Source organism: Paraburkholderia sp. SIMBA_030, assembly GCF_046535245.1.
Taxonomy (GTDB): domain Bacteria; phylum Pseudomonadota; class Gammaproteobacteria; order Burkholderiales; family Burkholderiaceae; genus Paraburkholderia.
Genome location: NZ_JAWRXB010000001.1, coordinates 575,963 through 691,305, shown reverse-complemented (window position 1 = coordinate 691,305; position 115,343 = coordinate 575,963). Strand labels below are relative to the sequence as shown.

Sequence of the window (115,343 nt, the reverse complement as noted above, 5' to 3'; positions counted from 1 at the left end):
CGTGTTTCGATGCGGTCACGGTGAACGCCGCGCGCATTCTCGGCCTTGAAGGCTACGGCGTCGCGCCGGGCTGCGCGGCGAATCTCGTGCTGCTCGACGCACGCGATCCGGTCGAAGCGATCCGCTTGCGCGCCGCGCGGCTCGCCGTGGTGAGCCGCGGCAAGGTGGTGAGCCGCGCGCCTGCTGCACGCGCGGCGCTGTCGCTCGAAGGGCGTCCCTCGCACGTGGACTTCAAACTGCACCGCGGTTAGCCGCAGCGCTGACTAGCGGATCCATCCCGCCAACGCTTCAACTCATCAATGCGCCGCCGCCGGCGTCATGCCGTTGTGCCGCAACAGCGCGTCGATATTCGGCTCGCGGCCGCGGAACGCCTTGAACGATTCCATTGCCGGGCGGCTGCCGCCCACTTCCAGAATCTCCTTGCGATAACGCATGCCGGTTGCCGCATCGAGCACGCTGCCGCTGGCCGCTTGCGCCGCTTCTTCGAAGGCGGCATACGCATCGGCGGACAAGACTTCGGCCCACTTGTAGCTGTAGTAGCCGGCCGCATAACCGCCCGCGAAAATATGGCTGAACGTATTCGGCCAACGCGAAAACTCGGCTTGCGGCACCACATGGAAGCGCTCGTTGATCTCGCGGGCCAGATCGGTGGCGTTCTTCGTACCGGACGTATCGAAATCGAGGTGCAGTTGCATGTCGAACATCGAGAACACGATCTGCCGCAGCGTGCCGAGACCGCTCTGGAAGTTCTTCGCCGCCAGCATCTTGTCGAACAGATCGCGCGGCAGCGGCCTGGCGGTTTCGACGTGCGAGGTCATGTCGCTCAACACGTCCCACTCCCAGCAGAAGTTTTCCATGAATTGCGACGGCAACTCGACCGCGTCCCACTCGACGCCGTTGATGCCCGACACGCCCAGTTCGTCGACGCGCGTGAGCATGTGATGCAGACCGTGGCCGAACTCGTGGAACAGCGTGATCACTTCGTCATGCGTGAAGCAGGCGGGCTTGCCGCCGACCGGCGCCGAGAAGTTGCAGGTCAGATAGGCGACCGGCGTTTGCACGCCACCATTCGTGTGCTTGTGACGGCCGCGCGCATCGTCCATCCAGGCACCGCCGCGTTTGCCTTCGCGTGCATACAGGTCGAGATAGAACTGCGCGACGAGGCCGCCGTCCTGATTCTCGACGCGGAAAAAGCGCACGTCCGGATGCCACACGGCCGCTTCGTCGCGACGCATGCGCACGCCGAACAGCGTCTCGGTCACCTTGAAGAGGCCCTTGAACACCGCGTCTTCCGGGAAGTACTGTTTGACTTCGTTCTCGGAGAACGAATAGCGATTCTGACGCAGACGTTCGGCGGCGAACGTCATGTCCCACGGTTGCAGCTCGGTCATGCCCAGCTCGTTCGCGGCGAATTCGCGCAGTTCCTTCCAATCCTGTTCTGCATGCGGACGCGCGCGCGTGGCGAGGTCTTCGAGGAAGGTCATCACTTGCGCGGGCGACTCGGCCATCTTCGGCGCGAGCGACACTTCGGCGAAGTTGTTGAAGCCGAGCATGTGCGCCTCTTCGGCGCGCAGCTTCAGCTGTTCGGCGAGGACCGCCGTGTTGTCCCATTCCGGTTTGCCGCTGCCGTATTGCGGGCCGAGTTCGGATGCACGCGTCACATAGGCGCGGTACATCGCTTCGCGCATCGGACGATTTTCCGAGTACTGCATGACCGGGAAATACGAGGGGAAGTGCAGCGTGAATTTATAGCCGGTCTTGCCGTCGCGTTCGGCGGCTTCTTTCGCGGCTTCGATCACGTCTTCGGGCAGGCCGGCCAGTTCGGCGTCATTGCCGGCTTCGACGAGATACGCGTAGGCGTTGGTCGCATCGAGCACGTGATCCGAAAACGCCTTCGACAAGGCTGCCTGGCGCTCCTGCAATTCGGCGAAATGCGGTTTCTGGTCTTCCGGCAACTCCGCGCCGGACAAACGGAAGTCGCGAAGCGCATTGCTGAGGATTTTCTTGCGCTCGCCGGTTAGCGATGCGAAATCGCCGCTCGCGTTGATCGATTTGTACTTCTCGTACAGCGCGAGATTCTGTCCGACGCTCGACCAGAATTCGGTCACGCGCGGCAAATTTTCGCCGTACACGGCACGCAGCTCCGGTGTATCGGCGACTGCATTCAAATGGCCGACCACGCTCCAGGCACGCGAGAGCGGCTCAGTGGCGCGCTCGACCGGCTCGACCACGTCGGCCCATGAAGCGGGCGTAATCGGCTGGGCGGCGCGTTCGACCGCGGCGCTCGCATCGGCAAGCAGCACGTCGAGGGCGGGTGTGACGTGTTCGGGGCGGATCTCGCCAAAGCGCGGCAGGCCGGAGAAATCGAGGAGCGGATTGTCGTGTGTCGAGCGGGTAGTGGACATAAGGCTTCCTGTCTGACGCGTGTGAACGGGTAATCTCGGTGAATCGACGCAGTGAATCGGCTGGCACGCTGACAACCCAGGCGCGCCCGGTATAGCCATTATTGGGGCGGGGCGCGCCGATTCCAATCCGTCGACAGACAAATTATCAGATGTCGCGGCGCTGTGCGCGGGCGCGAGGTGCCGCGCGGGTGCTCGCGCGCTGCTTTGGTGCCGCTTGTTTGTCGTTTATGCGTGCGGAATTGGCCGCTTCACTTTGTGCGAAAGCGAACGGTGAAAATTGCTGCTGCGCCGCATTGTGGAGAGCCGCCGTCCGTCAGCGGCGTTCTCTGCAAGAGGTATCGATGAATCCGCTTTCGCATGCTCTATCGCGCAACGGCAACAATTTCGACCTCGTGCGGCTTCTCGCCGCCGTCGCCGTGGTGTACGGCCATTCGTACCTGCTGCAGGCTCCTGACGGCATGACCGATTGGGTCCGGAACGCGCTCGGTTTCGACGGTTTCGGGGCGCTCGGCGTCTATGCGTTCTTTCTGCTGAGCGGCATGCTGGTGACCGTCAGCTTCGACCGGCAACGCTCGGTGCCGCGCTTCGTCGCGTTGCGCATCGCGCGCCTGTGGCCGGCGGTGGCGGGCGGCTCGCTGGTGACGGTGCTGCTGATTGGACCGCTCTTCACGACACTGCCGTTGCGCGATTATTTCGCCTCCGGCGTGACATGGGCTAACCTGGACAACTTCTCGACCATCGTGCTGAAAACCGGCTGGGTGCTGCCCGGCGTGTTCGAGCACAACCGGTTCAGATTCGATGTCTGCGCGCCGCTGTGGACGCTGCCGCTCGAGGTGCGCTGCTATCTGATCGTGCTCGTGACCGGCATGCTGGGCTTGCTGTCGGGCCCGCGCGGCGTCGTGCTGGCCGTGGCGCTCGGTTGCGCGGCGTTCGTCTTGCGCGTGCATGCGCCGCATTGGCAGGTCGGGTTGCGTGATTTCAGTGAAACGCCCGGTGGCTATTCGTTCTGGCCGGAGCCGTTTTTCATGGTCGGAATGCTGCTGTACGGCTGGCGTGAGCGGATCGACATCAACGGGCTGATGGCCTTCGCGCTGCTGATGGTCTTTCTCGTGTTCCGCGATACGGCCGGCGCACAGCCGCTGTTTTATCTGGCCTTTGTGTACGGCGTGCTGTGGATGGGCACGACGCCACTTCTGCGCCGCTTCGTGCCGCGCCACGATTACTCGTATGGGATCTATCTGTATGGCTTCATGATGCAGCAATGCGTCGCGAGTATCGCGCCGCACTTGAGTCATGTGACGGCCGTGCTGATTGCCGCGCCGTTTATCCTGCTGTGCGCGGCGCTGTCCTGGCACTTCGTTGAACGGCCGGTTCTGAAGTGGTGCCGGCGGCGTCTCGCGCGTTCAGATGTGCCGAGCGGCGCGGGCCTTTCTCCACGTGATCACGTCGCGCATTGAGCATGTCAAGCTTTCGCGGCTGCACGTTCGGCGGCTTCGATCGTGTTGACGAGCAGCATTGTGATGGTCATCGGACCGACACCGCCCGGCACCGGCGTGATGTAGCCGGCCACGTCCTTGACGCCGGCAAAATCGACGTCGCCGCACAGCTTGCCGGCCTCGTCGCGATTCATGCCGACGTCGATCACGGCCGCGCCCGGTTTCACCATGTCCGCCGTGAGAATGTTGCGCAAGCCGGTAGCGGCGACCACCACGTCGGCGTGACGGGTATGAGCGCCCAGGTCGCGCGTCTTGCTATGGCAGATCGTGACGGTCGCACCGGCTGCGAGCAGCAGCAGCGCCATCGGCTTGCCGACAATGTTCGAGCGGCCGATCACCACCGCGTTTGCGCCTTGCAGCGGAATTTCGTAGGCGGCCAGCATCTTCACCACGCCGTACGGCGTGCACGGACGGAACAGCGGCTGGCCGGTCATCAGCGCGCCGGCATTGGCGACGTGAAAACCGTCGACATCCTTTTCCGGGGCGATCGCCTCGATCACCTTGTGGCTGTCGATATGCGGCGGCAACGGTAGTTGCACCAGAATGCCGTGGATGCGCGGATCGCGGTTCAGTTCGTCGATGCGCGCGAGCAGGTCGGCTTCCGGCAAATCGGCCGGATAACGATCGAACGACGAGCCGAGGCCGTTGTCGTTACACGCCTTGACCTTGTTGCGCACATACACTTCGCTGGCCGGATTATCGCCGACCAGCACCACGGCGAGGCCAGGCTGATGCCCGCGGGCGGTGAGGGCGGCCGCGCGCGTGGCGACTTCGGCGCGCAGGGTCTTGGAAAGGGCTAGGCCGTCGATCAGTTTGGCAGTCATGGTCGGTCGAGATGGGCGGTTTGGAAAGCGGGACGGCGCGGGCGCGCTGGCGCGCAGCACGCTCGCCGGCGCTTTTCCGCGAACCTGTCGGTTCTGGAAAAGCGCGCGGCGCGAATCGGAAAGACGCGCGCCGCTGCGAAGTCCAACATTATAGCGGCGCCGCCCTCGCGTGCCGCGCGCCCTCGCCGCCGCCTGAAGCTTATTGCCGGCCGGCAAACCACCGCCGGCCCTGCGCTTATTGCACTATTGCGTTTGCTGTGGCTTGTTCGACAACGCGAGGCGCAGCAGATCGGCGACCGTGTTGACGTTGAGCTTTTCCATGATGTTCGCGCGGTGTGCTTCGACCGTTTTGATGCTGATGCCGAGATCGTCGGCAATCTGCTTGTTCAGGCGGCCGGCGATGATGCGCTCGAGCACCTGATGCTCACGCGCGGTCAGCTTGCCCAGTCGCTCGGCGGCAGCGCGCTGTTGCTGCACGCTGCTGCTTTCGCTGCGCGCCTTATCGAGCATGCGCTCGACCAGCTTGCGCAACTCGGCTTCGTCGAACGGCTTTTCGATGAAGTCCATCGCGCCTTTTTTCATCGTCGACACGGCCATCGGCACGTCGCCGTGACCCGTCACGAAGATGATCGGCAGCGACGCGTTGTCGACGATCAGGCGTTCCTGCAATTCGAGCCCGCTCATGCCGGACATCCGTACATCGAGAATCAGACACGCGATCTGGCCCGGATGCTGATGCGGCTGCCATGCGTCGATGAACTGCTCGGCGCTGGAGAAGCATTGCACGCGGTAGCCGTTCGCCTCCAGCAGCCAGCGCAGCGAATCTCGCACGGCCTCGTCGTCGTCGACGACAAAGACTGTTTCCTGTGTGGTGACTGGGGTGTTCATAGCTCTCCCGTAACGGTTTGTGGTGTCGGCGCCTCTGACCCGCCGTTGCTCGGGCCGTCAGGCTCTCCAATAGGCAGACTGCAATGGAACGTGGCGCCTATGATGTGGCCGTCGGACTCGACGTTGTTGACCACCCACAGGCGACCCCGGTGCGATTCGATAATCGAACGGCAGATGTTCAGCCCCATGCCCATACCATCGGACTTGGTGCTGTAAAACGGTTCGAACAGCCGCTCGGCCGTCGCTTCGTCGACGCCCGGCCCCTGGTCGACGACGCTGATGCAAACAAACCCGCCTTCCAGCCGCACGACCACGCGAATCACGGGATCGACCGCGTTCGGGCGCGCGTCGTGCATGGCCTCGGCGCCGTTCTTCAGCAGGTTGACCAGCACCTGCTCGATCAGCACCGGATCGACATAGATGACCGGCAGGCGCGAGCGCAGATCGGTGACGATGCGAATGCGCCGCTTGCGTGCCTCGAGTTCGGCGAGACCCACCGCGTCCGCGACGATATCGGCCACGCGCGTCGCCTGCCGTTTCGGCTCGCTGCGTTTGACGAATTCGCGAATGCGCTTGATGATCATGCCGGCCCGCACTGCCTGCTGAGCGGTTTTTTCAAGTACGGGCAGCAGGTTGTCCGGGGTCGTTCGACCGGATTTAACCAGCGCTACGGTTCCTGAGCAATAGTTATTGATCGCGGCGAGCGGCTGGTTCAGTTCGTGCGCGAGCGAAGAGGCCATTTCGCCCATCGTCATCAGACGGCTGGTGAACTGTAGTTTCTCGTCCTGCTGACGCGAGAGTTCCTGAGCCTGCTTGCGCGTGGTGATGTCGGTAGCGATCTGCATCTGCGCGAGGTGGCCGTCCACCCACTGAATGTACTGGCGGCGCACTTCGAACCATTTCTGAATGCTTTGCACGTAGACTTCCTGCGCGTCGGCGGTGCTTTCGGTCAACGCGGCGGCGGGCAGGCCTGCGTATGCATCCACCATATCGATCGAATCGGACGACGCCTGTGCGCTGTCGAACCCGCCGCCCGCCAACTCCAGGTGACCGTCCGGACGGATGCCGAACAGGTGCCGGTAATAGCGGTTGGCGAACAGCAGTTCGGCCTCGTCGGCGGCCAGCACCGAGACGGCGGCGTCGAGACTTTCGAGCACGGTGGTGAAGCGCTCGTGCGCGGCCGCGAGTTCCTCGCGCGCGCGTTTCGGCTCGGTGATGTCGGTCATCGACGACATCCAGCCGGTCTGGCGGCCCGAGCTGTCGATCAGCGGGGACACGTACAGCCGCGCGTGGAATAACGAACCGTCTTTGCGGCGCACCCGCAGTTCGAAACCCGAGGAGGGCGCCTTGCCGCGCAGCGTCATGTCGAGCTGGCGTTGCATTTCGGGGTAAGCGTCGCGTGGCCAGTAGGCGAACGGCGCGTGCTTGCCCACCAGATCGCTTTCATCCCAGCCGGTCATACGGCAAAACGCCGGATTGACGTGGGTAATGCGCCCATGCATATCGAGCACGCGCATGCCGATCAAAACCGAGTTTTCCATGGCGCGCCGGAAGAACGCTTCGGCGTATAGCGCCTGCTGCGCTTCGAAGCGTTGCCGGGTGTGTTTCCACAGGCTCCACAGACTCCACAACACGAAGCACGACAAGCCGGCCACCAGCCACACCAGCGTGTTGTTGGTGAAGTTGGTCATCTGCGGGAACGCGTAGACGCGCACCGAGACGCCCTGGCCCGGCGGGTCCAGCGGCAGGTCGTAGAACATGTCGCGCGGCAGGCGCGGGCGGGTCGACGTGGTGGTCAACTCGCGGTTGTTCACGTCGACGATCGAGATTTTGTATTTGGCCGACAACTCGGGCGGAATGTCGTGCTTCAGGATCCCTTCTATCGAGAACACGGCGGCAATCGTGCCGAGGAAGTCGCGCTCGCGGTACACCGGCGTCTGCAGCGTGATATAGCCGTTGTGGAGGTCGTCGTAAATGAGCGGGGAGTACACCTGGCGGCGCGTGTTGCGCGCCTCGGCGAACGCGGCCTTGACGGCCTCGTCCATTTGCGAGTCGTTCGGTTTGGCGAGCCGCTGGCCGAACACCGGCAGCGCGGTATTGGGCCAGCGCGGCAGCTGCTGGCTCGTGTACCAGTTCATGTAGAGGATCTCGGGATGCCCCTGCATGATGTCCGTGGTGGACACCTGAAACGAATGCGGATCGGCGTGGCCGGCGGCGAGATCGCGGGCGAGCGCCTGGATCTGTTCCTGCGCGCCCGTCATGGACAGGCGGATCTGCTGCTGCGCCCATGCGACGTTACGGTAGAGCGTGTCTTCCTGCTGCTGCTGTTCGCGCCGGTTCAGGCTCCACAGAATCAGGCTCATGACGACCAGAAAGACCAGGATCGACAGAAGCGGCGTGAGCAAATAGGAGTTCGACCACCATGGTCCATGGTGCCAGCGGGAGGACGGCGTCGAATCCGTCGGCGAACCGGCGGTGCGCGCCGAGCGTGCGAAAAGCCGTTCGGTCAACATGCGTGGCATTGTAGCGCAGCGTGTCACTAGCAAATGGCGCAAAAAAGCGCTGAAAGTGGCGTTAATCGGCGCAAACTAGCCGACGTATCCGTGGATCGGCAGTCAGATCAGGGTGCGCCGCAACAATTTTCCGCATTATGAGAAGTGATCTCGTAATTTGAAAATCTTGTTGCGCGGACGTCGGGACCCTCATTACAATCGGCCGAAAGCTGCCGCGGCCGTGCGTCGTCCGCGTCGTCTGTCCAAAGAGCGTTCCTCTACATTCAGGAGACGAGCATGTCCGCTGTACCCGACGAAGTCATGAAATATGTCGCCGCCGAGAAAGACGACGATCCCCAGGAAACCGGCGAATGGCTGGAAGCGCTGGATGGCGTGATTTCTGCTGTGGGCCCTGACCGCGCTCACTACCTCATCGAGAAACAGATCGAATTCGCCCGCGTGCACGGCGAACACCTGCCGTTCTCCGCCAACACCCCGTACATCAACACGATTCCCGTGTCGCGTCAGGCGCCGATCCCCGGCGACCAGGACCTCGAACACCGCATCCGCTCGTACACGCGCTGGAACGCCATCGCCATGGTGCTGCGCGCGGGCAAGGACACCAACGTCGGCGGCCACATCGCCTCGTTCGCGTCGGCCGCCACGCTGTATGACGTCGGCTACAACCACTTCTGGCACGCAGCCTCGGACAAGCATGGCGGCGACCTCGTGTTCGTACAAGGCCACTCGTCGCCGGGCGTCTACTCGCGCGCGTTCCTGCTCGGCCGTCTGACCGAAAACCAGCTCGACAACTTCCGTCAGGAAGTGGGCGGCGAGGGCATCTCGTCGTATCCGCACCCGTGGCTGATGCCGGACTTCTGGCAGTTCCCGACCGTCTCGATGGGCCTCGGCCCGATCATGGCGATCTATCAGGCCCGCTTCATGAAGTACATGCAGGCGCGCGGCATCACGAAGACCGAAGGCCGCAAGGTCTGGGCCTTCCTTGGCGACGGCGAAACGGATGAACCGGAATCGCTCGGCGCAATCGGCATGGCCGGCCGCGAACGTCTCGACAACCTGGTGTTCGTGATCAACTGTAACCTGCAGCGCCTCGACGGTCCGGTGCGCGGTAACGGCAAGATCATCCAGGAACTCGAAAGCGAATTCCGCGGCGCCGGCTGGAACGTCATCAAGGTGATCTGGGGCAGCCGCTGGGATGCGCTGTTCCAGCGCGACAAGTCGGGCGCGCTGATGCGCCGGATGATGGAAGTTGTGGACGGCGAGTACCAGACGTACAAGTCGGAATCGGGAGCATTCGTCCGCGAGCACTTCTTCAATACGCCGGAACTGAAGGCGCTGGTCGCCGACTGGTCCGACGAAGACGTGTGGAACCTGAATCGCGGCGGCCACGATCCGCATAAGATCTATGCAGCGTTCACCGAAGCCACGAATGCCAAGGGCCAGCCGACCGTCATCCTCGCCAAGACGATCAAGGGCTACGGCATGGGCGAAGCCGGCCAGGCGATGAACATCACCCACCAGCAAAAGAAGATGCAGGTGGAGCAACTGAAGAAGTTCCGCGACCAGTTCCGTCTGCCGATTGCCGACGAAGACCTCGTCAACGTGCCGTACCTCAAGTTCGAAGAAGGTTCGAAGGAACTCGAGTACATGCGCGCTCGCCGTCAGGACCTCGGTGGTTATCTGCCGGCGCGCCGTCAGAAGGCCGAGTCGTTGCCGGTGCCGGATCTGGCTGCATTCGAACCGCTGCTCAAGGGCACGGGCGAAGGCCGCGAGATCTCCACGACGATGGCGTTCGTGCGGATCCTGAACATCCTGCTGAAAGACAAGGTGCTCGGTAAGCGCGTCGTGCCGATTGTGCCGGACGAATCGCGCACCTTCGGTATGGAAGGCCTGTTCCGTCAGATCGGTATCTGGAATCAGGACGGCCAGAAGTACGTGCCGGAAGATTCCGACCAGTTGATGTTCTACCGCGAATCGGAAACCGGTCAGATCCTGCAGGAAGGCATCAACGAAGCCGGCGGCATGTCGGACTGGATCGCAGCCGCGACGTCGTACTCGACGCACGGCGAGATCATGATCCCGTTCTATATTTTCTACTCGATGTTCGGCTTCCAGCGCATCGGCGATCTGGCCTGGGCGGCGGGCGACATGCGTTCGCGCGGCTTCCTGCTGGGCGGCACCGCAGGCCGCACGACGCTGAACGGTGAAGGTCTGCAACACGAAGACGGCCACTCGCTGCTGTGGGCGGCTTCGGTGCCGAACTGCATCAGCTATGACCCGACCTTCGGTTACGAACTCGCGGTCATCATGCAAGACGGTCTGCGCCGCATGGTGCAGGACCAGGAAGACGTGTACTACTACGTCACGGTGATGAACGAAAACTACGAGCACCCGGCGATTCCGCAGGGCGATGCTGTGGCGGCCGACATCATCAAGGGCATGTACTCGTTCAGGAAGACCGAGGCCGACGGGAAGGCGCCGCGCGTGCAACTGATGGGCGCGGGCACGATCTTCAACGAAGTGATCGCCGCCGCCGACCTGCTGAAGAACGACTGGGGCGTGGCCGCCGATCTCTGGAGCGTGCCGAGCTTCACCGAACTCGCGCGCGAAGGCCACGAAGTGCAGCGCTGGAACCTGCTGCACCCGACCGAAGAGAAGAAGCTCTCGCACGTCGAGAAGCTCCTGAAGGACGCACAAGGTCCGGTGATCGCCTCGACCGACTACGTGCGTGCGCTGACCGAGCAGATCCGCGCGTTCGTGCCGCAGAAGTTTGTCGTGCTGGGCACGGACGGCTACGGCCGTTCGGACACGCGTGAAAAGCTGCGCCACTTCTTCGAAGTCGACCGCTACTGGGTCACGGTTGCCGCGTTGAATGCACTGGCAGATGAAGGCACGATCGAACGCAAGGTCGTTGCCGAGGCGCTCAAGAAGTACAACCTTGATCCCGCCAAACCCAACCCGATGACCGTCTAAGGCATCTTTCCCCGTGTGCCACGGCGTGCGCGCCTGCCCCTGATCGACAGGGGCAGGCTGCGTGCGCGGCCCAGGAGACACTAACAATGAGTCAAGCGATCGAAGTCAAGGTGCCGGACATCGGCGATTACAAGGACATCCCTGTGATCGAGGTGCTGGTGAAGGCGGGTGATACCGTCGAGAAAGAGCAGTCGCTCGTGACGCTGGAGTCCGACAAGGCGACCATGGACGTGCCGAGTTCGGCGGCCGGCGTCGTCAAGGAAGTGAAGGTCAAGGTTGGCGATAACGTGTCGGAAGGCTCGTTGATCGTCGTGCTGGATGGGGCAGCAGGCGGTGCCGCTGCTTCGCCGGCGCCTGCCGCCGCGCCAGCGCCCGCGCCGGCCGCGGCCCCGGCCCCGGCAGCAGCGCCTGCACCGGCTGCAAGCGGTGGCGGTCTGCAAGAAGTCAAGGTGCCGGATATCGGCGACTACAAAGACATTCCCGTGATCGAAGTCGCGGTGAAGGTCGGCGATCGCGTCGAGAAAGAGCAGTCGCTGGTGACGCTCGAATCCGACAAGGCGACCATGGACGTGCCGAGCTCGGCCGCCGGCGTCGTCAAGGAACTGAAGGTCAAGGTGGGCGATACCGTGTCGGAAGGCTCGGTGATCGTCGTGGTGGAAGCCGAGGGCGGTGCTGCTGCACCGGCTCCTGCCGCCGCGCCGAAGCAGGAGGCGCTGGAGAAGCCGTCGGATGCGCCGGCTGTACCGTCGCCCGCTCCGGCGTCGCCGTCGGCGCTTGCACAAGCGCCGCTGATTCCGGCCGGCGAGGGCGGGACACGGCATGCAAGCCATGCGTCGCCGTCCGTGCGCAAGTTCGCGCGCGAACTCGGCGTCGACGTGACGCAAGTGCAGGGCACGGGTCCGAAGGGCCGTATTACGCAAGCAGACGTGACCGCCTTCATCAAGGGCGTGATGACCGGCCAACGCGCGGCACCGGCGGGCGCTGCGCCGGCTGCGGCTGGTGGCGGCGAGTTGAACCTGCTGCCGTGGCCGAAGGTCGACTTCACCAAATTCGGTCCGGTCGTTCCGAAGCCGTTGTCGCGCATCAAGAAGATTTCGGGCGCGAACCTGCATCGCAACTGGGTCATGATTCCGCACGTCACGAACAACGACGAAGCGGACATCACCGACCTCGAAGCGCTGCGCGTGCAGTTGAACAAGGAAAACGAAAAGGCCGGCGTGAAGATCACGATGCTGGCGTTCGTGATCAAGGCTGTCGTATCCGCCCTGAAGCAGTTCCCGACGTTCAATGCCAGCCTCGACGGCGATAACCTCGTGTTCAAGCAGTACTTCCACATCGGGTTTGCCGCCGATACGCCGAATGGTCTGGTCGTACCGGTGATTCGCGATGCGGACAAGAAGGGGTTGATCGATATCGCGAAGGAAATGGCCGAGCTTTCCAAGGCTGCGCGGGATGGCAAGCTGAAGCCGGATCAGATGCAAGGCGGGTGCTTCTCGATTTCGTCATTGGGTGGGATTGGCGGCACGAACTTTACGCCGATCATCAATGCGCCTGAAGTCGCCATTCTCGGGTTGTCGCGTGGCTCGATGAAGCCGGTTTGGGATGGCAAGCAGTTTGTTCCGCGTCTGATCCTGCCGATGTCGTTGTCGTATGACCATCGCGTGATCGATGGCGCTGCGGCCGCGCGGTTCAATGCTTATCTGAGTTCGATTCTTGCCGATTTTCGGCGTGTGATTCTTTGATCTTTTGATGATTGCCTGTGGCGCGGGTTGCTTTCTTTCTTTGTTGTTAGTTGGTTATCCGCGCCTCTTCGTTGAACCTGCTTTCTTATCGGTCTATTAGTGTTGCCCCTGTGCGGGGCGGCGCCTACTTTTCTTTGTCTTCCAAAGAAAAGTAGGCAAAAGAAAGGCGCGTCCTTGGGCGGACGGCAAAGGCTGATTCTGTCCAGGGCGCTGCCAGTTTTTAGGCTGATTTTTTTCTGGTTCTTCCTTCATCAACGATCAATAAGAGAAGGGGACACTATGAGTCTCGTCGAAGTAAAAGTGCCGGATATCGGTGACTTCAAAGACGTCGATGTCGTCGAAGTCAATATCAAAGCGGGCGACGTCATCGAGAACGAGCAGGCGCTGATGACGCTCGAGTCCGATAAGGCTTCCATCGAAGTGCCGAGCGATACCGCCGGCACCGTCAAGGAAGTCCGCGTCAAAGCCGGCGATAAAGTCTCGCAAGGCACGGTCATCGCGCTGGTCGAAACGTCGGCGAGCGCAGCGCCGGCTAAAGAAGCCGAGAAAGCGCCCGCTCAAGCGGAAGCAAAACCGCAGGCGGCACCCGCACCCCAGGCGGCAGCGCCCGCTCCGCAAGCCGGTAGTTTCTCCGGCAGCGCGGACATCGAGTGCGACATGCTCGTGCTCGGTTCAGGCCCCGGCGGTTACTCGGCCGCGTTCCGCTCGGCCGACCTCGGCATGAAGACGGTGCTCGTCGAACGTTATGCAACGCTCGGCGGCGTCTGTCTGAACGTCGGTTGTATTCCGTCGAAGGCGCTGCTGCACACGGCGCTCGTCATCGACGAAGCCGAAGCGCTCGGCGCGCACGGCATCACGTTCGCCAAGCCGCAAATCGATCTCGACAAGCTGCGCGAGTTCAAGTCGAGCGTCGTCAAGAAGCTCACCGGCGGTCTCGCCGGCATGGCGAAGATGCGCAAGGTCGAAGTCGTGACGGGCACCGGCAGTTTCGTCGATCCGCATCACATGGAAGTGCAGACCGACGGCGGCAAGAAAGTCGTCAAGTTCAAGCAGGCGATCATCGCCGCGGGCTCGGAAGCAGTGAAGCTGCCGTTCGTTCCGGAAGATCCGCGTGTGGTCGACTCGACCGGCGCGCTCGAATTGCGCCAGATCCCGCAACGCATGCTGGTGATCGGCGGCGGCATCATCGGTCTCGAAATGGCCACGGTGTATGCGACGCTCGGCGCGCAGATCGACGTGGTCGAAATGCTCGACGGTCTGATGAACGGTGCGGATCGCGATCTGGTCAAGGTCTGGGAGAAGTACAACAGCAAGCGTTTTGCCAACGTCATGCTGAAGACCAAAACCACCGCAGCGCAAGCGAAAGACGATGGCATCTACGTGTCGTTCGAAGGCGAAAAGGCCCCGCCCGAAGCGCAACGCTATGACCTCGTGCTGGTCTCCGTCGGCCGTACGCCGAACGGCAAGCGGATCGGCGCGGACAAGGCCGGCGTCGCGGTAACGGATCGCGGCTTCATCGACGTCGACAAGCAGATGCGCACCAACGTGCCGCACATCTTCGCAATCGGCGATATCGTCGGTCAGCCGATGCTCGCGCACAAAGCCGTGCATGAAGCGCACGTCGCCGCTGAAGTCGCGCACGGCGAAAAGGCGTACTTCGACGCGCTGCAGATTCCGTCGGTCGCCTACACCGATCCGGAAGTGGCGTGGGCCGGCAAGACGGAAGACCAGTTGAAGGAGGAAGGCGTCAAGTACGGCAAGGCAGTGTTCCCGTGGGCCGCGTCAGGCCGCGCGATCGCCAACGGCCGCGACGAAGGCTTCACCAAACTGCTCTTCGACGAAGAAACGCATCGCGTGATCGGCGGCGGGATCGTCGGTCTGAATGCGGGCGACCTGATCAGCGAAATCTGTCTCGCGATCGAAATGGGTGCGGACGCAACGGATATCGGTAAGACGATTCACCCGCATCCGACGCTCGGCGAATCGATCGGTATGGCCGCCGAGTTGTACGAAGGCGTCTGCACCGACTTGCCGCCGCAGAAAAAGAAGTAACGCTGAAGCAAGAACCCGTCCGAATCTGGACGGGCAACGCTTGAGCGAACGCAATAAAAAACGGCGCATCCTGAAAAAGGATGCGCCGTTTTTATATTGTGGCAGTAGAGCAGAGCAGAACGTTTGCCGGCCAGGACGTAAAACACACATCAATCAAGCCGCGGGGAAAAAAAATCCCGGCCTTGCGCCGGGCAAACGATACGCTGTTCAACGTATCGGAGCGTTCGGCCGTGCAGCACCGCGTAAGGTCACGCGGCACTGCCCGGCGCTGCTGCTTTCGATACCGCCGGCCTCGCTCGCGCCAGGCCAACTCGTTGTTGAAACTTAAACCGTCTTCTTGGCCGAGCGCGATGCTTGCGCAGCGGCTTGCGAAGCTGCCTTCGATGCGGCCGTAGCAGCTGCATTGAAGTTGCTTTCGGCGATTTCGACAGCTTGCTTGGTCGCCTTGTGAACCGTTTCGTACGTGGTGTTGGCGGCGGTGATTGCCGACTTCATCACGGCGACAGCGGTTTCCGAGCCGGCCGGTGCATTCTTCGCAACGTTTTCGACGAGCGATTGAATCTTGCGGTTCTGCTCTTCGAATTGCGCTTCCGCGACGCGGGTGAATTCACCTTGCGTAGCCGAAACGATCTCGTACACGTGACGGCCATACGACAGCGCCTTTTCAGCTACCGGCTGCGCGAGGCTGGCTTGCAGCGCCAGCAGTTCCTGCGCGTCCTTCACCGACAGTGCACGTTGCGCATTTTCCTGGCTTTCCGCGAGCGTTGACTTCACGACTTGAAGGTTCAGCTCAACCAGCTTTTCGACGCCTTCAAATGCTTTGGTCGTCAGGCCGAACAACGTTTCAAAGTTGGCTTTCTGGGCTGCAGCGAATTGCTCAGGGGTCAGCAGAGTCATGGTTTACGCTCCTGGATTACGGTCTGTCTGTGCGGACCGCATTGGGTTGATGACGAGACGCATCAATTCGTCTCCTCCGGCGCCGCGATGTTTGTGCATCGCAACAATGGTTCCCATTTTAGGATGCTGACGGGGAATGTCAAGCGCTTTTTGTGCGTTGCACAATATTAAAAAACTGCTTATAAAACAGCAAGTTATGCGGAGAGCATGACACTCGTGTGACGCAGGTCAATTTAGCTGTCGCACTGCACTGGTGCGCAAAGAAATCGCATTTTTTACCGAAAAAGGGGCGGATTCTTGTCGCTGCTCATGGAGGGAGAGCGGGGCGCAGTGTCTTGTGTGGCTGACAAAAATCCACGCTGTTGCACATTCGATGTAAACCGGAAAGTGTCACGGAACGTTAATGCTCTATGCCGGTCGAATGCGCGTCGATTGGTCCTCAGCAGGTATTTAACAGCCTGCGGCGGATCCCCGGCGACGCCCGTTGCGCTGGCGCTTTGCGTGCCAGCGCACCAACCGTACTTCCCCTGATCAAGGTTGTCTCGAAATTGCCGTTATGCTGAAAGGGTCATGTCGATTCCGGCGCATCGCGGCAGCGGCGAGACCAGATACGCGGCGATCATTTTTTTCGATCGGTGCGCGGCACTTATTCGTGTTTTTGCGATCGGAGCTTACAAGCCGGTTTAAGGAGCTCGTATAAGTGCTTAATATTGCTAATTTTTTGTTGTTTTACTACACTTGCGGAAAACCTCTCGCCGCTCCCTAAAGAACACCAATGAAAACCGACATGTTTTCGTCGCTTAAAGTGATCCACGGCGCGGCCCGCAGCACCGCTCTGTCGGTGGCCGCCTCCATGGTCATCGCAGCGGCGTTCGCCACGCCTGTCACCGCTTTTGCCGCAACGCCCGCCGCAACTGCGAAATCCCCTAAACACGCGAAAGCGGCCAGGAAGCCGGCAGCGGCCACCGCCCAAGTGTCGAGCAAGTCGTCGAACGTCACCGCTGCCGCTGCTGGTGACGACGCGCCGCGCGCAAGCGTCAAGCGCAAACGCGTGACTTACTCGTCGAACGGACGCCACCATTCGGTGATGCGCCGCGTCGCGTACGAACCGCGTCAGCCGACCGTCGGCCAGGCCTTCGGTCTGCACGACACGCCCGACGCGCTGATGCTGCGCTCGAGCGTGGCTTACGTGATCGATCAGAACACCGGCGAGTCTCTCTTCGACAAGAACTCGCGCGCCGTGGTGCCGATCGCGTCGATCACCAAGCTGATGACGGCGATGGTGGTGCTCGACTCGAAAGAGTCGATGACCGACCAGATCGAAGTCACGGACGAAGACCGCGACTATGAAAAGAACACCGGCTCGCGTCTGTCGGTGGGTTCGGTGCTCTCGCGCGAAGACATGCTCCACATCGCGTTGATGGCGTCGGAAAACCGCGCGGCGGCGGCTTTGTCGCGTTATTTCCCGGGTGGCCGTCCGGCGTTCCTCGCGGCGATGAACGCCAAGGCCAAGCAGCTCGGCATGACCGACACGCACTTCGAAAACCCGACGGGCCTGACGAGCCAGAACGTGTCGAGCGCTCGCGACCTGGTGAAGATGGTCAACGCGGCGTATCAGTATCCGATGATCCGCAAGTTCTCGACCGACCACAGCTACGAGGTGTACACCGGCAAGCGTTCGCTGGCGTATAACAGCACCAATGCACTGGTGCGTAATCCGACGTGGGACATCGGCCTGCAAAAGACCGGTTTCATCAACGAAGCGGGCGAGTGCCTCGTCATGCAGACGACCATTCATGGCCGTCCGATGATCGTTGTGCTGCTCGACTCGTTCGGTAAGTACTCGCGCTTTGCGGACGCAACGCGTCTGCGCACGTGGCTCGATAACGGCGGCGACCAGCCGCGCATCACCAGCGCGGATGCCGGCGGCGCGGGCACCTGAAGCACTCGGCAGCCGGTTTTCGGACCGGCGCTCGAGGACACAATCAGGGAAACAAAAAAAGCCTCGCAGATGCGAGGCTTTTTTATTGATCGGAACGGCCGGCTTACGCGTGCTGCGAATGCGGCTGCTGTTGCGGTGCCGGCGGCCGATAACCGAGCGACTCGGAAATCATCAGCGCCGTCTGGCTGAGCTGCCCGAGCCACGAATCCTGCAAACGATCCGCCGGGGCGGACAGCGACAGGCCCGCAACCAGCTTGCCGGTGTCGTCGTAAATGCCTGCCGCGATGCAGCGCACGCCGAGTTCCAGTTCTTCGTTATCGCGCGCGCAGGCTTGCTGGCGCACATGCGACAGTTCGCGCTCCAGCTTGGTCAGATCGGTGATGCTGTTTTGCGTATGACCCGACAGCCCGGTGCGGGTGGCGTAGGCCCGCACGCGGGTCGATTCGTCGGCGGCGAGGAACAGCTTGCCCACCGAGGTCAGATGCAGCGGCGCCCGGCCACCGATAGCCCGCACCACCTGCATGCCGGAACGTTCGGAATAGGCGCGTTCTATATAGACGATCTCGTCGCCCTGGCGCACCGACAGATTGACCGTCTGACCAGTTTGACGATGAAGCTCGCGCATCGGCGTGAGCGCCGCGTCGCGCACGGAGAGCCGCGCCTTCACCAGGTTGCCCAGTTCGAGCAGGCGCATGCCGAGGCGGTAAGTGCCGGGGTCCGACCGGTCGACCAACCGGCACATCACCATGTCGTTCAGGATGCGGTGCGCGGTGGACGGATGCAGCTCCGTGCGGATCGCGAGTTCTTTCAGGCTGACCGGGTCGCTATGCGCAGCGAGTGCGTCGAGCAAGCGCATCATGCGTTCGATCACCTGGATCGAAGTTTTGGGATCCGGGTTCGTATCGCTCATAGGAGGAATCGGTTGACGCGTCAAACAGCAGAAAAACTGATTGTATCTCGTATCGTGAAAAAAGCGAACGCCGTTGGACGGCCTATCCAATTTGAGCGGCGTTCGTCTTATGCCCTCCGGCCGTTGGTATTGTGCGGTAAACAGCGGATAATCAGGGACGTTTTTCCGAAGGAGGGTTCATGCGAGTCGGATTGTTCGTCACCTGCCTGATCGACCTGATGCGTCCGGAGATCGGTTTTTCGGTCATCAAGCTGATCGAGGGCGCCGGTTTTGAGGTGGTGGTGCCGCCCGCGCAAACCTGTTGCGGGCAGCCCGCGTACAACTCGGGCGAACGGCGCATCGCGCGCGATCTGGCCGAAAAGACCCTGCGCGAATTTGAACAGTTCGACTATGTGGTCGTGCCGTCCGGCTCGTGCGGCGGCATGATTCGCGCGCACTACGGCGACCTGTTCGCCGACGACCCGGAGTTGATGAGCCGCTTCGGCCGGCTGCGGCCCAAGGTGTTCGAGTTGACCGACTTCCTCGTCAACGTCGCCAGGGTGCAATTGCAGCCGGGGGAGTTCGCGGGGCAGGTCACGTACCACGATTCCTGCTCGGGGCTGCGCGAACTCGGCGTCAAAACCCAACCGCGCGCGCTGCTTGCGCAGGTTGGCGTGGCGGTAACCGAAATGAAGGATTGCGAGCATTGCTGCGGCTTTGGCGGCACGTTCGCGGTCAAGTACGGCGACATCTCGACGGCGATCGTCGACGAAAAATGCGCGAATATCAGTGCGAGCGGCGCCGGCACGGTCGTGCTCGGCGACCTCGGCTGCATGCTCAACATCGAAGGCCGTTTGCGGCGCACCGGCGACACCGCCACGCGCGTGCTGCACATCGCCCAGGTGCTGGCCGGCGACGCCTGAAGGCGCTCGACGCATGCCGTTTCGCGCACTTCCACTTCATTTCGTGCATTTCATCTCGTGTACTTCATTTCGCGCACTTCTCGAATACGCACAAGGCCGCCATGCAAGTCCAATCGATGCAATTCAAGGCCCGTGCGGGTCAGAAACTCGCTGATCAACGCCTGCAGCAGAACCTCACCAAGCTGTCGACCAAATTCGTATCGGCCCGCGCCGCGGCCATTACCGCGATCGATTTTCCCGCCACCCGCGCGGCTTTGAAGGAGCGCCGCGATCGCGCACTGGACAACCTCGATGTCTGGCTCGAAACCTTCGAACGCGAAGCTGCCCGGCGTGGCGTTACGGTGCTGTTTGCCGAAACGACTCAGGAAGCGGCGCGTGTGGTCGGCGACATTGCGCGCCGGCACGATATAAAGAAGGTGATCAAGACCAAATCGATGGTCACCGAGGAAATGCGCCTGAACGAAGTGCTCGGGCAGATGGGCGTGCAGTCGATCGAAACCGATCTGGGTGAATACATTCTGCAAATCAACGGCAACGAGCCGCCGAGCCACATCATCGCGCCGGTCGTCCATAAAGATAAGGACGAGATCGCCGACCTGTTCGCGAAGACGCACGATCGGCCGCGTCTGACCGAGATCACCGACATGACTCGCGAAGCGCGCGAGATGCTGCGTCCGCACTTCATGACCGCGGACATGGGCGTGACGGGCGGCAACTTCGTGGTGGCGGAAACCGGCTCAGTGGTGCTGGTCACGAACGAAGGTAACGAGGGCATGTGTACGGTGATGCCGCGCGTGCATGTGGCGGTCACCGGCATCGAGAAAGTGCTACCTACGCTGGAGGATCTGGCCACTGCAATGCGTTTGCTGCCGCGCTCGGCAACCGGTCAGGCGACATCGAACTACTTTTCCGTGCTGACCGGGCCGCGCGGTCCGGGCGATCAGGACGGCCCCGAGCACATGTACGTGGTGCTGGTCGACGGCGGGCGTACTGGACTGATCGGCGGCGACTTCCAGGAGATGCTCCGCTGTATCCGTTGCGGCGCGTGTATGAACCACTGTCCGGTGTATCAGAAAGTGGGCGGCCACACGTACGGCTGGGTCTATCCGGGGCCAATGGGGTCGGTGTTGACGCCGAGTTATGTCGGACTCGACAAGGCGCTGGACCTGCCGCAGGCCGCGACCTTGTGCGGCGAGTGCAATAGTGTTTGCCCGGTGGGGATTCCGTTATCCGATCTGTTGCGCAAACTGCGCGAGAAGCAGGTGGAGCGGCGGTTACGGCCTTGGCAAGAGCGGGTGGGGTTGGCTGTCTGGGGCTTCCTCGCGTTGCATCCGGATGCGTATGCGCTCTTCACAAAGCTCGCCGTGCGCGTGCTGGAGCAGATGGGCAGGCGCAATCGTTTGATTTCGAAGTTGCCGCTGGCTGGCGCGGGCTGGACTAATACGCGCGATATGCCTGCGCCGGTGGGCCGCACGTTCCGTGAGCTTTATGCGGCGCAGCGCAGCCATCTCGGCTGAGTCAGCGGCTCCATTGCCGTGCGTGAGGCGAGTGGCGCGCGGCGTCACTGGAGTGTGAGGCATTGCGCTGTACTCCATTGCGATGCCCGTTCGGCAGTGGCGCCGCGGACTTGCGCTTGCGCGCCACGGCACCATGCGACGTGACGGATCAATGGTCCGTCATCCCCCCTGACTGACGGCCGGCAACGCCTCTCCTCACATCCGAGTTGCCACCGTTGCCGCGTCCACCGACGTTACCTGCTTGTTGCGGAGGCGGGCCGCTCGAGCCCGGGCGTGCCGCATTCGACCCGCCAGGTCCCCCGGGGCCTCCGGCAGCACCTTGCGGCGGAGGCCCGCCGCGCTGGCCGCCGCCATTCGGCTGACCATGCCAGCCACCGTTATCGCCATGGTTCCCGTGGTTGCCGTTATCCGGCCGATCCCGGTCCCAATGTCCCGGATAACCTCGATAGCCCGGACCCGGCCCATAGTAGCGGCCCGGGCCGTCGTAGTAGCCTGGACCCCAGTAGTTGCCATAGCCCATGTAGACATTGGTTTGCGGCACGACGGGCACCCCGTTGGCATAGCCGTCGTAACCGTCATAGCCGTTGCCATACATCGGCGTGCCGTCCGGATAGACGGCACAGCCGCCCAGCAAGGCAGCGACGGCGAGACCGACGAGTGTAGCAATGCGTTTCATTTTGTGGATCACTTGCGAAAGTGCATAACAATAAGACAGTTATTATCGCCAACCGTCGCGTCAGCTTTGTATGTGTTTGTAAGGATTTATTTTCTGTGCCATGCATGTAGAGATGCGCCGCGAAACAGTCAGTGAACTGTTTCTCTCCGCGCAACGCTGTATCTCGCGCCAGTGCGTTTTTTTCGATTGTTTTTTTCTATAGAATTTTGACTGGGCATAGCGGGTCACGAACTCATAAGCCCCTAATCGGAAGAAACGACATCATGAAAAAGACGATATCGGTGTACTGGCCATTCGCCATCGTTGTGCCGCTTGCCGCGGCAGCCTACCTGCACATTTGCGGCGACGCCGCCTCGCGCGCGCCGCAAGCCCCGCTCGCCGCGGATCAATTGACCGCTGAACTCGCACGCGCCGTCTCGTACGGGATGGTTGGCGACGTCGCGACGCTGCCGGCCAGACCCGCGCGTGTAGTTACGTCGCTCCCCGTCGAGCAAGCGTCGTAAGCGGGCAGGCGTTGCGTTATCAGGTACCGCGTACGCATCACAGCAGGCTGAGCCGGCGCTACGCAGCGCCCGGCGCGATCCGGCGCCGCTTTGTATAATCGCGGCACAGTTTCCTAACCTGTTACTCCGCGCGAGCGTCGCGCCAGAAAGCCCCTGATGAAGACCGTGTCGATTTGCTTTGTCTGCCTCGGGAACATCTGCCGTTCGCCGACCGCGGAAGGCGTGATGCGGCATCTGGCGGCTGAGGCGAATCTCGCGGAGCGCATTTTGATCGATTCCGCCGGTACGGGCGACTGGCATCTCGGGCAACCACCGGACGACCGCGCGCAGCGTGCCGCCGGCCAGCGCGGCTACGAATTGGCTGCCTTACGCGGGCGCCAGGTCGCCGCGGCTGATTTCGAGCGCTTCGATTTGCTGATCGCGATGGACGACAAAAACGTCGCCGCGCTCAGCCAGATCTGCCCGCCGGCACAGCGCGACAAAATCCGTCTGCTGATGGAATTTGTGCCGGAAACGGACAGCCGCTGGGGTGGCGCCCGCGAAGTCGTCGATCCGTATTTCGGCGGCCCGGAAGGCTTCGAGCAGGTGCTCGATCAATGCGAAGCAGCTTGCCGTGGTTTGATTGCAGCGCTCCGCCCCCAATTGGTGCCCTGAACGTGCACCGAGGCTTCGTTGGGCGTATCTAGTAATTAAGCAAATGACCCAAATTGCGATAGGGATACTTGACTAAATCGCTCATGTATTTATACTTGACCAAACTTGTCGAGAATTGCGGTTCCCACACCATATGAGACTCACCACGAAAGGCCGTTTCGCCGTCACGGCGATGATTGACCTGGCACTGCGCCAGGAGCAGGGCCCGGTGACGCTTGCGGGTATCAGCCAGCGCCAACATATCTCCCTGTCGTACCTCGAGCAGCTGTTTGGCAAGCTGCGCCGTCACGAAATCGTCGAGTCCGTGCGCGGACCGGGCGGTGGCTACAATCTGGCCCGCCGCGCTGAAGACGTGACGGTGGCCGACATCATCATCGCGGTCGACGAGCCGCTCGATGCCACCCAATGTGGCGGCAAGGGCTCGTGCGAGGGCACCAAACAGCATGACGGCCACTGCATGACGCACGAATTGTGGTCGACGCTGAACCAGAAAATGGTCGAGTACCTGGATTCGGTCTCCCTGAAGGATCTGGTCGATCAGCAGCGTTCGCGCGAAGGCGCCCCAGCGGTGTTGCGCGACCGGCGCAACGAGGCGCCGGCGGTCGAACCCGCACGCGTGGTGCCGAAAGGGCCTAATTCTGTTTTCAACATGGCCGGTTCGTAGGGCGCGGCGAGTCGCCTGCTTGCGAACTCGCCGCAGCCTGATCAGGAACCCAGAAGCCAGAGCACATGACGTCCCCGGAGCGATAGATGAACAACGACATTCCCCACCTGCCCATTTACATGGACTACAGCGCTACGACCCCGGTCGATCCGCGCGTGGTGGACAAAATGATTCCGTACTTGCGCGAGCAGTTCGGCAACCCCGCATCGCGTAGCCACTCGTATGGCTGGGACGCGGAGCGTGCGGTCGAAGAAGCGCGCGAGAATGTCGCTGCGCTGGTGAATGCCGATCCGCGCGAAATCATCTGGACCTCGGGTGCGACTGAATCGGACAACCTCGCGATCAAGGGTGCCGCGCACTTCTACAAGAGCAAGGGCAAGCACATCGTCACGGTGAAGACCGAGCACAAGGCCGTGCTCGACACCTGCCGCGAACTCGAGCGCGAAGGCTTCGAAGTCACCTATCTGGATGTGAAGGACGACGGCCTGATCGACCTCGACGTGTTCAAGGCCGCGCTGCGCCCCGACACGATCCTGGTCTCGGTGATGTCGGTGAACAACGAGATCGGCGTGATCCAGGACATTGAAGCGATCGGCGAAATCACCCGTGAAAAGGGCATCATTTTCCACGTCGACGCTGCGCAAGCCACCGGCAAGATCGAAATCGATCTGCAAAAGCTGAAGGTCGACCTGATGTCGTTCTCGGCGCACAAGACGTACGGTCCGAAGGGTATCGGCGCGCTGTACGTGCGCCGCAAGCCGCGTATCCGCATCGAGGCGCAGATGCACGGCGGCGGTCACGAGCGCGGCATGCGTTCGGGCACGCTGGCCCCGCACCAGATCGTCGGCATGGGCGAAGCGTTCCGTATCGCACGCGAAGAAATGGCGACGGAAAACGAACGCGTGCGCATGCTGCGCGACCGCCTGCTGCGCGGCCTGTCGGAAATGGAAGAAGTGTATGTGAACGGCGACATGGAAAAGCGTGTGCCGCACAACCTGAACATCAGCTTCAATTTCGTCGAAGGCGAATCGTTGATCATGGCGGTGAAGGACGTGGCGGTGTCGTCGGGTTCGGCTTGCACGTCGGCGTCGCTGGAGCCGTCGTATGTGCTGCGCGCATTGGGTCGTAACGACGAACTGGCGCACAGCTCGATCCGCTTCACGGTGGGCCGCTTCACGACCGAGCAGGATGTCGATTACGTGATCAACCTGCTGAAGACCAAGATTTCGAAGTTGCGCGACTTGTCGCCGCTGTGGGAAATGCACAAGGACGGCATCGATATTTCGACCATCCAGTGGGCAGCGCACTGACGCGCCAGTTTGTGAACGTCGAATTCATCGAATGCGGATTGAAACGAATCAAGGAGTGTAATCATGGCTTATAGCGACAAGGTTCTGGACCACTACGAAAACCCGCGCAACGTCGGTTCCTTCGCGAAGGACGACGATGCGGTCGGTACCGGCATGGTCGGCGCGCCGGCCTGCGGCGACGTAATGAAGCTGCAGATCCGCGTGGGCGCGGACGGTATCATTGAAGACGCGAAGTTCAAGACGTACGGGTGCGGTTCGGCCATCGCGTCGAGTTCGCTCGTTACCGAATGGGTGAAGGGCAAGACGCTCGACCAGGCCATGTCGATCAAGAACACGCAGATCGCCGAAGAACTGGCGCTGCCGCCGGTGAAGATCCACTGCTCGATCCTCGCGGAAGACGCGATCAAGGCAGCGGTCGCCGACTACAAGCAGCGCCACGGCGAAGCCGTCGTCGACGCTGACAAGCAGCACGCTTAAGCGCGCGGTCGGATGTAAATCGAAGCGGACGGCGCAGCGCAACAATGCATCGTCCGGCATGAGCGATATTTGAAGCAGGCAGGGTAGCAGCGCGGAAGTCATCACACCGGTGATAAGCACATGAGTGACGAACCCGCACTGCGCAATGAGAAACGCTATGGCAATTACGTTGACCGAAAAGGCAGCACAGCACGTCCAGAAGTATCTGACTCGTCGCGGCAAGGGTGTCGGGTTGCGGCTTGGCGTGCGCACGACCGGTTGCTCGGGTTTGGCCTACAAACTCGAGTACGTGGACGAACTTGCGCCCGAAGACGAAGTGTTCGAATGCAACGGCGTGAAAATCATCGTCGACCCGAAGAGCCTTGCCTATATCGACGGCACCGAACTCGACTTCGCACGTGAAGGGTTGAACGAAGGCTTCAAGTTCAACAACCCGAACGTGAAGGACGAGTGCGGTTGCGGCGAGTCGTTCCGCGTGTAAATCGGTTCACTTCCGCGTGCAGCGGAAAAAAGGCGGCGCGGGCCGCCTTTTTAGTTTCATCCGCGCTTATTTGACCTGCATTGATCTGCGCTTTTTGACGGCACTTCGGTGCGCTTCCTGAACGGACTCCTTTAATCCGATGGCCTCGCTGAACGACAGCCACTTCGACCTGTTCGATCTGCCCGCGCAATTCGCGCTCGACGCGTCCGCGCTCGACCACGCGTACCGCACGGTGCAGGCGCAAGTACATCCGGACCGCTTCGCGGCGGCCGGCGACGCGCAAAAACGCATTGCAATGCAATGGGCGACGCGCACCAACGAGGCGTATCAGACGCTGCGCGATCCGTTGAAGCGCGCAACCTATCTGCTGCACCTGCGCGGCATCGACGTCGGCGCGCACGACAATACGGCGATGGAGCCGGCGTTCCTGATGCAGCAGATGGAATGGCGCGAAGGCATTGAAGACGCGGCCGCGGCGAAGAACGTCGATGCGCTCGACACCTTGCTCACCGAGCTGCGCGACGAAGAGCGCATGCGTTTCGATAAGCTCGGCGCCTTGCTCGACAGCGGCGCGAATCAGGTGGCGGGCGAGGCGGTGCGGCAGTTGATGTTCATCGAGCGGGTGGCGTCGGAAATCGGCACGCAGATCGAGCGGCTCGAAAACTAGCACCGCGCGCAGTGCTATCGACGCACGACGACACACGAACGCAGCCGTAGCATTACCATCCAGCAACGCGAAATTTCAGGGCGGGGCCATGCGGCCCCGAGAAGATCCAGATGGCCTTACTGCAAATCTCCGAACCCGGCATGGCGCCGGCGCCTCATCAGCGGCGTCTCGCGGTCGGTATCGATCTCGGCACCACCAATTCCCTCGTCGCCGCCGTGCGCAGCGGCGTGCCCGACGTGCTGCCCGACGAGGACGGCCATGCGCTGCTGCCGTCGGTGGTGCATTACCTCGAAAAGGGCGGCCGCCGTATCGGCCGTGCCGCCAAGGCAGAAGCGGCGACCGACCCACGTAACACGATCGTGTCGGTCAAGCGCTTCATGGGCCGTGGCAAGGCGGAAGTCGAAGGCGCCGAAAACGCGCCATACGATTTCGTGGACGCGCCCGGCATGGTGCAGATACGTACCGTCGACGGCGTGAAGAGCCCGGTCGAAGTATCGGCGGAAATTCTCGCGACGCTGCGCCAGCGCGCCGAAGACACGCTAGGCGACGAACTGGTCGGCGCGGTCATCACGGTGCCCGCGTATTTCGACGAAGCGCAGCGCCAGGCGACCAAAGACGCGGCGCGGCTGGCCGGCCTGAACGTGCTGCGCCTGTTGAACGAGCCGACCGCAGCGGCGATCGCCTACGGTCTCGATAACGGTTCCGAAGGTCTGTACGCGGTGTACGACCTCGGCGGCGGCACCTTCGATCTGTCGATTCTCAAGCTCACCAAGGGTGTGTTCGAAGTGCTCGCGGCCGGCGGCGATTCCGCGCTCGGCGGCGACGATTTCGACCACGCGCTGTATCGGCATGTGCTCGAACAAGCCGGCATCGCGCCGCAGACGCTGGCACCGGAGGATGTGCGCCTGCTGCTGGACAGCGTACGCGTGACCAAGGAAGCCTTGTCGGACGCGCCGAGTGCTGCTCTGCAAGCAACACTCTCGAACGGCACCGCGATCGATCTGACGATCGACGAAGCCACTTTCGAAGCGATCACCCAGGCGCTCGTTCAACGCACGCTCGGTCCGACGAAGAAAGCACTGCGCGACGCCAAGGTCGCCACGAAGGACATCAAAGGCGTGGTGCTGGTCGGCGGCGCGACGCGCATGCCGGTGATCCGCCGCGAGGTCGAGTCGTTCTTCGGTCAGCCGCCGCTCACCAATCTGGATCCGGATCAGGTCGTCGCGCTCGGCGCGGCGATCCAGGCCGATCTGCTCGCGGGCAATCGCGGCGCCGACGGCGACGAGTGGCTGTTGCTCGACGTGATTCCGCTGTCGCTCGGCGTCGAAACGATGGGCGGCCTGACCGAGAAAATCATCCCGCGCAATTCGACGATTCCGGTCGCGCGCGCGCAGGATTTCACGACCTTCAAGGACGGCCAGACGGCGATGGCGATCCACGTCGTGCAAGGCGAGCGCGAGCTCGTCAGCGATTGCCGCTCGCTCGCGCGTTTCGAGCTGCGCGGTATCCCGCCAATGGCCGCCGGCGCCGCGCGGATTCGCGTCACCTATCAGGTCGACGCGGACGGTTTGCTGTCCGTGTTCGCGCGTGAGCAGGGTTCGGGCGTCGAGGCGTCGGTGGTGGTCAAGCCGTCGTACGGTCTCGCCGACGACGACATCGCCAGGATGCTCGAAGACAGCTTCTCGACCGCCGAAGTCGACATGCGCGCCCGTGCGCTGCGCGAGGCGCAAGTCGAAGCGCGGCGCCTCGTCGAAGCGACCGATGCCGCGCTCGCTGCTGACGCCGAATTGCTCGACGACAGCGAACGCGCCGAACTCGACGCGCTGCTCGCCGCGTTGCGCAACATCGCGTCAAGCGACGACGCCGACGCGATCGAAGCCGCGACCAGAACGCTCGCCGAAGGCACCGACGAATTCGCCGCACGCCGCATGAACAAGGGCATTCGCCGCGCGCTGGCCGGCCGCAAGCTCGACGAGATCTGAGCCTTGCGGTAACGGCATGCGAGCCGGTACGCCCGCAGCCGGTACGCCCGCAGCCGGTCGCCCGCAGCCGGTCGCCCGCAACAAACGAAAACGCGCCGCGCGTCTTAAAAACGGCACGCGGCGTTAGTAAAATGGTACGGAGCCGGACTGCGGCAACTGTGCCTCAGACCCAAACGGAAAATGTATGCCTCAAATCGTTGTGCTGCCTCACGTCGAACTGTGCCCGGAAGGCGCGGTGTTCGATGCTGTGCCCGGCAAGAGCATCTGCGACAGTCTGCTCGATCACGGCATCGAAATCGAGCACGCGTGCGAGAAGTCCTGCGCGTGCACGACCTGCCACGTGATCGTGCGTGAGGGTTTCGCCGCCTTGACGCCGTCCGAGGAAGACGAGGACGATCTGCTGGACAAAGCGTGGGGGCTCGAACCGGCCTCGCGTTTGTCGTGCCAGGCGATCGTGCCGGCGGAACAGGATCTGGTCGTCGAAATCCCGCGTTACTCGATCAATCACGCGAAGGAAAACCACTAACAGGAGGATGCAGCCATGAAGTGGACCGATACGCAAGACATCGCGATGGCCCTGACTGACAAGCACCAGGACATCGATCCGCAGCAGGTGCGCTTCACTGATTTGCACCGCTGGGTTACCGAGCTGGAAGGTTTCGACGACGACCCCAACCGGTCGAACGAGAAGATTCTCGAGGCGATTCAGGCTGCATGGATCGAAGATGCGGATTATTGAGTGTTGCACCCGTGGCGCGTGATCGTTTCCGCTGCCGCAAAGAAAAAGGCGATTCCATTGGAATCGCCTTTTTTAACGCCCGGAGAATCTTCAGGCTGGCATCGGTCAGCTTGCCACCAGCGTGCCGTTTTCGACCCGCACGCGCTGACCTTGCTGGAACGGCGGCGCTTCATGGTACGTGAAGTAGCGCATCTTGCCGTTTTCCATGCGCACGCGCACCGAATACGACGTGGTGCTGCGCAGATGTTTTTCGACCGAGTTGCCGGCGAGACCACCGCCGAGCGCGCCGAGAATCGTCATTGCGGTACGGCCGCCGCCGCTGCCGAACTGATTGCCGACCACGCCGCCGGCCACTGCCCCGCCGACCGCGCCGATGCCGGTGCCATGACCTTGCTGCTTCACCGCCGAGATGCCGACTACCGTGCCGCAAGTCGAACAGTAAGCCGGTTGTGAAGGTTGCTGCTGCGCGTATTGCGGCGCCGGCTGGGCTTGTTGCTGCTGGGCGTACTGGGGCTGTTGCTCAGGCACCGGGGCAGGCTGGCGTTGGACCGGTTGCTGAGCCTGTTGTTGGGCGGCGGCCTGCTGCGCTTGCTGTTGAGCCTGTTGCTGCTGTGCTTGTTGCGCGGCCTGCTGCGCCGCCAGATTCGCCGGCGCGGCCGAATCGACCACCGCCGGTTGCGTGGTCACCTGCGCGGCCTGGGTCTGATCGGTTTGCGCGCCGTTGCTCGACGCCTTCGGGAACAGGCCTGTGATGGCCGCCGTCGCGGCAAGGCTGGCGATGATGACGGCACCCGCAGCGGTCGCCACCAGCGGGTGAAGACGACGTTGTTGCGCGGGTTTGGTGGGTTTGGTATCTGGATTGTCCATGCTGGCCTCCGTCTTAAGCAGAGTCGACTGTTATTGAGACACAGTGTCGGTCAAATCGATCCCCGGAGGGTTTCAGTTTGTAACCACTTCTGGGCAATCATCTCGCAGAAGAGGTGTTCAAGGCTTGATATACCGGTGAGACCCTCGGTTCGCGCCGCGCTCGGCAGAGGCGGGCAGGGCAGCCAATAACCCTGATGCGCACCTTTTACCGATTGTTACAAATTGTCAGCTAGCCGCTCATCTGCTTTCTCGGCTCGAAAACAAAAAAACGCCCGGCATCGAGCCGGGCGTTTTGTCTGAGCGCTAACGCAGCGAACCAGTCAGTCTTCGCGGCGCAGATGCGGGAACAGAATCACATCGCGGATGCTCGGGCTGTCGGTCAGCATCATCACCAGACGGTCGATGCCGATTCCGCAACCGCCCGCCGGCGGCATGCCGTATTCCAAAGCGCGGATGTAGTCGGCATCGTAGAACATTGCTTCTTCGTCGCCGGCGTCTTTCTGGTCGACCTGTTTCTTGAAGCGCGCGGCCTGGTCTTCCGGATCGTTCAGTTCCGAGAAACCGTTGGCGATTTCGCGGCCTGTAATGAACAGCTCGAAACGCTCGGTGATCCCGTCGAACTTATCCGACGCGCGGGCGAGCGGCGACACTTCGATCGGGTAGTCGATGATGAAAGTCGGCTCCCACAACTGCGACTCGGCGGTTTCTTCGAACAGCGCGAGCTGCAAGGCGCCGACGCCCGCGTTCAGGAACTGCGGCTGCGACGCATCGACGCCGAACTTCTTCAATTCCGTGCGGAGAAATGCATCGTCGCCGAGTTGTGAGTCTGTGTACTGCGGCGCGTACTTCTGGATTGCCTGGCTGATCGTCAAGCGATGGAAGGGCTTGGCCAGATCCAGTTCACGGCCCTGGTAGCTGATCGTCGCACTGCCGAGCGCATCGACCGCCGCCTGGCGGATCAACTGTTCGGTGAAGTCCATGATCCACTTGTAATCGGTGTACGCCGCGTAGAACTCGATCATTGTGAATTCCGGATTGTGGCGCACCGACACGCCCTCATTGCGGAAATTCCGGTTGATCTCGAACACGCGCTCGAAGCCGCCGACTACCAGCCGCTTCAGATATAGTTCCGGCGCGATCCGCAGGAACATTCGCATATCGAGCGCGTTGTGGTGCGTGGTGAACGGCTTGGCCGCGGCGCCGCCCGGGATCGGGTGCAGCATCGGCGTTTCGACTTCCATGAAGTCCGCGTCCGCCATGAACTTGCGGATCGACGCGATCGCCTTGGTGCGCGCGACGAAAGTCTTGCGCGTTTCCGGCGTGACGATCAGATCGACATAACGCTGGCGATACTTCATTTCCTGATCGGACAGACCATGGAACTTGTCCGGCAGCGGACGCAGCGACTTCGACAGCAAACGTAGTTCGGTACAGCGCACCGACAGCTCGCCCTTGTTGGTGCGGAACAGCACGCCGCGCGCCGCGACGATGTCGCCCATGTCCCACTTCTTGAACGCGTCGTACGTGGCCTGGCCGACGTCGGCCGGCGTGATGAAGAACTGGATCTGACCCGAGCCGTCGCGCACGGTCGCGAAGCTCGCTTTGCCCATCACGCGCTTGAGCATCATGCGGCCGGCGATCGCGACTTCGAGCGGAGCGGCTTCGAGCGCTTCCTTGTCGGTTTGCTCGTATTGCGCCTGCAGATCTTCGGCGTGGTGCGTGGGGCGGAAATCGTTCGGATAGGCGATGCCTTGCTCACGCAGCTCGCGCAGCTTTTCGCGGCGCTCGGCGATGATCTTGTTGTCGTCCACCTCGGGCACGACATTCGGCTGGATCTGTTCGGTCATGATGGTTTGGTATTCGGTGGTCCGTATGCGGTGGGCCGCATGCGGATGGCCTGCGAGTAGGTCAACCACAGGCGCTATAACAAAGATGCAAAGATGCGACGCGGCGATGCCATGCATGCCGCACCGGCCGCGCTTAGACGCCCTGTTTCAGGCTGGCGCTGATGAACGGATCGAGGTCGCCGTCGAGCACGCTCTTGGTATTGCTGATTTCGACATTCGTGCGCAGATCCTTGATCCGGCTGTTGTCCAGCACGTACGAGCGGATCTGATGACCCCAGCCCACATCGGTCTTGCCGGCTTCGAGCTTGTCCTGCTCGGCCTGACGTTTGCGGATTTCCGCTTCGTACAGGCGCGACTTCAGCATGGCCATGGCTTCGGCACGGTTACGGTGCTGCGAGCGGTCGTTCTGGCACTGCACGACGATGCCCGACGGCATGTGCGTGATCCGCACCGCGGAGTCGGTCTTGTTGATGTGCTGACCGCCCGCGCCGGACGCGCGGTACGTGTCGATGCGCAGATCGGCCGGATTGATGTCGACTTCGATCGAATCGTCGATTTCCGGATACACGAACACCGACGAAAACGACGTATGACGGCCGCCCGACGAATCGAACGGCGACTTGCGCACGAGGCGGTGCACGCCGGTTTCGGTGCGCAGGAACCCGTAGGCGTATTCGCCCTCGATCTTGATCGTCGCGTTCTTGATGCCGGCGACGTCGCCTTCGGTCTGTTCCAGCACCTCGGTCTTGAAGCCTTTGCGTTCGCAGTAGCGCAGGTACTGGCGCAGCAGCATCGAGGCCCAGTCGCACGCTTCGGTGCCGCCGGCGCCGGCTTGAATGTCGAGGAAGGCGTTGTTCGGGTCGGCCGGGTTCGCGAACATCCGGCGGAATTCCATGTCGGCGACGCGCTGTTCGAGGCCTTGTGCATCCGCTTCGCAGGCGAGGAGCGTGTCCTCGTCGTCTTCTTCGCGGGCCATTTCGAACAGGTCCTGCGCGTCGCGCAGGTCGTTATCGAGTGCCGTAAGTTTGCCGACGACGTCGTCGAGCAGCTTTTTTTCCCGGCCGAGGGCCTGAGCGTGCTTCGAGTCGTTCCAGACGTCCGGGTCTTCGAGTTCCCGGTTGACTTCGATTAGACGCAGTGCTTTGTCGTCGTAGTCAAAGATACCCCCGTAGGTCGGCCGCGCGCGTGCGCAGGTCCGCCAGAGAGGCTTCGATCGCGTTGAGACGTTCCGCTTCCATGTCGATCTTTTATAGCTTCGTAAAAAGGGGAAATTATAGCCGATCGGCGCGCCGCGCCGGCGGCTTGTGAGCGATCCGGCGCGTGTTTGGGATTGATTTTGCGGTGATTTTCGACGCTTTGGGGCGTCCGGGGCGGCTGACTGGAGTGGTGTGCGTTGGGCCTCCAGTTCGTCCCCGGTTCTCTGCTAGCTCGCCGCGTGTTCGACGATCAATTGCACCCGCGACACACCGTTCCACGTGTCGCTCGCGAGCCGGTAAGCGACGGTGGTGCGTGCGGGCAGCGTGTCGGTATGGTTGAACCAGATCGCGTTGAAGCGCTGCCGGCCGCGCACCAGTTGCAGCTTCAGATGCTTGTCCTTGACCAGCGCCTGCGACGCGATATCGAATTCGCCGGAAAATACCGGCGCCGGGAAGCCCTGACCCCAGACGGCGGCGTCGAGCATTTCGACGAATTGCGGCGTGAAGTAGGCGTCTTCGAGTTCGCCGTCCGTTTCGACGGTGCGCGCGAGTGCGTCGTCGGAAAGCCATTCGCGGCCAACCGCTTCGAACGCGGCGGTAAAGCGCGGCACGTCGGCGGCGGCGATGGTGAGGCCCGCCGCCATCGCGTGGCCGCCGAATTTGACGATCATCCCCGGCTCGCGTTTGGAAATCAGGTCGAGCGCGTCGCGCAGATGGAAGCCCGCGATCGAGCGGCCCGAGCCTTTGACCAGCTGGCCGCTGTCGTCGGCGAGCGCGAAGGTGAACGACGGCCGGTGGAATTTTTCCTTCAGCCGTCCGGCGACGATGCCGATCACGCCCTGGTGCCAGCCCGGATTGAACAGCGTGATGGTGGTCGCGCCGTCGGGATCGATCGCCGAGAGGTCCTCGAGCGCCTGCTGCTGCATGCCGGCTTCGATCTCGCGGCGCTCGCGGTTCATCGTGTCGAGTTGCTGCGCGAGTTCCCACGCGCGGCCGATGTCGTCGGTGGTCAGGCATTCGATGCCGAGCGACATGTCCGACAGGCGCCCCGCTGCATTCAGCCGCGGGCCGAGCGCAAAGCCGAGGTCGAAACCCGACGCGCTGCGTGCGTCGCGCGCCGCGGCGCGAAAGAGGGCGCCGATGCCCGGCTGCATCTTGCCTTTGCGAATCCGCTGCAAGCCTTGCGCAACCAGCACGCGATTGTTGCCGTCGAGCCTGACCACGTCGGCGACCGTGCCGAGCGCGACCAGATCGAGCAGGCCGTCGAGGCGCGGTTCGGGACATGCGTCGTTGAAGGCGCCGCGGCGGCGCAATTCCACGCGCAACGCCAGCAGTACATAAAACATCACACCGACGCCCGCGATGCATTTGCTCGGAAACGTGCAGCCCGGCTGATTCGGATTGACGATCGCGCGGGCGGCGGGGAGCGCGTCGCCGGGCAAGTGGTGATCGGTCACCAGCACGTCGATGCCGAGCGCGTTGGCTGCTTCCACACCGTCGACGCTTGCGATGCCGTTATCCACGGTGATCAGCAGTTCCGGCTTGCCGGACGCACTGCGCGCGGCCAGCGCGACGATCTCGGGTGTCAGACCATAGCCGTACTCGAAGCGGTTCGGCACGAGGTACTCGATCTGTGCGCCGAACATCCGCAGGCCGCGCACCGCGACCGCGCAGGCGGTGGCGCCGTCGCAGTCGTAGTCGGCCACGACCAGCATGCGGCGGCTGCCCTGAATCGCATCGGCGAGCAGCGCGGCGGCGTCTTCGCAGCCTTTGAGCCCGGCGGGCGGCACGAGCCGGGCGAGGCCGGTTTCGATTTCATCGGGCATGCACACGCCGCGCGATGCGTACAGACGCGCGAGTACCGGATGCAGGCCGTGGCGGGTGAGGACTTCGGCGTCGACCGGAGAACAGGCGCGCGTAACGATTCGAGTCATTCGGAAAGGCCGTTGAGCAGGCAGTAAATCATTCGATGAAAAGCGAGGCGAGCACGCGCCGCCGCCAGAATTTACGCAGGTCGCCGCGCGTGACCGACAGCGTCACCGAGCCGGTGTCGCCGCACAGCGTCAGGCCGAGTTCGCCGAGCTGACCCGCTTGCAACGCTTCCAGTGCCGGTTCGAACCAGTCCGTTTGCAGCGCGGCGAAGGCGTCGTTCCAGCGCGCCCAGTCCTGCTCGATGTAGGGTGCGGAGAACGGATCGAGTTCGACCAGCGTGGCGCCGTTGGCGCTGCCACTCGCATGTGCGTTGGCTTTGGTGCTTGTGCCGCCGGACGCAGCAGGCAGTGCCCCGAACGATGCCGGCGGTGCGCCGGTCTCGACGCCGGCAGTCAGCGCGAGGCCGCGTGTGGCCGCCGCGTCGGAGAACACCCGGGCGAACGGGCTCGTCACTGGTTGCGCCGCGCCCTGGGCGTGAAACCAGATCGAGTTGACGGCCGGCAAGCCGCGCGCCTCACGTGCTTCGTTGACCGGATGCTCGAACCACGCCATTTGCACTTCGTTTTGCAGCTTCATCCATGCGCGCGAACGCTCGCCGGAATGCGCCTCGTGCGGCAGCCAGATTTCGATGTTGCGACCGCTCGCACGCAGCGGCGAGGCGCCCGCCAGCGCGCCGAAGCCTTCGCCCGACAAGTACCAGCGCACGGGCCTGGGTGCTTCGATGCGCACGCCGAGTTCCTCGATCAACGGCCGGGCGACCGCCAGCAGCGCCGTGGCCTCGTCGTCCGATAATTCCAGCGAGGCCGGATCGATCAGCACCAGATGGTCATGCGCGATGCGCACATGCACCGGCTGCACGCAGGCCCACGTCGCGTTGCCGGGTTCGCCGCCGTCCGCGCGCAGCATGTACGGAGCGAGCGGAGCTTCGTCGGCCGCCGCCGCGCCGCTCGGCAGCGTGCCGAACTGGCGCGCCACCCAGCGTTCGTGCGGCAGCGTGCGCTGAAAATCCTCGCCGACCACCCGTTCGACCAGCGTCGCGCGGGCGATCAGCCGGTCGAGGGCGGGACTCTGGATATCGTGCAGTGCGGTGGAGGCGTCGGCTGCGGCGGGCAGCGCGAAGGGCAGAAGAAGATGAAGACGGTTGGCGTGCATGATGCTGCGCATTGTAGGGCAAAGCGTGCGAGTATTCCGGCCATACCGACGGATTCCGGGCACCGCACCCAGACCCGCCGATGGCAGCAGGAGCCCCGCACGGAAGGCGTTTGCGCGAGTCCGCGGCATTGTATGGCAAACTTCGCGCTTGATTGACGGCGCCAGCGCCTGGTGGGGCGGCTGCATCGGTGGCGCGGGCTTTGCAGAGGGCGCCGGAACCTCATGCCGGAACCATCTGCGCTGCCGCGACACCAACGATCACGACGTTCGGGCCGCATGACCGGTGCCGCTTACGCGGCTAGCCGCTTTCATGTGCAGCACGAAGCCGAAGAACGCAGAAAAGGATTCGCTTGAAATTTCCCTACGAATGGCAGATAGGCTGGCGCTACACCCGCGCCGGCAAACGCACGACCGGCAACGGCTTCATTTCGTTCATCGCGCTGGTGTCGATGTCGGGCATCGCGCTCGGCGTCGCAGCGTTGATCGTCGTGTTGTCGGTGATGAACGGCTTTCAGAAAGAGGTGCGTGACCGGATGCTGTCGGTGCTGGCGCACGTCGAAGTGTTTTCGCCGACCGGTTCGATGCCCAACTGGCAATTGACGGCCCAGGAAGCCCGCCAGAACAAGGAAGTGATCGGTGCCGCGCCGTATGTCGAAGCGCAGGCGCTGCTCACGCGCCAGGACGCCGTGAGCGGCGTGGCGCTGCGCGGGGTCGAGCCGACGCTCGAGCCGCAGGTGTCCGATATCGGTCGCGAAATGAAGGGCGGCAAGCTGGCCGACCTCGTGCCGGGCGAATTCGGCATCGTGCTCGGCGCGGACCTCGCCTCCAACCTCGGCGTAACGGTCAGCGACAAGATCACGCTGGTCGCGCCCGAGGGCACCATCACGCCGGCCGGCATGCTGCCGCGGCTGAAGCAGTTCACCGTGGTGGGCATCTTCGAGTCGGGGCACTACGAGTACGACAGCACGCTCGCGCTGATCAACATCAAGGACGCGCAGGCGCTGTTCCGGCTGCCCGCGCCGACCGGCGTGCGCTTGCGTCTGACGGACATGCAGCGGGCGCCGGAGGTCGCGCAGCAACTGGCGCATAGCTTGTCCGGCGATTTGTACATCCGCGACTGGACCCAGCAGAACAAGACCTGGTTCTCGGCGGTGCAGATCGAAAAACGCATGATGTTCATCATCCTGACGCTGATCATTGCGGTGGCGGCGTTCAATCTGGTGTCGTCGCTGGTGATGACGGTGACCAACAAGCAGGCCGATATCGCGATTCTGCGCACGCTTGGCGCGCAGCCCGGCTCGATCATGAAGATCTTCGTCGTGCAGGGCGTGACGATCGGCTTTATCGGCACGGCGACCGGCGTCGCGCTTGGTTGCCTGATCGCGTGGAGCATTCCGTGGCTCGTGCCGATGATCGAGCATCTGCTCGGTGTGCAGTTCCTGCCGCCATCGGTGTATTTCATCAGCGAACTGCCGTCCGAACTGATCCCCGCGGATGTCGCGCGAATCGGCGTCATCGCGTTCGCGCTGTCGGCGCTCGCGACGCTGTATCCGAGCTGGCGCGGTTCGAAGGTCCGTCCTGCGGAGGCATTGCGCTATGAATGACCGTTCCGCTACCTTGAATATGCCCAACGAGACGACGCTGCATCCCTACGTGCTGGAAGCGACCGGCATTTCGAAGTCGTTCGTGCAGGGCGGCCTCAATGTGCAGGTGCTCAACAACACGCAACTGAGCGTGCGGCGCGGCGAAAAGCTGGCGATCGTCGGCGCGTCGGGTTCCGGCAAGAGCACGCTGCTGCACGTGCTCGGCGGCCTCGACGATCCGAGCGCGGGCCAGGTATCCGTGATGGGCAAACCCTTTACGAAGCTCTCCGAACGCGAGCGCAACGATTTGCGCAATCGCGCGCTCGGTTTCGTGTATCAGTTCCACCATCTGCTGCCGGAGTTTTCCGCGCTCGACAACGTCGCGATGCCGCTGCGGATTCGCCGCCTGACGACCGAGGCCGCGCGGCGCCAGGCGCTCGAGGTGCTGGAGCGCGTCGGCATGGGGCATCGGGCGAAGCATCGTCCCGGTGAGTTGTCGGGCGGCGAACGTCAGCGTGTGGCGATCGCCCGGGCACTCGTCACCAAACCGGCTTGCGTGCTGGCCGATGAACCGACCGGCAACCTCGACGGCGGCACCGCCGACACCGTGTTCAACCTGATGCTCGAACTGTCGCAAACGCTCGAAACCAGCTTCGTGATCGTCACGCACGATCCGGAACTGGCCGGCCGCTGCGACCGCATCATGCGGTTGCGCGACGGCGTGCTTCACGAAGAGCCGCCGGTGCCGGTGTAATCGCCGCGCGAAACGCAAACGGCACCCCACGCGAAACCCTGCCGCTAACGAGGCGCGCCATGTGGATCGACACGCACTGCCATCTCGACGCTGCGGACTTCGACGCCGACCGCGACGCGGTCGCGGCGGCGGCGCGTCGCGCGGGCGTGGGGCGCATTGTGATTCCCGCGATCGGCCGTGAGAACTTCGCGACGGTGCGAGAACTGGCGCACCGGACCGACGGCGGTGCGTATGCGCTAGGCATCCATCCGCTCTACACGCCGGGCGCGCAGGAGAGCGATCTTGACCTGCTGCGCATGGAGATCGAGGCGAGCCTCGATGATCCGCTGTTCGTCGGCATCGGTGAGATCGGGCTCGATTACTTCGTGCAAGGTCTCGACGATAGGCGTCAGCAGTTCTTCTATAACGGTCAGCTGCAACTCGCTCGCGAATTCGATCTGCCGGTGATTTGCCACGTGCGCAAATCGCAGGATCAGGTGATCAAGGGGCTGCGCCGGCATCAGATTCATCGTGGCATCGCGCACGCATTCAACGGCAGCTTTCAGCAGGCTCAGGCGTATATCGATCAGGGCATGCATCTGGGCTTCGGCGGTAATCTGACCTTCGAACGGGCGCGGCAAATCAGGCGCCTCGCCGAGCAATTGCCGTTCGACGCACTGGTCGTCGAAACCGACGCGCCGGATATCGCGCCTTCCTGGATATACCGGCAGCGCAACACGCCGGATCAGATTCCGGCGATCGGCGCGGGCCTCGCACAACTGCGCGGCATCGCCGCGGACGAAGCCGCCCTAGGCACAACGGCTAACGCGCTCGCCGCGCTGCCGCGGCTCGCTCTTTCCTCTGCATAATCAGGCTTGATGGTTCAAGTGGTTCGCGCTGGGCGGAACACGCGCCCGGCGGGCTTGCGGTTGCCTGCGCGGTGAGCGTTGTGTCGTCCGGCGCCGGTCGGGCGGAGGGCGAATGCGGGCATGGTGGTGCGGATTTGCGTTGGGTGTGATCGGCTTGCAGCAGCAGGCGGCACTGCCGGGTTGGGGCGGCTGGAGCGCGTTGATTCTGGTCGCATGCATGGCGGGCGGTGCAGCGGTATGGGCGTGGTGCGGTGCTCGTTCCGTGACGGCGGGCGGCGGCTCGATTCCGGCTTCGCTCGATCGTCGGGTCTGGTTCAGCGCGACTTTCAGCGCGCAGACGCACTCACGGATCGGCTGGAGCGCGGTGTGGATTGCGGCCATGTGCGCGGGTTTCGGCTACGCGGCCTGGCGCGCGGAAGTGCGGCTCGCCGTGAGCTTGCCGAACGCTTGGGAGGGGCGCGATATCGACGTCGTCGGCAGCATCAAGGGTCTGCCGGCGCGCGACGATAGGGGCGCGCGTTTTCTGTTCGAGGTCGAGTCGGCCGACGCGCCGATAGCCGCCTTTCCGCGTGTGATTCGACTGTCGTGGATCGCCCGGAATGCGCCGGCGCCGGTGTTGGAGCCCGGCGCTCGCTGGCGTTTGACGGTGCGGCTCAAGCGGCCGCACGGCAATGCGAACTTCGGCGTCCGCGATGCCGAAGCAAGCCTGCTCGCGCGCAATGTACGCGCCACCGGTTATGTCAGCGCACCCGCTACCGCCGTGCGCTTGCCGGGTAACGCGCGCGGCGTGGGCGTCATGTTCGATCGCTGGCGCGCCGCGCTGCGCGCTCGCATCGACACGGTACTCGCCGACGCGCCGCATCGCGGGATCGTGGTGGCGCTCGCGATCGGTGCGCAGGATGAAGTCAGCGCAGCAGACTGGCTGCTGATGCGCGGCACGGGTACGAGTCATCTGGTGGCGATTTCGGGGCTACATATCGGCCTTGTGGCGGGACTTGCGGGTTGGCTCGCCGGGGCGGTGTGGCGGCGCTCCGGGTTCTTCGGCCGCAACTGGCCGTTGCGGTTGCCCGCGCAGGTCGTTGCGGTGACGGGCGGCGCGTTGTTTGCCGGCGTGCACGCTGCGCTGGCCGGTTTCAACGTGCCGGCGCAGCGGGCGCTGTGGATGGCGGGCGTGCTCGCGCTTGCGTTTATCAGCGGGCGCAATCTCGCGCGATCCGCCGTGCTGGCGTGGGCGCTGGGGCTCGTGTTGCTGATCGATCCGTGGGCGGTCGTTTCGGCGGGATTCTGGCTGTCGTTCTGCGCGGTGGCGGCGATTCTGTTCGCGATGTCGGGGCAGCCCCGCATGCAGGACCATGCACAACATCGCGAGGAAGACGGTGAGGACGGCGAGTCGTCCCGCTTCATGCGCCTGCAGCCCGCCTTGCGCCGTCGTGTGCGTGCCTTTGTCGAACGCTTGCGCAGTGCCGCGCACGTGCAGTTCGCGGTCACGATCGCGCTCGCGCCGCTCACCGTCTACTGGTTCGCGCAGATTCCGCTGATCGGTCCGATTGCCAACGCCTTCGCGATTCCATGGGTGAGCCTGCTGGTCACGCCGGCCGTGTTGGCCGGCGTCGCGCTGCCCGCGCCGTTCGATGCCTACGCGTTCCAGACGGCGCATGCCTTGCTCGAACCGCTGGCCGCGGGCTTGCGGATGCTCTCGGGTCCCGCATGGACGCTCTGGCGTTTGCCGCAGCCGCATGCGTGGGCGCTCGCCGCGGCGGCCGTCGGTGTGCTCTGGTGTCTCGCACCGCGCGGCTGGCCGCTGCGCTGGGCCGCGCCGCTGACCTGGCTGCCGTTGCTGATCCCGGCGCCGTCCGGGCCGCCGCATGGCAGTTTCCGGCTGACCGCGCTGGATGTCGGCCAAGGCACTTCGGTGCTGGTTGAGACGGCGCATCACGCGCTGCTGTTCGATGCAGGACCGGGACCGGAATCGACGCATGCGGGCGAGCGCGTCGTTGTGCCGTTTTTACAGGCGCACGGCGTCACGGCGCTCGATACGCTCATTATTAGCCACGCCGATTCCGACCATTCGGGCGGCGCACCCGCGGTGCTGGACGCGATCGAGGTACGTCAAATGGTGGCGGCATTGGCGCCGGCGAACGCGTTATGGCGCAGCGCAAGGCAACGCGGCGCGGACACGCTGCCCTGCGCGGCGGGGCAGCGCTGGCAGTGGGACGGCGTCGAGTTCGCGATGCTCTGGCCGGACGCCGGACCGCTGCAAGGCAGACCGAACGCGCATTGCTGCGTATTGCGGGTGAGCACCTTGCCTCCCGCCGCGCCTGCGTCAGCCGCGGATGGTCGAACCGATGCACCCCGCATGAGCGCCTTGCTGGCGGCGGACCTCGAAGCGCCGGCCGAACGGACGCTGCTCGCACGCGATCGCGCCGCGTTGCGCGCGCAGGTGCTCGTGGTGGCGCATCACGGCAGCAAGACCTCGTCGACCGAACCGTTCCTCGACTCTATCGACCCGCTGGTCGCGCTATTTCAGGTAGGCTATCGCAACCGTTTTCGTCATCCGGACGCGGGGGTGTTCGAGCGTTACAAAGCGCGGCATATCGAACTCGCGCGCAGCGATACGGACGGCGCGGTGCGGGTCGACGTCAACCCGGACGTGAGCCCGGGCGCCGCCCCGGACATGAATGGGGCGACGCTCACGCTCGAGCGCTATCGCGACACGCAGCGCCGCTACTGGATGGATCGCTGACTGACTGCCGAGGGTTGTCCAGAATTGTTGAAAGAGACAAATAAGAAGCAGATAAGAAGCAGGTAAAAAGCGCGCCGCCGGGCCGGCAGCCTGCATGCAAATTAGAACGGAGATAGCCGCAGTTGAAAAACATCATCCACTTCTCGCACGCGAACGGTTTTCCCGCGTCGACGTACCGGACCATCTTCGCCGAACTCGCGGACGACTACGAACTGCGTTCCATCGAGCGCATCGGTCACGACGCGCGTTATCCGGTCACCCAGGACTGGCCGCATCTGGTCGAGCAGTTGCTCGACGACATCGGCCGTTCGTACGAGCAGCCGGTGTGGCTCGTCGGCCATTCGCTCGGTGGGTACCTGTCGTTGATGGCCGCGCTGAAAAAGCCACAGTGGGTGAGGGGCGTAGTAATGCTGGATTCGCCGGTGATCGCCGGCTGGCGCAGCAGCATGCTGCGCGTGTCGCAATGGACCGGGCTCGACGAGCGACTCTCGCCGGCGGCGGCCACGCGTGCGCGCCGTACCCACTGGGTAAGCCGCGACGAGGCGTGGCGGCATTTTCATTCGAAGCCGGCGTTTGCTCGCTGGGATGAGCGGATGCTGTCCGATTACATCGACTTCGGCATTCCGCAGACTTCACCCGACGGTTCGCGTTCTTTGGCCTTCGACCGGCGTACCGAATACCAGATCTATAAGACCTTGCCGCATACGCTCGGCTCGCGTCTTGCGCGTGGCGCGCCGGTGCCGGTCGGTTTTATTGCCGGCACGCATTCGAAGGAAATCCGCCAGGCCGGACTCGATGCAACCCGCCGCGCGACCGGCGGTCATGTGGAATGGATCGAAGGCAGCCATCTGTATCCTATGGAAAAGCCACTCGAAACCGCGCGCGCGGTGCAGCGGATGTTGCGCGAGTTGGAGCGCCGCGCCTAACGCCACGCATCAGTTCGCCGGCGCGGTCGCCGGCACATAATGGGCGCCGCTGCGATGGTGCTGGCGGCGCGGCCCGCCAGGTTCGGCCGCAAAAACGGTGCATGGTCCGCTCGTGGCGAGCGCCGCCGCCACGGCATGCATTGGTGCGGATGTCGCTCGCATTTTGCTGGGTCGAGACCCTGCTTTACGGTATAATCCGTTTTTCCCGCGAGCATCCAGCGATGACCAAATATGTTTTCGTCACCGGCGGCGTAGTATCTTCCCTCGGCAAGGGTATTGCCGCCGCTTCCCTCGCCGCGATCCTCGAATCGCGCGGTCTTAAAGTCACCCTCCTCAAGCTCGATCCCTACATCAACGTCGACCCCGGCACGATGAGCCCGTTTCAACACGGCGAAGTGTTCGTGACGGAAGACGGCGCGGAGACTGACCTCGACCTCGGCCACTATGAGCGCTTCATCAGCACGAAGATGCGCAAGGCCAACAACTTCACCACGGGCCAGATTTACGAATCGGTGATCCGCAAGGAACGCCGCGGCGATTATCTCGGCAAGACGGTGCAGGTCATCCCGCACATCACGAACGAAATCCAGGCATTCATCGAGCGCGGCGCAGCGTCGGCCACGTGCGGTGAGCCGGACGTCGCGATCGTCGAAGTGGGCGGCACGGTGGGCGACATCGAATCGCTGCCGTTCCTCGAAGCCGCGCGTCAAATGAGCCTGCGCATGGGCCGCAACAGCGCGTGCTTCGTGCACCTCACGCTGGTGCCATGGGTCGCCACCGCCGGCGAACTGAAAACCAAGCCTACCCAGCATAGCGTGCAGAAGCTGCGTGAAATCGGCATCTCGCCGCACGTGCTGCTGTGCCGTGCCGACCGCCCCATTCCGGACGACGAGCGCGCGAAGATCTCGATGTTCTCGAACGTCCCGGAAGACGCGGTGATTTCCGTGTGGGACGCGGACAGCATCTACAAGATTCCGCAGATGCTGCACGACCAGGGGCTCGACGCGATCATCTGCGAAGAACTCAAGCTCGCGCCGAAGCCGGCCGATCTGTCGATGTGGTCGAACCTCGTCGAAAAGCTCGAGCATCCGCAGCACGAAGTCACGATCGGCATGGTCGGCAAGTACGTCGATCTGACCGAGTCGTACAAGTCGCTGATCGAAGCGTTGCGCCACGCCTCGATGCACACGGCGACCCGTGTCAACATCGAATACATCGATTCCGAAGAGGTCGAGGCGCAAGGCGTCGAGAGCCTCAGGCATCTGGATGCGGTGCTCGTGCCAGGTGGCTTCGGCCGCCGCGGCACCGAAGGCAAGATCGCCGCGATCCGCTATGCACGCGAAGCGAACGTGCCGTATCTCGGCATCTGTCTCGGCATGCAACTGGCCGTGATCGAATTCGCGCGCGACGTGGTCGGCCTGAAGGACGCGAACAGCACCGAGTTCGATCAGGAAACCGAAAACCGCGTGGTCGCGCTGATCACCGAATGGTACGACCGCGAGGGCCGTGTCGAGAAGCGTACTGAAGGATCGGATCTGGGCGGCACGATGCGCCTCGGTTCGCAACGCTGCCCGATCAAGCCCGGCACGATGGCCGAAGAGATCTATGGCAAGGACGTGAACGAACGCCACCGTCACCGTTATGAAGTCAATAACCGCTTCGTGCCCCAGCTCGAAGCCGGCGGCCTTATCATCAGCGCCCGTACCCCGAGTGAAGATCTGCCGGAAATGATGGAATTGCCGCGCAGCATGCACCCGTGGTTCGTCGGCGTGCAGTTCCACCCGGAATTCACGTCCACGCCGCGTGACGGCCATCCGCTGTTCAAGTCGTTCGTCGAAGCGGCGCTCGCGCATCAGCAGTCGCGCGTCGAGGAGAAAGCATGAAACTGGGCGATTTCGAAATCGGGCTCGACAAGCCGTTTTTCCTGATCGCGGGCACCTGTGTCGTCGAATCCGAACAGATGACGATCGACACAGCCGGCCGGCTCAAGGAAATCTGCGCGAAGCTGAACATTCCGTTCATCTACAAATCGTCGTACGACAAGGCCAATCGCAGCAGCGGCAAGTCGTTTCGCGGTCTGGGCATGGACGAAGGTTTGCGCATTCTGTCGGAAGTGAAGCGCCAGCTCGGCTTGCCGGTGCTCACGGACGTGCACGCGGAGCACGAGATCGAGCAGGTCGCGTCAGTGGTCGACGTGCTGCAAACGCCCGCTTTCCTGTGCCGTCAAACGGATTTCATCCACGCTTGTGCGCGTTCGGGCAAACCGGTCAACATCAAGAAAGGCCAGTTTCTCGCGCCGCACGACATGAAGAACGTGATCGACAAGGCGCGCGACGCTGCACGTGAAGCCGGTCTGTCGGAAGACCGCTTCATGGCGTGCGAACGCGGCGTGTCGTTCGGCTATAACAACCTCGTGTCGGACATGCGTTCGCTTGCGATCATGCGCGAAACCAACGCGCCGGTCGTGTTCGACGCGACCCACTCGGTGCAGTTGCCGGGCGGGCAGGGCACGAGTTCGGGCGGTCAGCGCGAATTCGTGCCGGTGCTGGCACGCGCGGCCGTGGCAACGGGCGTGGCGGGTCTCTTCATGGAAACCCATCCGAAGCCCGCGCAAGCCAGGTCGGACGGCCCGAACGCGGTGCCGCTGCATCGCATGGCCGATCTGCTCGAAACGCTTGTTACGCTCGATCAGGCCGTCAAGCGCGCGCCGTTCCTCGAAAGCGATTTCAACTGATTAACCGTAAAGAATTCAACGTCATTTCTTGAGGAAACCATGAGTGCTATCGTAGATATCATCGGTCGAGAGATTCTCGATTCGCGAGGCAATCCCACCGTCGAATGCGACGTGCTGCTCGAGTCGGGCACGATGGGCCGCGCAGCGGTGCCGTCGGGCGCATCGACGGGTTCGCGCGAAGCGATCGAACTGCGCGACGGCGAAACCGGCCGTTACGGTGGCAAGGGCGTGCTGAAGGCCGTCGAGCACATCAACACCGAAATCTCCGAAGCGATCATGGGCCTCGACGCTTCCGAGCAGGCATTCCTCGACAAGACCCTGCTGGAACTCGACGGCACCGACAACAAGTCGCGCCTTGGCGCGAACGCGATGCTGGCCGTGTCGATGGCCGTCGCGAAGGCTGCTGCTGAGGAAGCCGGCCTGCCGCTGTACCGCTACTTCGGCGGCTCGGGCGCGATGCAACTGCCGGTGCCGATGATGAACATCGTCAACGGCGGTGCGCACGCGAACAACAGCCTGGACATCCAGGAATTCATGATCGTGCCGGTCAGCCAGCCGACCTTCCGCGAAGCACTGCGCTGCGGCGCCGAAGTGTTCCACGCGCTGAAGAAGATTCTCTCCGACCGCGGCATGAGCACGGCGGTGGGCGACGAAGGCGGCTTTGCACCGAACTTCGGCAGCAACGACGAATGCCTGTCGACCATCCTGCAAGCCATCGAAAAAGCGGGCTACCGCGCCGGTGAAGACGTGCTGCTCGCGCTCGACTGCGCAGCGAGCGAGTTCTACCACGACGGCAAGTATCAGTTGGCGGGCGAAGGCCTGCAATTGTCGTCGACGGAATTCGCAGACTACCTGGCGAACCTGGCAGACAAGTTCCCGATCGTCTCGATCGAAGACGGTATGCACGAAAGCGACTGGGCGGGCTGGAAGACGCTGACCGACAAGCTCGGCAAGAAGGTCCAGCTGGTCGGCGACGACCTGTTCGTCACCAACACGCGCATTCTGAAGGAAGGCATCGAGAAGGGCATCGCCAACTCGATCCTGATCAAGATCAACCAGATCGGCACGCTGACGGAAACCTTCGCCGCGATCGAAATGGCCAAGCGCGCCGGCTACACGGCCGTGATCTCGCACCGCTCGGGCGAAACCGAAGATTCGACGATTGCGGACATCGCAGTCGGCCTGAACGCCGGTCAGATCAAGACGGGTTCGCTGTCGCGTTCGGACCGCATCTCGAAGTACAACCAGTTGCTGCGTATCGAAGAAGACCTCGGCGATATCGCCAGCTACCCGGGCAAGTCGGCGTTCTACAATCTGCGCTAAATGGCCGCTCATTGGCCCATTTGCCAGCGCTGACCGATGACCCGGTTCGCCTTCGTTTCTGATTGACCTCGCCGCCCTGCGTATAGCGCAGGGCGGCGTGTATTTATCGTGCTTACTTCATGCGGCTTGTCACTGCTGTCCTGATCGTTCTGCTGGCGCTGATCCAGTACCCGCTCTGGTGGGGGCACGGCGGATGGTTGCGCGTGCACGAGTTGCAGCAGCAACTGACGCAGCAACAACAGAAGAACGTCGATGCGAAGCTGCGCAACGAGCGTATCCAAGGCGAGGTGCAGGATTTGCAGAACGGCACGGCCGCTGTCGAAGAACGGGCGCGTTACGAAATGGGCATGGTGAAAGACAGCGAAGTGTTCGTGCAGTTCGTGTCGCCGAACGCGCCGTTGCCGACGGCAAATACGCCGTCAGTCACCACTTCGACGCGCGGTGAGATGTCGGCCGCGCCGCTTCACGTGGTGCCGAATCCGGAGTCGCGTGCGAAGGCGGATCGCAAGCACGGCGGTAAGGTGGCGAAAGACAAGAAGGCGACACACTAAGCCTTGCCGCGTACGCCGGGTTCAGGACGCAGGACGCAAAAAAGGCGCGGTGAAAACCGCGCCTTTTTGTTTGGGCTGACCCGTCATGCCAGTATGTCAGCCCCTTGCCGTATCGGCATCTATCTTCTCCGCATATGTCCGCTTCGAGTTACCAGCCCCAGTAGGGTCCGTAACCGACGCCGACCCCGGTGCCCCAGCCGTGTCCCCAACCGCCGCCGTAATAACTGCCGTACACGCTGACGGGCGGCGCGTAATAACGCGACCACGCTTGCGCGGCATTCTCGGCGGCAATTGCCCGATTCTGTTCGGACAATACTTGCTGATCGATTGCGTCATAGCGCTGGCGCTCTTCAGGCGTGAGCGGACGGGCCGTGCTGGCCATAGCCGACTGGTCGGCCGGAAGGCGGCTATAAATCGGCGACGGGCCCGGTGGGTCCATTACGCAACCGGTCAGCGCGGCGCTGCCTGCGATGGCGGACAGTACGGCCAACGTGCGTGCGTAATGCATTAATGAAGTAGGGATGTTCATTTTCGATCTCCATCGGTCGGACGCCTAAGCAAACCATGCGCGGCGCGCACCGCAAATGATCCGACGCAATGATCAAAGATACCGCGCCGCCCGGCCCATGAAAAGGCAGTGGGCGGCGCGGTATTTTACTGCCGTAACACGAGCGTCATGAACCAGCGCCGCTGAGCCGGTTAGTGCCGCTGGTCGGCCGCCGGCGTCACGCCTTGTGAGAGCGCGCTGGCCACAAAAAGTTGCGCCACGTCGACCGGATCGAATTCGTACCGCTGGTTACAGTATTCGCAATGGACCTCGACGTGACCGCGTTCTTCGATCACGCCGTCCACTTCGTCGCGGCCCAGCATCTTCAGCATGGCGCCGACTTTTTCACGCGAACAGGTACATTCGAAGCGCGCGGTGGCCGGCTCGAAATGCTGGACGTTTTCCTGCCAGAAGAGACGCCGGAACACCGTTGCGGGCTCTTCCTTCAGCAGTTCGTCTTGCGACAGCGTGCCGCCGAGCGTGCAGACGCGCTCCCACGTATCCGCGTCCAGCTCGCCCGGATGCGGGACGATGCCGCCGTCGCCGGGCAGCTTTTGCAGCAGCATGCCGACCGCGCGCTCGGTGTTCGCCGCGAGCCACAAACGCGTGTCGAGCTGCTCCGAGTGATGCATATAGTGTTCGAGTACTTCGGCCATCGATTTGAGCGGGCCATTCTCACCCGACAGCGGCACGATACTCTGATACGGCTGCTGACCGGGCTGCTTGCCCTGCGGATCGAGCGTGATCACGCAACGGCCGTGACCGCTCGCGTTGACCAGTTCGATCATGGTGGCGTCGTCGCCGATCGTGTCGTCCGCTTCGCCGGAAAACTTGGCGGTCGCGCGCATCGACAGGTCGGAACTGCACTGCACCACCAGCATCTTGGCCGGGCCGTCGCCGAAGATCTGCATGATGAGCGTGCCGTTGAACTTGAGATTCGCCGACAGCAGCGCGCACGCCGCCATCATCTCGCCGAGAATCGTCCGCACGGGCGCGGGGTAATCGCGGCGCGTCAGCACTTCCTGCCACGTATTACGCAGTGAAACGATTTCTCCGCGCACCGGCGCCGCGCTGAACATGAATTTTTGCAACTGGTCGCTCACAACTTTTCCTCGGTCGAATGACGCTGCCTGATGCCGCGTCTTGCGCGCCGTGTGCTGCGGCTGGTTAGCCGATGCGCACGAGCTGCGCCTTGAAATATTCGCGGCGCTCGGCGTAGCCCGCCGTGCCGCGCTGCATATTGGCGATGTCCGTCCCGGTCAGTTCGCGCACCACTTTGGCGGGCGCGCCGAGAATCAGCGAGTTGTCGGGAAACACTTTGCCTTCTGTGACGATGGCGCCCGCTCCGACCAGACAGTTGCGGCCGATTACCGCACCATTCAAGACCACCGCCTGAATTCCAATCAGCGAGCCTTCCTTGATGGTGCAACCGTGCAGCATGACCTGGTGGCCGATCGTCACGTTCGGCTCGACCGTCAGCGGAAAGCCGGGGTCGGTGTGGAGCACCGCGTTTTCCTGGACGTTGCTGCCGGCGCCGATGGTAATCGGCTCGTTGTCGCCACGAATCGTCGCGCCGAACCAGACGCTCGAATTTTCCTCGAGCGTCACATTGCCGATGATGTTCGCCGAATCCGCGACGAACACGCTTTCGTGGATGGTCGGGGCGGCTTCGCCGAGCTTGTAGATTGTCACAATGTCTCCTGTGTCGACCGGAGTTGGTGCAAAGCACTTACTCCGGTCCCATGCGGTTTATTGCGCGAGCGCCGGCTGGATCTGAAGGCTGCCGGAAACGTCCAGTCGGGGCCGGTTGCCTGCCGGCATAGCAGGCGCGCGCGAAAGTCGAATCGAGTATTGTAAACGTTTGTGTGGTTGGGCCGCTCGGCGTTGCCGCCGGGCTGTCGGCGGTCCGACGCGCTGCCGTGCCCGCCGTGTCGTTAGCCGCCGCTTGTCGTTCCAATTGCCGATCTGCTTGCCATGATTTCCGCTGCTCCGTCCGATCCCTTTGTCCCGTCCCTGTCGAACTGCGCGCGTAGCGGCGCGCTTGCCGCATTGCGCGAAGTCGACCCGGCGAGCAAGGCGGCCACGGCTCGCGCGCTCTATGTTGCAGTGCTCGACGGCACCCTGGGATGCGCTGAAAACCTCGAACTCGAAGAGCCACCCGGCCTGCCCGGCCGTCCCGCGCGGCCCGAACTGGTCGAGCCGCGCAAGCTGGGGCGGCGCAGCATGCAATCGCCAGAAGGGCGCGCCGTTTTGCTGCACGCGCTCGCGCACATCGAATTCAACGCGATCAACCTCGCGCTCGACGCCGTCTGGCGCTTTGCCGGCATGCCTGCTGCGTTCTATGTCGACTGGCTCAAAGTCGCGGCCGAAGAGGCGCATCATTTCTCGCTGCTGGTCGCGCGGCTCGCGGAATTCGGCCATACCTACGGCGATTTCCCCGCACACGACGGCCTTTGGGACATGTGCGAGCGCACGCGCGACGACGTGCTCGCGCGCATGGCGCTGGTGCCGCGCACGCTCGAAGCGCGCGGTCTCGACGCCTCGCCGCCGATTCGCGCACGCTTGCAACAGGCCGGCGACCACGCGTCCGCGGCGATTCTCGACGTGATCCTGCGCGACGAGATCGGCCACGTACTGATCGGCAATCGCTGGTTTCGCTATCTGTGCGAGCAGGGCGGTTTCGATCCGCATGTCACCTACACACGTCTTGCCGAGCAGTATCACGCACCGAAATTACGCGGTCCGTTCAATTTCGAAGCGCGTCGCGACGCCGGTTTCGACGAAACCGAATTAGCCGCGCTGGTCGCTCTGGCGGGGTTGGATCAACGTCGGCCAGTCGCGGACTGAGGCGTTCTTCCAGACATCACCCAAGCGCATCGTCCGGCTATCTCGTTATAATCGAACGACCATTCTTTTTTTCAGGCGCGTTGTTCATGAATACCTCTCAGTCTGAGTTCGTCGCCGTGCGCGGCGTCCGTCTTCACGTGCGACGCTGGGGCAATCCGGACGCGCCGAAGCTGTTCATGCTGCACGGCTGGATGGATGTGGCGGCGTCGTTCCAGTTCGTCGTCGATGCGTTGGGCGGCGACTGGCAGGTGATCGCGCCTGACATGCGCGGCTTCGGCCTGTCCGATTGGCCGGTGGCCGAGTGTGGCGGAGGCAACTACTGGATTCCGGACTATCTCGGCGATCTCGATGCGCTGCTCGACCACTACGCGCCGGTCGGCGAAGTCAATCTGGTGGGCCACAGCATGGGCGCGAACATCGTCTGCCTGTATGCGGGCGTGCGGCCGGAGCGGGTACGGCGCGTGGTCGACCTGGAAGGCTTCGGTCTCGCGCCGTCGCACTCGGCGCAAGCGCCCAGGCGTCTGCGCAACTGGCTCGACGAGTTGCGCGACCCGCCGCAACTGAAGCGCTACGCGTCGCTCGACGAGGTTGCCGGCCGTCTGATCAAGACCAATCCGCGCCTTGCGCCGCAGCGCGCGCGGTTTCTCGCCCAGCACTGGTCGAAGCCGGACGGAGAAGGGCGCTTCATGCTGCTCGCCGATCCGGCGCACAAGCTGCGCGGACCGACGCTATACCGGATCGACGAAGTGATGGCCGTGTGGCGCAAAGTGAGCGCGAAAGTGTTGCACGTCGAGGCGGCCAACTCGCCGACGCTCGCGCAGATCGCCGGTGAAATTCCGCTCGACGAATTCAAGGCGCGCTTTCAGGCGTTTCCGAACTGGCGCGAGAAGACCATCGATGAAGCGGGGCACATGGTGCACCACGACCAGCCGGAGCAGGTCGCAGCTTTGATCGAAGGGTTTTGCGCCTGAATTTTTGACAAAAAGTACAAGGAATAAGGGCGGCTCCGAGAGATAGCGCTGCGGCCACTTACTGCGTTGCAGTAAAATGGCCTCAGAACCTTTCAAGAAACAGATGAACGCCGACCTCCATTGCCACTCCACCGTTTCCGACGGCCAGCTTGCGCCGGCCGAAGTCGCGCGCCGCGCGCGCGCGGGCGGCGTTACGTTGTGGGCACTGACCGACCACGACGAAATCGGCGGCCAGCACGAGGCGCGTAGCGCCGCGGAAGCGCTCGGCATGAGTTATCTGAGCGGCGTGGAGATTTCGGTGACGTGGGCCTCGCGCACGGTGCACCTCGTCGGGCTCGGCATCGATCCAACCAACGCGATCCTGATCGACGGTCTCGCGCGCACGCGCAACGGCCGCGCCGCGCGGGCCGAGGCGATCGGCGAACAACTGGCCACGCTCGGCATTCCGGATGCCTATCAAGGCGCGCTGAAGTACGTTTCCAATCCGGACATGATTTCGCGCACGCACTTTGCGCGCTTCATGGTCGAAAGCGGCTACGCCAGCTCGACGCAAGACGTTTTCACCCGCTTTCTCGGCGACGGCAAGGCCGGCTACGTGCCGCATCGCTGGGCCAAACTGGCCGACGCGGTCGGCTGGATCAAGGCAGCCGGCGGCGAGGCGGTCGTCGCGCACCCGGGCCGGTATGCGTACACGCCGGTCGAATTCGACGCGTTTTTCGCCGAATTCATCGATCTGGGCGGCAAGGCGATCGAAGTGGTGACGGGCAGCCACACGCCGGATCAATATCGCGAATATGCGGACGTCGCACGCCGTTTCGGCTTCGAGGCGTCGCGCGGTTCCGATTTTCACGCGCCCGGCGAAGGTTGTGTCGAACTCGGCACGCTACCGCCGCTGCCTGCCGATCTCAAGCCCGTCTGGGAACGTTGGCTTTGATCGCGCGCCGTGCCACGGCGGCACGACACGCGAAGCAGCCGTCATTCGGGGCGCGTGCGCCCGCCCGATTCCTCCCCTGTAGTCACCGTTAGTCATCATGTCCCAATACTTTCGGCTTCACCCGGACAATCCGCAGCCGCGCCTCGTCAAACAGGCCGTACAGATCATCAACGACGGTGGTGTCGTCGCGATGCCGACCGATTCGAGCTACGCGATCGCCTGTCATCTCGACGACAAGGACGCGGTCGAGCGTTTGCGGCGGATTCGCGGGCTCGACGAGAAGCAGTTGCTGTCGCTGCTGGTGCGCGATCTGTCTGAGCTGGCGAACTTCGCGATGGTCGATAACCGCCAGTACCGGCTGATCAAGTCGGTGACCCCCGGGCCTTACGTGTTCGTGTTGCAGGCGACCAGGGAAGTGCCGCGGCGCCTGTCGCATCCGTCGCGCAAAACGATCGGCTTGCGGGTGCCCGACCACGCGATCACGCTGGCGATTCTCGAAGAGCTCAGTCAGCCGCTGCTCGGCTCGACACTGATCATGCCCGGCGAAATCCAGCCGCTGAACGATCCGGAAGAAATCCGCGCGCGCCTCGAAAAGCAGCTCGATCTGGTGATCGACGGCGGCCCCTGCGTGTGCGAGCCGTCGACCGTGATCGATCTGACCGGCGCCGAGCCGGTGTTGGTGCGAGCAGGGCGCGGTTCGCTCGCGCCATTCGGCCTCGAAGAGACGGCATGAGCGAAAGCGGGCAGACGCACGCAATCACGTTGTTACAATAGAGAAATATGAATTCCTCCCTGATACAAACCATAGCGGTGTACGCGTTGCCGGTGATTTTTGCGATCACGCTGCACGAAGCCGCGCATGGCTACGTCGCGCGCTGGCTCGGCGACAATACCGCGTACGTGCTCGGCCGCGTCTCCGTCAATCCGATGCGGCACATCGATCCGCTCGGCACGATCGCGATTCCCTTGCTGCTGTACTTCGCGACCAGCGGCGCGTTCATGTTCGGTTACGCGAAACCCGTGCCGGTCGCCTTCGGCAACCTGCGCAATCCGCGCTGGGGCAGTCTGTGGGTGGCGGCGGCCGGCCCGCTGTGCAATTTCGTGCAAGCACTGGTGTGGGGCCTGTTCGGGGTCGCGCTCGCGGTACTGAGCGTCGATGAGCCGTTCTTCACGCGGATGGCCGCAGCCGGTGTCGGCGTGAACCTCGTGCTCGGCGTACTCAACCTGTTTCCGCTGCCGCCGCTCGACGGCGGCCGCGTGCTGATGGCGCTGTTGCCGCCGCGGCAGTCGATCGCGCTGTCGCGCCTCGAACCGTACGGCTTTTTCATCGTCATGGCGCTGGTGATGACGGGCACGCTGACGCGTTATTGGTTGAGCCCGCTCGTCACGCTCGGCTACAGTGCAATCACCGCAATTCTGACTCCACTTGTTTCGCTTTTCTAAATAGCCATGTTCCCAGACCGTATCTTCTCCGGCATGCGGCCCACCGGGTCGCTGCACCTCGGCCACTACCACGGCGTGCTGAAAAACTGGGTGCGGCTGCAGTCCGAATACCCGTGCTTCTTCTGTGTGGTCGATTGGCACGCGCTGACGACGCACTACGAAACGCCCGAAGTGATCGAAAAGAACGTGTGGGACGTGCTGATCGACTGGCTCGCTTCCGGTATCGATCCGGCCCAGGCCACGCTGTTCATCCAGAGCAAGGTGCCCGAGCATGCCGAACTCGCGCTGCTGCTCGGCATGAGCACGCCGCTCGGTTGGCTCGAACGCGTGCCGACCTACAAGGAGCAGCAGGAGAAGCTGAAAGACAAGGACCTGTCCACTTACGGCTTCCTCGGCTATCCGGTGCTGATGGCGGCGGACATTCTGCTGTATCGCGGCTCGCTTGTGCCGGTCGGCGAAGATCAGGTGCCGCACGTCGAGATGACGCGTGAAATCGCGCGCCGTTTCAACTACCTGTACGGCCGCGAGCCGGGCTTCGAAGAGAAGGCCAATGAAGCGGCGAAGAAGCTCGGCGGCAAGCGCGCCAAGCTCTATCACGAGCTGCGCAACGCCTATCAGCAGGAAGGCGACGACGAGGCGCTCGAACAGGCGCGCGCGATGTTGCAGGAGTCGCAAAGCCTGTCGATGAACGATCGCGAGCGGCTGTTCGGCTACCTCGAAGGTTCGCGCAAGATCATTCTGGTCGAGCCGCAGGCCATGCTGACGGAAGCGTCGCGCATGCCGGGTCTGGATGGCCAGAAGATGTCGAAGTCGTACGGCAACACGATCGGCCTGCGCGAAGACGCGGAAACGATCACGAAGAAAGTCCGCACCATGCCGACCGACCCGGCGCGCGTGCGCCGCACCGATCCGGGCGATCCGGATAAGTGCCCGGTGTGGCAGCTGCACCAGGTCTACACCGACGAAGCCACGCACGAGTGGGTGCAGAAAGGCTGCCGTTCGGCGGGGATCGGTTGCCTCGAGTGCAAGCAGCCGGTGATCGAAGGCATCCTGCGTGAACAGCAGCCGATGCTCGAGCGCGCGCAGAAGTATATGGACGATCCGTCGCTGTTGCGCGCGATCGTCGCCGACGGCTGCGACAAAGCCCGCAAGTTCGCCACGGAAACGATGCGCGACGTGCGCGAGGCGATGGGCCTGTTGTACAACTGACGCGCACGCTTGCGTGATGAGCACTCCCGGCATTGCATCGCACGGCAACGGCGAACCGTCGCGCTGGGTGAGCCATTGGGCGCATCTGGTCGCAGCGGGCGGCGCGGTGCTCGATGTCGCGTCGGGAGCAGGGCGGCATGCGCGGTTTTTTGCCTCGCTGGGTCATCCGGTGACCGCTCTCGACCGCGATGCGGCAGCGCTTGCCGCGATGCGCGACGAGCCGCTCGTCGCGACACTCGCGGCTGACATCGAAGGCGCCGCGTGGCCTTTGCCGGACGACGCGAAATTCGCCGCTGTCGTGGTCACGAACTACCTGCATCGGCCGCTTTTCCCGCAGCTTTTGTGCTCGCTCGCGCCGGGTGGCGTGCTGATTTACGAGACTTTCGCGCAAGGCAATGAAAGGGTCGGCAAGCCGTCGAATCCAGCGTTTTTGCTCGCGCCCGGCGAGTTGCTCGAGGTGGTGCGCGGCCGCCTTCGGGTGGTCGCGTTTCAGGACGGTTTTCTCGCGCAGCCGCGCCCGGCTTACGTCCAGCGGATCTGCGCAATTCTGGAGGCGGAGCGTTCAGCCGACCCTGCAGAGGCGGCGCCCCCGCCTTGTTACGAGTTGGCTGGCTAATCCGCTACAATCGCGGTTTACCTGATCAAATTCATGGCGTTTCATGACTAACGGCAACCAAAGCGGCATTCGCAACAGCAACGACGGCGTCCAGATTCGCGGCAGCATTCCTGCCATCATCACCCCGATGCTTGAAGACGGCAGCCTCGATCTGCCGGCGTTTCGCAAACTGATCGACTGGCACATCGCCGAGGGCACGAACGCACTGGTCGTGGTCGGCACGAGCGGCGAGTCGGCCACGTTGTCGGTCGAAGAACACGTGTTGATGGTCAAGACGGCGGTCGAGCACACGGCGGGCCGGATTCCGGTGATCGCGGGCTCGGGCGGCAACTCCACCACCGAAGCAATCGAACTCACGCAGCAGGCCAGAGAGGTCGGCGCGGACGCCACGCTGCAGGTCGTGCCGTATTACAACAAGCCGACCCAGGAAGGCATCTATCGCCACTTCGCGAAGATCGCCGAAACCGTCGATCTGCCGGTGATCCTGTACAACGTGCCGGGCCGCACCGTCGCGGACATGAGCAACGAAACGATCCTGCGTTGCGCGCAGGTGCCGGGCATCATCGGTGTGAAGGAAGCCACCGGCAACATCGATCGCGCCGCGCATCTGATCAAATCGGCGCCCGCGCATTTCGGCATCTACAGCGGCGACGATCCCACTGCGATCGCGCTGATGCTGCTCGGCGGCCACGGCAACATTTCGGTCACCGCGAACGTCGCGCCGCGCGCAATGAGCGAGCTGTGCAAGGCCGCGCTCGCCGCGGACGCCAGGACCGCCCGTGAGATTCACCTGAAGCTTCTGTCGCTGCATAAGAACCTGTTCATCGAATCGAACCCGATTCCGGCGAAATGGGCGTTGCAGCAACTCGGCCGTGTGCAGGGCGGGATCCGCCTGCCGCTCACGCCGCTCGACGCGCAATACCACGAAGTGGTGCGCGCCGCGCTGCGCGAAGCGGGCCTGCTGGGGTAAGCGGATCGAGCCGCAGCCCTCACCAGCGCTAATCCAAGCCCGCCACGGCACTCCCTTAACCGACGTCGATCCAGCCCACGTTCCCGGCACCCAGAACCAGGCACCGCGTTCCAGCATCACGAAGGACCACATGAAACGTTCCGCACTTTCCCTCCACGCAACCCGCATGGCGGCGCTGGCGCTTGCCCTCACGACGCTCGCCGGCTGTGACACGCTGAACGACTGGTTCGCTTCAGACCGCGTCAACTACAAGGGCGCGGGGAGCGCGCCTCCGCTCGCCGTTCCGGGCGATCTGACGACCACCCCGACCGACCAGCGCTACGTCGCGCCTCCGGCCAATCTGGCGCTGGGCGGCGCGCAGCAACGCGCGGTGACGGCTGCCGGCAATTCCACCGAAGGCCAGCCGACTGCGCAAGACCCGTACGGCATGCACATCGAGCGCGACGGCGACCGCCGCTGGCTGGTGGTCGACGGCCGCTCGCCGGAACAACTGTGGTCGCAGTTGCAGGAGTTCTGGCAGGAAAACGGCTTCGCGCTGAAAACCGACGCTCCGGCCACCGGCATCATGACGACCGACTGGGCCGAAAATCGCGCGAACATTCCGGACGACTGGTTCCGCCGCACGGTCGGCAAAGTGATCGACTTCGCGTACTCGTCGGGTACGCGCGACAGCTTCCGCACGCTCGTGTCGCGCGGTCCGGCCGGCGCCACCGATATTTCGATCACGCATAGCGCGATGGAAGAAATGCTGACGGGCCAGGACAAGACGTCGTCGCGCTGGGAGGAGCGTCCGCGCGATCCGGCACTCGAAGCGTTGTTCCTTACCAAGCTGATGCAGAAGTTCGGCCTGACCGAGGTCCAGTCGAAGCAGTTGTTGACCGAGGCCCGACCGGCTACCGCGCCGGCCACGATCGACCAGAGCGCGGGTGTATCGACGCTCGATTTGCAGGAATCGTTCGACCGTGCGTGGCTACGCGTGGGCCTGGCGCTCGATCGTACCAACTTCACGGTGGACAACCGCGATCGCGCGAAAGGCATTTATTACGTACGTTACGCGGATTCGATGGCGGAACTGAAGAAAGAAGGGCTCTTCGGCAAACTTTTCTATAGCGGCAATTCGTCGAAGAAGCCGGGTCAGGAATTCCTCGTCAACGTGCGCTCGAAGGGCGACACGGTGACGCAGGTAGCGGTGCTGGACGCGAACGGGCAGGTGGATAACTCGTCCGACGCGCAGCGCATCGTGTCGCTGCTGCACGCGCAACTGAACTAAGCGGACCGTGCGGTTCGCCAGTCTCGGCAGCGGCAGCGAAGGCAATGCCCTGCTGGTGGAGGCGCAAAGCGGTACGACCACCACCCGCGTGCTGCTCGACTGCGGTTTTTCCGCCAAAGAAGTCGAGCGGCGTCTGGCGCGGCTCGGCGCGGGCGTCGAAGGTCTCGACGCCATTCTGATCACGCATGAGCACAGCGACCACATTGGCGGTGCGTTGACGCTGGCGCGCAAGTGGTCGATTCCGCTGTACATGAGTTGGGGCACCGCGCGCGCGGTGGGCGCCGATGAAGCCGATGTCGACCTGCAGGTGCTATGGGGCGACGAGGCGGTGGCGATCGGCGACCTCAGCATCCTGCCTTATACCGTTCCCCATGACGCCCGCGAGCCGCTGCAATACGTGCTTTCCAACGGCGCGAGCCGCCTCGGCGTGCTGACCGATGTCGGCACCTCCACGCCGCACATCAGCGCCGTGCTGAGCGGTTGCGACGCGCTGGTGCTCGAATGCAATCACGACGTGCGGATGCTGGCGGGCAGTCGCTACCCGCAGTCGCTGAAGGCGCGCATCGGTGGCGATCACGGGCATCTGAACAACGACGCGGCGGCTGATATTCTGGCTTCGCTCGATCGTTCGCGCTTGCGCCATCTGGTCGCCGCGCATCTGAGCCAGCAGAACAATTTGCCGGAACTGGCGCAAGCCGCAATGGCGGCTGTGCTGGGTGCCGCGCCGACCGAAGTGGTGGTGGCTTCGCAGGATAATGGCTTTGCCTGGCTGAGTCTTTAGCGCTGCTTGGGCTGCCGGCGCTGTGATCGGTGTCTGACGCGACGCCGCCGTGCCAATAAAAATGCCCATGACGATTGCTCGCCATGGGCATTTTTTATTGGGGCGGGCGCCTTTTGCGCCGCGCCCCAAGGTCAAACCTTAGTTGCGGTTGCCGCCGAAGATGCCGAGCAGCGCGAGCAGGTTGACGAACACGTTGTATAGATCCAGATAGATCGCGAGCGTGGCGGTGATGTAATTCGTCTCGCCGCCGTTCACCACGCGCTGCACGTCGAACAGCATGTAGGCCGAGAAGATCACGATCGCCATTACCGAGACCGTCAGCATCAAGGCCGGCAGATGCAGGAACACGTTCGCGACCGACGCCAGCAGCAGCACGATCACGCCCATGAACAGCCACTTGCCGAGGCCGGAGAAATCGCGCTTGCTGACCGTGGCGATCGTCGCCATCGACGCGAATATCACACCAGTGCCACCGAAGGCGAGCATGATCAGCGACGGGCCGTTCGAAAAACCGAGCACGAAGCTCAGGATGCGCGACAGCATCAGGCCCATGAAGAACGTGAAGCCGAGCAGTACGACGACGCCGATGGCGCTGTCTTTGGTTTTCTGGATCGCGAACATGAAGCCGAAGGCGATCGCGAAGAATGCCAGCATGCTCATGCCGGGGCTGGTGGCGGCGAACAGCGAGAAACCGGTTGCCACTCCCACCCACGCGCCGAGCACTGTCGGAATCATCGACAGCGCGAGCAGCCAGTAGGTGTTCCGTAGCACGCGGTTGCGTGTTTCGACCGTGCTGACCGCGCCAGTGCGGCCAAAGCTATACGGATGTTCGTTCATGGTCTCTCCTTACGTCAGAAGCATGTTGCGTCGTGGTTTATGCAGCGCCGGCCGGGATTTTTGCCGCCAGTCGCGTGGTACGTCCATTCCTGAGATTGGCGCGGAGGCAGGGAGTTTCAATGCTCCGAAAATGTTCACACGGCCTACGCTACCAGCAATCAGAAAGTCCTGCTTGGCGTCTTTCAGTGCTGTAAGGGTCCAATCGCAATCATACACGGGAACATGCTACAATAGCGGATTCATTTAAATCTGTAACCTCTTAATTTTTTGGAGTTTTTAATGGCGATCGAACGCACCCTGTCGATTATCAAGCCGGACGCAGTGGCCAAGAACGTGATCGGTCAGATCTACAGCCGCTTCGAAAACGCCGGTCTGAAGATCATTGCGTCGCGCATGGTTCACCTGTCGCGCGCCGATGCAGAGAAGTTCTACGCCGTGCACGCCGCACGTCCGTTCTTCAAGGACCTGGTCGAATTCATGATCTCGGGCCCGGTGGTCGTACAAGTGCTGGAAGGCGAAAACGCAATCCTGAAGCACCGTGACCTGATGGGTGCAACGGACCCGAAGAAGGCAGAAAAGGGCACGATCCGTGCTGATTTCGCCGACAGCATCGACGCTAATGCGGTGCACGGTTCAGACGCTGCTGAAACGGCTGCTGTCGAAATCGCGTTCTTCTTCCCGCAAGTGAACGTTTACTCGCGTTAATGCCTGGTTAAGCCCGAATGGTCTCGTGCGATTCGTGCAGCCGATTTGATTAATCGCACGAATCGCCCGGCAAAGTAGTAAGGTAAAGCAGCAGGAATGGGCGCGAACGGCATTGCGTTCATGCAGCTTGTTGCATGAACGTAGTCTCGCACTGAAATGGCAGGATTCGATATGACGAGCAGTCCCACCGTCAACCTTCTCGATCTCGACGCCCAAGGGCTTGTCGCCTACTGCGACAGCCTGGGCGAGAAGCCGTTTCGCGCCAGGCAATTGCAGCGTTGGATTCACCAGTACAACGCCGCCGACTTCGACGGCATGACCGATCTGGCGAAGTCCTTGCGCGAAAAGCTCAAAGGGCGCGCAAGCATTACGATGCCCGGCATCGTCAGCGACCATATTTCGACCGACGGCACACGCAAGTGGCTGATCGACGTCGGTAACAGCAACGCGGTCGAGACCGTTTTTATTCCGGAAGAAACCCGCGGCACGCTGTGCGTCTCGTCGCAGGCCGGGTGCGCGGTCAACTGCCGTTTCTGTTCGACCGGCAAACAGGGGTTCTCCCGCAATCTCACCACCGGCGAAATCATCGGCCAACTGCGTATGGCTGAGTTTGCGCTGCGCGCATCGCTCGGCGCGGCCGGCGGCCGTGCCACGGGTGGCGAAGGCAAGGGCGAGCGCGTCGTCACGAACGTTGTGATGATGGGCATGGGCGAGCCGTTGCTGAACTACGACGCAGTGGTGCCCGCCATGCGCCTGATGCTCGACGACAACGCGTACGGCCTGTCGCGCCGGCGCGTCACGCTGTCCACCTCGGGTGTGGTGCCGATGATGGACCGGCTCGGCGCGGATCTGCCGGTGGCGCTCGCGGTCTCGTTGCATGCGCCCAACGACCCGCTGCGCGACATGCTGGTGCCGCTGAACAAGAAGTATCCGCTGCGCGAACTGATGGCGGCTTGCCAGCGCTATCTGAAAGTCGCGCCGCGCGATTTCATTACGTTTGAATATTGCATGCTCGACGGCGTAAACGACAGTGAAGCGCAAGCGCGCGAATTGCTTGCCGTCACGCGCGACGTACCGTGCAAATTCAACCTCATTCCGTTCAATCCGTTCCCCGAGTCGGGCCTCGTCCGTTCGAAGGCGGAGCAGATCAAACGGTTTGCGCAAGTGCTGATGGACGCGGGCGTCGTCACCACGGTACGCAAAACACGCGGCGACGATATCGATGCTGCCTGCGGTCAGCTGGCCGGTGCGGTGAAAGACCGCACGCGCCTCGCTGAACGCACCGGGAAGGCAGCGAAGATCATCGAGGTTCGCGCCGTGTAATCGCACGAAGCGGCAGGGCGCACCTGTGCGGCGGAAAGCGCCGCGCAGGTGCAAAAACCCGCCGCGTCACGGGCGATTGAAAAGAAAGTTTGCAGAAGCGATCGGAAGCGGCACACAAGGCCGCACATTTTGTTATAAACGGTCTGCGATTCGGACGTGAGGCAGTTCGCCTGGTCGAGTCGCACAAGTGAAAAAGAATCGACGCGAAAGGATTTGGGATGAGTGAGCCGCAGCACCCGCATCGTCACGAGGCAGACACGAACGCAGACCAGCCGGCGCCGGTCGCTCGGGCGGTGGTGCAGCCTGTTGCTCAGACCGGCTTGGATTCGTTGGCGGCAGTGGGCGCGCGCTTGACTCAATTGCGCGAATCGAAGGGCTGGACGATCGACGACGTATCGGCGCGTCTGAAAGTGTCCGCGATCAAATTGCGCGCGCTCGAGTCGGGCGATATCAGCCATCTGCCGGATACGACGTTCGCGCTCGGCGTGGTACGCAGCTACGCGAAGATGCTCGGCGCGGATCCCGCGCCATTCACGCAGGCGCTGCGCCGCGAGAAGGGTGTGCCGGCACCGGATCTGTCGATGCCGGCGTCGTCTGGCAAGGATTTGCCGCGCGGCCGGGTGTCACTGTCGCTCGGCGGCAGCGGACAAAAGAGCCGCTCGTGGCTGTGGGGCATTGCAGCGGTCATCGTCGCGGTGATCGCGCTGGGTATGTGGCATACCAATGGCGGTGATTCGTCGGCGTGGCTCGCGCGGTTGAAGGCGAGCGCGAACGGCGCGGCTGGCGGCGCCACCGGCGCGTCGGGCGCGGTTGCGCAGGGGCCGGCAGCAGGTTCCGATACGGCGGTCGAAGCTGCGTCCGAAGCTGCGTCCGCGCCGCAAACGCAGACCGCAGTGGACAACGCAGCGCCGGCTACGCCGATGCCCGCGCCGCTGGCGACCGGTACGGCGCCGTCCTCTGCGCCGCCGGTGACGGCAGGGACCGCGGTCCCTGCGGCGCCGAAGGCGGGTTTGCAGGTCCAGGCCGCCGCGCAAGGCGCGAGCGCCGCAGCCGGCGAAACTGCCGAACAGGTGGCAACCGCAGGCGAGGCGATCGTCGCGCTTCGCGTGACACAAGACAGTTGGTTCAGCGTGCGCGGCAAGGACGGCAAGGAGGTGTTCTCCGGCCTCGTGCACGCAGGCGATACGAAGGAAGTAACAGGCGCGGCCCCTTTCAAGGTCACGATCGGCAACAAGGCCGGTCTCGAGTCGATTACGCTCGATGGCCAGCCGGTCGATCCGTCGAAATATTCGGCAGCCAAGGGTAATGTGGCACGCTTCGCGCTGCCTTAATAGATGTGGCATGCGTCGCGGCCAACCGGGTCGCGACGCTTTCTCTTTCTCAATTCAGGCGCGACGACCTTTGTGTGGCGCCTGCGGCGTAAATGGGTCTTTCGATGCAATCCGAAGCTCAATCCCAATCCAGTAGCAAGATTGTTTCAAACGAGCCGGTGTTCGGCGGCCAGGCTGCGCGGCGCATGTCGCACGCGGTCGACGTGCGTTGGGGCGGCCAGCTCGTCACGATCGGCGGCGATGCACCCGTGCGCATCCAGTCGATGACCAACACCGATACCGCGGACGCGATCGGCACCGCGATCCAGATCAAGGAATTGGCGCAAGCCGGTTCGGAACTGGTGCGTATCACGGTCAACACGCCGGAGGCGGCGGCGGCCGTTCCGGCCGTGCGCGAGCAGCTCGACCGCATGGGCGTGTCGGTGCCGCTGGTCGGCGATTTTCACTACAACGGTCACTTGCTGCTGCGCGATTACCCCGCGTGCGCGGAGTCGCTGTCGAAGTACCGGATCAATCCGGGCAACGTCGGCCACGGCGCGAAACGCGACACGCAGTTCGCACAGATGATCGAAGCGGCGGTGAAATACGACAAGCCGGTCCGTATCGGCGTGAACTGGGGCAGTCTCGATCAGGATCTGCTCGCGAAAATGATGGACGAAAACGCTGCGCGTTCCACGCCGTGGGAAGCGCAGAGCGTGATGTACGAAGCGCTGATCCAGTCGGCGATCGGCTCGGCGGAGCGGGCGGTCGAACTCGGTCTGGCTCGCAACAAGATCATCCTGTCGTGCAAGGTCAGCGGTGTGCAGGATCTGATCGCGGTGTATCGCGAACTGGCGCGCCGTTGCGAATTCGCGCTGCATCTGGGGCTGACCGAAGCGGGCATGGGGTCGAAGGGCATCGTCGCATCGACGGCTGCGTTGTCCGTGTTGCTGCAGCAAGGCATCGGCGACACTATCCGTATTTCGCTGACGCCGGAACCGGGCGCGTCGCGCACCGGCGAAGTGATCGTCGGCCAGGAAATCCTGCAGACCATGGGCTTGCGCTCGTTCACGCCGATGGTGATCGCGTGCCCCGGTTGCGGCCGTACTACCAGCACGCTGTTCCAGGAACTGGCCTCGCAAATCCAGACTTATCTGCGTACGCAGATGCCGGTGTGGCGCGATCAATATCCGGGCGTGGAGAAGATGCACGTCGCGGTGATGGGCTGCATCGTCAACGGTCCGGGTGAATCGAAGCAGGCGAACATTGGTATCAGCTTGCCGGGTTCGGGCGAAAATCCAGCCGCGCCGGTGTTCATCGACGGCGAGAAGGTCAAGACGTTGCGCGGCGATAATATCGCGCAAGAATTCCAGCAAATCGTGAGTGACTACGTCGAGCGCCGCTATGGTCGCGCCGAAGCACTCAACTAAACACCGTCAATCGAAGACAGATGACTGAACAGAAGAAAAAGCTCGAAAAGTTGTCCGGCGTGAAGGGCATGAACGACATCCTTCCGCAGGAAGCCGGGCTGTGGGAATTTTTCGAAACGACCGTCAAGTCGATGCTGCGTTCGTATGGATACCAGAATATTCGTACGCCGATCATCGAGCATACGCAGTTGTTCAAGCGTGGTATCGGCGAAGTGACCGACATCGTCGAGAAAGAGATGTACAGCTTTACCGACGCGCTGAATGGCGAAAATCTGACGATGCGCCCGGAAAATACCGCAGCTGTCGTGCGCGCGGCGATCGAACACAACATGCTGTACGACGGCCCGAAGCGCCTGTGGTACATCGGCCCGATGTTCCGCCACGAGCGTCCGCAACGCGGTCGTTACCGGCAGTTCCATCAGGTCGGCGTCGAAGCATTGGGCTTTGCGGGCCCGGACGCGGATGCTGAAATCATCATGATGTGCCAGCGTCTTTGGGACGACCTCGGCTTGATGGGCATCAAGCTCGAAATCAATTCGCTGGGTTTAGCTGAAGAGCGTGCGGCACATCGCGTCGAGTTGATCGCGTACCTCGAAAAGCACATGGATGTGCTCGACGAAGACGCGAAGCGCCGTCTCTACACGAACCCGCTGCGCGTGCTGGATACGAAGAATCCGGCGTTGCAGGAAATCGCGCAGAACGCGCCGAAACTGATCGATTTTCTCGGCGACGAATCGCGCGCGCACTTCGAAGGTTTGCAGCGCATTCTGAAAGCGAACAACATTCCGTTCACGATCAATCCGCGTCTCGTGCGCGGTCTCGATTATTACAATCTGACCGTGTTCGAATGGGTCACCGACAAGCTTGGCGCACAAGGCACCGTTGCGGCCGGCGGCCGTTACGATCCGCTGATCGAACAACTCGGCGGTAAGCCGACGGCCGCATGCGGTTGGGCGATGGGCGTCGAACGTATCCTCGAATTGCTGAAAGAAAACAAGCTCGTGCCGGAAGACGAGGGCTGCGACGTGTACGTGGTCCATCAGGGCGACGCGGCGCGCGAGCAGGCCTTCATCATCGCCGAGCGTTTGCGCGATACGGGTCTCGACGTGATCCTGCATTGCAGCGCCGACGGTCAAACCGCCAGCTTCAAATCGCAGATGAAACGTGCCGACGCAAGCGGTGCGGCATTCGCGGTCGTGCTCGGCGAAGACGAGATCGCCAACGGCACGGTCGGCGTCAAGCCCCTGCGGGATACAAGTTCTAACGGTGGTAAAAACGAGCAACATAACGTGCCCGCCGAAGACTTGACCGAATTTCTAATCAATGCGATGGTTGCAACCGCCGAAGACGGCGACGACTGATCGCGATGTCGTCGAGCCCATTGGCTCGACACGCACATGTATCAAGAAAGAGGAAATCGCCGGGCAATGAGTTACCACGACGAACAAGAATCGATTGAAAGCCTGAAAGCATGGTGGACGCAGTGGGGCAATGCAACCACGTGGATCGTGCTGGTGGCGCTGGTTGCCGCAGCCGGCTGGAACGGCTGGAATTTCTGGCAACGGCGTCAGGCGGCGGAAGCCGCGGTGCTGTATGACCAGGTGCAGCAAGCCGTTGCCTCGGGCGACAAGGCGAAGATCACGCGCGTCGCTACCGACATGGAAGACAAGTTCAGCGGCACCGCGTATGCGCAGATGACCGCGCTGGGTGCCGCGAAGGCGCTGTATGCCGCGGGCGACGAAGCTGCTGCGAAGGTTCAGCTGCAATGGACCATCGATCACGCGAAAGACGATGAGTTCAAGCAGATCGCCAAGTTGCGTCTCGCTTCGCTGCTGCTCGACGACAAGGCTTACGACCAGGGTCTCGCGCTGCTCGCCGAGCCGCAGTCCGATGCGTTCAAAGGCATTGTGGCAAACGGCCGCGGTGACTTGCTCGCCGCTCAAGGCAAGCGTGACGATGCGCGCACGGCTTACAGGCTCGCGCTCGATTCGCTGTCGAAAAACGATAGCTCGGCACGCCAGTTGATTCAGTTCAAGCTGGACGCGTTGGGCGGCTAATCGTTGCAGGCGGCGCGCTGCGTGCAACGACCAACCGGTCTCCTTTAATTAATTTCCTGAATGCTTCGTCCACCGATGAATCTGCTGAAACGTTACGCTGTGCCCGTTGCCTGTGCGATGACTGTCCTCACCATGGCGGCTTGCTCATCCACGAAAGACGAGCGCCGCGTGCCGACGCCGCTCACCGAGTTCAAACCCGCGCTCGATGTGCAGCAGGCGTGGAAGACGAGCGTGGGCAAGGCTGGTCGTTACCTGTTCTCGCCGGTCGCGGTCGGCAATGCGGTGTACGCAGCCGGCGCGAACGGCTCGGTCGCGAAGATCGATGCGCAAACCGGCAAGGACATCTGGCGCGTCAAGCTGCACGATGACCTCTCGGCAGGCGTCGGCAGCGACGGCACGTTGACTGCGGTCGGCGGTCTGAAGGGCGATGTCTACGTGCTGGGCACTGACGGCAAGCAACTGTGGACCGCGAAGGCGCCCGGCGAAATCATTTCGCCGCCGCTGGTCGGCAACGGCCTCGTGGTCGTGCGCACGGTCGACGGTCAGATCGTGGCGTTCAATGCGCAAACCGGCGAGCAGAAGTGGAATTACCGCAACCGCGCGGTGCCGCTGAATCTGCGCGTGTCGTCGGGCATGACGTTCGCGGGCGACGCGGCGGTGCTGGCCGGCTTCCCGGGCGGCGCGTTCGCTGCGATCAACCTGCAAACCGGCGACAACTATTGGCAGACGCCGGTGTCGTATCCGAAGGGCGTGACCGAAGTCGAGCGGATCAACGACGTGACGGGGCCGCCCACGCTGGTCGGTTCGCAAACTTGCGCGGTGACTTTCCAGGGCCAGATTGGCTGTTTCGACGCGAATTCCGGGCGTGCAGTGTGGGAGAAGGCATTCTCGAGCACGAGCGGTCTGGCGCAGGATGATCGCGCCGTGGTGGCGGGCGACGACTGGTCGGTGGTGTCGGCGTTCGACGTCAACACGGGTGCGCCGCTGTGGCAAAACGACAAGCTGAAGAACCGCGAGGTCAGCGTGCCGTTCCTGCTGGGTCACGCCGCGGTGCTGGGCGACTATCAGGGCTACGTGCATTTCCTGTCGCGCGACGACGGCACGCTCGTGGCTCGCGTGAAAACCGACGGCAGCGCGATCACCGCGGCACCGGTGCTGGCCGGCGAAACGCTGGTGGTGCTGACGCACGACGGCGATCTGTACGGCTACCGCCCGCGATAAGCTGGGGTCTCATCGACAGCCAGGCGTCGTCAAGCGCGCAGGCCGGCTTTGCCGGCCGCGCGCGTTTTATAGAGAAAAATATTCCGCCGGACTGGCTGGTCCGGCAAGTCGGATCAGAAACGGCCCACGTGGTCATCGGTGGCTGCTTGCGGCGCCATCTTCGACGGTAATTGCGGAAAATCGCATTGATCTGGCATGCGGGCCGTCGAGCAAGAAAGACTGAATCTGGCAGCCCATTGGCGCTGCCCATACAGCCAAACCCCCGTCCGCCCGGGTGCGCATATTGACAGCGCATCCGGGGCTGGCCGAATTCGTGATAATTTTCGTCAAACGCTGCCGTATAGCGGCCGCATGGCGTCGCTACGCGGGCGGTCGATTTCGATCCCGCGTTTCACCGTGAACAACATCTGATGAAACCCGTTATTGCCCTGGTTGGGCGCCCCAATGTGGGGAAATCCACGCTGTTCAACCGTCTCACGCGTACGCGTGATGCGCTGGTTGCCGACTTGCCCGGTCTCACCCGCGATCGCCATTACGGTGAAGGACGCGCCGGCGAGCGGCCGTATCTGGTCGTCGATACCGGCGGCTTCGAGCCGGTGGCAAAAGACGGCATCCTGCACGAGATGGCACGTCAAACCCGCCAGGCGGTCGAAGAATCGGACATCGTCGTGTTCATCGTCGATGGCCGCAACGGTCTCGCGCCGCAGGATAAGTCGATTGCCGACTATCTGCGCAAGATCGGCCGGCCGATCTTCCTCGTCGTCAACAAAGCCGAGGGGATGAAGTACAGCACGGTCGCGGCCGATTTCTACGAACTCGGTCTCGGCGACCCGCGCGCCATTTCGGCGGCGCACGGCGACGGTGTGACGGAAATGATCAACGAGGCGCTCGGCGTCGCGTACGCGGGTCAGCCGGAAGAGAGCGACGAGGAGAAGGAAGCGCGTGGCGTGAAGATCGCCATCGTCGGCCGGCCGAACGTCGGCAAGTCGACGCTGATCAACGCGCTGGTCGGCGAAGAGCGCGTGATCGCATTCGACATGCCGGGCACGACGCGCGATTCGATTTACGTCGATTTCGAGCGGCAAGGCAAGCCCTACACGCTGATCGACACGGCCGGCTTGCGCCGCCGCGGCAAAGTGTTCGAAGCGATCGAGAAATTTTCGGTGGTGAAGACGCTGCAATCGATTTCGGATGCGAACGTCGTGATCCTGCTGCTCGACGCGCGCCAGGACATCTCGGAACAGGACGCGCACATTGCCGGTTTCGTCGTGGAGCAAGGCCGTGCACTGGTCGTGGGCGTGAACAAATGGGACGGCCTCGATCCGCATGTGCGCGAGCGCACCAAGGCGGACCTCGAGCGTAAACTAAAATTTCTCGACTTCGCCAAATTCCATTTCATTTCCGCTGCGGAAAAAACCGGCATTGGCCCGCTGATGCGTTCGGTGGACGACGCCTACGCCGCGGCCATGGCCAAGCTGCCGACGCCGAAGCTCACGCGCGCGCTGATCGATGCGGTCGAATTCCAGCAGCCGCGTCGACGTGGTCCGGTGCGGCCGAAACTGCGTTACGCGCACCAGGGCGGACAGAATCCGCCGATCATCGTGATTCACGGCAACGCGCTCGACGCGATCACCGAAACCTATAAACGCTACCTCGAAAACCGTTTCCGGGAAACTTTCAAGCTGACCGGGACTCCATTGCGCATAGAGTTCAGATCATCGACGAACCCTTACGCGGACAAAGGCTGAAACCCGCGTGTGTGTTGGGTTTGGCCCGGTGGCCGGGGCCCTCGCGCAAAAATGAAAATCGGCTATAGTGTAGCGGTTGACGGCGGATCTCTTTTTCCTTCGTCGTCAATTCAGTCAACCTGCAAAAAAATACGGAGTTTGCTATGAGCAACAAAGGGCAATTGTTACAAGACCCGTTTTTGAACGCACTGCGTAAAGAGCATGTGCCGGTGTCGATCTACCTGGTCAACGGCATCAAGCTTCAAGGGAACATCGAATCGTTCGACCAGTACGTCGTGTTGCTCAGGAATACGGTCACCCAGATGGTCTACAAGCACGCCATTTCGACTGTCGTGCCTGCCCGTCCGGTGAATTTCCACCCGGATTCCGAACAGTCCTAACCCCCGTCGCGGCCGGCGTAGCGTCGCCCGTTGGCGATCACTCCCGGCCGCCTCATTTTGATACCCTCCAATTTGATCAATGCAGCGCTTGTCGGCATCGACTTCGGTAAGATCGATTTCGAAGCCAGTCTCGAAGAACTCTCCCTGCTCGCGCAAAGCGCGGGTGCGAATCCCTTAGTCACCCTCACCGGACGCCGGTCCAGCCCCGATGCCAAGATGTTCGTCGGCAGCGGCAAGGCCGAAGAACTGCGTCTTGCGTGTGAGGCGAACGACATCGAGCTGGTCATTTTCAATCACGCTCTAGCCCCTGCGCAGCAGCGCAATCTGGAGCAGGCGCTTAATCGCCGCGTGATCGATCGCACCAGTCTCATCCTCGATATTTTTGCGCAACGTGCCCGCAGCCATGAAGGCAAGCTGCAGGTGGAACTCGCGCAGCTGCAGTATCTATCGACGCGGCTAATCCGCGCATGGACCCACCTGGAGCGGCAAAAAGGCGGTATCGGTTTGCGCGGCCCTGGCGAAACGCAGCTCGAAACCGACCGCCGTTTGATCGGCGAGCGCATCAAGGCGCTCAAAATCCGGCTCGAAAAGCTGCGCCGTCAGCACGGCACGCAGCGCCGCGCGCGCAGCCGCAACCAGACGATGTCCGTCTCGCTGGTCGGCTACACGAACGCGGGCAAATCCACGCTCTTCAATGCGCTGACAAAAGCCCAGGCGTATGCCGCCGACCAGCTGTTCGCTACGCTGGACACCACTTCGCGGCGCGTCTATCTCGGCGACGAAGCCGGGCAGGTGGTGGTGTCCGATACTGTCGGTTTCATTCGCGAATTGCCCCACCAACTGGTTGCGGCATTCCGCGCGACGCTAGAGGAAACCATCCACGCCGACCTGCTGTTGCATGTGGTCGATGCATCGAGCGCGGTGCGGCTCGATCAGATCGATCAGGTGAACGAGGTGCTGCACGCAATCGGTGCGGACACCATCCGCCAGGTGCTGGTGTTCAACAAGATCGATGCGGTGCCGGAGCTGGCGGCCCGTGGCGACGCGGTCGAGCGGGATGAGTATGGTAATATTTCGCGCGTCTTTTTGAGCGCGCGCACGGGGCAAGGGCTGGATACATTGCGCGCTGCCATCGCTGAAATCGCTACTGCCGAACCTCTTCCCGACATGCTGGTCGACCTGTCGGAAGAAGACCGGTCGGCAGCACCACGCGAGGACCGCAAGGTCTCAGAATTCGGGCACTGACCCGTTCCAATTGCACTGACCCGCTGTCTACTCTGGTGAACGAACACAGGTGAACGATTACAACGAGCGGAGTATCTGGCTGCGCATGCGCGCCATGCTTTCACTGAACGATCCGCGCTGGGGCCGGGGTGACGGCAATGGCGATCGCCAGCGGCCCAACGAACCCAAGCGTCCGCAGAACGGCAAGGACGGCGAAGGCCCGCCCGATCTCGACGAAATGTGGCGCGATTTCAATCGCCGCCTGAGTCGCGTATTCGACCGCAAAGGCGGAGGCGTCGGTGGCGGCCGCCCGGACAACGGCCGCAGTGCGCGCATCGGCGTCGGGATCGTGATCGGCGTGCTGATCGCGATCTATCTGGGCAGCGGCGTGTTCGTCGTGCAGGATGGCCAGGCCGGCGTCGTCATGCAATTCGGTCAGTATCGCTACACCGCCGGGCAGGGCGTGCATTGGCGTCTGCCGTATCCGTTCGAAACGCACGAGCTCGTCAATGTCGGCCAGATCCGTCAGGTGGAGATCGGCCGCAACAACGTGGTGCGTCTCGCGAATGTGAAGGACGCGTCGATGCTCACGCACGACGCCGATATCGTCGACGTGCGCTTTGCCGTGCAATACCAGGTGAAGAAGCCGACCGATTACCTGTTCCGCAGCGTCGATTCCGATCAGAGCGTGATGCAGGCTGCGCAAGCAGCCGTGCGCAGCATCGTCGGTGCGCGCAGCACCAAAGACATCCTCTCTCAGGATCGCGAAGCAATTCGTCAGCAACTGATGGCCGCGATCCAGCAATCCCTGGATGAATACCAGTCCGGCCTCGCCGTGACGGGTGTGACGATCCAGGGCGTGCAGACGCCCGACCAGGTGCAGGCCGCTTTCGACGAGGCCGCCAAAGCACTTCAGGATAACGAGCGCGCCAAACGCGAGGCGCAAGCCTATGCGGCGGAGCTGCTGCCGCGCGCACAAGCCGACGTGGCGCGCCAGATCGACGAAGCGAAAACGTACAGCGACAAAACGGTCGCTCAGGCGCAAGGCGATGCCGAGCGCTTCAAGCAGGTCTACGCGCAGTACTCAAAGGCGCCCGCGGTGATTCGCGAGCGCATGTACCTGGAAACCATGCAGCAGATCTATTCGAATACGACCAAGGTGTTTGTGGACAGCAAGAGCGGCAACAACGTGCTGTATCTGCCGCTCGACAAGCTGGTCGAGCAGACTCGCCAGCGTGTCGCCGACGCCGCTGGCGCCGCGTCGGGTGCCGCGGGAGCGATGGGTGCTACGTCCGCTGCCGCACCGCAGGCTGCGAGCGGCGCTGCCGCATCGTCCGGCGCAACGCCGGGCGCCGCTGCCTCCGCGCCAGCCGCAGTCGCGACGCCAGCCAGCCAGCCAGCCGCCAGCAGCGACGCACTGCGTTCACGTGACTCCTTCCGCAGCCGTATGCGCGAAGACGACGTTCAATAAGGGGCGCAGAACATGAACAAGATCATTGCGCTCGTTGTTGCTATCGTCATCGTGCTGTTTGCTGCGGCGTCGATGGTGTTCGTCGTCGATCAGCGGCATATGGCGGTGCTGTCGTCGCATGGCGACACCGCGCCCACCTTGCTCGGCCCCGGTCTGCACGTGAAGCTGCCGCCGCCGCTGCAAACGGTCACGCTGGTCGATAACCGCATCCAGACGCTCGACGCGCCGGATGAAGACCGCTACGTCACGTCCGACAAAACCGATTTGCTGGCCAACCCGGTTGTCAAATATCGCGTCACCGATCCGCTGAAGCTGCTCGCCGAAACCAGGGGCGACGTGCAAAGCCTGCCTGACCGGTTGGCCTTGCTGTCGCGCAGCGCGCTCGGCGACGCATTCGGCAAGTACACGCTGTCCGACGCGCTCGCCAGACAGCAGAACATCGCTGACGAAGCGCGCGGCACGATGGAAAAGGCCGCAGCCTCGCTGGGCGTCTCGGTGCTCGACGTGCAATTGACGCGCGTCGATTTTCCGGCGGCAATGGCCGATTCGGTCTACAAGCGCATGATCGCCGCGCGCCAGCAGGTCGCGAGCGAACAGCGCGCAAAGGGTGCCGCCGAGGCTGACCAGATCAAGGTCGATGCAGTCGGCCAGCAACAGGCGATACTCGCGGATGGCTATCGTCAGGCACAGACCATTAAGGGCGAGGGCGATGCCAAGGCCGCGGAAATCGCCGCCGACGCGTTCGGCCGCGACCCGCAGTTCTACCAGTTCTACCAAAGCATGCAGGCATACAAGAACACCTTCAAGCCGGGCGACGTCATCGTGGTCGACCCGAGCAGCGAGTTCTTCCGCTTCATGCGTAGCCCGACCGGTGGCGGTGCCGCCCCGGACGCCGCCGCGGCACCGCGCAAACACTGATAACCGGAGCGCCGCGGCATCCGCATCGCGGCACCTTCACTCGCATGGACATAGCCGGCTCGTTATTGCTCGCGATCGCATTGATGCTGATTATCGAGGGGATGTTCCCGTTCGTTTTTCCGAGCGCCTGGCGCGACACGTTTCGTAAAATAGCGGAACGGCCGTCGCAACAGATTCGTATCGGCGGGCTGATCGTGATGGTGCTCGGGCTGATCCTGCTGTTTGTCGTGACCTGACGGGGTGCTTCGCGGAGACCTGACAGCGCGCTCCATTGCATAACAGCGAGGAGAGCGTTGCCAGCGAGGAGAGCGTTGCGACGCGGGCCGAGGCCAGAGGCGAAGGGCGGCCCAGATACCCCCCGATCCTGCGATAGCCGCCAGAATCGAGGCGCCGTCCGCCATTCACTTTCACTTACCGGCGCACCCAGCCGCCGTGTGCAACGTCGTAGGACTGTATCGATGTCGACCTGGTTACTCCCCGAGAATATTGCCGACGTGCTGCCGTCGGAAGCCCGCAAGATCGAAGAGTTGCGGCGCCATTTGCTGGACCGTTTCCGCTCGTACGGCTACGAGATGGTGATGCCGCCGCTGATCGAGTATATCGAGTCGCTGCTCACCGGCGGCGGGCACGATCTGGATCTGCGCACCTTCAAGCTCGTCGATCAACTGTCCGGCCGCACGCTCGGTCTGCGCGCCGACATCACGCCGCAGGTCGCGCGTATCGATGCGCACTTGCTGAACCGTCAAGGCGTGACGCGCCTTTGCTATGCGGGCAACGTCGCGCATACGCGTCCGCGCGGCTTGCACGCGACGCGCGAGCAGATCCAGATCGGCGCGGAAATCTACGGTCACGCGGGCCTCGAAGCGGACCTCGAGATCCAGCAGTTGATGCTCGACGCGCTGCGTCTGGCCGGCCTCGCGAAAGTGCGGCTCGATTTGTGCCACGCGGGTGTGCTCGCCGCGCTGATCGACGGTGAGCCTGCCGCGGCCGAACTGGGTCAGTCGCTTTACGATGCGCTCGCGGGCAAGGACGTGCCGCGTCTGGTCGAATTGACCGCCGATCTCACGCCGGTCACGCGCGACGCACTGCGCGCGTTGCCCACGCTGTACGGCGGCGCTTCGGTGCTTGACGAGGCCCGTGCGCGCCTACCGAACGCGCCGGCCATCGCCCGCGCGCTCGACGATCTCGCGTTCCTCGCGAGCCAGGTGGACGGCGCCGAAGTGATGATCGACCTCGCCGATCTGCGCGGTTATGCGTACCACAGCGGCGTGATGTTCTCGGCGTATGTCGACGGCGTGCCGAATGCGGTTGCACGCGGCGGCCGTTACGACCACGTTGGCCAGGCTTACGGCCGGGCGCGCGCGGCAACCGGCTTCTCGCTCGATCTGCGCGAAGTCGCACGCATCTCGCCGGTCGAAGCGCGCAGCAGTGCGATTCTTGCGCCGTGGCAGCACGACGAAGCACTGAGCACGAGCGTCGCCGCGCTGCGCGATGCCGGCGAAGTCGTGATCCAGGCGCTGCCCGGCCACGAACACGATCTGGACGAGTTCGCGTGCGACCGCGTGTTGGTCGAGCGCAACGGCACGTGGGTCGTCGAACCCCGTCCCTGAGCGCGAATCGCCAGACCGTCCGAGGGGCATCCCAAAGGCATTTTCAAAAGGCGTCCAAAGCGGCGCACGACACCGGCGCGGCCATCGGCCGCGCTATTTCGAAATACCCAACATAACGTGCATACCGTTGAGCGGAAACGGAAAAATTCGGAAGGTTCCGCGAACATAGGTAGAATACGTTTTTAACCAGCTTACGAAACAACATGTCTGCCAGCGCAGTGAATGTGAACCCCGGGCGTAACGTCGTCGTCGTGGGGACCCAGTGGGGTGATGAAGGCAAGGGCAAGATCGTCGACTGGCTGACGGACCACGCTCAAGGCGTCGTTCGCTTCCAGGGCGGTCACAATGCCGGTCACACGCTTATCATCGGCGGCAAGAAAACCATCTTGCGTCTGATTCCGTCGGGCATCATGCATCCCGGCGTCGCGTGCTACATCGGCAATGGCGTCGTGTTGTCGCCGGAAGCACTGTTCAAGGAAATTGGCGAGCTCGAAGCCGCCGGGGTCGATGTTCAGAATCGCCTCTTCATTTCCGAAGCCGCCACTCTGATCCTGCCGTATCACATCGCCATCGACCAGGGCCGCGAAGCGCGCCGTGGCGCGGGCAAGATCGGCACGACTGGCCGCGGCATCGGCCCGGCCTACGAAGACAAGGTGGCGCGCCGCGGTTTGCGCGTGCAGGACCTGTTCGAGCCGGAAAGCTTTGCCGAACGTCTGCGTGAAAACCTCGACTATCACAACTTCGTGCTCACGCAATATCTGGGGGTCGCTGCAGTCGACTTCCAGCAAACGCTCGACACGATGCTGAGCTATGCCGAGCGTCTGAAGCCGATGGTGACTGATGTGTCGCGCCGTCTCTACGACGAAAACGCCGCCGGCAACAACCTGCTGTTCGAAGGCGCGCAAGGCACGCTGCTCGACATCGACCACGGCACCTATCCGTTCGTCACGTCGAGCAACTGCGTGGCCGGCGCGGCCACTGCGGGCGCGGGCGTCGGTCCGCAAAAGCTGAACTACATTCTCGGCATCACCAAAGCGTATTGCACGCGCGTCGGTTCGGGCCCGTTCCCGAGCGAACTGTACGACGCGGATAACGCCGCCCGTCAGGAGGCGATCGGCCTCGAACTCGCCACCGTCGGCAAGGAATTCGGCTCGGTCACCGGCCGTCCGCGCCGCACCGGCTGGCTCGACGTCGCCGCGCTGCGCCGCTCGATCCAGATCAACGGCGTGTCGGGTTTGTGCATGACCAAGCTCGACGTGCTCGACAGCCTTGACGAAGTGAAGCTGTGCGTCGGCTATACGGTCGACGGCAAGAATGTCGACCTGCTGCCGCGTGGCGCATCGGAAGTCGCGCGTTGCGTGCCGGTGTACGAAACCTTCGCGGGCTGGAAGGAAAGCACGGTCGGCATCAAGGAATGGGACAAGCTGCCCGCCAATGCGCGTGCTTACCTGTCGCGCGTGCAGGAAGTTGCGGGTATTCCGATCGACATGGTGTCGACCGGTCCGGATCGCGACGAGACCATTCTGCTTCGTCATCCGTTCAAGGTTTAAGGCATGGTGCAAGGTGTACCCATGATTGCGATGAAAGATCCGCGCAACGACGACAAGAACCTGTGGGTCGGCTGGGACGAGTATCATCGGCTGATCGAACTGCTGGCGCTGGCCGTGCATGAATCGGGCTGGAAGTTCGACAAGATCCTGTGTCTCGCGCGCGGCGGCTTGCGCGTCGGCGATCAGCTGTCGCGCATCTACGATTTGCCGCTGGCGATTCTGGCCACCAGTTCGTACCGCGAAGCGGCCGGCACGGAGCAGGGCGAACTCGACATCGCGCAGTACATCACGATGACGCGCGGCGAGCTGTCGGGCAACGTGCTGCTGGTCGACGACCTGGTCGATTCGGGCGTGACGCTGGCGCGCGTGCAGCAGCATCTGAAGGAACGCTATCCGGCGATCACGTCGGTGCGCTCGGCAGTGTTGTGGTACAAGGGCTGCTCGAAGGTCAAACCCGACTATCACGTGCAGTATTTGCCCACGAACCCGTGGATTCATCAGCCGTTCGAAGAGTGGGACACGGTACGTCCGCACAACCTCGGCGCGTGGATCAAGCGCGGCACTGCGCAGGCGCAGGAGTCGTCGGGGGTGTGATGCACACCGCGATGTCGTGCATATTGCGTCGTATCCAGAAAACGGAGCCCAGTTGGGCTCCGTTTTTTTGTATGCGCAGCGTGCGAATCGCGCTTCGCAAGCGTCGCGATACCCGTGCTGGCGCAAGCCCAAATGCAGCAGACGCGCCTGAATCGCAGTGCTACACTGCGCGGACCATCCACGTGGTGTATCCACAACAGGCCGGGCGGCGCTAAGCGGGCAGTTTAGAATAGCGCTCGTTTTTTCCGCTCAAGGAACGGATTTCCTCGCGTTTATGACAGATACCAATCACGTGCACAAACAGCCGCTGCCTTCCCTCGCGCTTGCCGCGGTCGGCGTGGTGTTCGGCGATATCGGCACGAGCCCGTTGTACGCGTTGAAAGAAGCATTCAGCCCGTCACACGGCATTCCGCTAACCGATCAATCGATTCTTGGCGTGATTTCGCTGCTGTTCTGGGCAATCGTGATCGTGGTCGGCATCAAGTATGTGTTGTTCGTGATGCGTGCCGACAACAACGGCGAAGGCGGTGTCCTCGCGTTGATGGCGCTGGCGCTGCGCTCTGTCGATCAGAAGACGAAGATGGCCGGCCTGCTGATGATGCTCGGTATCTTCGGCGCCTGCATGTTCTACGGCGACGCGGTGATTACGCCCGCCATTTCGGTGATATCTGCGGTCGAAGGTCTGGAGATCGCCGCCCCCGATCTGTCACATCTGGTGCTGCCGCTGACGATGGTGATCCTCGTGTTGCTGTTCTGGATCCAGCGGCACGGCACCGCCACCGTCGGGCGCCTGTTCGGTCCGATCATGGTGCTGTGGTTCGTGGTGCTCGCCGCGCTGGGCCTGTGGCATATCGTGCAGTCGCCGAATGTGATCCGCGCACTGAACCCGTACTACGCCTACACTTTTATGGCCGCGCACGTGCTGCAGGCCTACGTGGTGCTCGGCTCGGTCGTGCTGGTGCTGACCGGCGCCGAAGCGCTGTACGCCGACATGGGCCACTTCGGCGCAAAGCCGATCCGGATGGCCTGGTACGTGCTGGTGATGCCTTCGCTGGTGCTGAACTATTTCGGGCAGGGCGCACTGCTGATGCACGACCCGAAGGCTATCGAAAACCCGTTCTTCCTGCTTGCGCCCGATTGGGCGTTGCTGCCGCTCGTCGTACTGTCCACGGTGGCGACCGTGATCGCTTCGCAAGCGGTGATTTCCGGCGCGTATTCGCTGACGAGCCAGGCGATCCAGCTCGGCTACGTGCCGCGCATGAAGATCCTGCACACCTCGGAACTGGCGATCGGCCAGATCTATGTGCCGGTGGTGAACTGGATGCTACTGTTTATCATCCTGTGCATCGTGATCGCGTTCAAGAGTTCGGATAACCTCGCCGCCGCGTACGGTATCGCGGTGACTGCAACGATGGTGATCACCACGATCCTCGCCTGCGTCGTGATGGTGAAGGTGTGGAACTGGAACAAGCTCCTCGTGGCGTTGATCATCGGTGTGTTCATGACGGTCGACTTAGGCTTTTTCGGCGCCAACCTGCTCAAGGTTGCGGAAGGTGGCTGGCTGCCGCTCGGCATCGGTGCGTTGTTGTTCTTCCTGCTGATGACGTGGTTCAAGGGCAGGATGATCGTCAAGGAGCGCACAGCCGCCGACGGTATTCCGCTGATGCCGTTCCTGCAGGGCTTGCTTGCGCATCCGCCGCATCGCGTGTCGGGCACGGCGATCTATCTGACCGGCAGCGATTCGCTCGTGCCGGTGAGCCTGCTGCACAACCTGAAGCACAACAAGGTGCTGCATGAGCGCACCATTTTCCTGACTTTTGTGACACGCGATATTCCGTACGTGAACGATGCGGAGCGAGTGACGGTGAAGGATTTGAACGGCGGCTTGTACCTCGTCAAGGCGGTGTATGGTTTCAATGAAACGCCCGACGTGAAGGCCGTGCTGCTCGAGGTAGGCCGCACGCACGACATGACCTTCGAAATGATGGACACGTCGTTCTTCCTCGCGCGCGAGACAGTGGTGCCGACGCAATTGCCGGGCATGTCGGTGTGGCGCGAGCGCGTGTTCGCGTGGATGCATCAGAACGCCGCGAAGCCGACCGACTTCTTCAGTATTCCAGCGAATCGGGTAGTCGAGTTGGGGACGAAGATCGAGATCTGACGGACTTCGGTTCAACGCGCGCCTCGACTGTTGAGGCGCGATAAAAAGCCCACGCAATTGCGTGGGCTTTTTTTTTATTTGATGCTTCGTATCGTGAGCGTCAGCGCGTGAGCAGATCACGCACTGACCGCACACGCTTATTTCTGCTTGAGCTTGGCGAACGCAGCGGCCATTGCGCCGCCCGCTTCCGGTTCACGCGAGCGCTGTTGCGGCGCACCGCGTCCGCCGCTGCCCGAACGGCCGACGCCGCCGCGATCCTGCTGGGCGCCGCCACCGCTGCGCGGCGCTGCCGCTGCGCCGAACTCGTCGGCAAGACGCATCGTCAGCGCAATACGCTGGCGCTTGACGTCTACTTCAAGCACTTTCACCTTGACGATCTGACCGGCTTTGACAACTTCGTGCGGGTCCTTGATGAACTTCGTCGACATCGCCGACACGTGCACCAGACCGTCCTGATGCACGCCGATATCGATGAACGCTCCGAAGGCCGCTACGTTCGTCACGACACCTTCGAGCACCATGCCCGGCGTCAGATCGCTGACCTTCTCGACGCCTTCGCGGAAAGTCGCGGTCTTGAACTCGGGGCGCGGATCGCGGCCCGGTTTTTCGAGTTCCAGCAGAATGTCGCGCACGGTCGGCAGACCGAAACGTTCGTCGACGAATTCCGCCGGCGACAGGCCACGCAGCGCGTCGCGATTGCCGAGCACTTCACCGACGTGCTTGCTGATTTTCGCGAGCATCCGTTCGACGACCGGATACGCTTCCGGGTGAACCGACGAGCGGTCGAGCGGATTTTCGCCGTTGTTGATGCGCAGGAAGCCGGCGGCTTGTTCGAACGTCTTGTCGCCCAGACGCGGCACTTTGCGCAGATGTTCGCGCGACGGGAACGGGCCGTTCGCATCGCGGTAATCGACGATGTTGCGCGCGAGCGTCGCGTTCAGACCCGACACGCGTGCGAGGAGGGCGACCGACGCCGTATTCGCATCCACGCCGACCGCGTTCACGCAATCCTCGACCACCGCATCCAGCGAACGCGCCAGTTCGCGCTGATTCACGTCGTGCTGATACTGGCCGACGCCGATCGCTTTCGGCTCGATCTTAACGAGCTCGGCGAGCGGATCCTGTAGACGGCGCGCAATCGACACGGCGCCACGCAGCGACACGTCCATATCGGGGAATTCCTTCGCCGCGAGCTCAGATGCCGAGTACACCGACGCGCCAGCTTCGGACACGACGATCTTCTGCAGCTTGAACTCCGAATGACGCGCGATCAGTTCGCTCGCGAGCTTGTCCGTCTCACGCGACGCCGTGCCGTTGCCGATGCTGATCAGCTCGGCCTGGGTCTGCGCGCAGATGCGCGCGAGCTTCGCGATCGAGCCGTCCCAATCGCGGCGCGGCTCGTGCGGATAGATCGTGTCGGTAACGAGCACCTTGCCGGTCCGATCGACCACCGCCACCTTCACGCCGGTGCGCAGACCCGGATCGAGGCCGATTACGGCCTTCGGGCCCGCCGGCGCGGCCAGCAGCAGATCCTTCAGATTGTGTGCGAACACGCGAATCGCTTCATGCTCGGCTTCGTCGCGCAGATTGGTCAGCAGTTCGTTCTCGATATGCGGCTGCACCTTCACGCGCCAGCACCAGCGGCACACATCGGAGAGCCACTTGTCGGCCGGACGGTTCTGATTGGCGATGCCGAAGTGCCGCGCGATCAACGCTTCACCCGGATGCGGCACTTGCGCGTCGAGCTCTTCGCCGAGGCCCAGCTTGACCATCAGCACGCCTGCGTTGCGGCCTCGGAACAGTGCCAGCGCGCGATGCGACGGCACGGTTTTGATGGTTTCCGCGTAGTCGTAGTAGTCGCGGAATTTTTCTTCTTCCGCGTTTTCCTTGCCTTCGACCACTTTCGACGAGACCACGCCCTGGTTGAACAGGTACTCGCGCAGTTTGCCGAGCAGTTCGGCGGTTTCGCCGAATTGTTCGGAAAGAATGTCGCGCGCGCCGTCGAGCGCGGCCTTGACGTCCGCGACGCCTTTTTCGGCGCCCACATAGGCGGCGGCTTCGGTTTGCGGGTCGAGCAGAGGATTGGCCAGCAGTGCGTCGGCAAGCGGCTGCAGGCCGGCTTCGCGGGCGATCTGCGCGCGCGTGCGGCGTTTCGGCTTATACGGGAGATACAGGTCTTCCAGGACCTGCTTGCTGTCGGCGCCTTCGATCGCGGTGCGCAGCTCGTCGGTGAGCTTGCCCTGTTCGTCGATGCTGGCGACGATCGCGGCGCGCCGGTCTTCCAGTTCGCGCAGATACAGCAGGCGTTCCTCGAGGTTGCGCAGTTGCGTGTCGTCGAGATTGTCGGTCACTTCCTTCCGGTAGCGGGCGATGAACGGAACAGTCGCCCCTTCGTCGAGAAGTTGCACCGCGGCCGCGACCTGGCGCGGCTGGACGGACAGTTCGGCGGCGATGCGCTGTACGATCTTGAGTGCTACGGTTTCCGTCATAAGGTCTTGGTGTTCCTGCCGGACTCAATCAAAGGCCGCGCTACGACACGTCGGGGCACGCCGCGCGTGCGTACTGCGGCCAGGTTGCTGAAGCGGGGCATTTTGCCATAAATGCCAAAGGGCTCAACCGCAGGGTGATAGAATTTCAGGCATGTTCCGTTGACTATCTACGACGTTGCCGATCTCCTTGTCCCTCAACCGCCTGGGCTCTCGCTTGGTCTCTCGCTTGTCACAACTGCCGTCACCTTTGCCGCTTTCGCCACTCACTTCGCTTATGTCGGCGTCGCGGTCCGTGTTCAAGTTCGCGTTCATGTCCAACGGGACGTTTTTTGTGTCGTGCGCCATCGCCGTCTCGGTTGGCGTGTGTACGCCCGCCTCGGCGCAGCAGCAGAGCGCGGCGCCGGTCGGCAGCAGCGCGGTGTCGCCCACTGGCGCTTCGGGTGCGACGGGCGCTGCGCGTGGGTTGGCGCCGGCGGCCGCTTCGGGCGCGCGGGCCACGGGCACGACGGGCAACAATATAGGTGCCGATAACGCGGAACCCGCCGGCAATAGCTTCGACGCGCGGCAAAAGGTCCTGGATCAGCGCACCGAGGAGAACAACTACCGCTATGCGGTAGCCGAGCACGACTGTTATAGCAAGTTCCTCGTCAATTACTGTCTCGGCAAGGCGCGCGACAAGATGCGCGTGGTGCAGGCCGACATCCGCAAGGAACAGCTTGCGCTCGACGGCGAGCAGCGCGCGGAGCGGGCCCGTCAGCGTGACGAACAGGCAGCGCTCAAGCGTGCACAGGACGAAGCGAGCGCGCCGCAGCGCGCCGCGGAAGACGCGCGTAACGCACAGGCTTATCAGGACAAGCAGCGTCAGCACGAACTCGATCAGGCCCAGCGTAACGCCGAAGCGCCGCAGCGTAGCGCCAACGCTCAGGCCTATCAGGACAAACAGCGCCAGCACGCGATCGATCAGGCGCAGCGTGGTATCAGCACGCCGCAGGCCGCGGCTAACCAGCAGGCATACGATCAGAAACAGGCCGACTTCCAGCGCAAGCTCGACGAGGCGCATCGGCAGGCGGCACAAAAGGCCCAGGAGCGCGTGCAGAAGCAGCAGAGCTTCGAGAAGAAGCAGGCCGATGCGGCGCAGCACAAAGCCGACGTCGAAGCGCGTCAGAAGCAGGCGGCCGAGAAGGCCGAGCAGAAACGCCAAGACCAGTTGAAACAGCAGCAGGAACTTGAACAGCAGCAAAAGCAGCAACAGCAACAAGGACAGTAATCGTGCTGTAGTTGGCTAGTTTTGTAGCAGGGCAGTAGTCGCCGTAACGCGTTTTAAGCCGGACAGCAACCTCAGGCCTCGGGCTGCACCACGCAGCCTGTGCCGCTTACGAGAGGAGGCGAGCATGCGCGGTCACAATCACGTCATCGACGCGAACACACTTCGCGACCGAATTCTGCAACTGGAATCGGAGCATAGTGGGCTCGATCGTTTGATCGACCGAATGTCGGATGAGCCGGGCATCGACGACTTCGAGTTGCAGCGCCTGAAAAAGCGCAAACTCAAAGTCAAGGACACCATCATCTTGCTGCAATTGCAGCTCGAACCGGACGCGAGCGCCTGAGTTCGCGGCCTGGCAGGCGCCGGGTCGCGCCGCGCGCGCCGGACTTTGCAGGAAACGCTTGCCTTGAATTCACCGCTTGTACCTCCGCCTGTCACGCGATCAGGCACGGGCCCGGACGATGACGCCGCGGCGGCCGGCACTGCGCCGGCCCGCGCCGGCGCGTCCTCGCTGGCCGCTACGCTGGCCGCCGCGCTGAACCCGCGCCGCGTCGCCGAGCTCGACGATATCTTCGCCGCCGACGGCCTGCTTGCGCGTCAGATCGACGGCTACCGCTCGCGCGCTTCGCAGATCGAGATGGCGCGCGCCGTGGCCGCGGCTATGGAAGCGTCGGGGCGCGCCATGCCCGAGCCCGCGATGTTCGAAGCGCAGAAGCGTCCCGCGCGGCGGTTGCCGTCGCAGGGTGCCGCCGATGCATCGCCAGCCGCGGAAGCTCAGGCAACCGAGGAAGCGAACGGACCCGACGGCAGCGAAAATACGCTGATCGTGGAGGCGGGCACGGGCACCGGCAAGACCTATGCGTATCTGGTGCCGGCCATGCTGTGGGGCGGCAAGGTGATCGTCTCCACCGGCACCAAGCACTTGCAGGACCAGCTCTTTCAGCGCGACATTCCGACCGTGCGCGATGCGCTGGCCGTGCCGGTGTCGGTTGCGATGCTCAAGGGGCGCGCGAACTACCTGTGCCATTACTACCTGCAGCGCACCGCGGACAACGGCCGCCTGCCGTCGCGTCAGGACACCTCGTATCTGCAGGACATCGTCCGCTTCGCGAAGATCACGCGCACCGGCGATAAGGCCGAGCTTGCGAGCGTGCCCGAAACGGCGGCGGTGTGGTCGATGGTGACGTCGACGCGTGAGAATTGTCTCGGTCAGGAGTGCCCGCATTACAAGGACTGCTTCGTGATGCAGGCGCGGCGCGAGGCGCAGCAGGCCGATATCGTGGTGGTCAATCACCATCTGTTTTTCGCCGACATCATGTTGCGCGATACCGGCATGGCTGAATTGCTGCCCACGGCCAACACCGTCATCTTCGACGAAGCGCATCAATTGCCGGAGACCGCGACACTGTTTTTCGGCGAGACGCTGTCGACCGCGCAATTTCTCGAACTCGCGCGTGACTCGGTGGCTGAAGGCCTCGGCCATGCTCGCGAAACGGTCGATTGGGTGAAGCTCGGCGCGACGCTCGAACGCGCGGCGCGCGACGTGCGGCTCGCCTTCAAGGAAGACTCCGTGCGTTTGTCGATCGGCCAGTTGCCCGGCGACCATCCGCTGTTCCCCGCGCTGGAAACGCTCGAAACCGAGCTCGATGCATTGGCTTGCGCATTGGCCGGCCAGGCCGAGCGCGCCGAATCCATCGGCGCGTGTTTGCGCCGCGCGCGTGAGCTGCAAGGTGTGCTCGCGGGCTGGACTACGCCGCCCACCGAAACCGAACGCGAAGCCGCTGACGCCGCCGCGTCGGATGCCAAAGCCGAACGCGCCGATCCGAATGAAAAGGTTCGCTGGATCGAAGTCTTCTCGCATACCGTGCAGTTGCACGAGACGCCGCTCTCGGTCGCGCCGATCTTTGCGAAGCAGCGCGCCGGCGTGCCGCGTGCGTGGATCTTCACGTCGGCCACGTTGTCGGTGCGCGGCGACTTCACGCACTACGCGGCGCAAATGGGGCTGAATGCGAAGCGCTCGATGACGCTGCCGAGTCCCTTCGACTATCCGACTCAAGGGCTTCTGTACGTGCCGCGCAATTTGCCGCAGCCCTCGTCGCCGATGTTTACCGACGCCGTGTTCGACGCCGCGTTGCCCGCGATCGAAGCGTCGGGCGGCGGCGTGTTCATGTTGTGCACGACACTGCGCGCGGTCGACCGCATCTCGGCCAAGCTGCGCGACACGATCGAAGCACGCGGCTGGAATTATCCGTTGCTCGTGCAGGGCGACGCGAGCCGCACGGAGTTGCTCGATCGTTTCCGCTCGCATGGCAATGCGATTCTGGTGGGCAGTCAGAGTTTCTGGGAAGGCGTGGATGTACGCGGCGATGCGTTGTCGCTGGTCGTGATCGACAAGCTGCCGTTCGCACCGCCTGACGATCCGGTGTTGTCGGCGCGTCTCGATGCGTTGACGAAGAAGGGGCTGAGCCCGTTCGCCGTTCATCAGTTGCCGCAGGCTGTGATTACGCTGAAGCAGGGCGCAGGGCGTCTGATTCGCGCTGAGACGGATCGCGGCGTGCTGATGATCTGCGATACCCGTCTCGTCGACAAACCGTATGGGCGCCGTATATGGCAGAGCCTGCCGCCTTTCAAACGCACTCGCGAGATCGACGTCGTGCGCGAGTTCTTTGAAGAGAATGCGACGCCGGCTCAGTAAACCGTAATGGGCGCCGTTTTAAAAAGCGGCCCTTAAATGGCAAAACGCCACGGATGTGAATCCGTGGCGTTTTGCTTTACTGTCAGGGAAATCAAAAAGATTTCCCTGGTGCAGTTTTCGCCCGGAGGCGAACCCTATGCGACAGCTTACTGGCTTGCGCCCGAAGCCGGAGCAGCAGCCGAAGCAGCAGCGCCAGCGTCCGAAGCAGCGGTCGTAGCCGAAGCAGCAGCTTCGCTCCCAGCAGCAGCAGCGCCCGAAGCAGCTGCAGTCGCTTCCGAAGCAGCGGGCGCTGCTGCCGAAGCAGCAGCCGTTGCGTCGCTAGCTGCGGGCGTAGCTGCCTGGTCGCTGCTCTTGTTGCATGCAGCCAGTGCCACAGCTGCCAACAGGGATGCTACGAGGAGGGATTTCTTCATGATCACGTCCTTTTATGGTTAAAGGTAAGCAACAGCGCAAAATAATACCGGTAATGTGCTCCAACACCGACCTGGGCCGCTGGTGGAGACGCTCTTTTGACGAGCGTGAATCTTCCCTACGGCTTGGGCGGAAATTATATGCACTTTCGTACTGACAGTCGATAAATCCGGGGTCAATACGTTGTCTTTCTCATACAAAATTTCACGGTACGGTATTACAAGCAGGCAGAGTTACACAAACTCGCCCACTTGTATCCAGCCCGCACAATACCACTCGTGCAGCAGTGCTGTCACCGATGAATCGTATGAGAGTGTTACAAAGCGTTTCGCACTCATAGCCCGCCGGTCAGCGAGGTTAAACAACCACTTTTTCCCGCCGACAAACGCTGTTTTCTCTCCATTTAGGAAGAAAAAACGGCGGTTGTACAACAAATTAGTCTTGCGATCGAGCCGCACGCCGGACTTCGACGCCTGCGCGATGAAACGGGCCTCATTGAGGGGCCGTTGCGGCGGATCGAAGACGACGCTCGGCTTCGGTTCGCTGAGATACGAACCCAGGAACGACGCAATGTCCTGCTCATTCCAGTCAACTTTCGTAAGGATCGCGCTAACCCGCTCGACCAGCGCCGCGGGCAATTCTGCCGGACGGTCGACGGCGGGTTGCTGCGGATCGCGATAAAGCGCGCCGGGTTGCCCGGCAGTTTCGCCGCGCTCGGCCAGATGGTAGAGAAATTGTGCGGTCAGCTCACCCGCCGACGGTGCGCGAAAACCGATCGAGCAGGTCATGCATTCGCCTTGCGCGACACCGTCATGCGCGATGTGCGGCGGCAGATACAGCATGTCGCCGGGCTCGAGCAGCCATTCCTCTTCCGGTTCGAAATGCTGTAAAACTTTCAAAGGCAGTCCCGGTTGCAGCGTCAGATCTTTCTGCGCGCCGATGCGCCAGCGGCGCTTGCCGTGAACCTGCAAAAGAAACACATCGTAGGAATCGAAATGGGGACCTACGCCACCGCCATCGGTCGCGTACGAAATCATCAGGTCGTCCAGCCGCGCGTCCGGCACGAAGCGGAACTGGTCGAGCAACGCGCGCGCGCGGTCGTCGTAAAGGTCCACGCCTTGCACGAGCAGCGTCCACGCGCGCTGCTTCGGTGACGGCAATTCGTCGGCCGCGAACGGACCGTGTTCCAGTTGCCATTTGTTGCGAAAGTGCGTGATCAGGCGCGCTTCCACTTCGTCTTTATCCGCCAGGTCGAAAAACTCGTCGCGCGATAGAGGCGCGCTCACGTTCGGAATGGCCTGGCGGATCAGCAGAGGCTTCTTCTGCCAGTAGCGGCGCATGAATTGCGACGGCGTCAGATTGCCGAGCAGCGGCGTTGGCGCGTCAGGCGAGGGCGGCAGAACCGGCGTCGGCGCCGGTGAAGGATTCCGTGCCGAAGCTGCGTCGGCCAGGTGGTCAGTGGGCCGCTTGGGCATCGTATAATGTGAGTTGTATTCTGGAGAATCGAATGAAAATCGCAAAGAACACCGTCGTGTCGGTCGCTTACAAGCTGTCGGATGCGCAGGGCAATCTGATTGAAGAAAGCGACGAGCCGATGGTCTATCTGCACGGCGGCTATGATGGCACGTTCCCCAAGATCGAGGAAGAGCTCGACGGCCACGAGGCCGGCTTCGAGACCCAGATCCAGCTTGAGCCGCAAGACGCGTTCGGTGAGTACGATCCGGACCTCGTGAAGATCGAGCCGCGCGATCGCTTCCCGGAACCGCTCGAAGTCGGCATGCAATTCGAAGGCACGCCGGAAGAAGGTGACGAGGATCTCGATTCGCTCGTCTACGTGGTGACCGACGTAGCCGAAGACAAAGTCGTGCTCGACGGCAACCACCCGCTCGCCGGCATGGCGCTGCGTTTCGCGCTGACGGTCAAGGACGTGCGTCCGGCAACCGAAGACGAAATCCAGCATGAACATGCGCATGGCGCTGACGGCCTGGAAGTCCTCGACGAAGACGATGACGAAGCCGAAGACGACAAGTCAGGGCCCACGCTGCACTGAGCTCGCGGGCGCGCCCGGAATGTCTGAAGCGCCTGGTGCGCCTGGTACATGAGGCAGGGCGGTCGAGGCGGGAGCATTCCAGTTCTCGTCCACCGGTGCGTATTGTTGCTGATTCAGTTGCTGTTGATCCGGTTGCCCCGGCGTCTGCAACAACGGCGGCAATTCGGAAGCGGGACCGAGCGCCGGCACGGCCGGCATCGACGCTGCCGGCTCCTCGCGCGGCAGAGGTTGTACCGTGGGCATCGGCATCTGCTTGGGCACGTCGCGCACACTCACGCGGAACGGCGGTTTCCTGCCGAGATCCGCTTCAATTCGAATCCACTGGTTAAGACGATCATGCGGCGCAAGCGCGACGCGCGTGAGATTCGTCACCAGCATCCCCTTGTCATTGCGTAGCGGCTGATCGATCACGAAGCCGGCGCTCGCGCGTTCGTCGTCGCAATGAATCACCAGCACCGGTCCGCGAAAAATCTGCGCAAGTTTGACGAGGCTGCGTTTGAATTCCAGAAAGCCGTCACGGCGCGCGTTGCGCGTGAAGCGCAGCCATGCGAAACGGTCGGGCCGTTCGTAACGCTCCGGTTCGGGGTCTCCCTGAATGAACACGACGATCGCGCGCGCGTCGCGCCGTTTTGCGTATTCGGCGGCATGTTCGAGCCAGAACGCATTGGCGATAACGCGATCTTCGAATTCGCCATTACGGCCGCCCGCAGTCAGATAGTGATTGTTCGGACTCGGCGCGTTCAGGCCGACAAACACGGTATCGCCGACTTGCCAGCGCACGTTCTCGCGAAACGGACGAAAGCGCGGCACTTCGCTTTCGCGCGTCAACGCGATCGGGTTCTGACCCATCGACGTCGCGTCGGCGAACATTGTCTGGCGCAACTGATCGAGCCGTTCGACCGGATCGAAGCCGCCGGCCTCAGCGGTGCCGCAGTTGGCCCAGTCGTGTTGGCCCGGAATGAAGAACAGAGCAGGCCGCGCCATGTCGAGCAGCGCGCGGCGCCGTTCGTATAACGCATCGCGGCAGGCTTCTTTCGCGCCCTTCAGGTTGCCGTCGTAGACGATGAACGATATCTCGCGATCACGGCCGATCGCATCGATCAGGCGTTGTGTCGGCGCTTCGTCGGCTGGACTTTGCATCGTGCCGGCGACGATCGCGAACGCGTAACGCGGCGTTTCCGCGTGCGCGAACTGCGTACCGCCGCTAGTGAGCGTTAGCGTGAGGACAAAGGTCAGCGCCGCGCAAAGTTTGTGCGGGTGCTGCGAGGGCCTGCGCGCGTCAATGATCCGCATCCGGCGCGGCGGCAAGGTCGTGCAATTCGTACAGCAGATCGAGCGCTTCGCGCGGCCGCAGATCGTTCGGATCGATTGCGCGCAGACGCTCGACAAGTGCTTGCATGGCGGGCGAAGCGGTTGCCGCTTCCGGCCTGGCGTCGCGTTCGTCGTCGGCGTCTTCGACCAGCATCGGCATGGGCGCCGCGAACAGATCGAGTTGCGGCGCGGGTTGCGCCGCCGATTGCTGCTCGAGATATGCGAGATGCTTGCGCGCTGCGCGAATCACCGCGCCCGGCACGCCGGCCAGTTGCGCGACCTGCAGTCCGTAACTCTGATTCGCCGGCCCTTCGTTGACCGCATGCAGGAACACAATGCCGTGGCCATGTTCGACCGCCGACAAGTGCACGTTGGCCGCATGCGGAAACTCGGCGGGCAACTGCGTCAACTCGAAGTAGTGCGTCGCGAATAGCGTGTGACAGCCGTTGTGCGTGAGCAGATGCCGCGCGATCGCCCACGCCAGCGCGAGGCCGTCGAAGGTCGAGGTGCCACGGCCGATTTCATCCATCAGCACGAGACTCTGCGGCGTCGCATCGTTGAGGATCGCGGCGGCTTCCGTCATCTCGACCATGAAGGTCGAGCGGCCGCCCGCCAGATCGTCGGCCGCGCCGATACGCGTGAAAATGCGATCGATCGGCCCGAATGCGGCGCGCCGTGCCGGCACGTAACTGCCGACATAGGCGAGCAACGCGATCAGTGCGGTCTGCCGCATGAAGGTCGATTTACCGCCCATATTCGGGCCGGTGATCAGCAGCAGTTTGCGTTCCGGCGTGAGCGTGCAGTCGTTGGCGATGAACTGCTCGACCTGCGCCTCGACCACCGGGTGCCGGCCTTGTTCGATTTCGATGCCTGCGGTCGGCGAAAACGTCGGCGCCACCCAATCGAGTGCGCGTGCGCGTTCGGCGAATGCAGCCAGCAGATCCAGTTCGGCGAGCGCCGCGGCGACGCGCTGGCAATCCGCGATAAACGGCAGCAGCGCTTGCAGTAACGCGTCGTATAGCGAACGTTCGCGGGCCAGCGCGCGTTCCTGTGCGGACAGCGCTTTGTCTTCGAAGGTTTTCAGTTCAGGCGTGATGTAACGCTCGGCATTTTTCAGCGTCTGTCGGCGGCGGTAGTCGTCCGGCACCTTGTCGGTCTGGCCGCGCGTGACTTCGATATAGAAGCCGTGCACCTTGTTGTATTCGACGCGCAGGTTGCCGATACCGGTGCGCGCCCGTTCGCGCGTTTCGAGGTCGATCAGGAACTGCCCGCAGTTCTCCGAAATATCGCGTAACTCATCGAGTTCCGCGTCGTAGCCATGCGCGATCACGCCACCGTCGCGCACCATCGCCGCAGGTTCCTCGGCGACCGCGCGCTTGAGCAGTTCGACGCACGCTTGAGGTGGTTCGAGCGACGTGTCGATACGCGCCAATGAATCCGCATTGGCTGAAACGGCCGCCAGTTGCGTGCGCAGTTCGGGCAACGCAATGAACGTATCGCGCAGGCTGGACAGATCGCGAGGCCGCGCCGACAGCAGCGCCAGACGCCCGGTAATCCGCTCGATGTCGGAGATCTGCCGCAACGCGCCGCGCAGCGAATCGACACTCGCGCCGGGCGGCGCATCGAGCAACGCGCCGATCGCCTGCTGGCGCGCCTGCGCAATCGCGGCTTCGCGCGGCGGATGATGCAGCCAGTGACGCAACAGGCGGCTGCCCATGGTCGTGCAGCAGGTATCGAGCAGCGAACACAGCGTCGGCGATTCAGTGCCGCGCAGCGTTTCGGTGAGTTCGAGGTTGCGGCGCGTGGCAGGGTCGAGGCCGATATATTCGGATTCGTATTCGACTTTCAGACTGCGCACATGGCGCAGTTGCTGGCCTTGCGTGGCCGCCGCATATAGCAGCAATGCACCGGCCGCGCCGCACGCGCTTGTCAGCGAATGCGCGCCGAAGCCGTCGAGTCCCGCTACTTCCAACTGATCGCACAGGCGTTGCGTGCCCGACGCGATATCGAAGTGCCAGACCGGCACACGGGTGAGGGCGCCGGCATTCACGGGCGGCGTCCAACTCGCCGAATCGGCCGGCGTGTCGGCCGCCAGAATTTCCGCCGGACGAATCCGTTCGAGCGCGGCGGCCACCTGATCCGGTGCGACTTCCGCGAGACGCAACGCGCCGCTCGCCAGATTCAGCCACGCGAGCCCCACGCTGGTCGCGACGCCGCGGCGGTTATGCGCGACGCACATCGCCAGCAGGTAGACATCGCTTTTGTCGGACAGCAGCGCGGCGTCCGTCAGCGTGCCCGGCGTGACGACGCGCACCACCTTGCGCTCGACCGGGCCTTTCGACGTGGCCGGATCGCCGATCTGTTCGCAAATCGCGACGGATTCGCCGAGCTTGACCAGTTTCGCCAGGTACTGTTCGACCGCATGATGCGGCACGCCTGCCATCTTGATCGGATTGCCCGCCGACGCGCCGCGCTGCGTCAGTGTTAAGTCGAGCAGGCGCGCGGCTTTCTCCGCATCGTCGAAAAAGAGTTCGTAGAAGTCACCCATCCGGTAGAACACGAGCGTGCCCGGATGATCCGCTTTAATGCGTAAATACTGCTGCATCATGGGCGTATGTTGTGCGACGTCGTTGGCCGCTGCGGTTTGAATGCCCATCCTCGGTGTCTTCTTGCGTTAGCTGTTCAGGGCGTGAGTTTAACCTGCCGGCGCGGCGAGCGGACCCTGACCGAACGGCTAATCCGCACGGCAAAGCTTATGCCGCTGCGTGAAATCTCGCGCTGTCATTCTTCGACCAGCGCCCGCATGTCCACCGTGCGTTCATTCGCTGCGCTGCGCCGTTTCGCGAGCCACATCATCAAGGTGACGAAGCTGCCGAACACGACGATGATCCACTGCGCCGGCATCTTCGCCGTCAACAGCAGCGCATAGGCGCCGAGCATCAGCAGCACGGCCAGATTCTGGTTGAAATTCTGCACCGCGATCGAATGCCCGGCGGAGAGCAGCGTCGCGCCGCGGTGCTGGAGAATCGCGTTCATCGGCACGATAAAAAAGCCGGACAGCGCGCCGAGCAGGATCATCAGCGGATAGGCGAGCAAAATATAGAACGGCGCGACGTGCGAGCCGACACGGATGCCGGCGCCCGCGGGAAACAGGTCCTTGTTATAGAACGCGATCGCGATCGCGACTGCGCCGGTGAGGATGCCGACCGGCAGCACACGCAACGAGCGGCGCAGCGGTATCCACGCGGCCGCGGCGGCTGCGCCGACTGCAATACCCAAGCCCGTGACGCCTTGCATCACCGCCGCTTTGGATAGCGACAGCCCGAGGTTCACATTGGCCCATTTGAGCACCAGCAGTTGCAGCGTGACAGCGCCGCCCCACATCAGCGTCGTGACCCACAGCGCGATTTGCGCGAGCTTGTCGGCCCACAGCACGTTGAACGAGTACACAAAGTCGCCGACCAGCTTCTTCGGCTCTGTCAGACGGTTCGGATAACGTGCGCCGGTGTCGGGGATGAAGATATTGATCGCGGCGGCGATCGCGTAGGTCACCATCACCGCGAACATCGCCAGATCGGCGGCGGAGCGGATCAACGGCAGATGCGCATGCGCGACGAATTTGTCCGCGAAGGTGCTGATCAATGCGCCGCCGACCATGGTGCCGACGATGGTCGACAGCACGGTGGCCGATTCGAGCCAGGCGTTCGCCTTGACGAGCATTTCCGCGGGCAGCAATTCCGTGAGAATGCCGTACTTGGCCGGTGAATACGCAGCCGCGCCGAAGCCGACCACGCCGTACGCGATCATCGGGTGAACGCCTGCGATCATCATCAGGCAGCCGCTTGCCTTCAGCGCGTTCGAGGCGAACATCACGTGCCGCTTTTGCATCGCATCGGCGAAAGCGCCGACGAACGGTGCGAGCAATACGTACGAGACGGTGAAGAAAATCTGCAGGAGGGGGGTGACCCAGGCGGCCGAGCGGATCACCGACAGCAACGCGATGGCGGCGATCAGCAGTGCATTGTCCGCGAGCGACGAAATGAACTGTGCCGCGATGATCGTGTAGAAGCCTTTTTTCATGAAGCGGATCGGAAGCTGCGCGGGAATCTCGCACAAAACAGGGCGCGACAAAAAGCGCGCGAAACACACCCGGCATGTCGAGGCGCGCCGGCGCGGCTTCCCGCTTTGTAGCACGAACGCCCGCCGGATGCAGGCTCGCCAACGAAAAAGCGGCCGAAGCCGCTTTTTCGTACTACCTTGCGCCGGCGCACCATCCGCCGGACAAAGGCCTTGACATGACCTTAAGCCGGCTGCTGACGGGTATGGCTGAAGCGCGACAGGATGGGGATCATCTGCGCGTACACCTTCGGATTGCCGGCGACGATTTCACCGACGTGCAGGAAGTTCGAGTCGCCCGTGTAGTTGCCCACCAGACCGCCGGCCTCCGTGATCAGCAGGCTGCCCGCAGCGACGTCCCACGGACTCAGGCCCTGCTCGAAAAAGCCGTCCATGCGGCCCGCGGCGACATTCGCCAGATCCAGCGCGGCGGCGCCTGGACGGCGCAGGCCGGCGCAGGCCCCGGTCATTTCGGCGAACTGGCGGCCGTATGCTTCGATGCCGTCCTTTTCGCGGAACGGGAAGCCCGTGCCGATCAGGCCGTCGGCCAGACGGTCGCGCTTGGCCACCCGGATGCGGCGGTCGTTCAGGAACGCGCCACGGCCGCGCGAGGCTGTAAACAGATCGTTGCGGGTCGGGTCGTAGACCACGGCTTGCGTCACGATGCCCTTGTGCGCGAGCGCGATCGACACGCAGTAGTACGGGAAGCCGTGGATGAAGTTGGTCGTGCCGTCGAGCGGATCGATGATCCACTGAAATTCGGATTCGTTATCCGACTTGCCGGATTCTTCGGCGAGAATCGCGTGATCGGGGTAGGCGGTCTTCAGCGTATCGATGATCGCCGCTTCAGACGCTTTGTCCACCTCCGTGACGAAATCGTTGTGCTGTTTCTTGCTGACCTGGAGCAGATCGAGGTCGAGCGACGCGCGGTTGATGATCTGTGCTGCGCGGCGTGCGGCCTTCACAGCGATATTGAGCATGGGATGCATGAGCCTGGATCCTTGTGCCGGGGCAGCGCGGCTGCGTACCGGTAAATGAGCGGTAATTGTGCGCAAACGAAGCGCGGAAACAACACGGAACGCACGTCCGATACAGGAGCACGTGCGCATTCCGCCGACGGAGACAAATTGAATAAGAACGAGGCGCTCGTGCGAAGAGGGCGCGAATTTGCGTATTTTACCTGAGTCCGGGTGCTCCGGCGGCGTGTGCTGCGTTGGCCGTCGCATAGGCGCGTTGCTGGCCGGATTCGCGCATACTGTATGTGCAATTCGGCGCCGGCCCCGGTTGGCGCTACCATACGCGTTCTTTAGCTTGCCGAATTCCATCGTGGACCACACCCACCATTCTTCCGATCCCACCGTGGCCGACCTGCGCGGCGGTTTTACGTCGACACGCTTCGTACTCGTCGAGCCGAGCCATCCCGGCAACGTCGGGGCTGCGGCGCGCGCGCTGAAAACCATGGGCTTTTCGCGCCTCGTGCTGGTGTCGCCGCGCGTGCCGCACGTGCAGAGCGATCCGGAGGCCATTGCAATGGCAAGCGGCGCCGACGATGTGCTGGCGTCCGCGCACATCGTGCCGACGCTTGCCGACGCGTTGAACGGCGTGCATTGGTCGATGGCGCTGACCGCGCGGCTGCGCGAATACGGACCGCCGCAACTGACGCCGCGTGCCGCGGCTGGCGTCGCGCGCGAGCAGGCGGTGCACGGCGAGATCGCGCTGGTGTTCGGTAACGAGCGCACCGGTTTGTCGAACGAGGACGTCGAGCGCTGCAGCGCGCTCGCGCATATCCCGGCCAACCCGGCCTACAGTTCGCTCAATCTGGCGCAGGCCGTGCAGGTGCTGTCGTATGAGTTGCGCACCACGTACCTGTGCGCGGACGACGCCATGCCGGCGGAGGCTCGAGCGCCCGGAGGACCGGACGAGCCGGTTGGCGCGCGGGCGGCGAGCGACGAAATCGAAAGCATGTACGCGCATCTGGAAAGTGCGCTGGTCGCGCTCGATTTTCTCGACCCCGCCAATCCGAAGAAGCTGATGTCGCGTCTGCGCCGCCTGTTCGCGCGTTCCGGGCTGGAGCGCGAGGAAGTGAATATCGTGCGCGGCATCGCCAAGCACATCCTGCTGAAGACCAAACGCCCGGACGGCGACGCGCCTTGACCGGGGCCACAAGGCAAGCCGTAAGCCGGACCGCAAGCGCACCATAAAAGTGCCTGGCCGACAAACTCGCGACCAGCCCGCGACGACCTTGCCGGCAGCGTGGGCTTCCGGCAGGTTTTCGGCAATCGTCCTACAATCGCTCGAAACGTTCTAAGCAAAGCTGTCGATCTGCTATGCGACCGCCATGCGCCACCGTTGGTGGGTTTTTTCCGCCGACGGTTTTCTCCCCCATAACCACGTCCCCTGCCATGTTCACGAGACTTCGCGAAGACATCGCCACGATCCGCGAGCGCGATCCCGCCGCCCGCAGCGCCTGGGAAGTCCTCACGTGTTACCCGGGTCTGCACGCGCTTATGCTGCACCGGCTCGCGCATGCATGCTGGCGCGCGAGGCGCCGCTGGCTGGCGCGTTTCGTCTCGCAGATGGCGCGCTTCATGACCGGCATCGAGATTCATCCGGGCGCGACCGTGGGGCGCCGCGTGTTCATCGATCACGGCATGGGCGTTGTGATCGGCGAAACCGCCCTAATCGGCGACGACTGCACGATCTATCAGGGCGTGACGCTCGGCGGCACCTCGCTTACACGCGGCGCGAAGCGACATCCGACGCTCGAGCGCGGCGTGATCGTCGGGGCGGGGGCGAAGGTGCTCGGCGGCTTTACGATCGGCGCGGACGCGAAGATCGGCTCGAACGCGGTGGTCACCAAGCCAGTGCCGGCACGCGGTACGGCGGTGGGCAATCCGGCACGGATCATCGTTCCGGCGGGCGCTGCCACGGCGTCGGCCGAGGCGGCGCGCGCATCGGCGAACGGCGCCGCGCGCGACGCGAAAACCGCGCCGGAGCGTTCGGCATTTTGTGCGTACGGCATCACGCCGAACGCGGATGATCCGGTGTCGCTGGCGATTCACGGGTTGATCGATCACGCGGCCACGCAAGCACAACGTATCGATGAAATTGTCGTTGCGCTCGAGCGATTGGGGACGAGTCTGGAAGGGCTGCAAGGCGCCGATGCGGCGTTGCTCGATCTGCGGCGTCTGTCGGCCGCGATTGCGGGAAAAGTGGAAGGGGCTGCGGCGGAGCGCTAATATAATTGCATCGGGCTCGCTTCAATCCAACCGCAGCGCCCGAATCCCTTCCGCGTCGATCCGCAGATAACCGCCACGGCGCTCGCCGTGGTCGAGATCCCAATCGGGCAGCACCCAGCGCGTGCCGTCCGGTTCGCGATGCCGCGCCGGACGATGCGTGTGCCCGTGGATGATCGTTGCCGTTTTCGTCGATTTGAACAGGGCGGCCACGCCTTTAGGCGTCACGTCGTACTTCGACGATACCGGGCGCGCGCGGCCTTGCTCGCTGCTCGCGCGCATACGCTCCGCGAGCGCCTGGCGCCAGCGAAACGGCCATGCAAGAAACAGCATCTGCGCGACACCGCTGCGCGCAAAGAGCCGGAACCACTGGTAGCCGCGATCGGCCGTGCACAGCCCATCGCCGTGCGCGAGCGCGATGCGTGTGCCGAACGCGGTGATCACGAACGGATCGGGCAGCCAGATTGCGCCGGCTGCTTTCATGAAGCGCTTGCCCAGCAGAAAATCGCGATTGCCGTGCATGATGTAGAGCGCGATGCCGCGCTCGGACAGCGTGTGCAGCAACGCCGCCATGCGGGCCGCGAACGGCTCGGCGAGCATGTCGTCGCCGATCCAGTACTCGAACAGGTCGCCGAGAATGAAAACCGAATCCGCCTGCTCGGCGCTCACGCGGACAAAGTGTTCGAACGCGGCGACCGTGCGCGGAATCGCCTCGCTCAGATGAATATCGGAGAGGAAAAAAAACGGGCGTGCGGCGTGCGGGCGTTTGCCCTCGCCAGGCACGCCCGCGGCGACGCTTCGCAGCGGCGTTTCTTGCAGCATTGAAGGTGCCTGATATCAGTTCAAACGAGCCGACCTTAGTCGACGATCACCGCTTTTTCGATCACGACGTCGTCGACCGGCACGTCCTGATGGAAGCCCTTCGAACCCGTCTTCACCTTCTTGATCTTCTCGACAATGTCGAGACCTTCGACCACCTTGCCGAACACGGCGTAGCCCCAGCCCTGCGGCGTCGGCGACGAGTGGTTCAGGAAGTCGTTGTCGTTCACGTTGATGAAGAATTGCGCGGTGGCCGAATGCGGATCGTTCGTGCGCGCCATCGCAACCGAGCCGTTGACGTTCTTCAGACCGTTGTTCGCTTCGTTGGTGATCGGCTCGGCCGTCGGCTTCTGCTTCATGCCGGGTTCGAAGCCGCCGCCCTGGATCATGAAGCCGTCGATCACGCGGTGGAACACGGTGTTGTCGTAGTGACCGGCCTTCACGTAGTTGAGGAAGTTCTCAACCGACTTCGGCGCCTTTTCAGCGTCCAGTTCGAGTTTGATGACGCCGTGGTTCGTATGCAGTTCAACCATGATGGAATCCTTTGATGAACGGGGTGGGTGAGAGGCGCGGCGAGTCGTCATATGAGATGACGACGGGCCGCGCCGGGGCGTAGATATAGCGCTTGCCTGTTTTTGTGCAGTTACTTGCCGACCACCGTAGCCGACTCGATCACGACCGGCTTTTGCGGCACGTCGCTCATCGGGCCGCGCGTGGTGGTGGGCGTGCCTTCGATCTTCTTCACGACGTCCATGCCGCCCGTGACCTTGCCGAACACCGCGTAGCCGTTGCCGTCCGGATTCGGATAGTCGAGGCCGGCATTGTCCACCGTGTTGATGAAGAATTGCGCGGTGGCCGAATTCGGATCGCTGGTGCGCGCCATCGCGAGCGTGCCGGCGGTGTTCTTCAGACCGTTACGGCTTTCGAGCGGAATCGGCGCGCGCGTCGGCTTCTCGGCAAAGCTCTGCGTATAACCGCCGCCCTGGATCATGAAGCCGCGAATCACGCGATGGAAAATCGTGCCGCTGTACTGGTCGGATTTCACGTAGTCGAGAAAGTTGGCGACGGTCTTCGGCGCTTTCTCAGGATACAACTCGACGCGGATGTCGCCTTCCGATGTTTTGAACAGGACGGACGGATGCGCGGCCTGCGAGCCGGACTGGGCAAATGCGGGTGCGTTTGCGATCAGGGCGGCGCTGCCGAGCGCCAACATCAACCATTTCATGAAGATCCTCAGGGTTGGAAAAAACGTATTGGCGAAAACTGTGACGGCCTTAGTTCGACGGCGCCATGTAGGGTGGCATGGCAAGCGAGCCGTTCGCGCCGCCGAACTGGAAGCTCGGTGTCTCCGTCATGTTCGACGTGGCGCGTTTGGTGTATTCGTCGGCGGGCGTGACGGCGGCTTTTTTCACGGGCGGCGTTTTGGTTTTGGGCGGCGAGACGATCTTCTGGATGTCCGCGAGGCGCTGGTTGGTCGTGGCGCTCGCTTTGCCGAGGCCTTGCGCGCGGCGGTACGCTGCGTCGGCCATGCGCAGATACAGGTCGCCGAGATTCTCGTACGCGAGACCGTAGCCCGGATTCACCTTGGTCGCTGTTTCGAGCGCGGCGCGTGCTTCGGCATAACGGCCGTGTTTCGCATAAAGTGCCGCAAGGTTGTTGTACGGCTCGGGCAGCTCCGGATACAACTGCGTCAGCTCGGTGAACGCGGCGATCGCGTCGTCGTCGCGGTTCAGATGGGCAAGCACCGTGCCGCGCTTGAATTTGGCCTGCGCGTCGCGTGGATTCGACGCGATTCGCGCGTCGAGCTGCTTCAGCGAGGCTTCCCAGTTCTTCTGCGCAATCGATGCGTCGATTTCCGGCGTGTTGTCGCGCACAGCCGGGCCGGTCGGCAACGCGGCGGCTTTCTGCGCGTACGCAGCGACCGGCAAGACCGTGAGGGCAACGGCGCACAAGGCCGTCGCGGCGAGGGTCGCAGCGCTGCGCGCGCGGCCGCTGGAAGGTTTCATAGGCTCAGGTCTGGATGTTATACTCCGAGCCATTCTAACAAAAGGTCTGCGCGTTCCGTCGAACCGCCGACTGTCTTTTCGCCACTCGTGGTCGTCTCCGCCTTGATCGCCGCACCAGGCGCACCGGTTTGCCGCTGTCAGTGAAGCACCCGCCAGTCTGCTAGCGGGGCGCGTCACAAACAAAACAGCACGCAACCCATTGCGGATTTCTTTCGGCCCACGCACCGTTCTCTATGGAATCACTGCGCATCTACAACACGCTCGCGCGTGACAAGCAAACTTTCGTGCCGCTGCAAGAAGGCGTTGTGCGGATGTACGTCTGCGGGATGACCGTGTATGACTATTGTCACGTCGGTCACGCGCGGGTGATGGTCGTGTTCGATATCGTGCAGCGGTGGTTGCGCACGCTCGGTTACGACGTGACCTATGTACGCAACATCACCGACATCGACGACAAGATCATCCGGCGCGCGGTGGAGAACGGTGAGACCATCAAATCGCTGACCGATCGCTTCATCGCGGCGTTGCATGAAGACGCGGACGCGCTCGGCATCGAACGGCCCGATATCGAGCCGCGCGCCACCGATTTCATTGCGCAGATGCTCGGCATGATCGAGAAACTCGAAACGAACGGCTACGCGTATCAGGCGAGCGATGGCGACGTGAACTACGCGGTCCGCAAGTTCGCGGGCTACGGCAAGCTGTCGGGCAAGTCGCTCGAAGATCTGCGCGCGGGCGAACGCGTCGCGGCGAACGACGCGAAGCAGGACCCGCTCGACTTCGTCCTGTGGAAACAGGCGAAGCCGGAGGAACCGGCGGACACCGGCTGGGAGTCGAAGTACGGGCGCGGCCGGCCTGGCTGGCATATCGAATGCTCGGCAATGGGCTGCACGTTGCTTGGCGATCATTTCGACATTCATGGCGGTGGTCAGGATCTGCAGTTTCCGCACCATGAAAACGAGATCGCGCAGAGTGAAGCTGCGACCGGACAAACATTCGTCAATTACTGGATGCACAACGGCTACGTGCAGATCGACAATGAGAAGATGTCGAAGTCGTTGAACAACTTCTTTACGATCCGCGAAGTATTGGCGCAGTACGATGCCGAGGTCGTGCGCTTTTTTATCGCGCGCGCTCATTACCGTTCGCCGTTAAATTACAGCGACGTGCATATCGACGACGCCCGCAACGCGCTTGCGCGTTTGTACACCGCGCTCAAGGATGTCACGCCGGACAGCGCGGAACTCGACTGGAACGAAGCGCATGCGCAGCGTTTCCAGGCGGCGATGAACGACGACTTCAACACGCCGGTTGCGGTGTCGGTGTTGTTCGAGCTGGCAACTGAAGTCAACCGCACGCGCGACGCCGCGCAGGCCCGTCAATTGCGCTCGCTCGCGCAGGTGATCGGACTGCTCGGCCGTGAGCCGCGTGCGTATCTGCAGCAGGCTGCGGGCAGCGCCGTCGAAGGCGCGCTCGAGCCCGCCGCGATCGAAGCGAAGATCGCCGCGCGCGTGGCCGCCAAGCAGGCGAAAGATTATGCGGCAGCGGACCGGATTCGAGCCGAATTGCTCGAGGCCGGCGTTGCACTTGAAGACAAACCCGGCGGGTTGACCGAGTGGCGGCGCGTGTGAGCGCACCTCGTACTTCCCTTTGATCGACTCGCCAGGCAGGAGGCAGGATGGCAACGGCCACGAAGACGCCGGCTAAACGAGCCGCGTCTCAAACAAACGCGGCAGCCGCAGCAAAATCGACCAGAGCGTCGACTCGTGCGGGCAGCGTCGCGGTAAAGAAAGCATCGTCGAAAGCCACCTTGGTGGCGGCAAAGGCCGGCGTGAGTGCAGCGGCGGGTGCAACGAAGCCCGCGGTCAAACGCGCGCTCAACGGCGCGTCGGTGCACGCGCCAGTTTCGAAGCGGGCCAAACCACAGCGCCCGTCGCGCGCAAAAGGCAACGGTGCATTGCCGGCTGAACTGGCCGGCGACGTGCAGGAACTCGCGCGCGACGCGCACGAAGGCGAAATCGTGCGCAAGACACGTACGTCGAGCAACGCGGGCGGCGAAGCGGCGAGCGATACCGAAGTCGCAGTGCCGGTGCAGATCGGCGGGCTCACGCCCGAAGTCACGCGTCCGGCGTATTGGGACAAGGCGTGTGCCGACCTCGTCAAGCGCGACCGGATTCTGAAGAAGTTGATCCCGAAGTTCGGCCCGGTGCATTTGCTGAGCCGCGGCGATCCGTTCGTCACGCTCGCGCGTTCGGTGGTCGGGCAGCAGATTTCGGTGGCGTCCGCGCAAGCGGTGTGGGCGAAAGTCGAGACTGCGTGTCCGAAGCTCGTGCCGCAGCAGTTCATCAAGCTCGGGCAGGAGAAGCTGACCGCGTGCGGACTGTCCAGACGCAAGGCCGAATACGTGCTCGATCTGGCGGAGCATTTCGTCTCGGGTGCGTTGCACGTCGGCAAGTGGACCTCGATGGAAGACGAGGCGGTGATCGCCGAGCTGACGCAGATTCGCGGCATCGGCCGCTGGACCGCGGAAATGTTCCTGATCTTCAATCTGTCGCGCCCGGACGTCCTGCCGCTCGACGACCTGGGTCTGATCCGGGCCATCAGCGTGAATTACTTTAGCGGCGAACCGGTTACGCGCAGCGAAGCGCGTGAAGTCGCGGCGAACTGGGAGCCGTGGCGCACCGTCGCCACCTGGTATATGTGGCGTAGTCTCGATCCGTTACCGGTCGACTATTGAAGAACAAGAAACGATGCTGCTTCAAAAACTATCAACTGTTAATGGCTGATAGTTGCGAGATGGTTTTGACATCGGCGCGCGCGGTTAGAATACGCGCTGCCGGTAAGTCCAAGGATTACAACCAATGAAGACCACCTTTCTGGATTTCGAACAGCCGATCGCCGAACTCGAAGCGAAGATCGAAGAATTGCGCTTCGTGCAGGACGATTCGGCCGTCGATATTTCGGAAGAGATCGAGCGGCTGTCCAAGAAGAGTCAACAGCTCACCAAAGATCTGTACGCGAACCTCACCCCGTGGCAGGTTTCGCAAATCGCTCGTCACCCGCAACGCCCGTACACGTTCGATTATGTGAACGAGCTGTTCACCGATTTCCACGAGCTGCATGGCGATCGCCATTATGCGGACGACCTGTCGATCGTCGGCGGCCTCGCGCGTTTCAACGGCCAGGCCTGCATGGTGATCGGTCATCAGAAAGGACGCGATACGAAGGAGCGCGCGCTGCGCAACTTCGGCATGCCGCGCCCGGAAGGCTATCGCAAGGCCGAACGCCTGATGCGCCTTGCCGAGAAATTCGGCTTGCCGATTTTCACGTTCATCGATACGCCGGGCGCTTATCCGGGCATCGGCGCGGAAGAGCGCGGCCAGTCGGAAGCGATCGGCCGCAACCTGTACGTGATGGCCGAATTGAAGACGCCGCTGATCGCCACGATCATCGGTGAAGGCGGCTCGGGCGGCGCGCTGGCGATCGCTGTCGGCGACAGCGTGCTGATGCTGCAATTCTCGACCTATTCGGTGATTTCGCCCGAAGGCTGCGCGTCGATTCTGTGGAAGAGCGCCGCTAAAGCGCCGGAAGCAGCGGAAGCGCTGGGTCTAACAGCGCATCGTCTGAAGGCGCTCGGCCTGATCGACAAGATCGTCAACGAGCCGCTCGGCGGCGCGCATCGCGATCCGAAGGGCATGGCCGCGATGCTGCGCCGTGCGCTTGCCGATTCGCTGCGCCAGTTCCAGGGCATGAGCATCAACGACCTGCGTCAACGCCGCTTCGAGCGGCTGATGTCGTACGGCAAGTTCAAGGCAACCACGCCGGGTGCGTAAGCCCGCGCGCGTTTTCTTTCGTCATTCGGCGCTCAACGCGCTACCGACGTGACCACCCCAGCAGATTCGCCCGCCGACCGCCTCGTTCTCGAGGCGGTCGGCTTGGCGTCGTCCGCGCTGCCGGCGACGGCGCGAATTGCGATCGCGTTCAGCGGCGGCGTCGATTCGAGCGTGTTGCTCGACGCGGCGGTGCGTGTCGCCGGCGCGTCGCGATGCGTGGCGTTGCATGTGCATCACGGGCTGAGTGTTTTCGCCGATCAGTGGCTCGCGCACTGCGAAGCGTTCGCGCGGGAACGGGGTGTGGAATTCGCGGCGCAGCGTGTCGACGTGTCGCGCGACGCGGGCGTGAGCGTCGAGGCAGCGGCGCGCGACGCGCGTTATCGTGCGCTGGACGCGTTGTGCGCGGCGCGTGACGTGCACAGGCTCTGGCTCGCGCAACACGCGGACGACCAGGCGGAAACGGTGCTATTGCAACTGCTGCGTGGCGCCGGGCTCGCCGGACTGGCAGCGATGGCGCCCGAGTACCTGCCGCCGGGCGCGTCTGCCGTGCGGGTGCGGCCGTTACTCCACCTGCTGCGTGGTCAAATCGAGCAATATGCGATCGCCCGGGATCTGCACTGGATCGACGACGAATCGAACGCGGATACACGTTACGCGCGCAATGCGTTGCGTCACGACGTGACGCCGGCGCTGGCCGTCCACTTTCCTGGTTTTCGCGACGCGCTCGCACGCACGGCGGCGCATGCAGCGTCGGCGCAGCATCTTCTTGATGAACTGGCGCGCATCGACATGAGCATCGCAGCGCGCGAGGAAGGGCGTGCACTATCGCATGACGCGCTGCTCGCCCTCGACGACGCCCGCGCGCTCAATCTGATGCGCTACTGGGTGCGCTCGCTGGGGCTTGTCACCGCATCGACCGCGCGTCTGACCGACGCGTTGCGCCAATTGCGCGAAGTCGCTGAGGCGGACAAGGGCCATAGTCTGCGTGTCGACCATGCGGGACAGGCGCTGCGCAGCTATCGCGGCCTGATCTACTGGGAAGCGGGCGATAGCAGCGAAGCCGCCGACGAAACCGCGCTCACCGCACGTGTTGTTAGCGAGCTTGCATGGCAGGGTGAATCGATCTGGCGTTTGCCGCAATGGCGCGGCACCTTTGTGTTCGCCAATGTCGTTGCCGCTTCTGACGACCTCGACGCCGTTCCCGTCAGCGTTCTACGCCGCGCATTGTTGAGCGCGCGTTCGCGCAGCGGCGGCGAACGCATGCGCATCGGCACTGCGCAAAAGAGTCAAAGCCGCACGCTGAAGAACCTCTTCCAGGAGCGCGGCATCCCCGCATGGAAGCGCGACGTACCGCTGCTTTACGTCGGCGACGAACTGCTGTTCGTGCCCTTGCTCGGCGTGAACCGCGCCGCGCTGTCCGGGCACGCGGACCCTGCCGGACAGCGCGTCAAGATCGTCTGGCGTGAGGATCTGCTGATCGCCTGACCGGCCGGTCGGACATTCGGGTTATCTATACGGTGAATTCCCGAAATAGGGCGCAAAACCGCACCGGATAAGCCTTTCAGCCCTTATTCCGGCCATTTCGGCTTGTTTTTTTGCGCTCGATCAGGTACGTTAACTTGTTTGCCCGACCCGCTTTTGCCGTCGTTTTTGACGTGCTGCCGATCGTGTTTCGTAGTTTCCGGTAAGCCATTAGCGATCATTCACGGGCAAATCCGCGCGTGCTGCACGCGCGCGCTGCATCTACGCCGCCACACACTTTGCCGTCGTTCCAGAAACGTTGCGCTCTTGTGCTTTTGTGCGGTCGTCTCCAGCGCGCCAGCGCGGTTTCTCCTCCAGTTCAGAACGACAATGGCACTCATCGTACATAAATACGGCGGCACCTCGATGGGCTCGGTCGAGCGCATCAAGAACGTCGCCAGGCGCGTCGCGAAATGGCACAAGGCCGGCCACAAGATGGTCGTCGTGCCGTCGGCGATGTCCGGCGAAACCAACCGCTTGCTCGGTCTCGCGAAAGAAATCACGAGTCAGCCGAGTCCGCGCGAACTCGACATGATCGCCGCCACCGGTGAGCAGGTCAGCTCGGGGCTGCTGGCAATCGCGCTGCAGGAAGCGGGCGTCGAGGCCGTCAGCTATGCCGGCTGGCAAGTACCGGTCAAGACCGATAGCGCGTTCACGAAAGCGCGCATTAACGAAATCGACGGCGAGCGCGTGCTGCGCGATCTCGACGCGGGCAAAGTGGTGGTGATCACCGGCTTCCAGGGCATCGATCCTGATGGCCACATCACCACGCTCGGCCGCGGCGGTTCGGATACATCAGCAGTCGCGGTCGCCGCTGCGCTGGAAGCCGACGAGTGCCTGATCTACACGGACGTCGACGGCGTCTACACGACCGACCCGCGCGTGGTGGAAGAAGCGCGCCGGCTCGATCGCGTGACGTTCGAAGAAATGCTGGAAATGGCAAGCCTGGGTTCGAAGGTGCTGCAGATTCGCTCGGTGGAATTCGCCGGCAAATATCAGGTGAAGACGCGCGTGCTGTCGAGTCTGACCGATCCGCTGATGCCGCTCGAAGCTGAAATGAAGTCAGGCACCCTGATTACTTTTGAAGAAGACGAGACCATGGAAAAAGCAGTCATCTCGGGCATCGCATTTCAGCGCGACGAAGCTCGCATCGCCGTGATGGGTGTGCCCGACAAGCCGGGTATCGCGTATCAGATTCTCGGCCCGGTGGCGGACGCGAATATCGACGTCGACATGATCATCCAGAACCAGAGCGTCGAGGGCAAGACCGCCTTCACGTTCACGGTCGGCCGCGGCGATTATCAACGCGCCATGGATATCCTCACCAACCAGGTGAAGGGTCACGTGCAGGCCGAACAGGTGCTGGGCGATCCGAAGGTGTCGAAGGTGTCGGTGGTCGGCGTCGGTATGCGTTCGCACGTCGGTATCGCGAGCACGATGTTCCGCACGCTGTCGGAAGAGGGCATCAACATCCAGATGATCTCGACCTCCGAAATCAAGATTTCGGTTCTGATCGACGAGAAATACATGGAACTCGCCGTGCGCGCGCTGCATAAGGCGTTCGAACTGGATCAAGCGTGATTTGCGTTAAACGACGGGGCGTACCAGCGCGCCTTCCTCGTTATGCGCGGCCAGTGCGAACAAATTGCGTCGTTGACGACAAACCTGGCACAAAAAGTGTGCGGTAGACATTGACCTCTGCGGTTCGGCCCGCTATTATCTTGGCTTCGTCGCGCTGACTCCCTGCGCGACCGAAAGTTTGGGAGACGTGGCCGAGAGGTCGAAGGCACTCCCCTGCTAAGGGAGCATCTGGGCCAAAACCTGGATCGAGGGTTCGAATCCCTCCGTCTCCGCCAGGAGCACCTCCCGGGGCATCTCGCAATGTCCCGGACCAAACCCCGGAAGGCCGCCACATGGGCCTTCCGGGGTTTTTTCTTGTGCCGGATCTTCCCGCGTGCCGCGCGGTGCCGGAAACTGCTGCTCGATGGCATCGATCCGATCGAGGCACGACGTACGGAGCACGCGCAGCAGCGCGCGACGGCTGCCCGTAGCAGGACGTTTGATGAGTGTACCAAAGCATTTATCAAGGCCAACCGCGCGGGGAAAACACGCTGGCCACCTACGCGTCACCCATCATTGGCGCGCTTCCTGCACCCGATATCGACACGACGCTCGCCGTGAGTGTGCTCGAGCCTGTCTGGCAGACGAAGCCTGAGACGGCCAGTCGGGTACGCGGACGTATCGAATCGGTGCTCGACTGGGCAGCGGTGCACAGGTACCGGGAAGGAGAGAACCCGGCACGATGGAAGGGCCATCTCGACAAGATCCTGCCCGCACGCACGAAGGTGCGCAAGGTCCGGCATCATCCCGCGTTGCCTTCCTTTGGCGAGGCGCCCGCATTCATGATCCAACATGGCGATGCTGAGGGTGCTGCGCCGGATGAAGCGCCCGGACCTGACCGTGCACGGCTTCCGCTCGACCTTCCGCGACTGGGCAGCCAAATGCACCAACTATCCCAACGAAATGGCAGAGATGGCGCTCGCACATGCTGTTGACGACAAGGTGGAGGCAGCGTACCGTCGCGGCGACATGTTCCGGCGGCGCCGTCGGATGATGGACGACTGGGCCGCCTACTGTGCCGGAAATCTGAAGGCCCATTAGCGCCGGTGGAGTCGCGCTGCGCGGTACGGCGTGCCGAGGAGGTATCCAGCCAGCAGGATATGTCGCGAGATGTGTTCACACCTGCAAATGGCAAGAGTTATCCGCGTGCCGCCATGTCGGAGCGGGAATTTACCTGTGGTCTTACGAGGCCGGGAATTGCAGGGAAGTCATGGGACGTGCAGCAGTAGGCGAGACCACGCCGATATAGCGGTTTTGTTCCTCCCGGATCGTTTGTGCAATGGCGGATGCATGGCTAGATTGTGGGTTATGCCCGCTCGTGTCCGGACCATTTCAGGAGGGCTCAACACATCCGCAGTGTCCGGACCACTCCGGCGTCTGGAAATGACACGACCGTCTTCTTGCCAAATCCGTTAAACAGCACGACAGTGCCATCAAATCTCGTATAGTCGGCCACACTGGCGTAGTCGCTGGGCACAGGTTTTTTTCGGCGGCATCGGGGCGTACCGAGACCTGACGTAGACCGTCAGATGCTCGGGTCGTGTCGAAGCGCGTCGCTGCGTCGAGAAGCTGGCCAGAAGAAATGTGATGGCAACCACAGTCGCCAGGCTGATCCATTGGCTGCGCTGCAGGTGCTCGGGGTTGCCGAGCTTCGCGAGTTGTCCTTCTCTTACGTATGCGGGATCGCGTTCTGGACGGACATAATGGTTCGAAACGTCTTTCCTGAAGAGCGTGGAAGGTGGAATAGAAAAATACGGGGCGATCGACAGCAGTGGAAGGTTCCAGTATGCGGAGTGTACCTGCTTTCAGAAGGAAACAATCAGGATAACTGTGAAAAAAAGAGAACAGACCCGTGATCCTGTAAAAAGGGGCTAACTCATGCGCTGAGGCGCTCTTCCGTTTGCCAAATCGATTCGGAATTCTGATCAATGCATTAAACGGTACGGAGACTGCAACATGCAAGGACGACGCTGTCGAGCTTTTAGCCGGTCGGGGGTGAAATTGAGCCAGCCTGTTGGCCATCGCCGCAGAGCAACTGCTTCGCTGGATTGGCCGGAGGCCTCCTGCGGGAGGTCGCTCTAACGAATCGATACTCGGGCGTGTCTTACTCCTGCACGGAGTCAGGTGGTGTCGGCCGCAATATTCGCAGGCAGCGGATATTGGCTATCTGCGGCGAGCGCTGGAGAATGACGATTCTGATGAATTCGGGCAACAGTACAGGCGCGATGTTGGAGGGTGCTGCGTGGACGAGTTGCGAAGGCACCATGACGATATAGTTGTCCGGGTCATCTGCCAGGCTGTACTCGTAGGTGACGTGATACTCCATGATGAGGCCGCTGATAGCTTCGTGCCGGGATTGTATCGTTGTTTGGTTGACGGATGACCGGCAGCAGCAAGAGGCGCACCAGCCGGATGACTGTACCCATGAAAAGGCGTGGTGGCTTATCGATTCGTATATCCCGCGTTATTTCATAGTTGACGTTTCATCTGAGAAAAACGAAAAAAGAAAATGTGGATGAATCCGGAGTGCGCAATTCGACGCGATTAGCCGCCACTGCGAATTCCGACGGTGAAGTTGCGAAAGCGCCCCCAATTCGTCGAGGTTTCATAGAAGGGGCCCGGCCAACACGACACACGCATGCGCATTTGAGGCGGGAAACGTGATGAAAGAATTCAATTCATGGATAGCTGCTGGTGCAGACAGTTGTTCCCTCGTGCCGCCGACTCAAGCCGCTCTCCACCTTCGCTTGCAGCGAGCCGAAGCGGAAATTCGTCGGCTCAAGATATCTATATGATCGTCTGTCTATCAAGGAATCAGCAAGAGCGCGCAGGTCTTCCCATCTTTACATCAATCGATTCGGGTGAGGCGATAACTACGTTGACAACCGCCGTGACCGGTCGGCCGGATGTCCGTTTATGGCCGCTCCAGGAGCGACCGTGAACTACGAATCGCGAGCCGAACGATTCCGGCAACCATTGCGTTCTCCGGTTCCGGTAAGAAAAGACGGCGGTGCCAGCCAAAGGGTATACAGTGAGATGGCCGGTCGCCTTTGAGCGACCTCCTCTGGACACCATCATGCGATCGCCAATTAAACCTGCCTCGGTCACAGCTAGCAGCGAGACCGAGTATTCCATCGAGCGTAGGACGCGTGCTCACGTACTCGACACAGCGGATGCTCTGCGGGCGGAAAGGAGACGTGCCAGTTACGCAGCCATCAATTCCAACGCTAGCAAGTGGCGCTACCCGGCCATAGGCGTTACGAGCTGATCGTGGCGCTTCAATTCCCCAACCCCAGCCGCAGCTACGATGCCTCCCGCCATTGTGTGTGTTTCTGGGGGTACGACAACTCGCGCGAAATCACCTTCCTGGTTGACGACGCCGTGCTAAGACGTCTGCAAGCCGGCGTGGGATCTGACGAGCGGTCGATACTCGGTTCTTTCGACCAGGTTCGCGAACAGATCCTCGAAATCGCGAAGAAGCGGTATGTTGGGGGTCCGCAAAACCGGTATTCAATTTCATAAGTTGTGGCTATGTGGCGGGAATGCTTCCGGATCTGCCAGTTCCAGGTCTCGCTGAACGCCCCGGCCCATCTGTGAAAGATAGGCAACATTGTTCCTTGGACTCTGACGGCGATTAGCACGCCACTATCACCCATAGTGCGGTTGTCGCAGCGTAGCCGGGGCGTTGCCATTGACGATGCGATTGCCGAACGGCTGAACTGAACGCCACGCGCCGGCTGATCAAAAGGTGTCCGTTTTGGCGGGTCAACCTCAATCAGGTGGGTCCGGATTCAGTGCAAATCAACAGCCACGGTATTCGAACGGCCCAGTGACGGTATGGCCCAGGATGAGGGGGCGCAAAGGGGCTCTGGCATTAGCTTTCGAGGCAATTTTTTACTTATTGAGGCGCATTACTCAACGCTTTCCAGACCACTTTTGTGGCAGCTCGAAGGGCGTCCAGATCGGGCGCGTTCTCTCCGGCGCGACGGATGAAAACGGTCAAGCCCTCCATGTTCGAAAGGATCAATGCGCTTCGCAGTGTGCACTCTGCCGACGGGAGCGCCGGGTTTATTTTCGCAACAAGACCCGCAAGCAATTCCAGAAATTCGCCGTTGATATTTATCGCCAGCTCGTTCACGAAAGGTTCATGCTCGGCCAGACTCCAACAATGCAGGGCGAAGGCGCTCAAGCTGGTGCCTGGTCTCGTCAGCGCGGCGAACGTCTCGTCGACGATGACGTCGAGGCGCGCTTCCGGCGACCGAAGCTTGTCCCTGACCAGCGCACGATAGCGCCCCACGTAGCGCTTGCCCATTTCTTCAATCGTACTTCGCAACAGTTCATCCCGGGTACTGAAATAGTGCTGCAAGGTGCTCAGGCGAATCCCGGCATCACTTGCGACTCGACGTTGGGTGAACCCGGCGCTGCCTTCGGTCGCGAAGACCCTGATCGAGGCCTCCAGGATTGCGGGCACGCGGGTTGTTCTATTGCCTCGCCGCTTCGGCTCGCCTGACTCGCTGGTTCCCCGGAATGCTGTCGAGGTGATGATCAATTCCTTCATCTGTCGCCAATCCCCAGTAGTAGATCACCGCCGTAGTGTTCAGCCTCCGCTCGCGCCGGAGTCAGGCGCTGATTTGCCAGTCTGCATGCAAGCGCACCCGGGGTGAAAAAGTGGCAGAACGTTTTCTATTCGGTCCGTACATTCATCATAGGTCAAGAAACCGGCTAAACCCAGCCACTGCCAGTTTTATTATAGGTTTTATGACCAATTGCAAACCGGCCTCTGCAATCCTTGAGAAGGGCCATTCATCAGCCGAAAGACTGCTAACCCTTATCGGTATTTCTCCCATTCGAATTGCCTTGAGAATAGGTCACGCAGCTACTATTATTCGGTCAAGAGACCTATTGATGATCAAGCCCGTGCATGGCCGTGGCGATTGATCGAAACGGGTTGAAGGGGAAAGTTATGCGATCCGATGAAAAGTCCTTGCGCTGGCTGATAGACAAGTGGCTTGCCCCGACGCCGGGCATGCCGATTCGTGTCACGCGGTTCGGTCATGCGCGGTTGAGCCGACGACGCTATGTCTGCGTCGAAGCATCCCGACCTGCGCGCCCGCTCGCGATCTTTTTCTTCCGGCACGATGACGGATCGTGGTGCGTGTTTCCTCCAACCGACCGACCGGCAATGCGCGCCGACCCACGTGCAGCCTGATCGGGTTCGTGCCGGGGAGAGCGGACCTTTTGCACCTAACGGACTCGATGTCGCAAGGAGGCGTGTCGTGGACATTCTGGAAATCGCCAGGCACTCAGGAATGCAGGTGATCCTCAACGGCCGGATCGGTCATGAGGAATACCAAAGTGTGCATGGATCCGTACAGGCACTGCAACGCTTTGCCGATGCGCTGCTGAACGAAGCGCGCAGGCGGAGATTACACAGCGAGCGGTCTGCCAGGTGTGGGCGCAGACGAACGCGCGAGTCGCACGTAATATCGATGACGCCACGGAAACGATCAAGCTATTCGTGATCTGTAATGGCGCTGACGCGATCGCGGCTCGCCGCAAAACTGCAAAAGCGATATTCTTCCGCCAGGTCCCCATATCAAAGCGATATCACGCCATGGAATTGCGTCACCTCCGGCATTTCGTCGCAGTCGCCGAGACCCAGCATTTTGGACGCGCGGCAGCACGGCTCGGCATGGCTCAGCCACCGCTTAGCCAGTCCATCATGCGTCTGGAGGAGTCACTGGGTACCAGGCTACTCGAGCGTACGCCGCGTGGGGTCTCGCTGACCCCTGCTGGCGCGGCCCTGATGGCAGAGGCAAAGCCGTTGCTTGCCCAGGCCGATCTGGCGGAGCGCCGGGTACGCCAGGCCGCTGACGAACTGGTCAGCCTGAGTATTGCGTTCGTGCCGATGTGCGCGATGCACATCCTGCCGCTCTCCATGCATGCGCTCCGAAAACAATGGCCCGGAGTCGACGTGCGTCTAATCGAGCGCGGCAGTGCGCTGACCGTCGCCAGTGTGAAGAACGGCAGCATTGATCTTGGTGTGGTCGTCACCAGCGTCGCTGATGTGACGGAACTTGAAAATATCGTCATCGAGCGTATGAGCGTGGTGGCCGCGGTTCCGGCGAACTGGCCGCTCGCCCAGCGGACCAGCATCAGCTTGGCGGATCTCGCGGTGTATCCGCTCATCATGTTTCCTCAGCAAGTCTCCCAGCCAGTGTTCGCAGCTTTCGAGGCTGCCCGGCGCGATGCTGGCGCGTCGCCGAAAATCACGCGGCAGGCTCGGCATCCTTATACGATGCTTAATCTTGTGGCGAACGAACTCGGCGTCGGACTGATGCTGGATTCGGCGAGGCACCTTCCGGTGCAGGGCGTGGCTTTCGTCAATATCGAAGATCTTTCGCCATCGTTTGATACGGAAGTTTCTCTTGTGTGGACCGATCGTCCGCACAAACCTTATCATCGCGCGATGCTCGATATCATTCGGGATCTTTCAAATACTTCGCCGAAGTGAGCGGGGCCGCCGGCGCTGCATGAACCGCTCCCGATATTCGCCCTAGCCGTAGAAGCTGGCGCGGTAGGGAGCGGTCGCCCGTCGCTGCTCGTTGCGCGCCTATCCGTTTCGCTGGAACTCGTAAGCCCCATCCTTCCTTTGACGCCGCGAGCAGACGACATCTCGCGTGGCGACGCATCTTGCTTGGGCCTGCTCACGCACACCGAATGCCCACGGATTTTTCGCTGTCTTGACATTGCTGATTGCAGCGTTTATTTTTGTGAATGACGTTCACAAAATAATCGCTCGCATCGCGAGCACTTGGAGGAACAGTGAGTACATCGAATGTTGCAAGCCTGTTTAACCTCAGCGGGCGGGTTGCACTGGTCACCGGAGCAGGGTCGGGTATCGGACGAGAAACAGCGCTATTGCTGGCGTCCGCGGGAGCGGTTGTCGTTGCAGCCGATCTGAATGAAGAAGGAGCCCGGCAAACGGTCGGGCAGATCGAGCAAGCATCGGGTAAAGCGATTGCTGCGAAGGTCGATATCGGCGACGAAGCTTCGATCGCCGCGATGTTCGAAACGGCGCACGCCAGACTCGGCCGGCTCGACATACTCGTCAACAACGCGGGGATCTATCCGAAGACGAGCTTCCTCGATACGTCGGCGGAAAAGTGGGACCGGGTGTTGCGAATCAACCTGCGTGGGACGTTCCTGTGCATGCGTGAAGCTGTCAAACGCATGCAGGCCGGCAAGGCCGGTGGGTCGATCATCAATATTTCTTCGGTTGCATCGCTGCAGCCCGTGATTTTCGACAATGGCGATTACGGCGCGTCGAAAGCCGGCGTGAACAATCTGACGAAGACCGCCGCGCTCGAATTCGCGGCGGACCGGATTCGCGTCAACGCAGTGCTACCAGGTGGCGTCGCGACCGAAGGCGCGGCGGCATCGACGAAGGTCCATCAGGCGCACGGGCCGATCACGCAACCTGGGCGCATGCCGTTGGGTCGCATCGGCATCGCCGCAGATATCGCGAGTGCCGTGCTGTTCTTTGCATCTCCCGCTGCGGACTATGTAACGGGCCAGTTGCTCGCGGTCGATGGAGGATTTCAGGTTTCCTGACAGATAGAAAAGTATCCGGTCACGCCCACTGCCGCAAGTCAGGTGGTGTTTACTCGTGCTGCATGCAGCATGCGAAGCCTGTGCATGGTGTCTGTTCATCCCCGATGCCGCCAGTAGGGTGACGGGGATTTTTTATGTGCCTGTGCTGCACTGGACGTGCGTGAAGGGTAGTGAAAATACTGATCCGAATAATTGAACGGATAGTTGCATAACGGAACGCTCTCACCTACGATGGTGATCAAGAGGTGTCCTGTGAGCACCCATCTGGCCTTCCCCGATAGGAGACAAACCATGTATCTCCTGTATAGCGACCTATGCGGCCCTCTCGCCGACTACTCGCACAATTCCGACGCTCCGCATGCAGATGCAGAGTTGCCGTGCGAAGACGTGTCTGAGGCGGTTTTTGCTGCTGTCGCCGAGCCATCGCAATGGACCTCGATGCCTGGCACGATCAGATCGCTCAGGCTTGCATATGGAAAGCGGAACTACACCGTTCCAGGTCCAGCGGATGTGTTCGAGGGAGAACGCTTATGACCCGCCTGGCACACAAGCTTTCCG

Annotated in this window: 101 protein-coding genes, 1 tRNA gene and 1 pseudogene (2 of these 103 running past the window's edge); 74 read left to right on the top strand and 29 right to left on the bottom strand. The window is 62.6% G+C overall.

What is annotated here, in order from left to right; translation table 11 throughout:
* Positions 1–251 carry the final stretch of an amidohydrolase family protein gene (locus SB772_RS03055; protein WP_410831797.1) on the top strand. 1,042 nt of this gene lie to the left of the window's left edge, so 251 of the gene's 1,293 nt are visible here — the last part of the coding sequence; the start codon falls outside the window, past its left edge; it ends in the stop codon at positions 249–251.
* A gap of 45 nt (positions 252–296) precedes the next feature.
* Here the strand turns inward: SB772_RS03055 and SB772_RS03050 are convergent, their stop codons facing one another.
* A complete protein-coding gene (locus SB772_RS03050; RefSeq protein ID WP_410831796.1) occupies positions 297–2,405 on the bottom strand; it encodes a M3 family metallopeptidase in 2,109 nt (702 codons plus the stop codon).
* A 341-nt stretch (positions 2,406–2,746) separates the two neighbouring features.
* On the opposite strand from SB772_RS03050, the gene SB772_RS03045 reads away from it, so the two are divergent.
* Positions 2,747–3,862, top strand: coding sequence for an acyltransferase family protein (locus tag SB772_RS03045; protein ID WP_410831795.1), 1,116 nt, complete (start codon positions 2,747–2,749; stop codon positions 3,860–3,862).
* 5 nt (positions 3,863–3,867) lie between these two features.
* On the opposite strand, the gene folD is transcribed toward SB772_RS03045, so the two are convergent.
* From folD to fixL, 3 genes are all read right to left on the bottom strand, one after another.
* Positions 3,868–4,725, bottom strand: coding sequence for a bifunctional methylenetetrahydrofolate dehydrogenase/methenyltetrahydrofolate cyclohydrolase FolD (gene folD / locus SB772_RS03040; RefSeq protein ID WP_410831794.1), 858 nt, complete (start codon positions 4,723–4,725; stop codon positions 3,868–3,870).
* A gap of 243 nt (positions 4,726–4,968) precedes the next feature.
* Positions 4,969–5,613, bottom strand: a complete 645-nt coding sequence (gene fixJ / locus SB772_RS03035) for an oxygen response regulator transcription factor FixJ (RefSeq protein ID WP_410831793.1) — start codon at positions 5,611–5,613, stop codon at positions 4,969–4,971.
* Positions 5,610–8,126, bottom strand: a complete 2,517-nt coding sequence (gene fixL, locus SB772_RS03030) for an oxygen sensor histidine kinase FixL (RefSeq protein WP_410831818.1) — start codon at positions 8,124–8,126, stop codon at positions 5,610–5,612. Before fixL ends, fixJ begins: the two co-directional genes overlap by 4 nt.
* 276 nt (positions 8,127–8,402) lie before the next feature.
* Between fixL and aceE the strand changes: the two genes are divergently transcribed.
* The 4 genes from aceE to SB772_RS03010 all read left to right on the top strand — a co-directional run bounded on the left by aceE (position 8,403) and on the right by SB772_RS03010 (position 15,221).
* Complete coding sequence (gene aceE / locus SB772_RS03025) at positions 8,403–11,099, top strand: pyruvate dehydrogenase (acetyl-transferring), homodimeric type (RefSeq protein ID WP_410831792.1); 2,697 nt, start codon at positions 8,403–8,405, stop codon at positions 11,097–11,099.
* A gap of 86 nt (positions 11,100–11,185) precedes the next feature.
* Positions 11,186–12,841: a dihydrolipoyllysine-residue acetyltransferase gene (gene aceF, locus SB772_RS03020; RefSeq protein WP_410831791.1), complete on the top strand. Its 1,656-nt coding sequence runs from the start codon at positions 11,186–11,188 to the stop codon at positions 12,839–12,841.
* 279 nt (positions 12,842–13,120) lie between these two features.
* On the top strand, positions 13,121–14,893 hold the full coding sequence (lpdA, locus tag SB772_RS03015; RefSeq protein ID WP_410831790.1) for a dihydrolipoyl dehydrogenase: 1,773 nt from the start codon (positions 13,121–13,123) through the stop codon (positions 14,891–14,893).
* 40 nt (positions 14,894–14,933) lie between these two features.
* Positions 14,934–15,221 (top strand): hypothetical protein, encoded by a 288-nt coding sequence (locus tag SB772_RS03010; RefSeq protein ID WP_410831789.1) that lies wholly within the window; start codon positions 14,934–14,936, stop codon positions 15,219–15,221.
* On the opposite strand, the gene SB772_RS03005 is transcribed toward SB772_RS03010, so the two are convergent.
* Entirely contained in the window at positions 15,218–15,790 is a 573-nt protein-coding gene (locus tag SB772_RS03005) for a phasin family protein (RefSeq protein WP_341315014.1), read from the bottom strand. The genes SB772_RS03010 and SB772_RS03005 overlap by 4 nt on opposite strands.
* A gap of 775 nt (positions 15,791–16,565) precedes the next feature.
* Here SB772_RS03005 and pbpG point away from each other — a divergent pair.
* Positions 16,566–17,732 (top strand): D-alanyl-D-alanine endopeptidase, encoded by a 1,167-nt coding sequence (gene pbpG, locus SB772_RS03000; RefSeq protein ID WP_410831788.1) that lies wholly within the window; start codon positions 16,566–16,568, stop codon positions 17,730–17,732.
* Between the two features lie 103 nt (positions 17,733–17,835).
* Here the strand turns inward: pbpG and SB772_RS02995 are convergent, their stop codons facing one another.
* On the bottom strand, positions 17,836–18,642 hold the full coding sequence (locus SB772_RS02995) for an IclR family transcriptional regulator (protein WP_410831787.1): 807 nt from the start codon (positions 18,640–18,642) through the stop codon (positions 17,836–17,838).
* A gap of 179 nt (positions 18,643–18,821) precedes the next feature.
* Here SB772_RS02995 and SB772_RS02990 point away from each other — a divergent pair, with 179 nt between their 5' ends.
* Both SB772_RS02990 and SB772_RS02985 read left to right on the top strand, forming a co-directional pair.
* The gene (locus SB772_RS02990) at positions 18,822–19,544 is read left to right on the top strand and encodes a (Fe-S)-binding protein (RefSeq protein ID WP_410831786.1); all 723 of its coding nucleotides are present in this window, start codon (positions 18,822–18,824) and stop codon (positions 19,542–19,544) included.
* Between the two features lie 101 nt (positions 19,545–19,645).
* Complete coding sequence (locus SB772_RS02985) at positions 19,646–21,061, top strand: lactate utilization protein B (RefSeq protein WP_410831785.1); 1,416 nt, start codon at positions 19,646–19,648, stop codon at positions 21,059–21,061.
* A 148-nt stretch (positions 21,062–21,209) separates the two neighbouring features.
* Here the strand turns inward: SB772_RS02985 and SB772_RS02980 are convergent, their stop codons facing one another.
* Entirely contained in the window at positions 21,210–21,737 is a 528-nt protein-coding gene (locus SB772_RS02980) for a hypothetical protein (protein ID WP_410831784.1), read from the bottom strand.
* 263 nt (positions 21,738–22,000) lie between these two features.
* Between SB772_RS02980 and SB772_RS02975 the strand changes: the two genes are divergently transcribed.
* From SB772_RS02975 to iscX, 10 genes are all read left to right on the top strand, one after another.
* Entirely contained in the window at positions 22,001–22,240 is a 240-nt protein-coding gene (locus SB772_RS02975) for a hypothetical protein (protein ID WP_410831783.1), read from the top strand.
* Between the two features lie 156 nt (positions 22,241–22,396).
* Positions 22,397–22,894, top strand: coding sequence for a low molecular weight protein-tyrosine-phosphatase (locus SB772_RS02970; protein ID WP_410831782.1), 498 nt, complete (start codon positions 22,397–22,399; stop codon positions 22,892–22,894).
* 133 nt (positions 22,895–23,027) lie between these two features.
* Positions 23,028–23,558 carry a Fe-S cluster assembly transcriptional regulator IscR gene (gene iscR / locus SB772_RS02965; protein ID WP_028199491.1) on the top strand — a complete coding sequence of 177 codons (531 nt, stop codon included), beginning with the start codon at positions 23,028–23,030 and terminating at the stop codon, positions 23,556–23,558.
* Positions 23,559–23,644: 86 nt separating this feature from the next.
* Complete coding sequence (locus SB772_RS02960; protein WP_410831781.1) at positions 23,645–24,868, top strand: IscS subfamily cysteine desulfurase; 1,224 nt, start codon at positions 23,645–23,647, stop codon at positions 24,866–24,868.
* 63 nt (positions 24,869–24,931) lie between these two features.
* A complete protein-coding gene (gene iscU / locus SB772_RS02955) occupies positions 24,932–25,345 on the top strand; it encodes a Fe-S cluster assembly scaffold IscU (protein WP_410831780.1) in 414 nt (137 codons plus the stop codon).
* Between the two features lie 157 nt (positions 25,346–25,502).
* Entirely contained in the window at positions 25,503–25,826 is a 324-nt protein-coding gene (gene iscA, locus SB772_RS02950) for an iron-sulfur cluster assembly protein IscA (protein ID WP_027212034.1), read from the top strand.
* A gap of 139 nt (positions 25,827–25,965) precedes the next feature.
* Positions 25,966–26,493 carry a Fe-S protein assembly co-chaperone HscB gene (hscB, locus tag SB772_RS02945; protein WP_410831779.1) on the top strand — a complete coding sequence of 176 codons (528 nt, stop codon included), beginning with the start codon at positions 25,966–25,968 and terminating at the stop codon, positions 26,491–26,493.
* Between the two features lie 110 nt (positions 26,494–26,603).
* Entirely contained in the window at positions 26,604–28,475 is a 1,872-nt protein-coding gene (hscA, locus tag SB772_RS02940; protein ID WP_410831778.1) for a Fe-S protein assembly chaperone HscA, read from the top strand.
* Between the two features lie 184 nt (positions 28,476–28,659).
* The gene (gene fdx, locus SB772_RS02935; protein ID WP_410831777.1) at positions 28,660–29,001 is read left to right on the top strand and encodes an ISC system 2Fe-2S type ferredoxin; all 342 of its coding nucleotides are present in this window, start codon (positions 28,660–28,662) and stop codon (positions 28,999–29,001) included.
* Between the two features lie 15 nt (positions 29,002–29,016).
* Positions 29,017–29,214 carry a Fe-S cluster assembly protein IscX gene (gene iscX, locus SB772_RS02930; protein WP_007181290.1) on the top strand — a complete coding sequence of 66 codons (198 nt, stop codon included), beginning with the start codon at positions 29,017–29,019 and terminating at the stop codon, positions 29,212–29,214.
* A gap of 105 nt (positions 29,215–29,319) precedes the next feature.
* Here the strand turns inward: iscX and SB772_RS02925 are convergent, their stop codons facing one another.
* The 5 genes from SB772_RS02925 to SB772_RS02905 form a co-directional block, all read right to left on the bottom strand.
* Positions 29,320–30,081: a glycine zipper 2TM domain-containing protein gene (locus SB772_RS02925; protein ID WP_410831776.1), complete on the bottom strand. Its 762-nt coding sequence runs from the start codon at positions 30,079–30,081 to the stop codon at positions 29,320–29,322.
* A 320-nt stretch (positions 30,082–30,401) separates the two neighbouring features.
* A complete protein-coding gene (lysS, locus tag SB772_RS02920; protein WP_410831775.1) occupies positions 30,402–31,928 on the bottom strand; it encodes a lysine--tRNA ligase in 1,527 nt (508 codons plus the stop codon).
* 133 nt (positions 31,929–32,061) lie between these two features.
* A protein-coding gene (prfB, locus tag SB772_RS02915) for a peptide chain release factor 2 (RefSeq protein ID WP_410831774.1) occupies positions 32,062–33,166 on the bottom strand; the annotation gives its coding sequence in 2 pieces (ribosomal slippage) (positions 32,062–33,084 and positions 33,086–33,166; 1,104 coding nt in all).
* 185 nt (positions 33,167–33,351) lie between these two features.
* The gene (recJ, locus tag SB772_RS02910; protein WP_410831773.1) at positions 33,352–35,058 is read right to left on the bottom strand and encodes a single-stranded-DNA-specific exonuclease RecJ; all 1,707 of its coding nucleotides are present in this window, start codon (positions 35,056–35,058) and stop codon (positions 33,352–33,354) included.
* Between the two features lie 28 nt (positions 35,059–35,086).
* Complete coding sequence (locus SB772_RS02905; protein ID WP_410831772.1) at positions 35,087–36,220, bottom strand: regulator; 1,134 nt, start codon at positions 36,218–36,220, stop codon at positions 35,087–35,089.
* A 338-nt stretch (positions 36,221–36,558) separates the two neighbouring features.
* On the opposite strand from SB772_RS02905, the gene SB772_RS02900 reads away from it, so the two are divergent.
* The 9 genes from SB772_RS02900 (at position 36,559) to ftsB (ending at position 47,670) form a co-directional block, all read left to right on the top strand.
* Positions 36,559–37,812: a lipoprotein-releasing ABC transporter permease subunit gene (locus tag SB772_RS02900; protein ID WP_410831771.1), complete on the top strand. Its 1,254-nt coding sequence runs from the start codon at positions 36,559–36,561 to the stop codon at positions 37,810–37,812.
* Positions 37,805–38,545: a lipoprotein-releasing ABC transporter ATP-binding protein LolD gene (lolD, locus tag SB772_RS02895; protein ID WP_410831770.1), complete on the top strand. Its 741-nt coding sequence runs from the start codon at positions 37,805–37,807 to the stop codon at positions 38,543–38,545. The genes SB772_RS02900 and lolD overlap by 8 nt, the downstream gene beginning before the upstream one ends.
* Positions 38,546–38,604: 59 nt before the next feature.
* A complete protein-coding gene (locus tag SB772_RS02890; RefSeq protein WP_410831769.1) occupies positions 38,605–39,393 on the top strand; it encodes a TatD family hydrolase in 789 nt (262 codons plus the stop codon).
* A gap of 112 nt (positions 39,394–39,505) precedes the next feature.
* Positions 39,506–42,136 (top strand): DNA internalization-related competence protein ComEC/Rec2, encoded by a 2,631-nt coding sequence (locus SB772_RS02885; protein ID WP_410831768.1) that lies wholly within the window; start codon positions 39,506–39,508, stop codon positions 42,134–42,136.
* A gap of 122 nt (positions 42,137–42,258) precedes the next feature.
* Positions 42,259–43,062 carry an alpha/beta fold hydrolase gene (locus tag SB772_RS02880; protein ID WP_410831767.1) on the top strand — a complete coding sequence of 268 codons (804 nt, stop codon included), beginning with the start codon at positions 42,259–42,261 and terminating at the stop codon, positions 43,060–43,062.
* 221 nt (positions 43,063–43,283) lie between these two features.
* Positions 43,284–44,945: a CTP synthase gene (locus SB772_RS02875; protein WP_410831766.1), complete on the top strand. Its 1,662-nt coding sequence runs from the start codon at positions 43,284–43,286 to the stop codon at positions 44,943–44,945.
* The gene (kdsA, locus tag SB772_RS02870; protein WP_410831765.1) at positions 44,942–45,796 is read left to right on the top strand and encodes a 3-deoxy-8-phosphooctulonate synthase; all 855 of its coding nucleotides are present in this window, start codon (positions 44,942–44,944) and stop codon (positions 45,794–45,796) included. The genes SB772_RS02875 and kdsA overlap by 4 nt, the downstream gene beginning before the upstream one ends.
* Positions 45,797–45,835: 39 nt before the next feature.
* Positions 45,836–47,119 (top strand): phosphopyruvate hydratase, encoded by a 1,284-nt coding sequence (gene eno, locus SB772_RS02865; RefSeq protein ID WP_012433549.1) that lies wholly within the window; start codon positions 45,836–45,838, stop codon positions 47,117–47,119.
* 119 nt (positions 47,120–47,238) lie between these two features.
* Entirely contained in the window at positions 47,239–47,670 is a 432-nt protein-coding gene (ftsB, locus tag SB772_RS02860; RefSeq protein ID WP_410831764.1) for a cell division protein FtsB, read from the top strand.
* A gap of 148 nt (positions 47,671–47,818) precedes the next feature.
* Here the strand turns inward: ftsB and SB772_RS02855 are convergent, their stop codons facing one another.
* The 3 genes from SB772_RS02855 to SB772_RS02845 form a co-directional block, all read right to left on the bottom strand.
* On the bottom strand, positions 47,819–48,199 hold the full coding sequence (locus tag SB772_RS02855) for a hypothetical protein (RefSeq protein ID WP_410831763.1): 381 nt from the start codon (positions 48,197–48,199) through the stop codon (positions 47,819–47,821).
* A gap of 170 nt (positions 48,200–48,369) precedes the next feature.
* The gene (gene hslO / locus SB772_RS02850; RefSeq protein ID WP_410831762.1) at positions 48,370–49,320 is read right to left on the bottom strand and encodes an Hsp33 family molecular chaperone HslO; all 951 of its coding nucleotides are present in this window, start codon (positions 49,318–49,320) and stop codon (positions 48,370–48,372) included.
* A 64-nt stretch (positions 49,321–49,384) separates the two neighbouring features.
* Complete coding sequence (locus tag SB772_RS02845) at positions 49,385–49,909, bottom strand: gamma carbonic anhydrase family protein (protein ID WP_410831761.1); 525 nt, start codon at positions 49,907–49,909, stop codon at positions 49,385–49,387.
* 282 nt (positions 49,910–50,191) lie between these two features.
* On the opposite strand from SB772_RS02845, the gene SB772_RS02840 reads away from it, so the two are divergent.
* The 10 genes from SB772_RS02840 to SB772_RS02795 all read left to right on the top strand — a co-directional run bounded on the left by SB772_RS02840 (position 50,192) and on the right by SB772_RS02795 (position 59,258).
* Positions 50,192–51,064, top strand: a complete 873-nt coding sequence (locus SB772_RS02840) for a ferritin-like domain-containing protein (RefSeq protein ID WP_410831760.1) — start codon at positions 50,192–50,194, stop codon at positions 51,062–51,064.
* Between the two features lie 86 nt (positions 51,065–51,150).
* A complete protein-coding gene (locus SB772_RS02835; protein WP_410831759.1) occupies positions 51,151–52,035 on the top strand; it encodes an alpha/beta fold hydrolase in 885 nt (294 codons plus the stop codon).
* A 103-nt stretch (positions 52,036–52,138) separates the two neighbouring features.
* Complete coding sequence (locus tag SB772_RS02830) at positions 52,139–52,969, top strand: 3',5'-nucleoside bisphosphate phosphatase (protein ID WP_410831758.1); 831 nt, start codon at positions 52,139–52,141, stop codon at positions 52,967–52,969.
* 97 nt (positions 52,970–53,066) lie between these two features.
* The gene (locus SB772_RS02825; protein ID WP_410831757.1) at positions 53,067–53,702 is read left to right on the top strand and encodes an L-threonylcarbamoyladenylate synthase; all 636 of its coding nucleotides are present in this window, start codon (positions 53,067–53,069) and stop codon (positions 53,700–53,702) included.
* Between the two features lie 47 nt (positions 53,703–53,749).
* The gene (locus SB772_RS02820) at positions 53,750–54,412 is read left to right on the top strand and encodes a site-2 protease family protein (protein WP_410831756.1); all 663 of its coding nucleotides are present in this window, start codon (positions 53,750–53,752) and stop codon (positions 54,410–54,412) included.
* Positions 54,413–54,418: 6 nt separating this feature from the next.
* Positions 54,419–55,621 carry a tryptophan--tRNA ligase gene (locus SB772_RS02815; RefSeq protein ID WP_410831755.1) on the top strand — a complete coding sequence of 401 codons (1,203 nt, stop codon included), beginning with the start codon at positions 54,419–54,421 and terminating at the stop codon, positions 55,619–55,621.
* Positions 55,622–55,637: 16 nt separating this feature from the next.
* A complete protein-coding gene (locus tag SB772_RS02810; protein WP_410831754.1) occupies positions 55,638–56,237 on the top strand; it encodes a class I SAM-dependent methyltransferase in 600 nt (199 codons plus the stop codon).
* A gap of 43 nt (positions 56,238–56,280) precedes the next feature.
* Complete coding sequence (gene dapA, locus SB772_RS02805; RefSeq protein ID WP_410831753.1) at positions 56,281–57,207, top strand: 4-hydroxy-tetrahydrodipicolinate synthase; 927 nt, start codon at positions 56,281–56,283, stop codon at positions 57,205–57,207.
* A 130-nt stretch (positions 57,208–57,337) separates the two neighbouring features.
* Positions 57,338–58,477, top strand: coding sequence for an outer membrane protein assembly factor BamC (bamC, locus tag SB772_RS02800; protein ID WP_410831752.1), 1,140 nt, complete (start codon positions 57,338–57,340; stop codon positions 58,475–58,477).
* A gap of 7 nt (positions 58,478–58,484) precedes the next feature.
* Complete coding sequence (locus SB772_RS02795) at positions 58,485–59,258, top strand: MBL fold metallo-hydrolase (protein ID WP_410831751.1); 774 nt, start codon at positions 58,485–58,487, stop codon at positions 59,256–59,258.
* A 138-nt stretch (positions 59,259–59,396) separates the two neighbouring features.
* On the opposite strand, the gene SB772_RS02790 is transcribed toward SB772_RS02795, so the two are convergent.
* Positions 59,397–60,095, bottom strand: a complete 699-nt coding sequence (locus tag SB772_RS02790; protein WP_410831750.1) for a Bax inhibitor-1/YccA family protein — start codon at positions 60,093–60,095, stop codon at positions 59,397–59,399.
* Between the two features lie 279 nt (positions 60,096–60,374).
* Between SB772_RS02790 and ndk the strand changes: the two genes are divergently transcribed.
* The 17 genes from ndk to SB772_RS02705 all read left to right on the top strand — a co-directional run bounded on the left by ndk (position 60,375) and on the right by SB772_RS02705 (position 79,797).
* The gene (gene ndk / locus SB772_RS02785) at positions 60,375–60,800 is read left to right on the top strand and encodes a nucleoside-diphosphate kinase (RefSeq protein WP_410831749.1); all 426 of its coding nucleotides are present in this window, start codon (positions 60,375–60,377) and stop codon (positions 60,798–60,800) included.
* A 171-nt stretch (positions 60,801–60,971) separates the two neighbouring features.
* Positions 60,972–62,123, top strand: a complete 1,152-nt coding sequence (gene rlmN, locus SB772_RS02780) for a 23S rRNA (adenine(2503)-C(2))-methyltransferase RlmN (protein WP_410831748.1) — start codon at positions 60,972–60,974, stop codon at positions 62,121–62,123.
* A gap of 218 nt (positions 62,124–62,341) precedes the next feature.
* A complete protein-coding gene (locus tag SB772_RS02775) occupies positions 62,342–63,454 on the top strand; it encodes a helix-turn-helix domain-containing protein (protein ID WP_410831747.1) in 1,113 nt (370 codons plus the stop codon).
* A gap of 92 nt (positions 63,455–63,546) precedes the next feature.
* Positions 63,547–64,863, top strand: a complete 1,317-nt coding sequence (ispG, locus tag SB772_RS02770) for a flavodoxin-dependent (E)-4-hydroxy-3-methylbut-2-enyl-diphosphate synthase (RefSeq protein ID WP_410831746.1) — start codon at positions 63,547–63,549, stop codon at positions 64,861–64,863.
* Between the two features lie 20 nt (positions 64,864–64,883).
* Complete coding sequence (hisS, locus tag SB772_RS02765; protein ID WP_410831745.1) at positions 64,884–66,224, top strand: histidine--tRNA ligase; 1,341 nt, start codon at positions 64,884–64,886, stop codon at positions 66,222–66,224.
* A gap of 66 nt (positions 66,225–66,290) precedes the next feature.
* Complete coding sequence (locus SB772_RS02760) at positions 66,291–66,920, top strand: YfgM family protein (RefSeq protein ID WP_410831744.1); 630 nt, start codon at positions 66,291–66,293, stop codon at positions 66,918–66,920.
* Positions 66,921–66,995: 75 nt separating this feature from the next.
* Positions 66,996–68,141, top strand: a complete 1,146-nt coding sequence (gene bamB / locus SB772_RS02755) for an outer membrane protein assembly factor BamB (RefSeq protein WP_410831743.1) — start codon at positions 66,996–66,998, stop codon at positions 68,139–68,141.
* A 410-nt stretch (positions 68,142–68,551) separates the two neighbouring features.
* A complete protein-coding gene (der, locus tag SB772_RS02750; protein WP_410831742.1) occupies positions 68,552–69,889 on the top strand; it encodes a ribosome biogenesis GTPase Der in 1,338 nt (445 codons plus the stop codon).
* 143 nt (positions 69,890–70,032) lie between these two features.
* The gene (hfq, locus tag SB772_RS02745) at positions 70,033–70,269 is read left to right on the top strand and encodes an RNA chaperone Hfq (RefSeq protein WP_006051315.1); all 237 of its coding nucleotides are present in this window, start codon (positions 70,033–70,035) and stop codon (positions 70,267–70,269) included.
* 57 nt (positions 70,270–70,326) lie between these two features.
* Entirely contained in the window at positions 70,327–71,514 is a 1,188-nt protein-coding gene (gene hflX, locus SB772_RS02740) for a GTPase HflX (RefSeq protein WP_410831741.1), read from the top strand.
* Between the two features lie 49 nt (positions 71,515–71,563).
* Positions 71,564–72,964: an FtsH protease activity modulator HflK gene (gene hflK / locus SB772_RS02735; protein ID WP_410831740.1), complete on the top strand. Its 1,401-nt coding sequence runs from the start codon at positions 71,564–71,566 to the stop codon at positions 72,962–72,964.
* 12 nt (positions 72,965–72,976) lie between these two features.
* Entirely contained in the window at positions 72,977–73,882 is a 906-nt protein-coding gene (gene hflC, locus SB772_RS02730) for a protease modulator HflC (protein ID WP_410831739.1), read from the top strand.
* Positions 73,883–73,926: 44 nt separating this feature from the next.
* Entirely contained in the window at positions 73,927–74,118 is a 192-nt protein-coding gene (locus tag SB772_RS02725; RefSeq protein ID WP_410831738.1) for a DUF2065 domain-containing protein, read from the top strand.
* Between the two features lie 222 nt (positions 74,119–74,340).
* Complete coding sequence (locus tag SB772_RS02720; RefSeq protein WP_410831737.1) at positions 74,341–75,492, top strand: ATP phosphoribosyltransferase regulatory subunit; 1,152 nt, start codon at positions 74,341–74,343, stop codon at positions 75,490–75,492.
* Positions 75,493–75,695: 203 nt separating this feature from the next.
* Positions 75,696–77,042, top strand: a complete 1,347-nt coding sequence (locus SB772_RS02715; RefSeq protein WP_410831736.1) for an adenylosuccinate synthase — start codon at positions 75,696–75,698, stop codon at positions 77,040–77,042.
* 3 nt (positions 77,043–77,045) lie between these two features.
* Positions 77,046–77,636 (top strand): phosphoribosyltransferase, encoded by a 591-nt coding sequence (locus SB772_RS02710; RefSeq protein WP_410831735.1) that lies wholly within the window; start codon positions 77,046–77,048, stop codon positions 77,634–77,636.
* Between the two features lie 274 nt (positions 77,637–77,910).
* On the top strand, positions 77,911–79,797 hold the full coding sequence (locus tag SB772_RS02705; RefSeq protein ID WP_410831734.1) for a potassium transporter Kup: 1,887 nt from the start codon (positions 77,911–77,913) through the stop codon (positions 79,795–79,797).
* Positions 79,798–79,934: 137 nt separating this feature from the next.
* Here the strand turns inward: SB772_RS02705 and SB772_RS02700 are convergent, their stop codons facing one another.
* Complete coding sequence (locus tag SB772_RS02700; RefSeq protein WP_410831733.1) at positions 79,935–82,286, bottom strand: Tex family protein; 2,352 nt, start codon at positions 82,284–82,286, stop codon at positions 79,935–79,937.
* Between the two features lie 274 nt (positions 82,287–82,560).
* On the opposite strand from SB772_RS02700, the gene SB772_RS02695 reads away from it, so the two are divergent.
* The 3 genes from SB772_RS02695 to SB772_RS02685 all read left to right on the top strand — a co-directional run bounded on the left by SB772_RS02695 (position 82,561) and on the right by SB772_RS02685 (position 86,248).
* The gene (locus tag SB772_RS02695) at positions 82,561–83,553 is read left to right on the top strand and encodes a hypothetical protein (protein ID WP_410831732.1); all 993 of its coding nucleotides are present in this window, start codon (positions 82,561–82,563) and stop codon (positions 83,551–83,553) included.
* 124 nt (positions 83,554–83,677) lie between these two features.
* On the top strand, positions 83,678–83,896 hold the full coding sequence (locus tag SB772_RS02690) for a DUF465 domain-containing protein (protein WP_410831731.1): 219 nt from the start codon (positions 83,678–83,680) through the stop codon (positions 83,894–83,896).
* A 63-nt stretch (positions 83,897–83,959) separates the two neighbouring features.
* Positions 83,960–86,248 (top strand): ATP-dependent DNA helicase, encoded by a 2,289-nt coding sequence (locus tag SB772_RS02685; RefSeq protein WP_410831730.1) that lies wholly within the window; start codon positions 83,960–83,962, stop codon positions 86,246–86,248.
* 146 nt (positions 86,249–86,394) lie between these two features.
* Here the strand turns inward: SB772_RS02685 and SB772_RS02680 are convergent, their stop codons facing one another.
* The gene (locus tag SB772_RS02680; protein ID WP_410831729.1) at positions 86,395–86,661 is read right to left on the bottom strand and encodes a hypothetical protein; all 267 of its coding nucleotides are present in this window, start codon (positions 86,659–86,661) and stop codon (positions 86,395–86,397) included.
* Positions 86,662–86,892: 231 nt separating this feature from the next.
* Positions 86,893–88,134 carry a JmjC domain-containing protein gene (locus SB772_RS02675; protein ID WP_410831728.1) on the bottom strand — a complete coding sequence of 414 codons (1,242 nt, stop codon included), beginning with the start codon at positions 88,132–88,134 and terminating at the stop codon, positions 86,893–86,895.
* Between the two features lie 32 nt (positions 88,135–88,166).
* On the opposite strand from SB772_RS02675, the gene SB772_RS02670 reads away from it, so the two are divergent.
* Positions 88,167–88,709, top strand: coding sequence for a peptidylprolyl isomerase (locus tag SB772_RS02670; protein ID WP_341315078.1), 543 nt, complete (start codon positions 88,167–88,169; stop codon positions 88,707–88,709).
* Here the strand turns inward: SB772_RS02670 and SB772_RS02665 are convergent.
* The 4 genes from SB772_RS02665 to SB772_RS02650 all read right to left on the bottom strand — a co-directional run bounded on the left by SB772_RS02665 (position 88,689) and on the right by SB772_RS02650 (position 95,125).
* Positions 88,689–90,002 (bottom strand): hypothetical protein, encoded by a 1,314-nt coding sequence (locus tag SB772_RS02665; protein WP_410831727.1) that lies wholly within the window; start codon positions 90,000–90,002, stop codon positions 88,689–88,691. The two genes, SB772_RS02670 and SB772_RS02665, sit on opposite strands and share 21 nt — an antisense overlap.
* A complete protein-coding gene (mutS, locus tag SB772_RS02660; RefSeq protein WP_410831726.1) occupies positions 89,989–92,676 on the bottom strand; it encodes a DNA mismatch repair protein MutS in 2,688 nt (895 codons plus the stop codon). The genes SB772_RS02665 and mutS overlap by 14 nt, the downstream gene beginning before the upstream one ends.
* 125 nt (positions 92,677–92,801) lie before the next feature.
* A complete protein-coding gene (gene lplT / locus SB772_RS02655) occupies positions 92,802–94,100 on the bottom strand; it encodes a lysophospholipid transporter LplT (protein WP_410831725.1) in 1,299 nt (432 codons plus the stop codon).
* 221 nt (positions 94,101–94,321) lie between these two features.
* On the bottom strand, positions 94,322–95,125 hold the full coding sequence (locus tag SB772_RS02650) for an inositol monophosphatase family protein (RefSeq protein ID WP_410831724.1): 804 nt from the start codon (positions 95,123–95,125) through the stop codon (positions 94,322–94,324).
* Between the two features lie 337 nt (positions 95,126–95,462).
* Between SB772_RS02650 and SB772_RS02645 the strand changes: the two genes are divergently transcribed.
* Positions 95,463–96,290: an RNA methyltransferase gene (locus SB772_RS02645; protein WP_410831723.1), complete on the top strand. Its 828-nt coding sequence runs from the start codon at positions 95,463–95,465 to the stop codon at positions 96,288–96,290.
* A 248-nt stretch (positions 96,291–96,538) separates the two neighbouring features.
* A complete protein-coding gene (cysE, locus tag SB772_RS02640; protein ID WP_410831722.1) occupies positions 96,539–97,375 on the top strand; it encodes a serine O-acetyltransferase in 837 nt (278 codons plus the stop codon).
* Between the two features lie 21 nt (positions 97,376–97,396).
* Here the strand turns inward: cysE and SB772_RS02635 are convergent, their stop codons facing one another.
* From SB772_RS02635 to SB772_RS02620, 4 genes are all read right to left on the bottom strand, one after another.
* Positions 97,397–98,194, bottom strand: coding sequence for a UDP-2,3-diacylglucosamine diphosphatase (locus SB772_RS02635; protein ID WP_410831721.1), 798 nt, complete (start codon positions 98,192–98,194; stop codon positions 97,397–97,399).
* A 35-nt stretch (positions 98,195–98,229) separates the two neighbouring features.
* The gene (locus SB772_RS02630; RefSeq protein ID WP_341315086.1) at positions 98,230–98,724 is read right to left on the bottom strand and encodes a peptidylprolyl isomerase; all 495 of its coding nucleotides are present in this window, start codon (positions 98,722–98,724) and stop codon (positions 98,230–98,232) included.
* Positions 98,725–98,834: 110 nt separating this feature from the next.
* Complete coding sequence (locus SB772_RS02625) at positions 98,835–99,416, bottom strand: peptidylprolyl isomerase (RefSeq protein ID WP_410831720.1); 582 nt, start codon at positions 99,414–99,416, stop codon at positions 98,835–98,837.
* A 49-nt stretch (positions 99,417–99,465) separates the two neighbouring features.
* Positions 99,466–100,197, bottom strand: coding sequence for a tetratricopeptide repeat protein (locus tag SB772_RS02620; RefSeq protein WP_410831719.1), 732 nt, complete (start codon positions 100,195–100,197; stop codon positions 99,466–99,468).
* 233 nt (positions 100,198–100,430) lie between these two features.
* On the opposite strand from SB772_RS02620, the gene cysS reads away from it, so the two are divergent.
* The 8 genes and pseudogenes from cysS to SB772_RS02580 all read left to right on the top strand — a co-directional run bounded on the left by cysS (position 100,431) and on the right by SB772_RS02580 (position 108,212).
* Positions 100,431–101,828 carry a cysteine--tRNA ligase gene (gene cysS, locus SB772_RS02615; protein WP_410831718.1) on the top strand — a complete coding sequence of 466 codons (1,398 nt, stop codon included), beginning with the start codon at positions 100,431–100,433 and terminating at the stop codon, positions 101,826–101,828.
* A gap of 47 nt (positions 101,829–101,875) precedes the next feature.
* The gene (locus SB772_RS02610; RefSeq protein WP_410831717.1) at positions 101,876–102,934 is read left to right on the top strand and encodes a DNA-3-methyladenine glycosylase family protein; all 1,059 of its coding nucleotides are present in this window, start codon (positions 101,876–101,878) and stop codon (positions 102,932–102,934) included.
* Between the two features lie 124 nt (positions 102,935–103,058).
* Entirely contained in the window at positions 103,059–104,030 is a 972-nt protein-coding gene (locus SB772_RS02605; protein WP_410831716.1) for an acetyl-CoA carboxylase carboxyltransferase subunit alpha, read from the top strand.
* A 48-nt stretch (positions 104,031–104,078) separates the two neighbouring features.
* Positions 104,079–105,515: a tRNA lysidine(34) synthetase TilS gene (gene tilS, locus SB772_RS02600; RefSeq protein ID WP_410831715.1), complete on the top strand. Its 1,437-nt coding sequence runs from the start codon at positions 104,079–104,081 to the stop codon at positions 105,513–105,515.
* Positions 105,516–105,881: 366 nt separating this feature from the next.
* Positions 105,882–107,132 (top strand): aspartate kinase, encoded by a 1,251-nt coding sequence (locus tag SB772_RS02595; RefSeq protein WP_410831714.1) that lies wholly within the window; start codon positions 105,882–105,884, stop codon positions 107,130–107,132.
* A gap of 181 nt (positions 107,133–107,313) precedes the next feature.
* Positions 107,314–107,407 (top strand) — tRNA-Ser (locus SB772_RS02590).
* Between the two features lie 210 nt (positions 107,408–107,617).
* Positions 107,618–107,806, top strand: a pseudogene (locus SB772_RS02585) (phage integrase central domain-containing protein); the annotation flags it as partial.
* Between the two features lie 157 nt (positions 107,807–107,963).
* Positions 107,964–108,212, top strand: a complete 249-nt coding sequence (locus SB772_RS02580) for a hypothetical protein (RefSeq protein WP_410831820.1) — start codon at positions 107,964–107,966, stop codon at positions 108,210–108,212.
* 1,063 nt (positions 108,213–109,275) lie between these two features.
* On the opposite strand, the gene SB772_RS02575 is transcribed toward SB772_RS02580, so the two are convergent.
* On the bottom strand, positions 109,276–109,497 hold the full coding sequence (locus SB772_RS02575; RefSeq protein ID WP_410831713.1) for a hypothetical protein: 222 nt from the start codon (positions 109,495–109,497) through the stop codon (positions 109,276–109,278).
* A gap of 944 nt (positions 109,498–110,441) precedes the next feature.
* Here SB772_RS02575 and SB772_RS02570 point away from each other — a divergent pair.
* Positions 110,442–110,693 (top strand): DUF1488 domain-containing protein, encoded by a 252-nt coding sequence (locus SB772_RS02570; protein WP_410831712.1) that lies wholly within the window; start codon positions 110,442–110,444, stop codon positions 110,691–110,693.
* 376 nt (positions 110,694–111,069) lie between these two features.
* Here SB772_RS02570 and SB772_RS02565 read toward each other — a convergent pair whose 3' ends face one another.
* Complete coding sequence (locus SB772_RS02565) at positions 111,070–111,729, bottom strand: TetR/AcrR family transcriptional regulator (protein ID WP_410831711.1); 660 nt, start codon at positions 111,727–111,729, stop codon at positions 111,070–111,072.
* Positions 111,730–112,134: 405 nt separating this feature from the next.
* Between SB772_RS02565 and SB772_RS02560 the strand changes: the two genes are divergently transcribed.
* The 4 genes from SB772_RS02560 to SB772_RS02545 all read left to right on the top strand — a co-directional run.
* Positions 112,135–112,380: a hypothetical protein gene (locus SB772_RS02560; protein ID WP_410831817.1), complete on the top strand. Its 246-nt coding sequence runs from the start codon at positions 112,135–112,137 to the stop codon at positions 112,378–112,380.
* A 240-nt stretch (positions 112,381–112,620) separates the two neighbouring features.
* Complete coding sequence (locus SB772_RS02555; protein ID WP_410831710.1) at positions 112,621–113,685, top strand: LysR family transcriptional regulator; 1,065 nt, start codon at positions 112,621–112,623, stop codon at positions 113,683–113,685.
* A gap of 311 nt (positions 113,686–113,996) precedes the next feature.
* The gene (locus SB772_RS02550) at positions 113,997–114,785 is read left to right on the top strand and encodes an SDR family NAD(P)-dependent oxidoreductase (protein WP_410831709.1); all 789 of its coding nucleotides are present in this window, start codon (positions 113,997–113,999) and stop codon (positions 114,783–114,785) included.
* A 530-nt stretch (positions 114,786–115,315) separates the two neighbouring features.
* Positions 115,316–115,343, top strand: the 5' portion of a protein-coding gene (locus SB772_RS02545; protein WP_410831708.1) for a hypothetical protein. The gene runs 278 nt beyond the window's last position; 28 of the gene's 306 nt are visible here — the first part of the coding sequence; the start codon lies at positions 115,316–115,318; its stop codon lies off the right edge, out of view.

Excerpts from the sequence above, each read along its gene's own strand:
- SB772_RS02990 (WP_410831786.1), top strand. The coding sequence starts at position 18,822 with ATGCGAGTCGGATTGTTCGTCACCTGCCTGATCGACCTGATGCGTCCG.
- hfq (WP_006051315.1), top strand. The coding sequence starts at position 70,033 with ATGAGCAACAAAGGGCAATTGTTACAAGACCCGTTTTTGAACGCACTG.
- hflC (WP_410831739.1), top strand. The coding sequence starts at position 72,977 with ATGAACAAGATCATTGCGCTCGTTGTTGCTATCGTCATCGTGCTGTTT.
- SB772_RS02605 (WP_410831716.1), top strand. The coding sequence starts at position 103,059 with ATGAAGACCACCTTTCTGGATTTCGAACAGCCGATCGCCGAACTCGAA.
- SB772_RS02710 (WP_410831735.1), top strand. The coding sequence starts at position 77,046 with ATGGTGCAAGGTGTACCCATGATTGCGATGAAAGATCCGCGCAACGAC.
- pbpG (WP_410831788.1), top strand. The coding sequence starts at position 16,566 with ATGAAAACCGACATGTTTTCGTCGCTTAAAGTGATCCACGGCGCGGCC.
- lpdA (WP_410831790.1), top strand. The coding sequence starts at position 13,121 with ATGAGTCTCGTCGAAGTAAAAGTGCCGGATATCGGTGACTTCAAAGAC.
- SB772_RS02890 (WP_410831769.1), top strand. The coding sequence starts at position 38,605 with ATGTGGATCGACACGCACTGCCATCTCGACGCTGCGGACTTCGACGCC.
- ispG (WP_410831746.1), top strand. The coding sequence starts at position 63,547 with ATGGGTCTTTCGATGCAATCCGAAGCTCAATCCCAATCCAGTAGCAAG.
- kdsA (WP_410831765.1), top strand. The coding sequence starts at position 44,942 with ATGAAACTGGGCGATTTCGAAATCGGGCTCGACAAGCCGTTTTTCCTG.
- fdx (WP_410831777.1), top strand. The coding sequence starts at position 28,660 with ATGCCTCAAATCGTTGTGCTGCCTCACGTCGAACTGTGCCCGGAAGGC.
- SB772_RS02995 (WP_410831787.1), bottom strand. The coding sequence starts at position 18,642 with ATGAGCGATACGAACCCGGATCCCAAAACTTCGATCCAGGTGATCGAA.
- folD (WP_410831794.1), bottom strand. The coding sequence starts at position 4,725 with ATGACTGCCAAACTGATCGACGGCCTAGCCCTTTCCAAGACCCTGCGC.
- SB772_RS02715 (WP_410831736.1), top strand. The coding sequence starts at position 75,696 with ATGTCTGCCAGCGCAGTGAATGTGAACCCCGGGCGTAACGTCGTCGTC.
- SB772_RS02630 (WP_341315086.1), bottom strand. The coding sequence starts at position 98,724 with ATGGTTGAACTGCATACGAACCACGGCGTCATCAAACTCGAACTGGAC.
- SB772_RS02980 (WP_410831784.1), bottom strand. The coding sequence starts at position 21,737 with ATGAAACGCATTGCTACACTCGTCGGTCTCGCCGTCGCTGCCTTGCTG.
- SB772_RS02775 (WP_410831747.1), top strand. The coding sequence starts at position 62,342 with ATGAGTGAGCCGCAGCACCCGCATCGTCACGAGGCAGACACGAACGCA.
- fixJ (WP_410831793.1), bottom strand. The coding sequence starts at position 5,613 with ATGAACACCCCAGTCACCACACAGGAAACAGTCTTTGTCGTCGACGAC.
- hscB (WP_410831779.1), top strand. The coding sequence starts at position 25,966 with ATGGCCTCGCTGAACGACAGCCACTTCGACCTGTTCGATCTGCCCGCG.
- bamC (WP_410831752.1), top strand. The coding sequence starts at position 57,338 with ATGAAACGTTCCGCACTTTCCCTCCACGCAACCCGCATGGCGGCGCTG.
- iscA (WP_027212034.1), top strand. The coding sequence starts at position 25,503 with ATGGCAATTACGTTGACCGAAAAGGCAGCACAGCACGTCCAGAAGTAT.
- SB772_RS02575 (WP_410831713.1), bottom strand. The coding sequence starts at position 109,497 with ATGGAGTATCACGTCACCTACGAGTACAGCCTGGCAGATGACCCGGAC.
- SB772_RS02610 (WP_410831717.1), top strand. The coding sequence starts at position 101,876 with ATGGCAACGGCCACGAAGACGCCGGCTAAACGAGCCGCGTCTCAAACA.
- dapA (WP_410831753.1), top strand. The coding sequence starts at position 56,281 with ATGACTAACGGCAACCAAAGCGGCATTCGCAACAGCAACGACGGCGTC.
- SB772_RS02680 (WP_410831729.1), bottom strand. The coding sequence starts at position 86,661 with ATGAAGAAATCCCTCCTCGTAGCATCCCTGTTGGCAGCTGTGGCACTG.
- SB772_RS02810 (WP_410831754.1), top strand. The coding sequence starts at position 55,638 with ATGAGCACTCCCGGCATTGCATCGCACGGCAACGGCGAACCGTCGCGC.
- SB772_RS02820 (WP_410831756.1), top strand. The coding sequence starts at position 53,750 with ATGAATTCCTCCCTGATACAAACCATAGCGGTGTACGCGTTGCCGGTG.
- SB772_RS02650 (WP_410831724.1), bottom strand. The coding sequence starts at position 95,125 with ATGCATCCCATGCTCAATATCGCTGTGAAGGCCGCACGCCGCGCAGCA.
- SB772_RS02595 (WP_410831714.1), top strand. The coding sequence starts at position 105,882 with ATGGCACTCATCGTACATAAATACGGCGGCACCTCGATGGGCTCGGTC.
- iscX (WP_007181290.1), top strand. The coding sequence starts at position 29,017 with ATGAAGTGGACCGATACGCAAGACATCGCGATGGCCCTGACTGACAAG.
- SB772_RS02580 (WP_410831820.1), top strand. The coding sequence starts at position 107,964 with ATGGCGATGCTGAGGGTGCTGCGCCGGATGAAGCGCCCGGACCTGACC.
- SB772_RS02855 (WP_410831763.1), bottom strand. The coding sequence starts at position 48,199 with ATGAACATCCCTACTTCATTAATGCATTACGCACGCACGTTGGCCGTA.
- SB772_RS02725 (WP_410831738.1), top strand. The coding sequence starts at position 73,927 with ATGGACATAGCCGGCTCGTTATTGCTCGCGATCGCATTGATGCTGATT.
- SB772_RS02690 (WP_410831731.1), top strand. The coding sequence starts at position 83,678 with ATGCGCGGTCACAATCACGTCATCGACGCGAACACACTTCGCGACCGA.
- SB772_RS02560 (WP_410831817.1), top strand. The coding sequence starts at position 112,135 with ATGCGATCCGATGAAAAGTCCTTGCGCTGGCTGATAGACAAGTGGCTT.
- ftsB (WP_410831764.1), top strand. The coding sequence starts at position 47,239 with ATGCGGCTTGTCACTGCTGTCCTGATCGTTCTGCTGGCGCTGATCCAG.
- SB772_RS02635 (WP_410831721.1), bottom strand. The coding sequence starts at position 98,194 with ATGCTGCAAGAAACGCCGCTGCGAAGCGTCGCCGCGGGCGTGCCTGGC.
- SB772_RS02790 (WP_410831750.1), bottom strand. The coding sequence starts at position 60,095 with ATGAACGAACATCCGTATAGCTTTGGCCGCACTGGCGCGGTCAGCACG.
- SB772_RS02825 (WP_410831757.1), top strand. The coding sequence starts at position 53,067 with ATGTCCCAATACTTTCGGCTTCACCCGGACAATCCGCAGCCGCGCCTC.
- lolD (WP_410831770.1), top strand. The coding sequence starts at position 37,805 with ATGAATGACCGTTCCGCTACCTTGAATATGCCCAACGAGACGACGCTG.
- SB772_RS02840 (WP_410831760.1), top strand. The coding sequence starts at position 50,192 with ATGATTTCCGCTGCTCCGTCCGATCCCTTTGTCCCGTCCCTGTCGAAC.
- SB772_RS02905 (WP_410831772.1), bottom strand. The coding sequence starts at position 36,220 with ATGCGCAGCATCATGCACGCCAACCGTCTTCATCTTCTTCTGCCCTTC.
- SB772_RS02620 (WP_410831719.1), bottom strand. The coding sequence starts at position 100,197 with ATGAAACCTTCCAGCGGCCGCGCGCGCAGCGCTGCGACCCTCGCCGCG.
- iscR (WP_028199491.1), top strand. The coding sequence starts at position 23,028 with ATGAGACTCACCACGAAAGGCCGTTTCGCCGTCACGGCGATGATTGAC.
- SB772_RS02835 (WP_410831759.1), top strand. The coding sequence starts at position 51,151 with ATGAATACCTCTCAGTCTGAGTTCGTCGCCGTGCGCGGCGTCCGTCTT.
- SB772_RS02875 (WP_410831766.1), top strand. The coding sequence starts at position 43,284 with ATGACCAAATATGTTTTCGTCACCGGCGGCGTAGTATCTTCCCTCGGC.
- cysS (WP_410831718.1), top strand. The coding sequence starts at position 100,431 with ATGGAATCACTGCGCATCTACAACACGCTCGCGCGTGACAAGCAAACT.
- aceF (WP_410831791.1), top strand. The coding sequence starts at position 11,186 with ATGAGTCAAGCGATCGAAGTCAAGGTGCCGGACATCGGCGATTACAAG.
- SB772_RS02720 (WP_410831737.1), top strand. The coding sequence starts at position 74,341 with ATGTCGACCTGGTTACTCCCCGAGAATATTGCCGACGTGCTGCCGTCG.
- SB772_RS02665 (WP_410831727.1), bottom strand. The coding sequence starts at position 90,002 with ATGCGGATCATTGACGCGCGCAGGCCCTCGCAGCACCCGCACAAACTT.
- SB772_RS02830 (WP_410831758.1), top strand. The coding sequence starts at position 52,139 with ATGAACGCCGACCTCCATTGCCACTCCACCGTTTCCGACGGCCAGCTT.
- lysS (WP_410831775.1), bottom strand. The coding sequence starts at position 31,928 with ATGACCGAACAGATCCAGCCGAATGTCGTGCCCGAGGTGGACGACAAC.
- SB772_RS03050 (WP_410831796.1), bottom strand. The coding sequence starts at position 2,405 with ATGTCCACTACCCGCTCGACACACGACAATCCGCTCCTCGATTTCTCC.
- SB772_RS02565 (WP_410831711.1), bottom strand. The coding sequence starts at position 111,729 with ATGAAGGAATTGATCATCACCTCGACAGCATTCCGGGGAACCAGCGAG.
- der (WP_410831742.1), top strand. The coding sequence starts at position 68,552 with ATGAAACCCGTTATTGCCCTGGTTGGGCGCCCCAATGTGGGGAAATCC.
- aceE (WP_410831792.1), top strand. The coding sequence starts at position 8,403 with ATGTCCGCTGTACCCGACGAAGTCATGAAATATGTCGCCGCCGAGAAA.
- SB772_RS03005 (WP_341315014.1), bottom strand. The coding sequence starts at position 15,790 with ATGACTCTGCTGACCCCTGAGCAATTCGCTGCAGCCCAGAAAGCCAAC.
- rlmN (WP_410831748.1), top strand. The coding sequence starts at position 60,972 with ATGACGAGCAGTCCCACCGTCAACCTTCTCGATCTCGACGCCCAAGGG.
- SB772_RS02975 (WP_410831783.1), top strand. The coding sequence starts at position 22,001 with ATGAAAAAGACGATATCGGTGTACTGGCCATTCGCCATCGTTGTGCCG.
- SB772_RS02925 (WP_410831776.1), bottom strand. The coding sequence starts at position 30,081 with ATGGACAATCCAGATACCAAACCCACCAAACCCGCGCAACAACGTCGT.
- mutS (WP_410831726.1), bottom strand. The coding sequence starts at position 92,676 with ATGGGCATTCAAACCGCAGCGGCCAACGACGTCGCACAACATACGCCC.
- ndk (WP_410831749.1), top strand. The coding sequence starts at position 60,375 with ATGGCGATCGAACGCACCCTGTCGATTATCAAGCCGGACGCAGTGGCC.
- hscA (WP_410831778.1), top strand. The coding sequence starts at position 26,604 with ATGGCCTTACTGCAAATCTCCGAACCCGGCATGGCGCCGGCGCCTCAT.
- SB772_RS02970 (WP_410831782.1), top strand. The coding sequence starts at position 22,397 with ATGAAGACCGTGTCGATTTGCTTTGTCTGCCTCGGGAACATCTGCCGT.
- SB772_RS02695 (WP_410831732.1), top strand. The coding sequence starts at position 82,561 with ATGTCGGCGTCGCGGTCCGTGTTCAAGTTCGCGTTCATGTCCAACGGG.
- SB772_RS02985 (WP_410831785.1), top strand. The coding sequence starts at position 19,646 with ATGCAAGTCCAATCGATGCAATTCAAGGCCCGTGCGGGTCAGAAACTC.
- SB772_RS02760 (WP_410831744.1), top strand. The coding sequence starts at position 66,291 with ATGAGTTACCACGACGAACAAGAATCGATTGAAAGCCTGAAAGCATGG.
- SB772_RS02815 (WP_410831755.1), top strand. The coding sequence starts at position 54,419 with ATGTTCCCAGACCGTATCTTCTCCGGCATGCGGCCCACCGGGTCGCTG.
- hisS (WP_410831745.1), top strand. The coding sequence starts at position 64,884 with ATGACTGAACAGAAGAAAAAGCTCGAAAAGTTGTCCGGCGTGAAGGGC.
- SB772_RS02700 (WP_410831733.1), bottom strand. The coding sequence starts at position 82,286 with ATGACGGAAACCGTAGCACTCAAGATCGTACAGCGCATCGCCGCCGAA.
- lplT (WP_410831725.1), bottom strand. The coding sequence starts at position 94,100 with ATGAAAAAAGGCTTCTACACGATCATCGCGGCACAGTTCATTTCGTCG.
- recJ (WP_410831773.1), bottom strand. The coding sequence starts at position 35,058 with ATGACTCGAATCGTTACGCGCGCCTGTTCTCCGGTCGACGCCGAAGTC.
- SB772_RS02670 (WP_341315078.1), top strand. The coding sequence starts at position 88,167 with ATGAAAATCGCAAAGAACACCGTCGTGTCGGTCGCTTACAAGCTGTCG.
- SB772_RS02625 (WP_410831720.1), bottom strand. The coding sequence starts at position 99,416 with ATGAAATGGTTGATGTTGGCGCTCGGCAGCGCCGCCCTGATCGCAAAC.
- fixL (WP_410831818.1), bottom strand. The coding sequence starts at position 8,126 with ATGTTGACCGAACGGCTTTTCGCACGCTCGGCGCGCACCGCCGGTTCG.
- SB772_RS02705 (WP_410831734.1), top strand. The coding sequence starts at position 77,911 with ATGACAGATACCAATCACGTGCACAAACAGCCGCTGCCTTCCCTCGCG.
- bamB (WP_410831743.1), top strand. The coding sequence starts at position 66,996 with ATGAATCTGCTGAAACGTTACGCTGTGCCCGTTGCCTGTGCGATGACT.
- cysE (WP_410831722.1), top strand. The coding sequence starts at position 96,539 with ATGTTCACGAGACTTCGCGAAGACATCGCCACGATCCGCGAGCGCGAT.
- eno (WP_012433549.1), top strand. The coding sequence starts at position 45,836 with ATGAGTGCTATCGTAGATATCATCGGTCGAGAGATTCTCGATTCGCGA.
- iscU (WP_410831780.1), top strand. The coding sequence starts at position 24,932 with ATGGCTTATAGCGACAAGGTTCTGGACCACTACGAAAACCCGCGCAAC.
- SB772_RS02885 (WP_410831768.1), top strand. The coding sequence starts at position 39,506 with ATGCGGGCATGGTGGTGCGGATTTGCGTTGGGTGTGATCGGCTTGCAG.
- SB772_RS02960 (WP_410831781.1), top strand. The coding sequence starts at position 23,645 with ATGAACAACGACATTCCCCACCTGCCCATTTACATGGACTACAGCGCT.
- SB772_RS03045 (WP_410831795.1), top strand. The coding sequence starts at position 2,747 with ATGAATCCGCTTTCGCATGCTCTATCGCGCAACGGCAACAATTTCGAC.
- SB772_RS02675 (WP_410831728.1), bottom strand. The coding sequence starts at position 88,134 with ATGCCCAAGCGGCCCACTGACCACCTGGCCGACGCAGCTTCGGCACGG.